Source organism: Acetobacterium sp. MES1 (assembly GCF_002237635.1).
GTDB classification, from domain to species: Bacteria; Bacillota; Clostridia; order Eubacteriales; family Eubacteriaceae; genus Acetobacterium; species Acetobacterium wieringae.
The window spans coordinates 1-115,343 of sequence record NZ_MJUY01000054.1 but is presented as its reverse complement, the minus strand read 5'-3'; the positions used below and the strand labels follow the sequence as shown (position 1 = coordinate 115,343).

The 115,343-nt window shown below is 43.8% G+C and carries 115 protein-coding genes, 12 tRNA genes and 2 rRNA genes (1 of these 129 running past the window's edge); 13 read left to right on the top strand and 116 right to left on the bottom strand.

Annotated elements, in window-relative coordinates; translation table 11 throughout:
* The 11 genes from BI182_RS15115 to modA form a co-directional block, all read right to left on the bottom strand.
* Window positions 1-632, bottom strand: partial view of a sigma-54 interaction domain-containing protein gene (locus BI182_RS15115; protein WP_228881460.1) — the 5' end (the start) only. The gene continues 760 nt to the left of window position 1, outside the view; only the first 632 of its 1,392 coding nucleotides appear in the window; the start codon lies at window positions 630-632; its stop codon lies beyond the left edge, outside the window.
* A gap of 138 nt (window positions 633-770) precedes the next feature.
* Window positions 771-2,267, bottom strand: a complete 1,497-nt coding sequence (locus BI182_RS15110) for a metallophosphoesterase (RefSeq protein WP_228881458.1) — start codon at window positions 2,265-2,267, stop codon at window positions 771-773.
* A gap of 9 nt (window positions 2,268-2,276) precedes the next feature.
* A complete protein-coding gene (gene amrS, locus BI182_RS15105; protein WP_341465145.1) occupies window positions 2,277-3,107 on the bottom strand; it encodes an AmmeMemoRadiSam system radical SAM enzyme in 831 nt (276 codons plus the stop codon).
* A gap of 316 nt (window positions 3,108-3,423) precedes the next feature.
* Window positions 3,424-3,936, bottom strand: coding sequence for a transcription repressor NadR (locus BI182_RS15100; protein WP_070370009.1), 513 nt, complete (start codon window positions 3,934-3,936; stop codon window positions 3,424-3,426).
* A gap of 106 nt (window positions 3,937-4,042) precedes the next feature.
* Window positions 4,043-4,894 carry a carboxylating nicotinate-nucleotide diphosphorylase gene (gene nadC, locus BI182_RS15095; protein WP_353744783.1) on the bottom strand — a complete coding sequence of 284 codons (852 nt, stop codon included), beginning with the start codon at window positions 4,892-4,894 and terminating at the stop codon, window positions 4,043-4,045.
* Between the two features lies 1 nt (window position 4,895).
* Entirely contained in the window at window positions 4,896-6,197 is a 1,302-nt protein-coding gene (locus BI182_RS15090) for an L-aspartate oxidase (protein ID WP_286809104.1), read from the bottom strand.
* A 13-nt stretch (window positions 6,198-6,210) separates the two neighbouring features.
* A complete protein-coding gene (nadA, locus tag BI182_RS15085; RefSeq protein WP_228881437.1) occupies window positions 6,211-7,119 on the bottom strand; it encodes a quinolinate synthase NadA in 909 nt (302 codons plus the stop codon).
* A gap of 370 nt (window positions 7,120-7,489) precedes the next feature.
* On the bottom strand, window positions 7,490-8,449 hold the full coding sequence (locus BI182_RS15080) for a CHAD domain-containing protein (RefSeq protein WP_286809102.1): 960 nt from the start codon (window positions 8,447-8,449) through the stop codon (window positions 7,490-7,492).
* A 153-nt stretch (window positions 8,450-8,602) separates the two neighbouring features.
* A complete protein-coding gene (locus BI182_RS15075; RefSeq protein WP_070370004.1) occupies window positions 8,603-9,676 on the bottom strand; it encodes a sulfate/molybdate ABC transporter ATP-binding protein in 1,074 nt (357 codons plus the stop codon).
* Window positions 9,677-9,679: 3 nt separating this feature from the next.
* The gene (gene modB / locus BI182_RS15070; RefSeq protein WP_070370003.1) at window positions 9,680-10,363 is read right to left on the bottom strand and encodes a molybdate ABC transporter permease subunit; all 684 of its coding nucleotides are present in this window, start codon (window positions 10,361-10,363) and stop codon (window positions 9,680-9,682) included.
* Window positions 10,364-10,456: 93 nt separating this feature from the next.
* Window positions 10,457-11,251, bottom strand: coding sequence for a molybdate ABC transporter substrate-binding protein (gene modA / locus BI182_RS15065; protein WP_070370002.1), 795 nt, complete (start codon window positions 11,249-11,251; stop codon window positions 10,457-10,459).
* 311 nt (window positions 11,252-11,562) lie between these two features.
* Here modA and BI182_RS15060 point away from each other — a divergent pair, with 311 nt between their 5' ends.
* Window positions 11,563-12,084, top strand: coding sequence for a helix-turn-helix domain-containing protein (locus BI182_RS15060; RefSeq protein WP_070370001.1), 522 nt, complete (start codon window positions 11,563-11,565; stop codon window positions 12,082-12,084).
* Window positions 12,085-12,156: 72 nt separating this feature from the next.
* Here BI182_RS15060 and dxs read toward each other — a convergent pair whose 3' ends face one another.
* The 13 genes from dxs to BI182_RS14995 form a co-directional block, all read right to left on the bottom strand.
* Complete coding sequence (gene dxs, locus BI182_RS15055; protein WP_286809098.1) at window positions 12,157-14,058, bottom strand: 1-deoxy-D-xylulose-5-phosphate synthase; 1,902 nt, start codon at window positions 14,056-14,058, stop codon at window positions 12,157-12,159.
* Between the two features lie 119 nt (window positions 14,059-14,177).
* Window positions 14,178-16,937, bottom strand: a complete 2,760-nt coding sequence (locus tag BI182_RS15050) for a bifunctional diguanylate cyclase/phosphodiesterase (protein WP_286809096.1) — start codon at window positions 16,935-16,937, stop codon at window positions 14,178-14,180.
* Window positions 16,938-17,081: 144 nt separating this feature from the next.
* Window positions 17,082-18,512, bottom strand: a complete 1,431-nt coding sequence (locus BI182_RS15045; protein ID WP_250934635.1) for an APC family permease — start codon at window positions 18,510-18,512, stop codon at window positions 17,082-17,084.
* Between the two features lie 352 nt (window positions 18,513-18,864).
* Window positions 18,865-19,392, bottom strand: coding sequence for a hypothetical protein (locus tag BI182_RS15040; protein ID WP_070369997.1), 528 nt, complete (start codon window positions 19,390-19,392; stop codon window positions 18,865-18,867).
* A 104-nt stretch (window positions 19,393-19,496) separates the two neighbouring features.
* Window positions 19,497-20,414, bottom strand: coding sequence for a CobW family GTP-binding protein (locus BI182_RS15035; RefSeq protein WP_286809095.1), 918 nt, complete (start codon window positions 20,412-20,414; stop codon window positions 19,497-19,499).
* Between the two features lie 309 nt (window positions 20,415-20,723).
* The gene (locus BI182_RS15030; protein ID WP_286809094.1) at window positions 20,724-21,533 is read right to left on the bottom strand and encodes a methyltetrahydrofolate cobalamin methyltransferase; all 810 of its coding nucleotides are present in this window, start codon (window positions 21,531-21,533) and stop codon (window positions 20,724-20,726) included.
* 9 nt (window positions 21,534-21,542) lie between these two features.
* Window positions 21,543-22,172, bottom strand: coding sequence for a cobalamin B12-binding domain-containing protein (locus BI182_RS15025; RefSeq protein ID WP_286809093.1), 630 nt, complete (start codon window positions 22,170-22,172; stop codon window positions 21,543-21,545).
* Window positions 22,173-22,298: 126 nt separating this feature from the next.
* On the bottom strand, window positions 22,299-23,648 hold the full coding sequence (locus BI182_RS15020; RefSeq protein WP_070369993.1) for a uroporphyrinogen decarboxylase family protein: 1,350 nt from the start codon (window positions 23,646-23,648) through the stop codon (window positions 22,299-22,301).
* Between the two features lie 104 nt (window positions 23,649-23,752).
* Complete coding sequence (locus BI182_RS15015; RefSeq protein WP_286809092.1) at window positions 23,753-24,637, bottom strand: DMT family transporter; 885 nt, start codon at window positions 24,635-24,637, stop codon at window positions 23,753-23,755.
* A gap of 263 nt (window positions 24,638-24,900) precedes the next feature.
* The gene (locus BI182_RS15010; protein WP_286809089.1) at window positions 24,901-25,524 is read right to left on the bottom strand and encodes a cobalamin B12-binding domain-containing protein; all 624 of its coding nucleotides are present in this window, start codon (window positions 25,522-25,524) and stop codon (window positions 24,901-24,903) included.
* A 21-nt stretch (window positions 25,525-25,545) separates the two neighbouring features.
* On the bottom strand, window positions 25,546-26,400 hold the full coding sequence (panB, locus tag BI182_RS15005; RefSeq protein WP_228881407.1) for a 3-methyl-2-oxobutanoate hydroxymethyltransferase: 855 nt from the start codon (window positions 26,398-26,400) through the stop codon (window positions 25,546-25,548).
* 142 nt (window positions 26,401-26,542) lie between these two features.
* Window positions 26,543-27,760, bottom strand: coding sequence for an NAD/NADP octopine/nopaline dehydrogenase family protein (locus tag BI182_RS15000; protein ID WP_070369989.1), 1,218 nt, complete (start codon window positions 27,758-27,760; stop codon window positions 26,543-26,545).
* Window positions 27,761-28,250: 490 nt separating this feature from the next.
* Entirely contained in the window at window positions 28,251-29,879 is a 1,629-nt protein-coding gene (locus BI182_RS14995) for a BCCT family transporter (RefSeq protein ID WP_286809087.1), read from the bottom strand.
* Window positions 29,880-30,551: 672 nt separating this feature from the next.
* On the opposite strand from BI182_RS14995, the gene BI182_RS14990 reads away from it, so the two are divergent.
* The 4 genes from BI182_RS14990 (at window position 30,552) to BI182_RS14975 (ending at window position 35,840) form a co-directional block, all read left to right on the top strand.
* Window positions 30,552-31,331, top strand: a complete 780-nt coding sequence (locus BI182_RS14990) for an aspartate/glutamate racemase family protein (RefSeq protein ID WP_070369987.1) — start codon at window positions 30,552-30,554, stop codon at window positions 31,329-31,331.
* 38 nt (window positions 31,332-31,369) lie between these two features.
* Window positions 31,370-32,818, top strand: a complete 1,449-nt coding sequence (locus tag BI182_RS14985) for a trimethylamine methyltransferase family protein (protein WP_286809177.1) — start codon at window positions 31,370-31,372, stop codon at window positions 32,816-32,818.
* A gap of 31 nt (window positions 32,819-32,849) precedes the next feature.
* Window positions 32,850-34,265: a trimethylamine methyltransferase family protein gene (locus tag BI182_RS14980; RefSeq protein ID WP_286809084.1), complete on the top strand. Its 1,416-nt coding sequence runs from the start codon at window positions 32,850-32,852 to the stop codon at window positions 34,263-34,265.
* 120 nt (window positions 34,266-34,385) lie between these two features.
* Window positions 34,386-35,840: a sigma-54 interaction domain-containing protein gene (locus BI182_RS14975; protein WP_286809082.1), complete on the top strand. Its 1,455-nt coding sequence runs from the start codon at window positions 34,386-34,388 to the stop codon at window positions 35,838-35,840.
* Between the two features lie 84 nt (window positions 35,841-35,924).
* Here the strand turns inward: BI182_RS14975 and BI182_RS14970 are convergent, their stop codons facing one another.
* From BI182_RS14970 to BI182_RS14960, 3 genes are all read right to left on the bottom strand, one after another.
* On the bottom strand, window positions 35,925-36,848 hold the full coding sequence (locus tag BI182_RS14970; protein WP_084633462.1) for an alpha/beta hydrolase: 924 nt from the start codon (window positions 36,846-36,848) through the stop codon (window positions 35,925-35,927).
* Window positions 36,849-36,855: 7 nt separating this feature from the next.
* On the bottom strand, window positions 36,856-37,482 hold the full coding sequence (locus tag BI182_RS14965) for a TetR/AcrR family transcriptional regulator (RefSeq protein ID WP_286809080.1): 627 nt from the start codon (window positions 37,480-37,482) through the stop codon (window positions 36,856-36,858).
* A gap of 177 nt (window positions 37,483-37,659) precedes the next feature.
* Window positions 37,660-38,397, bottom strand: a complete 738-nt coding sequence (locus BI182_RS14960) for a flavin reductase (RefSeq protein WP_228881393.1) — start codon at window positions 38,395-38,397, stop codon at window positions 37,660-37,662.
* Window positions 38,398-38,614: 217 nt separating this feature from the next.
* Between BI182_RS14960 and ade the strand changes: the two genes are divergently transcribed.
* Window positions 38,615-40,330 carry an adenine deaminase gene (gene ade, locus BI182_RS14955; protein WP_148637316.1) on the top strand — a complete coding sequence of 572 codons (1,716 nt, stop codon included), beginning with the start codon at window positions 38,615-38,617 and terminating at the stop codon, window positions 40,328-40,330.
* A gap of 201 nt (window positions 40,331-40,531) precedes the next feature.
* On the opposite strand, the gene BI182_RS14950 is transcribed toward ade, so the two are convergent.
* The 8 genes from BI182_RS14950 to hpf form a co-directional block, all read right to left on the bottom strand.
* Window positions 40,532-42,898, bottom strand: a complete 2,367-nt coding sequence (locus tag BI182_RS14950) for a homocysteine S-methyltransferase family protein (protein ID WP_286809078.1) — start codon at window positions 42,896-42,898, stop codon at window positions 40,532-40,534.
* A 33-nt stretch (window positions 42,899-42,931) separates the two neighbouring features.
* Window positions 42,932-43,663, bottom strand: coding sequence for a UPF0280 family protein (locus tag BI182_RS14945; protein ID WP_070369981.1), 732 nt, complete (start codon window positions 43,661-43,663; stop codon window positions 42,932-42,934).
* 2 nt (window positions 43,664-43,665) lie between these two features.
* A complete protein-coding gene (locus BI182_RS14940; protein WP_070369980.1) occupies window positions 43,666-44,070 on the bottom strand; it encodes an NIL domain-containing protein in 405 nt (134 codons plus the stop codon).
* Window positions 44,067-45,233: a homocysteine biosynthesis protein gene (locus BI182_RS14935; protein ID WP_148637314.1), complete on the bottom strand. Its 1,167-nt coding sequence runs from the start codon at window positions 45,231-45,233 to the stop codon at window positions 44,067-44,069. The genes BI182_RS14940 and BI182_RS14935 overlap by 4 nt, the downstream gene beginning before the upstream one ends.
* 316 nt (window positions 45,234-45,549) lie before the next feature.
* A protein-coding gene (prfB, locus tag BI182_RS14930) for a peptide chain release factor 2 (RefSeq protein WP_286809176.1) occupies window positions 45,550-46,642 on the bottom strand; the annotation gives its coding sequence in 2 pieces (ribosomal slippage) (window positions 45,550-46,566 and window positions 46,568-46,642; 1,092 coding nt in all).
* 30 nt (window positions 46,643-46,672) lie between these two features.
* On the bottom strand, window positions 46,673-49,183 hold the full coding sequence (gene secA / locus BI182_RS14925; RefSeq protein WP_286809075.1) for a preprotein translocase subunit SecA: 2,511 nt from the start codon (window positions 49,181-49,183) through the stop codon (window positions 46,673-46,675).
* A 140-nt stretch (window positions 49,184-49,323) separates the two neighbouring features.
* Complete coding sequence (locus BI182_RS14920; protein WP_070369977.1) at window positions 49,324-51,009, bottom strand: DUF5317 domain-containing protein; 1,686 nt, start codon at window positions 51,007-51,009, stop codon at window positions 49,324-49,326.
* 246 nt (window positions 51,010-51,255) lie between these two features.
* Complete coding sequence (gene hpf, locus BI182_RS14915) at window positions 51,256-51,786, bottom strand: ribosome hibernation-promoting factor, HPF/YfiA family (RefSeq protein WP_070369976.1); 531 nt, start codon at window positions 51,784-51,786, stop codon at window positions 51,256-51,258.
* A gap of 488 nt (window positions 51,787-52,274) precedes the next feature.
* Here hpf and cls point away from each other — a divergent pair, with 488 nt between their 5' ends.
* Window positions 52,275-53,738 (top strand): cardiolipin synthase, encoded by a 1,464-nt coding sequence (cls, locus tag BI182_RS14910; RefSeq protein ID WP_228881365.1) that lies wholly within the window; start codon window positions 52,275-52,277, stop codon window positions 53,736-53,738.
* 198 nt (window positions 53,739-53,936) lie between these two features.
* Here cls and hydG read toward each other — a convergent pair whose 3' ends face one another.
* From hydG to cdaA, 8 genes are all read right to left on the bottom strand, one after another.
* A complete protein-coding gene (hydG, locus tag BI182_RS14905; RefSeq protein WP_228881362.1) occupies window positions 53,937-55,355 on the bottom strand; it encodes a [FeFe] hydrogenase H-cluster radical SAM maturase HydG in 1,419 nt (472 codons plus the stop codon).
* Window positions 55,356-55,456: 101 nt separating this feature from the next.
* Window positions 55,457-56,497 (bottom strand): [FeFe] hydrogenase H-cluster radical SAM maturase HydE, encoded by a 1,041-nt coding sequence (gene hydE, locus BI182_RS14900; protein ID WP_286809072.1) that lies wholly within the window; start codon window positions 56,495-56,497, stop codon window positions 55,457-55,459.
* Window positions 56,490-56,768 carry a TM1266 family iron-only hydrogenase system putative regulator gene (locus tag BI182_RS14895; protein WP_070369972.1) on the bottom strand — a complete coding sequence of 93 codons (279 nt, stop codon included), beginning with the start codon at window positions 56,766-56,768 and terminating at the stop codon, window positions 56,490-56,492. The genes hydE and BI182_RS14895 overlap by 8 nt, the downstream gene beginning before the upstream one ends.
* A 466-nt stretch (window positions 56,769-57,234) precedes the next feature.
* Window positions 57,235-58,479, bottom strand: coding sequence for a DUF1015 domain-containing protein (locus tag BI182_RS14890; RefSeq protein WP_070369971.1), 1,245 nt, complete (start codon window positions 58,477-58,479; stop codon window positions 57,235-57,237).
* A 70-nt stretch (window positions 58,480-58,549) separates the two neighbouring features.
* Window positions 58,550-59,719: a phosphoglycerate dehydrogenase gene (locus BI182_RS14885; RefSeq protein ID WP_070369970.1), complete on the bottom strand. Its 1,170-nt coding sequence runs from the start codon at window positions 59,717-59,719 to the stop codon at window positions 58,550-58,552.
* A gap of 29 nt (window positions 59,720-59,748) precedes the next feature.
* Window positions 59,749-60,837, bottom strand: coding sequence for a 3-phosphoserine/phosphohydroxythreonine transaminase (gene serC / locus BI182_RS14880; RefSeq protein WP_070369969.1), 1,089 nt, complete (start codon window positions 60,835-60,837; stop codon window positions 59,749-59,751).
* Window positions 60,838-60,980: 143 nt separating this feature from the next.
* Complete coding sequence (locus tag BI182_RS14875) at window positions 60,981-62,195, bottom strand: CdaR family protein (protein WP_228881354.1); 1,215 nt, start codon at window positions 62,193-62,195, stop codon at window positions 60,981-60,983.
* A complete protein-coding gene (cdaA, locus tag BI182_RS14870; protein ID WP_286809068.1) occupies window positions 62,182-63,030 on the bottom strand; it encodes a diadenylate cyclase CdaA in 849 nt (282 codons plus the stop codon). Before cdaA ends, BI182_RS14875 begins: the two co-directional genes overlap by 14 nt.
* Before the next feature lie 193 nt (window positions 63,031-63,223).
* Between cdaA and BI182_RS14865 the strand changes: the two genes are divergently transcribed.
* Window positions 63,224-63,655, top strand: coding sequence for a CBS domain-containing protein (locus tag BI182_RS14865; protein WP_070369967.1), 432 nt, complete (start codon window positions 63,224-63,226; stop codon window positions 63,653-63,655).
* Between the two features lie 115 nt (window positions 63,656-63,770).
* Here the strand turns inward: BI182_RS14865 and BI182_RS14860 are convergent, their stop codons facing one another.
* Window positions 63,771-66,329, bottom strand: coding sequence for an MrcB family domain-containing protein (locus BI182_RS14860; RefSeq protein ID WP_286809067.1), 2,559 nt, complete (start codon window positions 66,327-66,329; stop codon window positions 63,771-63,773).
* 46 nt (window positions 66,330-66,375) lie between these two features.
* Window positions 66,376-66,966, bottom strand: a complete 591-nt coding sequence (locus BI182_RS14855; RefSeq protein ID WP_070369965.1) for a secondary thiamine-phosphate synthase enzyme YjbQ — start codon at window positions 66,964-66,966, stop codon at window positions 66,376-66,378.
* Window positions 66,967-67,186: 220 nt separating this feature from the next.
* On the opposite strand from BI182_RS14855, the gene BI182_RS14850 reads away from it, so the two are divergent.
* Window positions 67,187-68,026 carry a putative ABC transporter permease gene (locus tag BI182_RS14850; RefSeq protein ID WP_070369964.1) on the top strand — a complete coding sequence of 280 codons (840 nt, stop codon included), beginning with the start codon at window positions 67,187-67,189 and terminating at the stop codon, window positions 68,024-68,026.
* A 43-nt stretch (window positions 68,027-68,069) separates the two neighbouring features.
* A complete protein-coding gene (locus tag BI182_RS14845) occupies window positions 68,070-68,918 on the top strand; it encodes a Tle-like phospholipase domain-containing protein (RefSeq protein ID WP_070369963.1) in 849 nt (282 codons plus the stop codon).
* A gap of 72 nt (window positions 68,919-68,990) precedes the next feature.
* Here BI182_RS14845 and BI182_RS14840 read toward each other — a convergent pair whose 3' ends face one another.
* The 52 genes from BI182_RS14840 to BI182_RS14585 form a co-directional block, all read right to left on the bottom strand.
* Window positions 68,991-70,175, bottom strand: coding sequence for an AI-2E family transporter (locus tag BI182_RS14840; RefSeq protein WP_286809064.1), 1,185 nt, complete (start codon window positions 70,173-70,175; stop codon window positions 68,991-68,993).
* A 125-nt stretch (window positions 70,176-70,300) separates the two neighbouring features.
* Window positions 70,301-70,642: a hypothetical protein gene (locus BI182_RS14835; RefSeq protein WP_070369962.1), complete on the bottom strand. Its 342-nt coding sequence runs from the start codon at window positions 70,640-70,642 to the stop codon at window positions 70,301-70,303.
* 199 nt (window positions 70,643-70,841) lie between these two features.
* Window positions 70,842-72,656 (bottom strand): translational GTPase TypA, encoded by a 1,815-nt coding sequence (gene typA, locus BI182_RS14830; protein ID WP_070369961.1) that lies wholly within the window; start codon window positions 72,654-72,656, stop codon window positions 70,842-70,844.
* Window positions 72,657-72,740: 84 nt separating this feature from the next.
* On the bottom strand, window positions 72,741-73,133 hold the full coding sequence (gene rpsI / locus BI182_RS14825; RefSeq protein WP_070369960.1) for a 30S ribosomal protein S9: 393 nt from the start codon (window positions 73,131-73,133) through the stop codon (window positions 72,741-72,743).
* A 23-nt stretch (window positions 73,134-73,156) separates the two neighbouring features.
* Complete coding sequence (gene rplM / locus BI182_RS14820; protein WP_070369959.1) at window positions 73,157-73,594, bottom strand: 50S ribosomal protein L13; 438 nt, start codon at window positions 73,592-73,594, stop codon at window positions 73,157-73,159.
* A 179-nt stretch (window positions 73,595-73,773) separates the two neighbouring features.
* Window positions 73,774-74,508 (bottom strand): tRNA pseudouridine(38-40) synthase TruA, encoded by a 735-nt coding sequence (gene truA / locus BI182_RS14815; RefSeq protein ID WP_070369958.1) that lies wholly within the window; start codon window positions 74,506-74,508, stop codon window positions 73,774-73,776.
* A gap of 16 nt (window positions 74,509-74,524) precedes the next feature.
* Window positions 74,525-75,346: an energy-coupling factor transporter transmembrane component T family protein gene (locus BI182_RS14810; RefSeq protein WP_070369957.1), complete on the bottom strand. Its 822-nt coding sequence runs from the start codon at window positions 75,344-75,346 to the stop codon at window positions 74,525-74,527.
* A gap of 4 nt (window positions 75,347-75,350) precedes the next feature.
* Window positions 75,351-76,205 (bottom strand): energy-coupling factor transporter ATPase, encoded by an 855-nt coding sequence (locus BI182_RS14805; protein WP_286809056.1) that lies wholly within the window; start codon window positions 76,203-76,205, stop codon window positions 75,351-75,353.
* Entirely contained in the window at window positions 76,196-77,041 is an 846-nt protein-coding gene (locus BI182_RS14800; protein WP_286809055.1) for an energy-coupling factor transporter ATPase, read from the bottom strand. The genes BI182_RS14805 and BI182_RS14800 overlap by 10 nt, the downstream gene beginning before the upstream one ends.
* 98 nt (window positions 77,042-77,139) lie before the next feature.
* A complete protein-coding gene (rplQ, locus tag BI182_RS14795) occupies window positions 77,140-77,481 on the bottom strand; it encodes a 50S ribosomal protein L17 (RefSeq protein ID WP_026393609.1) in 342 nt (113 codons plus the stop codon).
* A gap of 4 nt (window positions 77,482-77,485) precedes the next feature.
* Window positions 77,486-78,445, bottom strand: a complete 960-nt coding sequence (locus BI182_RS14790; protein WP_070369954.1) for a DNA-directed RNA polymerase subunit alpha — start codon at window positions 78,443-78,445, stop codon at window positions 77,486-77,488.
* Window positions 78,446-78,516: 71 nt separating this feature from the next.
* A complete protein-coding gene (rpsD, locus tag BI182_RS14785) occupies window positions 78,517-79,146 on the bottom strand; it encodes a 30S ribosomal protein S4 (RefSeq protein WP_070369953.1) in 630 nt (209 codons plus the stop codon).
* Between the two features lie 15 nt (window positions 79,147-79,161).
* Window positions 79,162-79,554, bottom strand: a complete 393-nt coding sequence (gene rpsK, locus BI182_RS14780) for a 30S ribosomal protein S11 (RefSeq protein WP_070369952.1) — start codon at window positions 79,552-79,554, stop codon at window positions 79,162-79,164.
* 13 nt (window positions 79,555-79,567) lie between these two features.
* Window positions 79,568-79,930: a 30S ribosomal protein S13 gene (gene rpsM, locus BI182_RS14775; protein ID WP_070369951.1), complete on the bottom strand. Its 363-nt coding sequence runs from the start codon at window positions 79,928-79,930 to the stop codon at window positions 79,568-79,570.
* A gap of 144 nt (window positions 79,931-80,074) precedes the next feature.
* Window positions 80,075-80,188: a 50S ribosomal protein L36 gene (gene rpmJ / locus BI182_RS14770; RefSeq protein ID WP_013382261.1), complete on the bottom strand. Its 114-nt coding sequence runs from the start codon at window positions 80,186-80,188 to the stop codon at window positions 80,075-80,077.
* Between the two features lie 13 nt (window positions 80,189-80,201).
* A complete protein-coding gene (gene infA / locus BI182_RS14765; RefSeq protein ID WP_070369950.1) occupies window positions 80,202-80,429 on the bottom strand; it encodes a translation initiation factor IF-1 in 228 nt (75 codons plus the stop codon).
* Between the two features lie 3 nt (window positions 80,430-80,432).
* A complete protein-coding gene (locus BI182_RS14760; RefSeq protein ID WP_070369949.1) occupies window positions 80,433-80,735 on the bottom strand; it encodes a KOW domain-containing RNA-binding protein in 303 nt (100 codons plus the stop codon).
* A gap of 12 nt (window positions 80,736-80,747) precedes the next feature.
* Window positions 80,748-81,497 (bottom strand): type I methionyl aminopeptidase, encoded by a 750-nt coding sequence (gene map, locus BI182_RS14755; RefSeq protein ID WP_070369948.1) that lies wholly within the window; start codon window positions 81,495-81,497, stop codon window positions 80,748-80,750.
* A gap of 2 nt (window positions 81,498-81,499) precedes the next feature.
* Window positions 81,500-82,159, bottom strand: a complete 660-nt coding sequence (locus BI182_RS14750; RefSeq protein WP_070369947.1) for an adenylate kinase — start codon at window positions 82,157-82,159, stop codon at window positions 81,500-81,502.
* Window positions 82,160-82,182: 23 nt separating this feature from the next.
* Complete coding sequence (secY, locus tag BI182_RS14745) at window positions 82,183-83,442, bottom strand: preprotein translocase subunit SecY (RefSeq protein WP_148637299.1); 1,260 nt, start codon at window positions 83,440-83,442, stop codon at window positions 82,183-82,185.
* Window position 83,443: 1 nt separating this feature from the next.
* Window positions 83,444-83,887, bottom strand: a complete 444-nt coding sequence (gene rplO, locus BI182_RS14740) for a 50S ribosomal protein L15 (protein ID WP_070369945.1) — start codon at window positions 83,885-83,887, stop codon at window positions 83,444-83,446.
* 11 nt (window positions 83,888-83,898) lie between these two features.
* Complete coding sequence (gene rpmD / locus BI182_RS14735) at window positions 83,899-84,081, bottom strand: 50S ribosomal protein L30 (protein ID WP_070369944.1); 183 nt, start codon at window positions 84,079-84,081, stop codon at window positions 83,899-83,901.
* A gap of 11 nt (window positions 84,082-84,092) precedes the next feature.
* Complete coding sequence (gene rpsE, locus BI182_RS14730; RefSeq protein ID WP_070369943.1) at window positions 84,093-84,599, bottom strand: 30S ribosomal protein S5; 507 nt, start codon at window positions 84,597-84,599, stop codon at window positions 84,093-84,095.
* A 17-nt stretch (window positions 84,600-84,616) separates the two neighbouring features.
* Complete coding sequence (gene rplR, locus BI182_RS14725) at window positions 84,617-84,985, bottom strand: 50S ribosomal protein L18 (protein WP_070369942.1); 369 nt, start codon at window positions 84,983-84,985, stop codon at window positions 84,617-84,619.
* A 40-nt stretch (window positions 84,986-85,025) separates the two neighbouring features.
* Window positions 85,026-85,562, bottom strand: a complete 537-nt coding sequence (rplF, locus tag BI182_RS14720; RefSeq protein WP_070369941.1) for a 50S ribosomal protein L6 — start codon at window positions 85,560-85,562, stop codon at window positions 85,026-85,028.
* A gap of 24 nt (window positions 85,563-85,586) precedes the next feature.
* On the bottom strand, window positions 85,587-85,985 hold the full coding sequence (gene rpsH, locus BI182_RS14715) for a 30S ribosomal protein S8 (RefSeq protein ID WP_070369940.1): 399 nt from the start codon (window positions 85,983-85,985) through the stop codon (window positions 85,587-85,589).
* A 32-nt stretch (window positions 85,986-86,017) separates the two neighbouring features.
* Complete coding sequence (locus BI182_RS14710; RefSeq protein ID WP_084504860.1) at window positions 86,018-86,203, bottom strand: type Z 30S ribosomal protein S14; 186 nt, start codon at window positions 86,201-86,203, stop codon at window positions 86,018-86,020.
* A gap of 13 nt (window positions 86,204-86,216) precedes the next feature.
* Complete coding sequence (gene rplE / locus BI182_RS14705; RefSeq protein ID WP_070369939.1) at window positions 86,217-86,759, bottom strand: 50S ribosomal protein L5; 543 nt, start codon at window positions 86,757-86,759, stop codon at window positions 86,217-86,219.
* Window positions 86,760-86,779: 20 nt separating this feature from the next.
* Entirely contained in the window at window positions 86,780-87,094 is a 315-nt protein-coding gene (gene rplX, locus BI182_RS14700; protein ID WP_070369938.1) for a 50S ribosomal protein L24, read from the bottom strand.
* Between the two features lie 14 nt (window positions 87,095-87,108).
* The gene (gene rplN, locus BI182_RS14695; RefSeq protein ID WP_026393627.1) at window positions 87,109-87,477 is read right to left on the bottom strand and encodes a 50S ribosomal protein L14; all 369 of its coding nucleotides are present in this window, start codon (window positions 87,475-87,477) and stop codon (window positions 87,109-87,111) included.
* A gap of 27 nt (window positions 87,478-87,504) precedes the next feature.
* Window positions 87,505-87,762 carry a 30S ribosomal protein S17 gene (gene rpsQ, locus BI182_RS14690; protein ID WP_070369937.1) on the bottom strand — a complete coding sequence of 86 codons (258 nt, stop codon included), beginning with the start codon at window positions 87,760-87,762 and terminating at the stop codon, window positions 87,505-87,507.
* Between the two features lie 28 nt (window positions 87,763-87,790).
* Entirely contained in the window at window positions 87,791-87,994 is a 204-nt protein-coding gene (gene rpmC, locus BI182_RS14685; RefSeq protein WP_070369936.1) for a 50S ribosomal protein L29, read from the bottom strand.
* A complete protein-coding gene (gene rplP, locus BI182_RS14680) occupies window positions 87,991-88,431 on the bottom strand; it encodes a 50S ribosomal protein L16 (RefSeq protein ID WP_026393630.1) in 441 nt (146 codons plus the stop codon). Before rplP ends, rpmC begins: the two co-directional genes overlap by 4 nt.
* Window positions 88,432-88,449: 18 nt before the next feature.
* The gene (gene rpsC / locus BI182_RS14675; RefSeq protein WP_070369935.1) at window positions 88,450-89,175 is read right to left on the bottom strand and encodes a 30S ribosomal protein S3; all 726 of its coding nucleotides are present in this window, start codon (window positions 89,173-89,175) and stop codon (window positions 88,450-88,452) included.
* An 11-nt stretch (window positions 89,176-89,186) separates the two neighbouring features.
* The gene (gene rplV, locus BI182_RS14670; RefSeq protein ID WP_041669084.1) at window positions 89,187-89,522 is read right to left on the bottom strand and encodes a 50S ribosomal protein L22; all 336 of its coding nucleotides are present in this window, start codon (window positions 89,520-89,522) and stop codon (window positions 89,187-89,189) included.
* Window positions 89,523-89,540: 18 nt separating this feature from the next.
* Window positions 89,541-89,819, bottom strand: coding sequence for a 30S ribosomal protein S19 (gene rpsS, locus BI182_RS14665; RefSeq protein WP_070369934.1), 279 nt, complete (start codon window positions 89,817-89,819; stop codon window positions 89,541-89,543).
* Window positions 89,820-89,861: 42 nt separating this feature from the next.
* Window positions 89,862-90,695, bottom strand: a complete 834-nt coding sequence (gene rplB, locus BI182_RS14660; RefSeq protein ID WP_070369933.1) for a 50S ribosomal protein L2 — start codon at window positions 90,693-90,695, stop codon at window positions 89,862-89,864.
* Window positions 90,696-90,747: 52 nt separating this feature from the next.
* Entirely contained in the window at window positions 90,748-91,038 is a 291-nt protein-coding gene (gene rplW / locus BI182_RS14655; RefSeq protein WP_148637298.1) for a 50S ribosomal protein L23, read from the bottom strand.
* On the bottom strand, window positions 91,038-91,658 hold the full coding sequence (rplD, locus tag BI182_RS14650) for a 50S ribosomal protein L4 (RefSeq protein ID WP_148637297.1): 621 nt from the start codon (window positions 91,656-91,658) through the stop codon (window positions 91,038-91,040). Before rplD ends, rplW begins: the two co-directional genes overlap by 1 nt.
* Before the next feature lie 29 nt (window positions 91,659-91,687).
* The gene (gene rplC, locus BI182_RS14645; protein WP_286808979.1) at window positions 91,688-92,317 is read right to left on the bottom strand and encodes a 50S ribosomal protein L3; all 630 of its coding nucleotides are present in this window, start codon (window positions 92,315-92,317) and stop codon (window positions 91,688-91,690) included.
* 54 nt (window positions 92,318-92,371) lie between these two features.
* Complete coding sequence (gene rpsJ, locus BI182_RS14640) at window positions 92,372-92,680, bottom strand: 30S ribosomal protein S10 (RefSeq protein WP_014357213.1); 309 nt, start codon at window positions 92,678-92,680, stop codon at window positions 92,372-92,374.
* 290 nt (window positions 92,681-92,970) lie between these two features.
* The gene (locus tag BI182_RS14635; protein ID WP_286808974.1) at window positions 92,971-93,852 is read right to left on the bottom strand and encodes a DegV family protein; all 882 of its coding nucleotides are present in this window, start codon (window positions 93,850-93,852) and stop codon (window positions 92,971-92,973) included.
* 218 nt (window positions 93,853-94,070) lie between these two features.
* Window positions 94,071-95,264, bottom strand: coding sequence for an elongation factor Tu (tuf, locus tag BI182_RS14630; RefSeq protein ID WP_070372670.1), 1,194 nt, complete (start codon window positions 95,262-95,264; stop codon window positions 94,071-94,073).
* A 70-nt stretch (window positions 95,265-95,334) separates the two neighbouring features.
* Window positions 95,335-95,410: transfer RNA gene (locus BI182_RS14625), tRNA-Thr, on the bottom strand.
* 11 nt (window positions 95,411-95,421) lie between these two features.
* Window positions 95,422-95,506, bottom strand: a tRNA-Tyr gene (locus BI182_RS14620).
* A gap of 61 nt (window positions 95,507-95,567) precedes the next feature.
* Complete coding sequence (gene sigH / locus BI182_RS14615; protein ID WP_286808970.1) at window positions 95,568-96,176, bottom strand: RNA polymerase sporulation sigma factor SigH; 609 nt, start codon at window positions 96,174-96,176, stop codon at window positions 95,568-95,570.
* A 12-nt stretch (window positions 96,177-96,188) separates the two neighbouring features.
* Window positions 96,189-96,701, bottom strand: a complete 513-nt coding sequence (locus BI182_RS14610; RefSeq protein WP_070369927.1) for an NYN domain-containing protein — start codon at window positions 96,699-96,701, stop codon at window positions 96,189-96,191.
* Complete coding sequence (gene rlmB / locus BI182_RS14605) at window positions 96,698-97,684, bottom strand: 23S rRNA (guanosine(2251)-2'-O)-methyltransferase RlmB (protein ID WP_353744781.1); 987 nt, start codon at window positions 97,682-97,684, stop codon at window positions 96,698-96,700. Before rlmB ends, BI182_RS14610 begins: the two co-directional genes overlap by 4 nt.
* Before the next feature lie 67 nt (window positions 97,685-97,751).
* Window positions 97,752-98,957, bottom strand: a complete 1,206-nt coding sequence (locus tag BI182_RS14600) for a THUMP domain-containing class I SAM-dependent RNA methyltransferase (protein ID WP_286808967.1) — start codon at window positions 98,955-98,957, stop codon at window positions 97,752-97,754.
* A gap of 170 nt (window positions 98,958-99,127) precedes the next feature.
* Entirely contained in the window at window positions 99,128-100,363 is a 1,236-nt protein-coding gene (hisS, locus tag BI182_RS14595; protein ID WP_070369924.1) for a histidine--tRNA ligase, read from the bottom strand.
* Window positions 100,364-100,374: 11 nt separating this feature from the next.
* Window positions 100,375-101,601, bottom strand: coding sequence for a tyrosine--tRNA ligase (gene tyrS, locus BI182_RS14590; protein ID WP_070369923.1), 1,227 nt, complete (start codon window positions 101,599-101,601; stop codon window positions 100,375-100,377).
* A gap of 66 nt (window positions 101,602-101,667) precedes the next feature.
* Window positions 101,668-102,882: an AI-2E family transporter gene (locus tag BI182_RS14585; protein ID WP_242871564.1), complete on the bottom strand. Its 1,215-nt coding sequence runs from the start codon at window positions 102,880-102,882 to the stop codon at window positions 101,668-101,670.
* A gap of 196 nt (window positions 102,883-103,078) precedes the next feature.
* Here BI182_RS14585 and lspA point away from each other — a divergent pair, with 196 nt between their 5' ends.
* Entirely contained in the window at window positions 103,079-103,558 is a 480-nt protein-coding gene (gene lspA / locus BI182_RS14580) for a signal peptidase II (protein WP_070369921.1), read from the top strand.
* Between the two features lie 81 nt (window positions 103,559-103,639).
* On the opposite strand, the gene BI182_RS14575 is transcribed toward lspA, so the two are convergent.
* Both BI182_RS14575 and ispE read right to left on the bottom strand, forming a co-directional pair.
* Window positions 103,640-104,323 carry a GntR family transcriptional regulator gene (locus BI182_RS14575; protein ID WP_070369920.1) on the bottom strand — a complete coding sequence of 228 codons (684 nt, stop codon included), beginning with the start codon at window positions 104,321-104,323 and terminating at the stop codon, window positions 103,640-103,642.
* Window positions 104,313-105,185 (bottom strand): 4-(cytidine 5'-diphospho)-2-C-methyl-D-erythritol kinase, encoded by an 873-nt coding sequence (gene ispE / locus BI182_RS14570; protein ID WP_148637291.1) that lies wholly within the window; start codon window positions 105,183-105,185, stop codon window positions 104,313-104,315. The genes BI182_RS14575 and ispE overlap by 11 nt, the downstream gene beginning before the upstream one ends.
* 164 nt (window positions 105,186-105,349) lie before the next feature.
* On the opposite strand from ispE, the gene BI182_RS14565 reads away from it, so the two are divergent.
* Together BI182_RS14565 and BI182_RS14560 are read left to right on the top strand one after the other, a co-directional pair.
* On the top strand, window positions 105,350-106,048 hold the full coding sequence (locus BI182_RS14565; RefSeq protein ID WP_070369918.1) for a uracil-DNA glycosylase: 699 nt from the start codon (window positions 105,350-105,352) through the stop codon (window positions 106,046-106,048).
* Window positions 106,048-106,584, top strand: coding sequence for a phosphatase PAP2 family protein (locus tag BI182_RS14560; protein ID WP_286808944.1), 537 nt, complete (start codon window positions 106,048-106,050; stop codon window positions 106,582-106,584). The genes BI182_RS14565 and BI182_RS14560 overlap by 1 nt, the downstream gene beginning before the upstream one ends.
* A 13-nt stretch (window positions 106,585-106,597) precedes the next feature.
* On the opposite strand, the gene aroD is transcribed toward BI182_RS14560, so the two are convergent.
* The 17 genes from aroD to BI182_RS14475 all read right to left on the bottom strand — a co-directional run.
* The gene (gene aroD, locus BI182_RS14555) at window positions 106,598-107,359 is read right to left on the bottom strand and encodes a type I 3-dehydroquinate dehydratase (RefSeq protein WP_286808931.1); all 762 of its coding nucleotides are present in this window, start codon (window positions 107,357-107,359) and stop codon (window positions 106,598-106,600) included.
* A 63-nt stretch (window positions 107,360-107,422) separates the two neighbouring features.
* The gene (locus BI182_RS14550; protein ID WP_148637289.1) at window positions 107,423-108,430 is read right to left on the bottom strand and encodes a nucleoid-associated protein; all 1,008 of its coding nucleotides are present in this window, start codon (window positions 108,428-108,430) and stop codon (window positions 107,423-107,425) included.
* A 96-nt stretch (window positions 108,431-108,526) separates the two neighbouring features.
* A tRNA-Arg gene (locus tag BI182_RS14545) sits at window positions 108,527-108,603 on the bottom strand.
* 64 nt (window positions 108,604-108,667) lie between these two features.
* Window positions 108,668-108,742, bottom strand: a tRNA-Gly gene (locus BI182_RS14540).
* Window positions 108,743-108,749: 7 nt separating this feature from the next.
* A tRNA-Leu gene (locus BI182_RS14535) sits at window positions 108,750-108,834 on the bottom strand.
* Between the two features lie 150 nt (window positions 108,835-108,984).
* A complete protein-coding gene (locus tag BI182_RS14530; protein ID WP_286808923.1) occupies window positions 108,985-109,614 on the bottom strand; it encodes a hypothetical protein in 630 nt (209 codons plus the stop codon).
* Between the two features lie 80 nt (window positions 109,615-109,694).
* On the bottom strand, window positions 109,695-110,309 hold the full coding sequence (locus BI182_RS14525) for a molybdenum cofactor guanylyltransferase (RefSeq protein ID WP_286808922.1): 615 nt from the start codon (window positions 110,307-110,309) through the stop codon (window positions 109,695-109,697).
* Window positions 110,310-110,369: 60 nt separating this feature from the next.
* Complete coding sequence (gene fdhF / locus BI182_RS14520; RefSeq protein WP_070369912.1) at window positions 110,370-113,045, bottom strand: formate dehydrogenase subunit alpha; 2,676 nt, start codon at window positions 113,043-113,045, stop codon at window positions 110,370-110,372.
* Between the two features lie 493 nt (window positions 113,046-113,538).
* A tRNA-Gly gene (locus BI182_RS14515) sits at window positions 113,539-113,613 on the bottom strand.
* Between the two features lie 124 nt (window positions 113,614-113,737).
* Window positions 113,738-113,813 (bottom strand) — tRNA-Lys (locus tag BI182_RS14510).
* Between the two features lie 4 nt (window positions 113,814-113,817).
* Window positions 113,818-113,902 (bottom strand) — tRNA-Tyr (locus BI182_RS14505).
* A gap of 21 nt (window positions 113,903-113,923) precedes the next feature.
* Window positions 113,924-113,999 (bottom strand) — tRNA-Thr (locus BI182_RS14500).
* 176 nt (window positions 114,000-114,175) lie between these two features.
* Window positions 114,176-114,252, bottom strand: a tRNA-Asp gene (locus BI182_RS14495).
* A 20-nt stretch (window positions 114,253-114,272) separates the two neighbouring features.
* Window positions 114,273-114,347, bottom strand: a tRNA-Glu gene (locus BI182_RS14490).
* 55 nt (window positions 114,348-114,402) lie between these two features.
* Window positions 114,403-114,477, bottom strand: a tRNA-Asn gene (locus tag BI182_RS14485).
* A gap of 9 nt (window positions 114,478-114,486) precedes the next feature.
* A 5S ribosomal RNA gene (gene rrf / locus BI182_RS14480) occupies window positions 114,487-114,603 on the bottom strand.
* 89 nt (window positions 114,604-114,692) lie between these two features.
* Window positions 114,693-115,343, bottom strand: a 23S ribosomal RNA gene (locus BI182_RS14475); the annotation flags it as partial.

The window sequence follows — 115,343 nt, the reverse complement described above, 5'->3', positions numbered from 1 at the left end:
TTGATGGCAATAAAGGGGCCGTTGCGGCGCTGGCTGTCGTTATGAATGGACTGGGCAAACAGCTCCTTCCCGGTACCGCTTTCACCTTCAATCAGTACCGAACAATTTGTCTTGGCTATTCGCCGGGCGGTATTAATCAGCTCCAGCATCGTTTTATTTTTCGTGATGATCTTATCAAAGGTATAGTTGGCCCGAAAACCTGCCAGTTTATTGATTTCTTTGCGCACCTGTTTGGCTTCCCGAATCACCAGCACTGCGCCCATGACCTTCTCATTAAAAACCACTGGGGTAATATCCAAAAAACAGTCAATTTGTTTTGACCCGATTGTGAGGGTGATATCCGAATACGAAAATTTTCGTTTATTAATCAGGATATTGCCAACTACATCGATCTCTTTTAACACCACATTCATGTCCAGCTTTAAAATAGCGGCTTCATCCATTTGAAACAGCTCACAAATTTTATGATTAAATTTCTTTATCCGCAGTTCGGTATCAATGATCATCAGTCCGTTGAGAATGGAGTCCAAAGCCACATCCATCAGTTTATATGAATCGACAATCTCACTGCGCATGTCTTGAGTCATGACATCGCCGTTTTTTAATTTCTCCATCAGCGTCATTACTTCCATCTCTTTTACCTCCACAAGAATTGTCAGTTCGCCTCTCAAAATCCCGTGTCTGTCCGTAATCAAACCGGCTGATCAATGTATCAAACCTTTCCTGCTGCGCTTTTTTTACTGTCGCTCATTGCTTTTGCTGATCGTTGGTTATGCTTTTGTCTTAACCAGCAACTCACCATTATAAGAGCCGGATGGGAGCAGTTCCGTCCGGCCGTTAAAAAGCTGCTGGGCCGCCACCGCATAAGACCGGGCGATACTGGCAAAGGAACCTTCTCTGATGGTCGGGTTTATATTTCTGCTAACAATCGATAGGGTGTCATCGCTGTTTTTGAGAATTTCAAAGGTTCGAAAGTTTTGTGGAAAATCCCGGAGGGATGCTGTTTCAACCACCCAGAAGCCGTATTCCGGATGATCCGCATCCGGAGACTTTATCGGGGTTACAGTATTGCGATGCCGATGTCCGGCCACCCACAAAATCAGATTGGGATAAGACTGGAGTTTTTTTAGCAGTTCTTGTTCTGAAACTGGCGAAAGGGTACTCCATGACATAAACGGCCTGGTCAGCGGTTCCTGATATTCCACCCCAATGGGTATATGGGCGGCAATGATCATCAGCTGACCGGCTTGTTGTCCGGCTTCCAGCTCTTGCCCCAACCAGTCAAAACGCTCCCGATCCAGGGAACCATGGGCATATCCCTTAACGTTTTGATCATCATCCCTTTGGGTGTTATCGAGCACAATCACCTTGATCGGTTTTTCTGCCCGGGGTTCAAAGCTATAGCAGGCAAAACCACTCTGGCTGTTTTCCAGACTAAAACCGTGTCCGCTGGGCTTCGTTTCGGTTATAAAAAATTCCTTCATCCATTCTGCCCGACTCAGAAACCGCCGGGCGGGATCATCCGATACCGGCAAAAGCGGCTTATCCGGCCAGCTGTGATCATGATTGCCAATAACCTGATACCAGGGAATCTGCGGATTCAGCCCCACAGCCGCAAATTCGTCATAAAAAGGCTTCCGGGGGCCAACCCGGGGATTGGGACTGACCCCAAAATCCAAATTTATTTCTTTGCCATCAAAAATGTCAATCGACCAGCGCAGCTCATTGTACATGGCGTTGTTGGTGTTGTCGCCCATGGATAGACCAAAATCCAGAGGGTTTTGATGATGAATGGCGTTGATGGAATGAATGGCGCCATCTAAAATATGGGTGGTATAATGCATCATTTCAGAATACACTGAGACAATGCCACCACCAAATTTTGAATAGATTCCGTGGGCCGGAAATTCCCCGTCAGTGATATGAATATCCGTGATGGCAAAAAAATGCAACAGCTGTTCCGGTTCATTACCGGCAGGCAGCAAATAGCCCTCCGGCATCAGATCATCCCGTCTTTCTGGCTCCTTCGGATCCTCGGCAATCCATCCCCCATAGCCTTCCCGGGCCAATCGGTGGATCTCACCCGCCTCGACCTGCGGGGCCGTGGCAACAACCGGATCAAGATAAAACGTATACACTGCTTTTTCCGAATGAATCTCCGTTTCGGTTTCAGTGACCGGTACGGTGACCGGTATAATCTGCTGTTCGATATCTTTTAATTGTTTTGCCAGGCGACTATTTAGATTTTTTGAACGTTTATGTCCCATTGGTGTGCCTCAACAATTCCCTGCATAAACATTTTCCAGGGACTCTCTGGCGATGTCAGCCAGTCGATAAATCTGGGCCACGTTGGTGGCATTCCGATCGGTCATTTCATGTCTGGGAAAAAAGCGGGACAGATGAAGGGGGATTGATTTTCCCACTGACGCCAGCCACTTGGATAAAGCCCTAATTTCTTCCTCACTGTCGTTTTCCCCCGGGACAATCAGGGTCGTAACTTCCACATGACAGGCCTCACTGGCAATCCGAATGGTCTGTTTGACGGTTTCCAGATCACCACTGATTTTTTGATAGAACTTTGGGTTAAATGCTTTCAGATCAATGTTCATTGCATCAATATCAGGCAGAATTTCCCGGACTGGTGCTTCACAAAAACAGCCATTGGTGACCAGCACATTTTTTAAGCCATTCTTTTTTATCAGCTTGGCACAATCTCTGACAAATTCATACCCCACCAGCGGTTCGTTATAGGTATAGGCCAGGCCGATATTCCCCTCGCCTACCAGTCTTCGGGCATTGCCGACCAGATCCTCAGGCGTCATCCGCCGACCATGGGCTTCTTCACTGCCAGCCATGGAAATTTCGTAGTTTTGACAAAATGGACATCTTAAATTACAGCCAAAACTTCCGACCGACAAAATTCGGGAGCCGGGAAAAAAATGGCGCAACGGTTTCTTTTCGATGGGATCCAATGCGATGGCAGTAACTACCCCATAATTCAAGTCGCTTATCACATCCGACCGGTTAACCCGAGCCCGACAAAATCCAATCTCTGCCTCATCCAATCTGCAATGATGTGGACAGAGCTGACACGCTATTTTACTCACTGTTTTTCCACCCTTCGTTGATATCTAGTTAAAATAATCCCAATTCATTTTTGTGAAATGAATGAGGTTCTCAAATAACTACCGTACCGACCAATTGTTAATCTGTTGTCTGCCGCAAGCTTGGACAGGCGTTCGCCATGTCCGCCTTGATGCAGACAACATGATGTAACAATTGTCGGTACTGGGTTATCTTCTTTGACAGTCTGCTTCATTTTTGTGAACTAAACTTTCCGGTGCAAATAAAAAAGGAAAACCTCCTGATGTCTTCCTTCTTTTGTATGCTATATAGTTCATACCCCAATATTTATTTTTAAAATCACCCGACGCTGATTAAATAGCCTTTTTCCGTTAAACTTTTTTCAACCGCCGAAAGAATGCTGTCAGATACCGCCTCCACGGTATGATAATGGACCGTGTCGGTAAGCTTCATCAGGGGGCTGGTTTTTTTTTCTTTAAGTCCGGCAACAAAGGAATCCACATCGGCCCGGGTGGCCAGAAACAAATCAACCTGGATTTTTCCATAAATGTCGTGCAGAACATAGACGTCTCTGACAAAGCCACCGGCGTCAACAATGGTATAAAGCTCATCGCCGATTTCTTCATGGTTGTGGGACACCTTGAAGATCTTTTCCCGGGGCGGTGGATCAACGATTATATAGCCTTTGTTGGTGGAAATGATGTTGAAATGGGCCGCTTTCAGGAGCGCAATATCCTGAACGATGCTTTGCCGACTGACCTGAAAAATTTCTGACAGGGCGGTTCCTGAAACCGGTTCCCGGGATGACCGGAGGGTCTTGACAATGTCTGCCTGTCGCTGTTGTTTTTTCATGGTTTACACTCCTGGTATTTATGATTCAAATCAGATTTTTGTTAAACTGGCATTTATAAGTGCGTCGGGGGTGTCTCAATAATTATAGTGAACAATGATGGCGCCGTCAATTTCTATTTTTCATCAACGAATCCGATAAGATTTTCAGATTTTTCATCGATAAATCAAGAATTGGCGAAGAATGGGTCAGGGCACCGCAGGAAATAAAGTCCACTCCAATTTGCCCAAGCTCTTTTAACCGATCTTCCGTCACATTGCCGGAGCATTCGCTGATAGCCCGACCATCGATAATTTTAATGGCGGCTTTCATGGTGTCCGCATCCATATTGTCGAGCATGATAATGTCGGCACCGGCCTCCAGCGCTTCACGAAGCATTTCCAGATTTTCAACTTCGACCTCGATCTTTCGCACAAAGGAAGCAGCTGTCCTGGCCGCCGCAACGGCTTCTTTGACGCCACCGGCTGCATTGATGTGATTGTCTTTAAGCATTATCCCATCGGACAGATTGGTGCGGTGGTTGGATCCGCCGCCAACGGTTACGGCATATTTTTCAAAAATCCGCATAGTGGGGGTCGTTTTACGGGTGTCCAGCAGTCTGGTTTTGGTGCCAGCCAAATAACTCACCAGTTTTCGGGTGTGCGTGGCGATACCACTCATCCGCTGCAGATAATTAAGCGCTGTCCGCTCACCGGAGAGGAGGGTTCGGGCATCAGCAAAAACAATCGCCAGTAGCTCACCAGGGGTGACGGCATCACCATCACTGACAAAGGTTTCTACTCTGGCGCTGGGTTCCAGCAGTTCAAATACCCGCCGATAAACGTCCAAACCGGCAATGATCCCGGTCTCTTTGGCAACCAGTTCAACCTGGGCCTTGATCCCGGCGGCAATGACCGCATTCGTGGTAATGTCCTCACAGGGGATGTCCTCCTGCAAGGCCTGTAAAAGGTGTGGATCCATATTAAGCTTTATCAATTCGTTCAATCACTTTACTCCTTTCGATTTCGTCCAGAATGATGGTTTTATAGGCCAGGCGCAACTGTTCCAAATCTTTATACTCCGTCAGATCAAGAATGGGATGGCTGACCTCGCTTGTGACCTGATAATTGGCAGTGGTGTCCCGGGCTGCCCGTTTGGCAAAGACCAGGCTTTCCAGCAGTGAATTGCTGGCCAGCCGGTTGGCGCCGTGAACCCGGTTGCAGCTGATTTCACCGACGGCATAAAGATGGTCCATGGAAGTTCGACTGTTGAGGTCGACCTTGATTCCGCCCATAAAATAATGCTGGGCCGGAGTAACCGGAATACACTCCCGGGTGATATCATAGCCTTCTTCCAGACAATGTTTAAAGATATTGGGGAAGCGATGGGTAATGACCTCCCGGCCCATGTCCTGCATCGACAGCCAGACAAAATCACTTTCATCCTGTTCCATTTGCTCATGGATCGCCTTGGTGAGCAGATCCCGGGGCAGTAGTTCATCCACAAAACGCTGCATTTTGCGATTGACCAGCACCGCCCCCTCGCCCCGAACCGATTCAGAAATCAGAAACCGACGTCCGGGTTTCCGGGAATATAGGGTAGTGGGGTGGATTTGAATATAGCTGATATTTTCAAGCGTTATCTGACGTTTTAATGCAATAGCAATGGCATCCCCGGTGAGGTGAGCCAGGTTGGTGGAGCTGTGAAACAGCCCGCCCAGTCCGCCGGTAGCCAGCACCACGTAGTCCGAATGGTAGAGCTTTATGCTGCCGTCCCGATCACAGGCCACCACCCCCGAACATTGGTTATCCTGACAGATCAGATCCACCATCGCCATGTTTTCGACGATGGTAATGTTGGGTCGACTTTTGACCTGGGCCAGCAATTTACTGGTGATTTCGGCGCCGGTCAGATCTTCATGATAAAGAATCCGGGCTTGGGAATGGGCCCCTTCTCTGGTATAAACCAGCTCGCCATCCTTCGTTTCAAACTCGACCCCCAGTGCAATCAGATCGGTGATTATTTGCGGGGAATTGCGAATCATCACATCCACCGAGGCCGGATCATTTTCATAATGCCCGGCTTTCATGGTATCTTCAAAAAAACTATTGTAATCATCGGCATCCCGCAGTACACAGATCCCGCCTTGGGCCAGATACGAATCACTTTCATCCGCAGCTGCTTTGGTGAGCATCAATACCTGTTTGGTTACAGGAATATTCAAGGCGTAAAATAAACCCGATACGCCAGTTCCCACAACAATAATATCGGTTTTCCCGTTCATTGCCGGTACTCCCTTATTTGGCCAGTTCCAGCATTTTTTCCAACGCCAGAACGGCCCGGTTTCGGGTATCCTCATCAACTTCCATTTGATTGATGCCGTTTTCCAGCGCATAAGCAACCTTCGCCAGCGTGATCTTTTTCATGTTGGGACAGATCTGGTTTTGATTAATGGTATAGAATTTTTTGTTGGGATTGTTTTTTCGGAGTTGGTACAAAATGCCGATTTCAGTGCCGATAATAAATTCATCGGCATCACTGGCCGTGGCGTAGTCAATGATTCCGGCAGTACTCCCGACATAATCGGCAGCGCCGATTACTGTCATTGTGCATTCGGGATGCACCAGCACCCTGGCATTGGGGTGGGCCGCTTTGGCCGCTTCCAGCTCGTCGATCATGATTTCGTCGTGGACATGACAATAGCCATCATTGAAGATGAAATTTTTTTCCGGTACCTGGCTGGCAATGTACTGGCCGAGGTTTTGATCCGGCACAAAATAAATATTCTGCTGGGGCAGGGCCCGGACAATTTTTAAAGCATTGGAGGAGGTTACACAGACATCCACCGCTTTTTTGATTTCGGCAGTTGAATTGATATAGCAGACCACTGCCAGATCCTCATAGTTTTGCCGAACCTCGGCAATTTTCTCAAGGGATGCCATGTGAGCCATGGGACAGTCCGCAAGGGCTTCCGGCATGATCACGGTTTTTTCGGGGCTTAGAATCTTTGCACTTTCGCCCATAAAGGTTACCCCGCAGAAGACAATCACCTTTTGGGGCAGCTCGACGGCAATTTTGCTGAGATAATAGGAATCACCGATATAATCTGCAATTTCCTGAATTTCATCATTAACATAGTAATGGGCCAGGATCACTGCATCTTTTTCTTTTTTGAGTTTTTCTATTTTTAACAAGCGCTCTTTCACTTTTTTATGCCTCCACCTTTAATCGGATTTTCATGATTAAAAGTATAGCACGTATCTTTACAACTGACAAGCTGACTGTAAAGTTTATTTGAAATATTGACGTTTATTTCTGAACTACCGTACCGACCAATGACCAAGGGGTCAGACCCTTGTTAATCTGTTGTTCGCTGCGCCATGCGAAATCCGCTACGCTCCTTTCACATTGGTCGCGGGCAGTCGCCAACTACAAGCAAGCTTGTGATTGGCTCGTTGCCTTCGCGCAGAATCGGACAGGCTATGCCATGTCCGCTCCGATGCGTAGGGTCTGACCCCTAGGTCACAACATGATGTAACAATTGTCGGTACTGCTTATTTTGTCTCCCCTATCCACCTATTTAATAAACTTTTTGATCTTGCGATTGCCCGCCATCATCTGCCAGCCGATGATGATGCCGGCCTGGTAGTGGAGTTGACAATCTTCACAATCTGCGACCAGTTGTTCAAGCAGGTGCTGGTTGGCAAAGACATCGTGATAGTAGCCCAGATCATCCTGCATTTTTTCAAAGGCGTTCATCGATTTGCGGTTTTTTTGATCAAGAATCGAAGACAGCTGCTCAATAACATAGCGGAGTTTTTTACTCTTGATGCGCACCCGATGAATGGCCTGCTGATCCTCTATCTCCAGCGTTTTCATGCTCCGCCTGATTTTTTTGTGCCAGTTGGCAATCTGCTTTTTTGTATAGTCTTTGATCGAACCATGCAAATCCGACGCCGTTTCGTCCCAAGGCTCATTGAGTTTCCAGATCCAGATGTCCAGTAACTCCAGGGCAAAGTCATCGGTTTTGAGTGCCACCATTAAATGGTCGAAGGCCGCTTCCCGTTTTTCTTTTAGGAAACTTTTTATTTCCCCAAAACAATCGATCTCTAAAACGCTCTCTTTTTCGATTTCGGCAATCCCTTCCAGCAACACATCCAATTGTCTTACTTCACCGAATTGCCCGGCCATTTGTCTGAGCGTATCCTGTTGCCGTTGATAGTGTTCGGCCTTAAATAGCGGCGCAAAAAAAGCCAGAATAGCCCGAAACCTGCGAATCCGCACCCGCACCTGATGAACCCCCTCAGGATCACTGGGATTTTCAAAAAAATAATCATAAGCATTAATGATTTCATTAAATCCACTTTTCATAATGAGCTCCGCTGCAGGAACCAGCTTCTTTTTAGCTTTGATAGTCGGGCTTGATTGACCGACTACCCATACTGATTTGATCGGCGGTATCTGGGGCAACCGTAAGCCTTTATCATAACGTCCCTGATTTTCATGCAACAACCGTGACAGCTTTTCCATCATCATCGTCTTTTCCTGCCTTTCAAACTTCTTTATCATTCCTTATATACCCACTGTTTTTCTAAAGCAATGCTTTGATCCCTTGTTTTTGCAAACAAAAAAGAAATCAACAAAAGCTGATTTCTTTTTTTCTGACAATGAGACCGTCTCCGGCTCGTTTTATTCGGTTACAAAAAATACGGATTCCGGGTTGATCTCGATCTCGTATGGTTGCGCTTGATCAAATAGACGATCCCGCTCTTCTCTGCTGATCTCCGCCTGAAGATGATAATCATCCAGGCTTTTGGCTGGGGAGCCAATTTTTAGATATAGCGAGGTTCGAAATGGGCCATCACTTTCATCGGCGATATACACCTTGAAGCAATTAGTCCCGGAATATTCTGATGTATTCACAAACTTAACCTGATTGGCCCGAATCCCCATATAGCCGGATTCCGCTGCAATTTTCATGGTGGTTTGCATCGTTACACCCCATTTTGGAATATCCAACAGGTAATCAGAGCAGCGGCGGGCCTTGATTAGATTTTTGCAGCCGGTAATTTTAGCCGTTTCCAACGAGGCCGGATGCTTGAAAATCACGTCTTTGTGTCCCAATACTTCCAGCTTCCCGGTATTAAAGATGGCGATATGGTCAGCCAGCCGGTAGGCTTCCTCGCGGTTGTGGGTGACAAACAGGGTTAATCCCGTAAATTCTTTCAGTGATTCGACCATTTCTTTCATCATGTGATTTCTAAGATGGACATCGAGTGCTGAAAAAGGTTCATCCAGCAAAAGAATATCCGGTTCAACTGCCACTGCTCTGGCCAGCGCTACCCGCTGCTGCTGCCCCCCGGATATTTGAGTCGGGTAGCGATTACCAATATCACCCAAATGATACTTTTCCATTAACGCATCGACACGTCGTTTTTTTTCATTTTTCGGCAAATGATCCAAGCCAAAGGCAATATTCTGAACCACCGTCATGTTGGGAAAGAGGGCATAATTCTGAAAGAGAAACCCCACCTTTCTTGCTCCCATCGATAAATTGATTTTTTTTTGCGAATCAAAAAAGGTTTTTCCATTAATGATAATCTGGCCTTGATCGGGTTTCACCAATCCAGCGATACACCGCAAAAGCATGCTTTTGCCAGACCCGGAGGCACCTAGAATACCGATGATCTCTTCCTCCGATTGGAGTTTTACTGCCAGCTGAAAATCGTATAAATTCTTTTTTATGTCAATCATAAACGCCATCGATTAACCTCCAAAGCCCCGTTGCTGTTTCTTTTTGCGACTCTCCCAATAATTATTGATCACCAGCACCGTTAACGAAATGGCAAAGATAATCAGCACCCAGATCAACGCTACCTGCATCTCGCCACCTTGGGTGGCAAAATAAATGGCAATGGGAATGGTTTCCGTTTTTCCGGGAATACTGCCAGCCACCATCAGGGTTGCTCCAAATTCGCCGAGACAGCGGGCAAAGGTCAGGGCGGTCGCTGCGGCGATTCCCGGCCGGGCTACCGGGACGGCGACCCGCCAGAATACCTTGACTTCTGAGGCGCCCAGGGTTCTGGCGGCACTGAGAATATTGGGATCAATCTGTTCAAAGGCACCCATGGTGGTTTTATACATCAATGGAAATGCGACCACCACCGCCGCAATTACGGCAGCATACCAGGAAAAAATAATGTTGACTCCAAATATTTCTAAGAAATTGCCAATTGGTCCATTCTTGCCAATTAACAGTAAAATCCCAAACCCGGCGACAGTTGGCGGTAAAACCAACGGAAGGGTTAAAATGCCATCGATCAGGCCCTTCCAGCGACCATTATAATTGGTCATCAGCCAGGCAATTACCAGCCCCAGAAAAAAGACAATGGCCGTGGCGGTCAAGGTAACCTTGATTGAAATCCATGCTGGCGAAAAATCGAACCCCATTCTAACTTCTCCCTCTACTTCTTGCTGGCATCCACATAAAACTGTGCGATGATGCGGGCAAATGATCACTACTGATGGCTCTCACCAGTTTCTTTATAAAATCGTAAAACCGTATTTCTCAAATACTGCTTTTGCTGCATCGCTGCTTAAATAGGTTACAAATGCCACTGCCGCATCATTATTTTTACTGGCTTTTACAACGCCAGCCGGATAAATAATCGCTTTATGAGAATCAGCCGGAGCAGTGGCTGCGATCTTGACATTACTCGATGCCCGAGCATCGGTTGAATAGACAACACCGGCATCGACATTTGCTGTTTCGACCCAGGTTAGGACTTCTTTAACATCCTTACCATAAATAATTTTACTCTGAATCTGTTCCATTATATTATAAAAATTAAATACGTCAACTGCATATTGACCAACTGGCACACTACTTGGTTCACCGATACCAATTTTTGTAATCGCTGGATCGACCAATTGATCAAAACTGGTGATGGTGGCGGTTGAGTCTTTTGGCACGACCAGAACAACTTCATTTCCCAATAGATTCTTGATCGTATCGTCATTCATCAATTGGGCATCTTTTAATGTTGTCATATCTTTAGCTGATGCGGACATAAAGACATCCACTTCTGCACCCTGCTGAATCTGCTGAGCCAGCGATCCCGACGAACCAAAATTAAGCGTCAAGGTGGTTTCCGGTGACTCTTCTAAATACAGACTCTGAATTTCGGTCATGGCCTCCTTTAAGCTGGCCGCCGCAGAAATAGTCAGTGCTACCGGTTCTGATTTCTTTTCCTCCTTGGCTGCAGGCTGACAACCAGCCAGGGCAAAAATCAAAGACATGAAAACAACCAGAACAAGACCTCTTTTTAACAACTTCATCTCATTTCTCCTTTTCACTTTTTTCATTATGTTTTGTTATGTTTTGATGTTTTCCATTATACAAAACAGAATTGTCCGAGTCAAATGATTATTCTGTATTTTTCATGTACATTCACATCCTGTTTTTTCTTTAATTAACTGTAAATGGGCATTTTAATCCTTTAATATTCGCCCAGGATTGGTTATAATAGATGTAACCATGGAATTGTGAGGAACTTATTACTTCCTGGACTGGCTTAATTTCAAAATTTTCAGAAGTTTTCCGAACTCACAATTAGTCAATCGATACATAACAAAAGGAGGCGATCATCGTGAATGACGAACTTTTATACACCCCAGAAGAAATCAGCCAAAAACTAAAGATTACCAAGAATACGGTTTACGAGATGGTCAAACGGGGGGATCTTGAAGCCCATCGCCTGGGCAAGCATCTGCGCATTTCCCAGTCCCAGTTCGATAATTATTTACTCAAATCAAAGGGTTCCGCCAATCAGTATCAGGGCACGGTGTTTATGGAAGGTGATGATCAATTCGTCAAAATTGATGATGTCAATATTCATGTTCACACCGATTTAACCGGAGCGGTTAAGCTTTCGATCCGACCGGAGGACATCATTCTCAGTCTTGAACCATTTACCAGCAGCGCCCGAAATATTTTTAAAGGGCAGGTGGTGGATCTGATTGATAATGCTGATGGCGTCAAAGTTATTTTAGACATCGGGATTCCAATCATGTCCCTGATTACCAGAAAATCGCTGGAAAACATGAAGATCAGCAAGGGCTGTGAGCTTTATGCAGTCTTTAAAACAATGTCGATTACTGTCTATAAATAGTTAATGCTGATCTGATAATAATTCTGGCATGCCCAGCAAATCATTGCAAAATAAAAACGGCTTACGCCGTTTTTATTTTGCCTTCGATATTTCTGCGATTTCAGCAGCGATCTGCGGTGGTAAAAATCCGCAATAGCCATCTAATGCCGCCAGATCGCCCTGTTCCATCAGGGGGTTTTCGATGGCCCGGATTCGGATCTTAGCAGGTTTATTACCGTCATGTTGAGCGATGGTAGCAGCCAGCTTTTCGCCGATTCCACCACTACGAATGCCCTCTTCCAGGACATAAACAAGCCTGGGCTGACCAATCAGCGACAGAATTTTTTCGCTATTTAGCGGATAAACCTGAATCAGCTTGATGAGGCGAATCCGGTGGTTCGCTTTTAATAATTGGACTGCTTCATAGACATTTTTTGTGATACGGCCATAGGTGACCATCACAATTTCCGGATCTCCCTGGTTGCGCCCTGTGTCATCAAAGTCCTGATAACAAAACTCGCCGCAAAGATTAAAACCGCTGCGATCGTATTGCTGCTGGGCGCCTTTGGGATAGCGGATGATCGCCAGCTTCGGCGCTTCAAAACAGGTCGCAAAACTCTGCTTCATTTCATCATAGGTCTCCGGACTGTAGATTTCAATTCCCGGGATGGTAGACAGATAAGAACAATCATAAATTCCCTGATGGGTAATGCCATCGCCGGGTACCAGTCCACACCGATCCAGAGCCATGATCAGCGGCAACTTCTGAATGGCCGCATCATGAATCAGTTGATCATAGACTCGTTGGACAAAGGTTGAATAAATGGCGCATACTGGCGTTTTCCCATTGGCTGAGAGACCGGCAGCAAAGGTGACGGCGTGTTCTTCGGCAATCCCGACATCATAAAAACGCCGGGGATGGGTCAGGCTGAAATGATCCAGTCCGGTGCCCCCAGTCATCGCTGCGGTAATCGCACAAATAGAATCGTCCGCGTTGGCCGCCGCCACCATTATTTTTCCAAACTGAGCCGAAAAACTATCTTCAGATGCTTTTTTTTCAATCCCCTTAACCTGGTCGAAGGGACCCGATGAGTGATACATTTCCGGATGTTCTTCGGCATGGACGTAGCCCTTTCCCTTGACGGTATGAACGTGAACCAGACAGCAGTTGGTTTTACTTTTGGCTTCGCTCAGTACCGATTCCAATTTTTTAAGATCACAACCATCAACCGGCCCCAAATAATCGAGGCCCAGATGTTCAAAAAAATTCTCGGCAACCACCCGTTTTTTAATGTGTTTTTTTAGTTTACGGGTGCCTTCAATCAGACCATCGCCGATGGTGGGGATCTTGTGTAACAACGACTGTGTCTGGTGTTTTAAATTGAAATAATTCTGACTGTTTCTAATTTTTGATAAGTAATTCGAAAGTCCGCCGACATTTTCTGAAATTGACATCTCATTGTCGTTAAGAATTATAATCAGTCGCAGATTTTTTTTATTACAATTATTCAGCGCTTCATATATCATTCCATTGGTAAACGAGCCATCGCCGACAACCGCAATGACATAATTCTCCTTGCCATCCAGCTGATTGGCCATCGCCAGACCCAGGGCAGCTGAAATCGAGGTGCCACTGTGACCAGCGCCAAAAGCGTCTTTATCGCTTTCTTTGCGATTGGTAAAACCGGAAATCCCATTCCACTGCCGCAAGCTGCTAAAGACCTGTTGTCGACCGGTTAACAATTTATGGGTATAACACTGGTGCCCGACATCAAATACAATTTGATCTTCCGGGTTATTGAAAACCCGATGAATGGCCAATGTTGTTTCAACAATACCCAGATTGGAAGCCAGATGCCCACCATTTTTTGATACCGTTTCTAAAATTCGATTCCGTAACTCCCCGGCCAGATTTTTAAGCTCGGCATCAGACAGGCCGATTAAATCCTGGGGAGACAAAATATTTTCTAATAAAGTCAATTTGAATCCTTTCACCGTTTCTTCCCTTTCATCGATTATAAAAAGGAATCATCGTAACACTTGCCCTTAATTAAGCATTTTTTTAAGGTCAACACCTTCGTTTTCAATCATACCACATTATGCGATACTTTTCTTTAATCCACTTGATTCTGCTCAGTGATCAAAATTTCAAAGTCCTTAACCGAAAGCGGCTTTGAAAAATAATACCCTTGTATTTCATGACAATTATTTTCTTTTAAAAACAAAAATTGTTCGTGCGTTTCAACGCCCTCGGCAATCACGTGAAGTTCCAATTGGGCAGCCAGGTTCAGAATTGTCTTGGCAATGCTGCCGCTATCATTTTCCGGATAATCTTTAATAAACTCCCGGTCAATTTTCAGTTTGTCAAAATTCAGATTCTGCAGATATTTCAGTGATGAATAGCCAGTGCCAAAGTCATCGATGGCAACCTTAACCCCCAATGCTTTGATCTGCTCCAACTGGCTGCCGGTTCCGACCATGTTTTCCACCAGAATTCCCTCGGTAATCTCAACTTCCAATAATTCTGCGGGCATTTGATATTTTTCCAGCAGTTCCTTGATGATTTTAGGCAGATCTGATTTTTTAAATTGAACTGGAGACAGGTTAACGGCCACTCCTAGAGGTTCATTGGTCAGCTGTTGCCATTTTTGGTTTTGCCGAATGGCTTCTTCCAAAACCCAATTTCCGATGGGAATGATTAAATTTGTCCTTTCGGCGACGGGTATAAAGTCCCCCGGGCTGACCTGGCCGAGATTTTTGTTATGCCACCGCAGCAATGCTTCACTGGCAATAATGGCTCTGCTGCCGACCTGAACCTGAGGTTGATAATTTAAACTGAGCTCATTGTTTTCCAGAGCACTTCGCAGCTCTGTTTCCAGTTTCAGATTATTGAGATAGTTTTCACGGATTTCTTTTTCATAGAAAACATAGGTATTATCGCCGGTTTGCAGCGCATAATTTTTGGCAATATTTGCGTATTCAATCAGTTTTTCAAGATCAGCGCTGTCATCCTGAAAAACGGCGATTCCAATTGACACATTTAAGTAAACCTTCTCGGTATCAATTTCGATCGGTTCTCTGATATAGGTTATCATTTTATTCATTAAATGTCCCATTTCCAGCTTATCATTGCTGTTGATACGGGCCATTATAAACTGGTCTTTGTGCAGAATTCCCAGTAGATCCGTAGCGCTCAAAAAAGTCTGAATCCGCCGGGAAACTTCATTGATTAAAATGGCACCTGATTTTTTTCCCAAATTATCATACAGCGTATTAAAATTTGTAACCTGAAGCACCACGACAGCCATCCGATCAATCTGCTTGATGTATTCCCGGACTTTCATTTCAAAAAGCACCTGGGTAGGTAACCCGGTGGCTTCGTCATAATGTTTAATTTTATTGATGGCCTCTTCGGTAATTCGGACACTGGTTAAATCTTCAAAAACTTCCAGAAAATTACTGAGAGTATTGCTTTTTCGATCAAACATTTTTGAGATCGAAATATATTTGGGATAAGTGGTGCCGTCTTTTCGTTGATCGGTAATTTCACCCTTCCAGTTTCCTTCTTCATTAACGGTCTCCCAGATTTTGCTGTAGATCTCCCGAAGCGTTTTAGCTGTTTTTAAATCAATGGGCTTTTTACCCAAGGCTTCACCTTCGGAATAGCCAGTGATGGTCGAAAATGCCTTATTAACATAAACAATCTGCATGTCGGCATCCATGATCATAATCCCTTCCTTGGCATTTTTAAAAATGCCATCGGTTATTTTTTCCCGGGATCTGGCTTCTTTCCTGATCAGCAACAACCATGAAACAATCACACTGATAATACATAAAACCAGAATCAACAAAACGGCAATGAGCACAATGGTTCGGTTATCCTCATTGGTGAAAACCCCCAGTACATCCAGGGGTACAGCCCCAACCAAGACCCAATGCAGGTTTTGATAGCCTTTTAAGGGATAGATCGGAGTGTAAAAATACAGGTCTCTGCCGTCATCATAATAACCGCTGCCTTTGTTTAGGATAGCCTGCCAGATTTCCGGATTTTCCTGGCTGAATGAGATCCTTTGCTGATCACCATACATAAAGGAAAAATCCTTGTCGCTGTTTTCACTAAGCAGATAGTAGCCTTCATTATTTAACAGCAGTATTTTCATGTCCATATTGCTTTTGGAATCATTTTCGATCTGATCCAGCATATTCTTAGCCAGATAGTTTAACACCAGAATTCCCTGACGTTCGTTTTTATCGTTGAACACCGGCAGCACCAGCCGCATCAGTGGCTTAAGTGGTGTTTCAACAACGCCACTTTTCATGCTTAAATCCATCGGTGAAATATAAATTTCGCCGGGGTTAAGCTTGATCCCTTCCTGAAAATAGGTCTGATCGCCCTTATATTCCAGCTCACTGTCTGCCACTGCCATGGTACCATTTTCGACCTCATTGACCCGAACTTTTTCGTAGCCATCGACACCGATATACCGGATGGAATCATAGATTTTTTTGTTGGTCATCATATTGGAAAAGATCCGTTTCAATTCGTGCTGAACATTGGCATCCGTCATATTGCCCACATAAGCTCTGATCTCACTGGAATTTAAAATAATGTTTCCATCTGACTTGATATCTTCAAAAATTGAATTGACGTTGACGCCAACAATTTCGCTGTTATTTAACTGTCTGATTTTAATGATATTTTTACCATTTTCGATATTGATGTTGATAAAAATCCCGGCAAAAATGGTCACAATCAGAAGTCCCGGCACAAAGATCATCAGAAAATTCGTAAGCATTTGTTTTATTCGTTTATTCTTGGAATCCATCATGACTATCCTTTCGATTTTCGTGATAATCGTTTCTTTGCCATTCATTATACTAAACTCGCAGAAGTGTTGCAATCAAATACCCATCCACTTAAAATCAATTTATAACACAAAGACAAACCACCACCGGGCAAATTGACCAGTGGTGGTTTGTTTTGTTTTATAATATTTTGATACACAATCGGTTTAACGTTAGACAATTGGTGAATCAATGATCACCGGCTTATTCTTTACCCCCGTATCGCCTACCGCTTGACATCTTAAATTCATTTCATGAACATCGGCCGTTTCGAATAGTGAGATTTTTTTAATCACTTTTACCCAGATCACTGCATAGGCAATCAGGATTGCAAACAGACCGAAGAATATTTTATAGACCAGCAATCGGGTGTCACCTTCGGCAATATGCCAGATCATATAGATGTTACCAACAATACATAGCAGCTGGGGAATCCCAAAGAAGGTCAGCTTTTTATTACGGCCAGGCATATCCGGGTATTTTCTTCGCAGGACCAACACTGAAATATTGACCAGAATATAGGATGCCAACCAGAAACATGAGGCCGCCAATAAAATTGTGGCTAAACCGGAAGACTGGGTAAAGCCGGTAATTAGCATTGCCAGGTCACCGACAAAAATCAGTACCAGCCCGGCCACCGGGATTTGATGTTTATTCTTTTTGGCAAACACCTTAGGCATCATCTCATCCTGGGCCATTCCCGATAATATTTTACTGACACTGCCCAGAACTGTATTGGCGGTACTGATTCCAGCCAGCAAGGTCACAATCCCCATCCAGTAGACACCAAATTGACCCAGTAGATTTTCTGCAAATAACATATGCGGCATTTCTGAGCTAGCCAGGGCTTCCAGGGTAACATAATGGGTCATCCCAATCCCAAGCATGGCCTGAACTCCAAACAGCAATAATAGACCAAGAATCATTGACAGGGTTACATCACGTTTGGGATTCTTTAAATCCTTGGCGATGGGAATAACAAATTCAATACCAATGAATAACCAGAATGCCAGGGCAGCCAGCGATGCATAGCCACTGATCCCGGTTACCGGCGCTGGTGTTTGCTGGGCAGCGGTAATTACGGTTCCCGTTCCCAGATTAAAAAAGCTGATAATCCCCAGGGCAATCAATGAACCGATCAGTAATACAACCACAACATTTTGAACCTTGGCAAAAATATCGACCCCATTATAATTGACCATAAATAAAATTGCCAATAACACCACGCTGAGGACCGGGGCTGGAATCATTGGTAGGAAAATCTGATTGATTACCATTCCACACATTGCCATTTCCACCGATGACGCCAAAATCATGGTAATCACATAGGCGGAAAGGTTTGAAATAATGGATGCCACCGGGCCGAGTCCCGCCAACGTATATTGTCCAAGACCCCCTTCCACCTCTGGCATGATGGCATGAAGCTCACCAAATGTCAGCGACAGCATCACATTTAAAAAAAGTACAATTCCTAACGAGATGATAAACCCGGAACCTGCCAAACCCATTCCCTGACCAAGTAAAAGCAAACAACTGGTTGCTACAATCAGACCAACACAGACTGATACCGCAGAGCCTAATCCCAATTTTTTCTGATTTTCCATAATAATCTCCTTCTTAATTTTTTTTGACACCTTATTCGTCATTGAAAAAGTGTCCCGATGGTGTGTTTTTTAAAATAAAAAGATGCCCAAACATCCTTTTGGATATCTGAGCACCTTTGCCCCCATTATTATTCAACTAATACAATCCACAATACACAAAAAATTCCGAGTTATATTTTTCATTATTTCCTGAAAAAAACGCCTACAAGTAAGCTCATTTCTGCGAAAATAAAAAGACAAAACAATTGATTTCCTAAAAAGAAATCAGACTGCTTTGTCTTTCTGATCTTACTATACTCTATTTCATCCTGATCTTATTGTAAAAATCGGAACACTTTGAAATTTTATCCCATTATTCTTCAATTGGAATAATAATCTGGGCAATTTCCCGGCCTTTTCCTCTGACAAAGGTGACGGTGAGACTTTCACTCTCCGTTTCCAGAGCATAGGCAATACTTGCTGCACAACTCCCACCAATGGGCGTTTCCTGAATCATCCGCTTGGGATCCTTTATATTATAAGTCTCCAGCTCGTTACCCGCATCATCGCTAACCATAAAATCCCCTTGTGCCAAAAAGAAATCCATATTGTTTCGCTTTTCATAGCTGATATTTTCATAACTATAGTCAAGAAAGATAACCGCTTGGGGATTCGATTTGGAATTAGCATCTCTTTGTGGCGTTGTTCTGGCTCCGTTGATGGTCACACTGTAATCGCCATTGGCTGTGGTTATGACAAAGGGCTCATTTAATACCATTTCCGGCAGTTTTTTAGCGACAATGGGCTCCCTTTGCGCCGTAAAATAGTCGACAATGCCGCAACCTGAAAGTCCAAAGACTGTCAGAACAAAAAACAAAAGTATTATCCCCAGCTTTTTCATCTCCGACCTCCGTATGGTTAAATTATAGCCGTACTGTAAAAAGAAGGCAAGGATAATTATCGTTGACCTGATGGACTTTCAATCTTTACGTCGCTCCCGCAGAATTATATCTGCATTGGCGTATCACCAAAATACTGTTTCCAGAGTCGCAGCAAATCACTGATCATCCGGATGCCAACTGCCGAAATCAGCACAATTTCGGTCGTTTCAACCGCTTCGTCCCATCGCTTCAGGCTCGCCAAGTCACTGACGCCACACACTTCAAAAATGCCCTGATCTGTTTTGACAAAGCCTTTGAGCCGATGGGTGCAAAATTTCATCTCATCTAAAAACTTCTCGAAGGCTTGATAGTCAAGCACCGCATCGGTTCTTAAAACACAGGCCTGCGGACGGCTTTCCCAGGTATTTATCGACCTACTGTTTTGGCTGCTTTGACTGCTCATCGTCATGACCAACTCAGCCAGGGGTACTTGGCAAAAGGACGCCTGATAAATTTCTGTTGTCGGATTAAGTGTCGTAATTTTTTGTACAATCTCTTGAAGCGTTTCCGGATTTTGGAGATCGGCTTTATTGATAATAACCTTACTGGCATAAATGATCTGTTTTTCCAGTGCCGCAATCACGTCGAACTGTTTGAGAAAGAAGCGTCCGTCGACAATACAGATGGATCCCAGATAGTCATAATATTTACCGGTGATTTTAGTCACCATTTCAAGAATGATCCCCATATTGGCAGGATCAGCAACCCCAGAGGATTCCACAAAGACGATTTCCAGTTCATGATTTAAAAATTCAGCCAGTCCGTTGATAAAGTTTTCTTTTAAGCAGGCGCAAAAAACCGAACCATTGTTCAATTCAATTAGATCAAAATTTTCGTTTTTGATCAACTGTCCATCAATCCCGATCTCACCAAACTCGTTCATCAGAACCCCAATTTTTCGGCCTTGGTATTCGTTTAAAAGCTTTTTTAACAAGGTTGTTTTTCCCGCTCCCAAAAATCCTGTCAATAAAATCAGCTTCATTCCATTGCTCCTTATTATTTAAAAGACTGAAGCAGCCTGTGCTTCAGTCCGAGGTTGTCGAAAAACTACCGTACCGACCAATTGTTAATCTGTTGTTCGCTGCGCCATGCGAAATCCGCTTTGCTCCTCTCGCATTGGTCGCGGGCAGTCGCCAACTACAAGCAAGCTTGTGATTGGCTCGTTGCCTGCGCGCAGAATCGGACAGGCTTTGCCGTGTCCGCTCCGATGCGTAGGGTCTGACCCCTAGGTCACAACATGATGTAACAATTGTCGGTACTGGGTTATCTTTTTTGACAGTCCTGTTTTTCCTTATTTGTTTCCAGCGGATCCGATTTGGCCAGCACGAAATGCCTTGCTGTATTTTCGGCAATGTTTGTCCTGTCCCAGCAGGGCATAGGTGGCAAAAATGGTTTCTCTCATCTCCCGGTTTAGCGGGTCCATAACGGCTGAATCCATGCCAGCCTGAATGGCAAAGGCCATGGCGGTTTTATTGATCAAGCCCCGTACCGGTAGCCCAAACGAAATATTACTGATGGCCCCGGTAACATGGATGGTCGGAAACAGCGCTTTAATCGATCGAATTTCCTCAGCAAAATTCAGCATCGAGTTATTTTCCGTCGACAGGGCCATAACACAGGGATCGATATGAATCCGATCCGGGGTAATGCCATATTTGTCAGCTTTTTCGACCATAATTTTGGTAATGTCCAACTTTGTTTCAAGATTATTGGGAATCCCCCGATCATTGCAGGTCAAGCCGACCACTTCCCAGGTGTTGCCAGCCATTAGCGGCAACAGGACGTCGCATTTATCGCCTTCTTCCGAGATCGAGTTAAGCATTCCCGGTTTATTGGCATATTTAAACACGGCTTCAATCACCCGGGGATTCGGACTATCAATACACAGCGGCGTATCCGTTACATCCTGAACAACATCGATTAACCATTTCAGGGTTTCAACCTCATATTCCGGCGCAGTACTGGCGCAGACATCAATAAAATGAGCCCCCGCTGCTGTCTGCTTAACTGCGCGATCGGCAATAAATGCAGCATCACGATTTTCGATGGCCGTCTTCACTGCCGGGATGCTGCCATTGATCTTTTCTCCAATGATAATCATATACTGCTCCTATTCCCAACCCTGACAAATTTTGATACCTTCAGCCGCATTCGTCGTAAAGGCGTCGGCACCCACCAATGTACAGGACTCTTTGGTCACCGGATTTCCCCCAATAATAATTTTTGAATCGACCCCTGCTTCTTTTAAAGCGTCGACCGTATCCTTCATGGAATCAATCGCAAGGGTTAAGACTCCACTCATGCCGATAATTTGCGGTTTTATTTCTTGAGCTTTGGTCACAAAGGTTTCAACCTTAACATCAATGCCCATATCCACCACTTCAAATCCTGCTGCTTCGGCCATGCTTCTGAAAATATTTTTACCAATATCATGCAAATCCCCTTGAACGGTTCCCAAGAGAATCGTTCCCATTACTTTGGTGTCGCCACTTCCCAGGGATGGTTTTAAAACGTTGATGGCTTCGGTCAGCAATTCGCCCGCAAAAATCAGATCACCAACAAAATACTCACCATTTTCAAAAAGATCGCCAACAATTGCCATCCCCGCCTGACAGGCAGCAACCGCTTCAAGTGCTTCTGCTTCCGATGGATTGGTCGCCGCAAACTCTTTTAACAGATCCATTACCAGACCATCTTCCAAGTCACCCAGGGCCTGTGTCAATTCATTTAAATTTAACATTCTATTCTTTATTCGTCCTCGCTATCGACTCGTGGACTTCTCTCCTTATTTTTTTCTGTTCACATTTTAATTAATACTTCGTTTTGCCTGCTGTCATATCGATCCAAACCGGCAAAGAATATATTGCTATAAGTATTGACCAACGACTTCAATTAATTCCTGCTTACTGGGGATCATTGAGGACCACTTCAGTTCGCCATTAATATAGGCCGATGGCAGATGCTGGACGCCCATTTTTTTAGTCCGGGCAATATCCACTTTATTGGTGTATTTATATTCTTTAATCTCAACCTGATCCCCGAATTCTTCTTCGGCCAACAGGATGCCCTTGACCATGTAGGTGCAAGCCGCACAGGTCGCCGAATCCAAAGTAAAGATTTCAATCAGCGGTTTTTCCAGGTTTTCATAATCTGGCAGTTCCACGGGGATATCTTCATCAACGGCTTCATAGTTTTCAATCATCTTGCGAACGGTTTCGGTTTGCTTAATCGCCTGGACAGTGGCCACGGTATTGTCGATGGGTACATTATAAGGCATATCGCAACCGGGGCTGACAATCAGATTATGGTGATCAATGTTATCCAGCATGTCGACAATATATTTCATATTGTCCTGTTGATTACCAAACAGCAGGGTGGTAGTCAGGGGGATATTTCCGCCAATGGTGATATTGTAGTGATCGGTAATTTTCTTGGCTTCATAGATATTGACATTCTCATCAATCGAAATCCCGTCTGGATTGGTGCGGCACATCACATCCATCTGAACGGTGGCATCACCGCAAACAAAGAAACTGCTTAATGCCCCTTTGCTGCGGATAAAATCAAAGGCCACCTGAAAGGGTTCCATAAACAGGGCCTCAATTGATTTTGGTGAAATCTGACTAATCAGCGGATCGACCAGAGCAATCACATCCATCCCGGCTTCAATATAATAACTCGACATGGCATTGCAGACCTCCACGCAGAAGCCCACCAGTTCTTTAACAAACTCCGGATACATGACGATATCCATAAAAAACTCACTGCCACGGATATGTGAAGCAAGGGTAACCGGTCCACAGATCAAACCATAGAGGGCGGTGTCCTCCCCTACTGCCGCTTTAACCCGTTTCATCACATCAACCACCATCGGAATACGACCGTCCGTTATTTTAGGAATCTTGCATTTACAGGGCACCGTCAATTCCCCGGCATAGGGATGACTCATTACCGACGGCGGATTATCTTCGGCCCATAACAGCTCGCAGCCAAGGATTTCGGCTTCAATTTGCAGATCAAAAATCACTGGCATCCCGTCGGGGGTATATAGCTTATGAACTTCCATTAATGATTCAAATAATTTATCACCGTCAGTCAGTACTTCCCGGGCCGTATAGCCTTTTAGAAAGCCAGCATGGACACCACTAAAGGGCACCCAGGGTACCTCATTAACAGTTTCGTGTCTTAACGTCTTTAAAATCAGATCTTTTCCCATTTCTTTACCTCATTATTGTTTTCTCTCGTTTATTTTTTAATTACCTTACTTTCCTGCGCTCTTTTTCGATGATCATCATGGTTTCGGCTACCTACACTTACGTCTTAATGGTCAATGGATAACGGGTCGGGATCTGTCCGCCAACTGACAAGAATTACCGAAACCAGCATCAGCCCAGCCCCGACAATGGTGTTGCCATTATAGGGCTCACCGTATAATACCACTCCCAGTATCAGGGTAACCACGGCCTCAAAAGCGATGATCAATGCGGTTTGGCTGGAGCCAATTCGCTTGATGGCAAAGGTAACCATCTGTAGTACAAAAATAGTAATCGCCCCTAATACCACAGTCAGGAGAAACCCTTTGGCCGATGGTATCAAAAATTCCGAGTTGTCGGAAAAAAGCCAACCCTGAATTCCAAAAAAGACGGCGCAAAGCCCTCCCAGATAAAAGATAATCACCCGGTTTTCCAGGGTTTTCAGACTGCTTTGCTGGAGACTGACCAGATAAATGCCATAGGCCAGACCTGAGCCCAAAGCCAATACACTCCCCCAGTTGACAAGATCGAGACTAAAGTTCATCAGAAAAATAATTCCGGTGATGGCAATGGCCAGGGCAATCATTTTTATCCGATTGGGTTTTTCTTTAAAAATCAAAGCCATCATCATCACCACAAAAAGTGGATAGGAGAAGTACAGCATCGTGGCCAATCCCATTGGTAGATAATTAAAGGCCTGGGCCAATAAAAAGGTGGATCCACCATAGCCGACTGCCGAAAAAGCAACTAACTCGACAGCTTGTTTTTTTGTAACCCTGATCCGTTCCTTCTTGATGATAAAGGCCAGTCCCAGAATGATAAACACAACGGCATACCGATAAAATAAAATTGTGGTGGCATCCCATCCATCCAGCATCAGAGCCTTGGTTAATACCGGAATGAGTCCGGCCGCCAATGCGGCAGCCATGGCCGCAATGATTCCCATTGACATAATTGCCTCATTTTTCTTACTTCATATTTATAAAAAGCACTCCTGACTCAGAGTGCTGAGGTTGTTGATAAACTACCGTACCGACCAATTGTTAATCTGTTGTTCGCTGCGGAATCGGACAGGCTATGCCATGTCCGCTCCGATGCGTACAACATGATGTAACAATTGTCGGTACTGGGTTTTCTTTTTGACAGTCTAAGCTCTCCTGAGTCAGGGTGCTTTTCTGTCACAATCTTTAATGTCTCGTCTATTTCAACGCTTAGCTATGCAGTTAACGCTTTTGCCGTATCGACTGCTCCTGAAGCATCAGCAGCATAAATGGCCCCTAGTTTTTCGCTGTATGCTGGTGATAAGGGTGCTCCACCAACCAGATATTTAACTGATAGGCCTTCATCCTGACAGGCTTTGATGACTTCCTGCATATAGGTCATGGTGGTTGTCAGCATCGCTGACATGCCAACGATGTCGGCCTTGTGTTCTTTGACAGCCGCCACAAATTGTTCAACTTTGGCATCGATGCCCAGATCGATAACCTTGAAACCGGCACTTTCTAACATCATCACCACCAGATTTTTGCCGATATCATGCAGATCCCCTTTGACGGTGCCGATGACAATGGTGCCCAGGCTGGGCATGTCTTGATCGGCGATCAGTGGTTTGACGATAGCCATTCCGGCATTCATGGCCCGGGCTGCCATCAGCACTTCGGGAACAAACATATCCCCATTCTTAAATTTTTCCCCAACCACATTCATCCCTGATAATAATCCTTCATTGATGATCGCAATCGGATCGGTTTTGGCTTCAATCAGAAGATTAACATGATCAATAATTCCCTCTTCATCGCCATCAATTACAAACTGTCCTAAATCGGCTATTTTCAACATAGTATTTCACCCTTCTTCGTTTTATTTAATTTCGGCTAACAATTTTTCCAGTTCGGCGGCTTCTTCATCGGCAATCACATAGGTGTGAACGCTGTCATCAGGAAAGGCACCGTTGCGAACTTCATCACAGAAAGCGGTAAAGCCTTTTAACAGTTCAGCACCGACATTGGCATATTTTTTGACAAATTTAGGGGTAAAGTCATCGTAATAGCCGACCATATCAGCATAAATCAGCAGTTGACCATCGGTATACGATCCGGCACCAATGCCCAGAACCGGAATGCTGAGGCGTTCAGTGATGGCTTTACCAACCACCGCCGGAACCCCTTCAACCAGGATAAAGGAGGCTCCGGCAGCTTCAATGGCCAGGGCCTGTCGCAATAATTCCATGGCGGCTCCAGCACTTTTTCCCTGAGCCTTATAACCACCCATTTGGGCCGCAAACTGTGGTGTCAAGCCAATGTGTCCCATGACCAGAATACCCACATCAGCGATGGCTTTAATCCGCTGGCAAACCGATTCGGTTCCACCTTCGAGCTTAATGGCATCGACCAGGGCTTCCTTGGTAAAACGTCCGGCATTGAAAACGGCTTCTTCATCAGAAATCTGATAGGACATATAGGGCATATCACCAACAATAAAGGTATTGGGCGCACCCCGTCTGACCGCTGATGAATGGGCGATCATATCATCCATCGTTACCGGAAAAGTTGTTTCGTAACCTAAGGTTACCATTCCCAGTGAATCACCGACCAGGATCATATCGACGCCAGCCCGTTCTTCATATTTGGCCGTTAAATAATCATAGCCGGTAATATAGACAATTTTTTCTTTCTTTTCGGCCATTTCTCTAAAATTAATAATACTTTTTTTCATCATTCGCTCCTTAAGGTTTTTAATATTTTTTCAGACCAGTCTGCTTATCAGACCATCCACCATCGCACGCTTTAAAAGCGTGCGAAAGGTTGAGGGTCTTGGGTTATTTTATTTTAAGGGGTGTCTGAGAATAGCGGGGTGACTATTTGAGTTTTCCGGTTCTTAAATAGTCGTTTAATTCTTCTTTAGTCATGTTATCAATCCCAATGTATTCCAGGGTATAACCATTGGCAGTCAGGTCTCGACCGAGGATGGCACAGGCCAGACTGATCATTGAATCGACAACGGGAGTATTAACCCCATAGACATCACCAAGTTGCTGATAAACATAACAGCCAACCGGAATATCTTCGGTGATGTAGCGGTTTTCCATGGTGAAAGGACCGGTACCGTATTGGATTGGATCCTGCTTATCAAACGGAATCAGGTAATCCAGGCCCATATATTCCTGGCCCAGGACATTTTCCCGGGAGAAGAAATGCTCTTTTTCATAGGGTTGAATGCCCACGCCAATGGTATCTGCCAGTTGGCATTCTTCCTGATAGAAGGTATATTGAACCTGAGAAATGGAAGGACAATAGGCATGGGAATAAATTGAGAATTTAAATTTATCTTCGCCAAAAATGGTACCAAAGTTTTCCATGGTGGAGACCCCAAGGATGGCTCCCGGACAGTGGAGCACCGGATTAACATTCGAGAAGCCGGTATCTAAAACGGTATCCCCGGCGACAGCGCCTTCGCCTTCGGTGACAGCATCCATTGATGGCAAATATTTTGAACTTTCAATAAAGGCTTCTGTATCCGTCGCTGGCATAGCAGCTCCACGTAGGGTAATGGCCCGATAATAAACCCGGATTTTGTGGGTAATCACACCCCCTGGCATTTCCACCCGGCTACCATAGGTTGAGCTTGACCAGCCACCAACGATGACATTTTTAGTACAGCCAGCTTCCCTCATCATTTTGCGGAGGATCAAGCTACCAAAATTATCGGGGAAAATATGAATAACCTGTCCGTCTTCCAGACAGGGAATCAGTTTCTCGAAAAAAGGTTTATGTCCAAAAGTAGGCGTCGCTACGACAATAATGCCCGCACCTTTGACCGCTTCGGCCACATCGGTCGTCACCTTATCCATTTTGGCAAAGCCTTCTCGCTCAAAACCATAAAGATTAACTTGCTCCCCAAAGAACTTGATCCCTACTTTTTCAACATTTTTTAATGTTTTTTCGGCGAACGGTTCAAAATCACAAATTCGAACTTTAGCGCCACCCAAGGCACAGTCACCAGCGATCGCCTTACCAACTGCACCAGCCCCCAATACTGCAATGGGCTTGTCTTTTAAATAACTCATGTCTGCCATATCTTTTCTCCTTTTAATCATCTCAATTTGGAATAATTGATGGTTTGTTTACTCACTGCAGTATTAAAGCAAGGTTCGTGCCAAGATATGAAGCTGCACACTTTTTAAAGTGTTCGGGGGTTTCCTGTCGTTTGCCAGCGACCTTTCGGTCTGTTCCAAATATTCAGGTGCAAAATTTCAAACCATCAAAGACCTTCGATAACCTTTATTTATTAAAAAACTCACGCTAAGTATTGATTTAATGGGATTTCTGACGGATGTCACATATTTTTGCATGTTACCGTATTTTGCATCGCCAGACTGGTTTATTTTTACAAATCCGGGGATCTTGTCAGCGCTATCTTCATAGCTTAATGATTGTTTCAAACAGCTGATCAGATACTCACCAGAATCCCCGACTAAGCAAGTGACGCATTTAAAAAAGAGTCTGGCTTAAAGCCACACTCTTTTTAGGAACACTTTATTCGTCTTTATTTTTTTTATTATCTTTTTACTTTTCCAGGGTATACCATTTTTTATGGATATGGGCATCTGCCAGCTCCGCTTCGGCCTCAGCCGCAGCCGCTGCCACTTCACCATCCATGAAATCGGCATACTCCAATTCATCCCGCTTTAGTTTGCCGGAGAATAAATGATACAGGAAGCCAAGGATCATCGCCAGTTCAATAAAGAGAATTGGGAACCCGGCAATGGTTTTAACAATCTTGATGCCGTCAATCCCACCGCTTATAACAAATACAAGCGAAATCAAACCAATGAAGACGCCCCAGAATACTTTAATCGGCAGGGGTGCTTCTTTTACACCTTTGGATTGTTTTAATGACATGGTCGAAATAGTTGATGTCATCGAATCCGCCAGGGTAATAAAGGATAAACCAATTGTAACCAGCATGATGATGCGGATTAATTCGGTAAAGGGCAGGAATTCAAAGATGTACATCATAAACGCCTGGGCGCCGTTTTCCGTCAGGAAGCCGGACATATCAGCAACACCTCGCAGTTGCAGATCCAGGGCCAGACCACCAAAAACACTAAACCAGAGAATTCCGAAAAATGCTGGCAAAATAACATTGACGACAATAAATTCGCGGATGGTTCGGCCGTAGGACAGTTTTACCAGGAACAAACCAACGATGGGGCCAAAGGACAACCAGTCAACCATCCAGTACATATCCCACCATTGAGGCCATAAATCACTGTCAACAATTGGTTGGGTGAACAGACTCAAATCAATAAAATTATTGACAAAATAACCAAATGACTGGGTAAACAGATTAAACACATAGGCAGTCGGTCCGCAAATCAACACAAAGATCATCAGGGCAATAAATATCCATGCATTTTTATCACTGAGCCAGGCAATCCCACGATCGAGACCAGTAGCACTGGAAATGGTGTAGGAAGTAATAATAACACAGGCAATGATCGCCCAAACCATTGGCCCCGGTTCAATTCCGAACACGAAATTAAGTCCGCTACCAATCTGCAGTAATCCGTAGCCGAGTGAACCGGCAACCCCACCACAGATGGCAAAAAGAATGATCCCATCAATGATGGTATTAATCTTGGCATTCAATTCTTTGCCATCGTTTAAATATACAAGACCGGCACTGGCAGTATAGCTTTTATTCATATTATAGTAAGCATAACCAATGGTGATCCCGGCTACCGCATAAATGGAATAGGGTGAAAATGACCAATGCAGGAAGGATTTGCTCATCCCCCAGATGACGGCATCCAGACTGCCGGGTTCCAAACCAACTGACGGTGGTGGCGCAAAGGTGTGCATCAGTGGCTCGGTTGCACCCCAGAAAACAATTCCAGTTCCAATCCCGGCACAAAGTGAGATCGCCCACCAGATCCAGGTTTTATACTTGGGCACGGCGTTTTTCCCACCAAATTTAATACTCCCGAAGGGATGCAGAAACAATACTGCCATACAAGCAACAAAGATCAATACCCCGATGGAAACCATCCAACCGGCATTTTCCATCAATGCGATAAAGAAATCGGTCATAATGGTGGTAAACTCATCGGGACTGATAAATCCGATAATGAGAATAATACCCATTAATACGATGGGAATCGCAACCGGAACAATACGTATTCGCTTTAACATAAGATTCTCTCCTCCTAAATTTTTCTGTTTTAAACCTGTAAACACATAAGAATAATGATTTCCCAAAAATTACAGTTTTGCCATGAAACCCGTCTGCTTTTTTTGACACCTCCCACAGATATTTAGCCACTGCTTTATATCCGGTATCTATCGCAAGCTTTGTGCCAATTCGTAAAATAATCCGATCTTTAAATTTATACCGTTTTAAGCCTATTTTAAGCCGTCATTTTTACAATGGTTCCATAGTCCTGCAAAAGATTATGCACCGCTTTATCAGATTGTCTGAAAACCATTACAGAAAACCTGCTTAAAACAGGGATTTCTGCTAACCATCGCTATTTTTTGCATGTCGTTATTTTTTGCACTTGATCTGCTATTTCTTTAAAAATCACCACATCGTCCTTTTGTCTGGATTACTCATTATTTTTATTTCGTTGTTTGCCTTCTATTATAATGTCAATTCCGTATTCTTTTCATTAATCGGATACCTGAATCGTGCTGATCGCTTGGCCATGCAAAGTCCTGCTGCGGATCTTTTTTGAGCTGCCCACAGAGCGCCACATTTTTTGCTTTCGTTGGAAGCGTTTCAGATCTTGGCACAATACTTGCTAGTATTAAATCAGCAAATAGCAAAACTCTATTAAATACATATTAACGATTCAGGAGGAAGAAATGCAAAGAGATTTAGGAATTAATTACATGACTACCCGAAAAAACCATACCTGTTATGGAATGGGGATTGGTATTATGGTATTGGATGATGCCTATCCCGGTTTTCCTGGCGATGTCCGTAATGCCAGTGCCTGGGGTTTTCCAATTCAGTATGAAATTGCTCAGGGAGTAGATAACTACACCCTGGTATGGGAACAGGACAAAACACCCTGTCGGGCACCGATTGTTCAGGCGGCGAAAAACCTTGAACGAATGGGTTGTAAAGCGATCGCAGCTGAATGCGGCTATTTCGCTTATTTCCAACAAGATGTTGCTGCTGCCGTTGACATTCCGGTGTTTATGTCCAGTCTGCTACAGGTCCCCTTTATTCAGCAAACCATTGGACCCGATAGTGCCGTTGGCATTATCTGCGCTCAAAAACGGTTCCTGACCGATACCCATCTGGAAAAAGTTGGCATTGATCTAAACAGTAACTTCTATATCGCCGGTGCCCAGGATGAATACGGCTGCCCGCAATTTGACACCCTCTGGGATCATGAAAAACGACCGGAGATTCCGGAAAGTTATTATGATGAATCCGAAAAGGATATGATTCGCATAACCAAAGAATTCATCGCCAAACACCCGGATATTAAGGCCATTATGTTAGAATGTACCGGTATGCAGCCATTTGCCCGGGCCATTCAACGGGCCGTGGATCTACCGGTATTCAGCTGGGGAACTTTGCTGGATTATGCTTACTCCTGTGTTTCTCATCGTGATTACTATGGTGATATCTAAATCGTGTCCGAAACGCTAGTCTGTAAAGAAAAAACTCAATTAAGGGGATTATAACAATGAAACCATATGAAAAATACGTCTCAAAAGAAGATGTCCAGACTATCCATGCCGAGTCGCTGAAAATTCTTTCCGAAGTTGGAATCAAATTCGAGCACCCGGAAATCCTGGAAATTTTCAAAAATCATGGCGCCCGGATTGATGGGGAGACCGTCTTTCTTGATGAAAAATTAATCATGACGGCGATCGCCACCATTCCTGAAACCTTTACCATCGAAAACTCCAAAGGCAACCATACCCTTGGCGGCGGTAGCCTGATTTTAATGCCGGGTGTCGGTAATATTTTCCGACTGGAAAATGGCCATTTACATAAAATGACCAATGACGATGCCGTTGCGCAGTTTAAGCTGTCCGATACCAGTGATGTCATCAATTGTAACTACTTTAATATTTTCCTGGATGACAAAAACCTGTCCCTGGATGAACGGGTCTTTAGCCCCATCGCCATGATTTTAAAATATTCCAATAAAACCGCCTTGCACTTACAGGCCAATACCTTCCCGTTAAAATCCAACATCCGGGAATCTTTTAGAAAAGGTCTGGAACTGATCGAAAAATTTGAAGGCCGCCGTGGTGTGTACAATAATATCGTCCATGTCAACTCTTTGTCGCCCTTATGTTTTGACCATGACCCGCTGGAAAAATTCCTGATTGCCGCTGACATGAATCAGCCCGTCTGGTTCAGCCCCTGCGCCATGCCGGTCCTCACCGGACCGCCATCTGTGGCCGGACTGATTGCCATGACCAATGCTGAAGTATTGGCTGGGATGGTCATGTCTCAACTGGTCAAACCCGGCTTGCCGGTGGTATATGGCCAAACCTCGGCTTCCACCAACCTGCGCACTGTTCAGCTAAGCATCGGTGCCCCGGAAACCGCTTTAATTTCTTATGCCACCCGGGGCTTGGCTGATTTTTACAAACTGCCCTGCCGGACTGGCGGCGGCTTAAGTGACGCCAAAGATTTTGATATGCAAGCTGGAATTGAATCCGATATGATGATCCGCTCCACCCTGGAAGCAGCTCCCGATCTGGTGCTGCATTCCTGTGGGATTCTCGGCAGCTTTAATATCTTGAGTTTTGAAAAATTCCTGATGGATGAAGACACTTACCGGATGAATCGCCGTCTGCTTAAAGGCATCAATACCGAAGAGAACTACCTCTGCCACGAGTTGATTGCCAAAATCGGCCCTCGGGGTAACTTCCTCCAGGGTCGAACTCCGAAGATGTTCAAAGAAGAATTCTTTGTTCCCAAGTACTTCAATAAAGAAGACCCCAACCAATGGCAGGAAAATGGCAGCAAGTCGGTTCTTCATGACGTTCAGACTGCCGTCAAGGAACGTCTGGCTTCCTATACGCCACCAGATATCACCAAGGAACAGGCTGCCCTGCTGAACGATTATATTCCGGCAAACTATCGCGAACGCATTTAATAGCGATCATCTAAAGACTTAAGGAGACATTATGGAAACCACACAAAGAAATATTGAATTTAATGTATTAAATAAAAATAAAATCGAAACCATTCACGAAAAAAGCATGGATCTGCTGGAGAATTTTGGCATGCGCATCGTTGGTGCCCGCACCATTGAATTGCTGAAAAAGTATGGCTGCAGCGTCGATGGCGACATGGTTAAGTTCCCCAAAGCCGTTGTTAACAAGGCGTTAAACACCATCCCCAAAGAATTGACCCTTTATACCCGGGACGGCCAGCCCAATATGGTAATCAACAGCAAAAACAATGTCTATTTCGGAACCCATTCCGATCAACTGGAGATCCTTGATCACAAAACCAATATGGCCCGCCCCTACCTGAAGTCAGACATCAAAAACATGTGTAAACTGGGCAGCTATCTATCCAACATCAGCTTTATTCTATCAGTCGGCATGTGTGCCGATGTCGACCCCTTGGTTCAATCGCAGGTGACCTTTATTGAAACCCTGAAGAATTTTGACAAAACCATCAATTTTTCCACCAATGACATCGAATCACTTCAGGAAATCATTGACATCGCCGCCATTGTAGCCGGTGGACACAAAGAACTGGCTGAAAAGCCCTTTATCTTTAACTACTGTGAGCCAATTCCACCACTGACCCATCCGGTGGAAAGCACTGAAAAACTCTTTATCAGTGCTACCAATAAAATCCCGGTGGTTTACATGCCATACAGCATGATGGGTGGCACCTCTCCGATTACCATCGCTGGTGCGCTAACCCAAAATAACGCTGAAATTTTAGCTGGTGTGGTCATTACCCAGGCGGTTAATGAAGGTGCGCCACTTATTTACGGTTCGATGCCAACTGTCTTTGACATGCAAACCACCATCGGTTCTTATGGCGCTCCCGAGTTCCATAAATCGGTGGCGGCTGCCTCAGAGCTGGCCAATTATTACAACCTGCCCTTCTATGGCACAGCGGGCTGCAGCGATGCCAAAACCGTCGATCCCCAGTCGGTTGCTGAGGTTCAGATGGAGCTCTTCTCTTCGATTTTAAGCAAGGCCAACATCGTTCATGATATCGGCGTCCTGGATCATTGCAACTCGGTCGCCCCGGCCATGGTGGTATTAGCCAATGAAATGATCAACGAGCTGTCGGCTTATTCCAGCGGTGTCGAAGTCAATAAAGAAACCCTGGCTATGGATGTCATCAAAGGCGTTGGTCACGGTGGTCACTACCTTAATGAAATGCACACCCTCAGTAATTTTAGAAGCGTCTGGTATCCGGAATTCTTTAAGCGCCGGATGGTTAACCCTGATCAGTCCGATATTCTTGAGATGGTCAATGCCAAAATTGATACAATTCTGGAAACCCACGAAGTTCCGGCTCTGGAAGCTTCAATCCTGGCCGAGATTGAAAAAATCGAAAAAAATTATCAATAATCTGTGTTTAATCCCCTTATCAATCAGACGGACAACCCCCATTCGGGGTTGTCTCTATGATTTTTTTGGATTTCATGTTATCATACTGTTTATTCAGTAAACCCGAAACGGAGAATACCAGTGAAAGTAAAAGAAGAATTCATTTTAGAGGCTTTTGGCGAAAATTCTTTCCCCATTCAGGATGTTGAACGCATCGAAGATGTCTGCATTCATGTTGTCAATGCCAGCGGAAAAATCATCTGCTACTCCAAGGGCTGTGAAATCATCGAGAATATGAAACACGAAGACGTCATTGGTAAAAACATGTCTGATATTTATGATTATCTTGAAAATGAATCCATGGAATCCCTGGTTTTGAAGACCGGAAAAAAGGTTCAGGATGTCCATGTCAAATATACCTCCCCCTCTGGAAAAGTTGCCGATGTGATCAGTAGCACCTACCCGGTTTTTTCGAAAACTGATCCAAAAAAGGTCGAGGCCGCCATTTGTATCTACCGGGATATTTCGGACTATATTCACATGGCCAATACCATCAATAAGCTTCAAAACGACTTAAAATCCCAGCAACTAAAAAACAATGGCACCCAATTTACTTTCAAAGACATTATTGGCAGCAGTGGCCCAATGGCGGAGTGCATTCACCATGCGGAAATTGCTGCGCTAACCACAGCCCCGATCCTGATTGCCGGGCCCACTGGTACCGGTAAAGAAGTTTTTGCCCAGAGTATCCACAATGCCAGTCCCCAGGCCCACAAACATTTTGTGGCCATCAACTGCAGTGCCATTCCGGAAAATCTGCTGGAGAGTACCTTGTTTGGCACCGTCAAAGGTTCCTTTACCGGGGCGGTTGATTCCGTGGGGCTTTTGGAAACCGCTGAAGGTGGCACCATTTTTCTGGATGAAATTAACTCCATGCACATGGGTCTGCAATCCAAACTACTGCGGGTTTTAGAAACTGGCAAATACCGGAAGGTCGGGGGACACAAAGAAATAACCGCCAATATCCGCCTGCTCAGTGCCTTAAATCAGGATCCCCTCAAAGCCATTGAAGAAAAACGTTTGCGTTCGGATTTATATTATCGTCTGGCGGTCTTCTCGATTCACTTGCCACCGCTTAAAGACCGCAAACAAGATATTTTAGATCTGGTTCCGGCCTTCCTTTCCACTGAAGGAGCGGCCATGGGAAAGCAGCTGTTCAAAGTTTCTGACGAAGCCCAGGAAATTCTACTTTCCCATGACTGGCCGGGAAATATCCGGGAATTAAAACACGCCGTGACCCATGCCATTTATATTGCCCAATACCAGGATACGATTCTGACCCCTGATTTGCTGCCGGGTTATTTAAGAAAGAATATTTCCGATAAAAAAATCTATGAAAAATATCTATCGGCCAGTATCGATGACAAAAATTTTAAAAATACCCTGAATAAAATTGAGAAACAAATGATCATCGACGTTTTGCAGGGCAATGATCAGAACATCTCAAAAAGCGCCCGTGACTTGGGTATCTCACGCCAAAATCTGCAGTATAAGATCCGCTTGCATGGGATTAAAAATTATGATGATGAATTCTAAAAAGGTTTCCGCCTGAATTGGCGGAAACCTTTTTACTTCTTTAATTGCCCTCTTATATCAAGTACTGTTCGTTTAATGAAAAACTCAATCGTTCAGTTTTTTTCTGATAAATTGACAAACCTCTTCCAGGGCCACCGTTGCCTCGGGAAACAGTGGTGCCAATAACGGAAAACAATGAAACATCCCCTTCCATACCTTTAATTGCACATCAACCCCGGCGGCTTTGGCTTTTTCGCCAAAACGGGTCGAATCATCTCTTAAGGTTTCGTTATCACCAACCTGAATAATCGTTGGTGGCAGACCACTTAAATCGCCAAATAATGGCGATGCATAGGGATGTTTGGGATCACCATTACCAGCGTAGTAGCCCAGATAGGTTTCATTTGCCCCTTTAGGTGTGCAGGGATCAGCCTTTGCCCGAGTTATATGGGACTCGCCCGAAATTGTCATATCGGTACACGGCGAAAATACGGCACAGGTTCCCGGTAAGGGGATTTTATCATCTTTACATTTTAAAAGGGTGGCCAGTGCGATCCCACCGCCCGCCGAATCACCAGCAAAGACAATATTTTCTGCTTGATACCCCTGTTCAAGAAGCCAACTGTAAATCGCTGCAGCATCATTGACAGCGGCCGGTGCCGGATGTTCCGGCGCCAGCCGATAGTCAAACACCAGGGCTTTAATTCCTAAGTACTTGACGAAATTCCCGACAATATTTCGGTGCGACCGGGCATTACCCATGACAAAACCGCCGCCATGAAAATAGAGTACCACTTTTTCATCCGGAGCATTTTCAATCTCAACCCATTCCGCATAAACCCCCGGATAGTCACTGGGGATAAAACTGATGCCCGGGATTGGTTTAAAAAAACGGGTGGCACTTTCATCACAGTCGCGACGCAATTTTTCGATTGAAGTGTTGTGATCAATCTCTTCCGGTCGTAATTTCCCTTTAAGGAGATGACGATATTTCAGTGTATAGTGCATCATTTTTGCTTTTGTAGTCATGCTAACTTTATTCCTCACTTTCTCTTTCAGTTTTAACTAAAAACATCGATGCGATCACCCGATAATCCAGTTTTACCTCACGATTATTATTGGTGGCATAATATATTGCCAGGCCATTAATACTCGTCCAGAAAAAAATAGCCAGCATTTTAGGATCTCCCGCTATAATCGTTCCTTCTTTTTGTCCCGCCGCCATAATTTTTTCGATGACCTGATATGGGATGTTCCGTTTTTCCTGAATCAGATCCTGGGCAGCCTTAGGGATTGCGGTTGAATTGGTGGCTTGGGTAATCAACCGACAAGTATCTAAAAATGTCTGGCTATTTTCAATAATCTCAACCAGTCTCTCCAAAGCAAAGCGGATTTTTTCACCGGGGTCGGCCTCCATATCACGGACCGAATAGGATGCTTCAATTGTTTTATCCAGTGCATCATTGATTAGATCTACAAAAATTTCTTCTTTTGATCCATAGTAATGATATAACAACCCTTGGGCAATACCTGCTTCAACTGCAATGTCCTGGATCCGGGTGGCAAATAACCCTTGTTTAACAAATTGTGACAACGCAGCTGTTCGAATTTTTTCTTTACGGGTTTCCCGCATTCTTTCATTTTGTTCCTTTGATCGAGCCATGCTTCCTCCTGGATGATATATTGAATTTATATTCAATATATCATCCAGGAGCATTTTTGTCAATATCTGCACTTGGCATTTTGCTAAAGCTTTACGTCAGCTCTAATTAAACAACACCTAACAATCTGCCGCGCAAATAAAAAAACCATGCGATTTTTTTCGCATGGTTTTTTTTTATTATCGGGTTGCGTGATAATAGGCGTAGGTCATCGGTTCTTCTTTACTGAATCCATCCCCATCGACAACTTTGCCGATAAACATATAGTGGGTACCCAGATCAATCGTCTGTTCCACTTTACATTCTAAAAAACAGAGCGTTTCCAACAAGCCGGGACAGCCAGTTTTACCGGTAATATAGCTGAGCTCTTTAAACTTATCGACATCTCTTCCGCTCTGGTAGCCGAAATGTTTGATCAGATCATGGTTGTCTTTACCCAGAATCGAAACCCCAAAGACACCGGATTCCCGGACATATTCAGAGGTTAAGGTTCCTTTTCCCAGGCAGACACTGGCTTTTAAGGGCGTGCTGGTAACCTGAATAAAGGTATTGGAAACCATCCCATTGAGTTTTTCATCCCTGACCGATGAAATAATATATAAGCCGTAGCTGACATTGAACAATAAGGTCTGTAAGGCTTCTCTTTCTTTATCCGTTAAACCATCCTCGACTTCTTCTACCAACACAAATTTTTCTGGTCCCACGCCGCAGACCGGGCAAACGTCAGGGGGAGTATCTCCCACATGAATATAATTACAAACGGTACAACGCCATTTTTTCTCTTTAACAGGGGCAACAGCTTCCGTTTCTTCAATTAACACAAACTTATCCGGTCCCACCCCGCAGATCGGGCATTTGTCGGGCGGAGTATCACCTTCATGTACATAATTACATACTGTGCAGCGCCATTTTTTCATTTTGTTCACCACTTTCTTAGAATTACTCTCTACTTTATAATAATTATAATTTAAAAGTATCTTGAAGTACAGGAAAAAATTGATGTTCTGCTTCTCATTATAAACCTTTTTTGATTAGATTCATATCACTATTGCATTTTTTTGTAAAAAAAGGGCATATAAGAGCTTAGCATTATTCTTTGCCGCAAATAAATCACGAACCAAGATAGGATGGAACATGAAAAAATATAACGAATGTCTCAAAAAAAACATTGCTGTCGCCAATGGCTTTGAAAAAGCCGAACTGGTTTTCAAAAACGCTAAGATTCTCAACGTATTTTCTGAAGAAATCTGTGTTGGCGATCTGGCCGTTAACGATGGCACCATTGTGGGCATTGGAACGTATCAGGGTCTTGAAGAAGTGGATCTGGATGGCAAATATATTGTCCCTGGCTTTATTGACGCCCATATGCATATTGAATCCACCATGGTTACACCTTTTGAGCTGGCCCGGGCGATTGTTCCTACTGGCACCACCACGATCATCGCCGATCCCCATGAACTGGTAAATGTAGCTGGAAAATCCGGACTGGATTACTTACTAGCAGCCACCGAACAGATTCCTTTAAATGTTTTTGTGATGCTGCCCTCATCGGTACCCGCTACCCCCTTTGAAACCAATGGCGCAGGACCCTTTTTAGCCGCCGATATGCAAGCTTATCTTAATCATCCCCGGGTTCTGGGGTTGGGGGAAGTCATGTGTTATCCCGCTGTGCTGACTGGAGATCCGGTGATTCTTGACAAACTGACCCTGTGCCGCAACGCATTGGCCGATGGCCACGCCCCGGGGCTCTCCGGTAAAGCCCTGCAGGCTTATGCCAGCGCCGGAATCCACAGTGAGCACGAATCCACCAGTTGGTCCGAAGCCCTTGAAAAATTGCAGGCGGGCTTTTATATTCTGGTTCGGGAAGGTTCTGCCGCCAAAAACCTTCATGCCATCATCAGTGGCTTATTGGAAAGTGACTGTCCGCTGGATCGATTCCTTTTCTGTACCGATGACAAGCATTTAGAAGATATTCATCGGGAGGGTCATATCCGCTTTAATATCAAACAGGCCATTGATCTGGGCCTCTGCCCAATCAAGGCAATCAAGATGGCCACCATTAACACCGCCCAAGCCTATGGCCTCAGAAAACTCGGCGCCATTGCCCCGGGATACCAGGCCGATCTGGTGATCCTATCGGATCTGGGCACCATGCAGGTGAATCAGGTTTATCGGGATGGTCGGCTGGTGGATGATGCTACCTGGGCCCATCCGCCCCAGCAACCGATTGATCCTAAGCTGCTCGATTCGGTTCATATCCACACCCTCACGCCAGAAAAACTGCGACTCCCCCTTGGTCAAAAAAATCATGTAATCGAGATTATCAAGGATCAGATTGAAACCCACCATCTGATTGAAACCCTGCCAGGAATTGATGGCACCTTTTGTCCCGACGAAAACTATGATAAGCTGTGTGTCATTGAACGGCATGGCCACTCCGGCAACGTCGGTGTTGCTGCCATTAAGGGCTTTGGCATCCGCAATGGGGCCATTGCCACCACTGTCGCCCATGATTCTCACAATATGATTGTCGTTGGCGATAATGATGCGGATATTTTGCTGGCAGTTAAGCACCTTGTAGAAATTGGTGGCGGTTATGTGGTAGCAGGCAATCACCGCATCATTGGTTCGGTGCCGCTGACTCTGGCTGGTCTGATCAGTCTTGAGCCCGGAGACCTGGTTCAGAAAAAGGTGTCCGCACTCATTGCCAGCGCCCATCAATTAGGCGTCGCTTCCGGGGTTGATCCGTTTATCACCCTTTCTTTTATGGCCCTGCCAGTAATCCCCGCCCTGCGCCTGACCGATCTGGGACTTTTTGATGTAGAAGCCTTCCAATTGATTAGCGACTGACCAAAAAAGACAGCTTTACGCTGTCTTTTTTGGTTGTCGATAAACTACCGTACCGACCAATTGTTAATCTGTTGTTCGCTGCGGAATCGGACAGGCTTTGCCGTGTCCGCTCCGATGCGTACAACATGATGTAACAATTGTCTGTACTGGGTTATCTTCTTTGACAGTCTGAAAAGACCGCGATAGAATTCTGTTTTACTGTTACGCAAATACGGTTTTGGCAATTCCTGCACCTTCTCGGGCATCTTTGCCGTAATAATCGGCGCCGATAGTCTCTGCATATTCAGGGTTTAGTACTGCTCCACCAACCATGACGATAGTTCCTGGGCAACTGGCTTTAATTTCTTTAATGATTTTCTCCATATTCTTGACAGTGGTTGTCATCAGAGCACTGAGACCGACCAGTTTAATCCCTTCGGCCTTGATTGTCTGAATAATGGTATCAGCCTTGACATCCTTACCGAGATCGACAATCTCGTAGCCGTAATTCTCCAGAATCACCTTGAGGATATTCTTGCCAATGTCGTGAACATCGCCTTCGACTGTGGCCAACACAATTTTTCCCTTGGCTACCTGAGTCTGACCGGCTTGGGTCATCGTTTCTTTGATGACCTCAAAGGCCTGTTGGGCGGTTTCGGCTGCAAAAATCAGATGGGGCAGGAAGCATTCGCCGGTTTCAAAGGCATCCCCCACTGCATCAAGGGCCGGGACGATCTCATTATTGACAATATCCAGCGGTTCTCTGGTTTTTAAAAGAATGGCCGTGGCTGCAGCCGCCTGATCCGTCAGACCTTCTTCAATGATCGCTTTTAGTCCCAGAGTCGCCCGCCCGGTTTCTGCTTTGGTTACAGCGGCGCTTTTGTCTTTGTAGGCGTTGGCATAGGCAATGCACTGGCCATCAAAACCCCAGAGGGCCCGGAAGGCTTTGATGGTGTCCATCATTTCCTGATCACCGGGATTCATAATCGGGGTGGTCAGTCCCGCTTCCAGAGCCATCGCTAAAAAGGTTCGGTTTAGAAGTTCGCGGTTAGGGAGTCCAAAAGAAATATTGGAAACCCCCAATACCGTTGGTACACCCAGCTGAGCCCGGAGTTTTTCCAGGGTTTTGATGGTTTCCCGGACTTCTGCCTGTTGGGCCGAGGCGGTTAACACCAGGGCATCAATCAAAATATTTTTCTTAGGAATTCCATAAGATTCCGCCGTTGTGATGATTTTTTCGGCAATGGCAAAGCGATCACCCGCCAGACTGGGGATACCACTCTCATCCATAGTCAGACCCAGCACCAAGGCTCCGTATTTTTTAGCGATCGGAAAAATCGCTGCCATTGACGACTGTTTGCCATTAACCGAATTAATAATTGCTTTACCGGGATAGCTCCGCAGGACAGCTTCGATGACTTCCGGATTGGAGGAATCAATCTGTAGCGGACAATCCACCAGTTTACTAACTGTGTCGACGGCTTCCTGCATCATCGCTTCTTCATCAATATCCGGTAGTCCCAGGTTAATGTCGAGAATATCAGCGCCGTCTTTTTTCTGATCAACCGCCAGCTGGGTCACCACGGACAGTTCACCCGCACGTAGGGAGGCCTTCAGTACCGGATTGGTCGTCGGGTTGATACATTCGCCGATGATATGAATGTCGTCGCCCAGGATTATCGTTTTGGTACTGGAAGAAACAGCAGTAAAGCCTTTTGCGGTGACCGGAAAAAGCGGTAGATCCACAGTAGCCTGCTTCATTTTTTCGATATAGGCCGGGGTGGTGCCGCAGCAACCACCGAGAATTAAGGCTCCCATCTCGGCAATTTGCACCATATATTGCGTAAACTGATCGATGGTGATGTCATAGACGGTTTTGCCCTCTTTCATATGTGGCAAACCAGCGTTGGGTTCCACCATAATCGGCACCGAGGCATAGCGAACCAGATCGGCGATAATCGGCAGCATCGCATCCGGTCCAGTGGAACAATTAATCCCAATGGCATCTGCACCAAGAGCCTCCAGAATGTTGACAACCGTCAACGCATCGCTGCCAGTAAGCGTCCGGGCATTCTCCTCATAGGTCATCGATACAATCACCGGCAGCTCCGATACGGCTTTGGCAGCAATCAGAGCTGCCCGGGCCTCGCAGATATCAGTGATGGTTTCAATGACAATCAGATCGGCACCAGCCTGATCACCGGCGGTAATAACCTCTTTGAAATAGTCAACAGCCTGATCAAATGGCATCTCCCCGAGAGCCCCGATCAGGGTTCCCAATGGTCCGACATCCAGGGCCACATAGTCGGGATTCAAGGCCTTTGCATTGTGTACCCCAGCCGTCACCAATTGTTCAACGGTATAATTGCAACCCTTAAGCTTATAGCCGTTAACCCCAAAGGTATTGGAAAGAATAATATTGGCCCCGGCATCGATGTATAGTTGATGAATTTCTTTAATCAGCTCCGGATGGGTCAGGTTGAGCACTTCGGGAACCGGGCCAATAGCCGCCAATTTATTCTGCAGCAGGCTCCCCATGGCGCCATCGAGATACAGCCGCTTACTTTTTAGTATTTCTCCTAGTTTCACTGGTTCTCCTTTCCTTTAGACAGGTTGCATGTATTAGCATAGTTCAATTTCACCCCAGGCCCCCAATTGATCATCAATGATAATCAGGGTGCCGAGGATTCCTTTTATATTTCTTACCCAGTCCAGTCCTTTTTCCACATCTTCCGGTTTTTTGATGCGATTTCCCAGGGCGGTTGCCACTGCATCCGCCAGTGGGATGTCTTCGCTGATCACAGTGACAGCATCGGCCTTGCCAAAGCTCAGGGAGTGCCCCATCACGCCAGAGGAGGTACAGACCCCCAGGGCCTTTTCCCGGGGTTTGATTGCGATACCCAGATCGACAAATTGGGAATTGGTGGTATGAAGCGCCACCCGTCGCACTTTTTTGGTCCGGATCAAAAGATCGCCGCCGTTTTCCACCACCATCTCGGTTGTGTGAGATTCCAGCATCTTTCCGATATATTTTGAGACTGCACCGGCTACCGCTGCCATCGGTCCTACCCCGGCTATTTTTCCGGCTAGAAGCATATCGGCTACAATCGGGGCGGCAGCAGAATTTAGCGGCAATGGCAACAATGATTTAATAAAATCCGGATTGCTACGATGGTAGTTAAAAATAGTCTGGCGAAGGGTCTGTACTTCAGTCTGTACCGCCCCAATCAGTTCCGGGCTACTCCGGCCATGATCGACACCAATAAAAAGGTCGGATTCAAATTCGAGGACCTGGAAATAATCCAGATCCTCGGCTTTCATCATCTTTCGATAGGTTCGGGGTTGGTATTGCATACTCAGATCAGCGCGTGGATGGCCCGCATCGGGCAGGCTTTAACGCACAGCATACACTCCAGACATTTGTCATCGTGATGCACCAGCGACCAGTCAGCCGTCATTTCCAGGGCACCGACTGCGCAGACTGCGGTACAGGCACCACAGGAAACACATTTGTCAGGGTCCACCTCAACCACCGATTCGATGTCTCTGACCCCAATCTGATGTTGACGCAAATAGACAATCCCGGCTTCAATATCGGCTTCTTCACCTTTTATTTCAAGCAGCAGGGTTCCTTTAATATTATCATCGATAAAGGCTTTAAGGATGTTGAAATCCAGATGGTAGGTTTTGATCAGTTCCATGGCCATCGGCTGACCGGCAGCCTTCTGCGGAAAGGACAAGAGTATTTTTTTTGTCATCATCGGGATTCTCCTTCCTTGATTTCCAGACCCTTAAGGGAATTTCCCATCGGGAAGCTCTGAATCGGTTCCTGCAGAAAAAAATCACCTTTTTTGATCCAATTGTTCAACTCTTCGGCAATTTCTCTGGCCATTTTCAGACTGGAAAGTGGTGACGTCTTGATGTTTTTGCCATTGATATCCACCGATCCGCTTCGCAGTTCAGCATAAGAAACTTTTTTCAAAACTGGCTTGGCTTTTTTAGGAACACTGTAGTCAATCACATTGGTGTACAGATCTTTATTCTCCACCGCCACAAAAGCCATTATTTCTTCATTGAGTATCGGAATCGGGATCCCTACGCCAACAAACATCGAGGTGCCGTAACCTTCATAAACAGCGCCACGAATATATTTGGAATTCATTTCTTTCATATTTCCGATTAAGGCCAGGGTTGCGCCGGGGGTCTGGGGGTAGCCCTTTTCATCCCGGGGACAGGCGGTATTAAACTGGGTACCCATCCAGGACACATAGCCCTGAGCGCCGCCAAAAAAGATCCGGGTACCCATACCAATGGTCTTAAGCAACGGGTCATTAAGCAGGGGGCTTAATTCACCGGCAGTGCTATAGGTAATATTTCCCATATTGGGCTGCAGAATTCCCATATAGGTGTAAAGCCGATGGCTGGAACCATTAATGGCGGCATTGTAATTCTGATAGACATTTCTGGGATTAAAGAGGTAAGCTTCATTTAAATCCTCCAGTGTGACCCAGGTATCCAGCTCGGTTCTGGGGTAACAATCAGTCCCCTGAGATTTTGCCACCAGATGGACTTCTTTTCCGGCGATCAGGTCACTAATCACATGAGCCCCACCATATTCAATACCCTTGTCTGTTGACGGCTGGGTGGCCCCCAGATAGGTGTCCACCGCTGCCAGACCACCGTAGGCGGAAACCCCATTGAGGCTGATCTCCCCCATTCGGATCGGCGGATCAGAATGTCCAAAATTCAGAAAGGCCCCCGATGAACACATCGGTCCGAAGGTAGCGGTGGTGACCACATCCACATAGTCGGCGGCTTCTTTAACGCCCCGTTCTTTGACAATCCCGATGACTTCTTCGGCAGTGACAACCACCGCCTCGCCCCGGGCAATTTTTTCGTTAATTTCCTGATAGCTCTTTGCCATTTTCCCCTCCAACAATTCTTCTTAAATTAGGTAATTGCAAAACTGCCATGAGCTTTGCGCCCAGTTTCGCACGAAACAATTGTTACACTGTACGGCGGACAGTTCGCTGAACTGTTCGCCTACACGTTACACAATTGTTTTCGTGAAGGCAATGAGCCAATCACAAGTTTACTTGTAGTTGGCGACTGCCCGCGAACAAGAAGAAATTCGCATCGCGATTTCTTCTTGTTGTGGAAACTGCACTCAAAGCAATCATTGTTCGATGTTTTTATATTTCGCAATTTACTATTCTTCTTAAATTAGTTCCGTAATTATTCTATACCATCGTATTGAGATAAGCATTCATAAAACCGTCCAGATCGCCATCCATGACGCTACCGACATTCCCGACCTCGACATTGGTGCGGTGGTCTTTGACCATGTTGTATGGATGGAAGACATAGGAACGGATCTGGCTGCCCCAGGCAATCTGGCTGTAGTCACCCTTAATATCTTCAATGTGATCCATCTTTTCCTGCTCCATGATTTCCACCAGCTTGCCTTTAAGCATGTTCATGGCCACCTCTTTGTTCTGATGCTGGGAGCGTTCGTTTTGGCACTGCACCACAATCCCGGTTTTTAAATGGGTAATCCGTATCGCCGAATCAGTGGTATTAACGTGCTGGCCACCGGCCCCGCTGGAGCGAAAAGTGTCAATCCGAATTTCGTCGGGTTGAATTTCTATTTCCACCGATTCATCGACCTCAGGCATCACATCAAGGGATGCAAACGAGGTATGTCGGCGGCCAGATGAATCAAAGGGAGAGATCCGCACCAGCCGGTGCACTCCCCGCTCGGTTTTTAAATAGCCGTAAGCGTTGACCCCTTCAATCAGCAGGGTGACACTTTTAATCCCAGCCACATCGCCAGGCTGAAGATCCAGGGTTTTAACCTTATACCCCTTCTTTTCGGCCCAACGGGTATACATCCGCAGTAGCATCGAAGCCCAATCCTGGGACTCGGTTCCGCCAGCCCCGGGATGCAGCGAAATAATGGCATTATTGCTGTCAAATTCACCGGAAAGCAGGGTCTCGGTCCGGAAATTATCCAGTTTTTCATCGAGTTCCCGTATCGATTCACTAAAGCCGTCGAGCAGTTCGCCCTCTTCGGCCAGCTCCAGCATCACCTGGACATCATCCAAGGCTTCAGCCAACGCATTATAATGATCCACCTTGATTTTTATAATTTTTAGTTCTTTTAAAACAATTTGTGCACTTTTCTGATCATTCCAGAATTCCGGATCCTCAGTTTTTTTTTCTAAGGCCTCCATTTCATTGACAAGCCGTGGCAAGTCAAAGTGAATTCCCCATTTCCTTCAGTTTAGTCGCCATTGCATTGATGATTTGTTTTTCCTCATACAAATCGATCATCACGATCACACCCCTTCTTTTTCAACTTTTTTATGCACCACAACATTTCTTATACTTTTTCCCGCTGCCACAGGGACAGGGATCGTTGCGGCCAACCTTGTTTTGAGCACTGGCCGGCCCGCTCGGTTTTCCTTCAATTTCATTTTCGTTGGTCTTCATCTGACTGAAATCCACCGATTTTGCCTGTGCTTCTTCCGCCGGAACCACCTGTATATTCAAATTGAATAAGTATTTAACCGTATCTTCCTGAATCCGCATGATCATATCGTCAAACAGATCAAATCCCTCTTTGGTGTATTCTTTAACCGGATCATTCTGTCCATAGGCCCGCAGTCCGATCCCCTGTTTCAACTGCTCCATGTTGTCAATATGTTCCATCCAGGCAGAATCGACACTTCTTAACAAAATCATCCGCTCAATATTCTGCAGCTGTTCCAGACCCAGCTTTTCTTTTTTATCTTCCAGCACTTTGCGGCATTCACCCAAAATCGCTTCCACCAGTACTTCGGTACTTTCCGGTTTTTCCGGTAGAGTGAAAGTGTCCTTCGGCAAAACATTGGCCTCAAGATGTTTGTGTAACCCTTCCAGATCCCAATCGTCATAATACTGACCATCGCCGGTATACATGCTGACATAGGCATTGATCAGGGTTTCGGTCATGCTCCAGATTTCACTTTCCATATCTTTGCCATCAATAACCTGCTGCCGCTGTTCATAGATCAGCTCCCGTTGGCGATTCATGACATTATCATATTGAAGCACATGTTTCCGGATGTCAAAGTTGCGACCTTCCACCCGTTTCTGGGAATTCTCGATACCCCGGGTCAGCATTTTATTTTCGATCGGCGTTTCTTCATCCAGACCAATCGATTCAACCAGACCCTGAATTTTTTCTGATCCGAATACCCGCATCAGATCATCTTCTAACGAAACAAAGAATTGCGAAGAACCGGGATCTCCCTGACGACCGGCCCGACCACGAAGCTGGTTATCAATCCGGCGACTCTCGTGACGTTCGGTACCAAGAATATGGAGTCCGCCCAGTTCTCTGACCCCTTCACCCAAAACGATATCGGTTCCACGACCGGCCATATTGGTCGAAATCGTAACGGCATCTTTTTGACCGGCATTGGCGACAATTTCAGCTTCTTTTTCCAGAAATTTGGCATTTAAGACATTGTGCTTAACACCAGAACGTTTTAAGTAGCCACTGAGCAGTTCCGACTTTTCAATCGAAATGGTTCCGATCAGAATCGGCTGACCGGTGGCATGTCGCCGCTTAACTTCTTCAGTGACAGCCAGAAACTTTCCTTGTTCACTTTTATAGATCAAGTCGTTGAGATCCTGACGAATCAGCGGTTTATTGGTGGGAATCGATAAAACATTGAGATTATAAATGGTCTGGAACTCGTCTTCTTCGGTTTTGGCCGTCCCGGTCATCCCAGACAGCTTATTAAACATTCTAAAATAGTTCTGGAAGGTAACGGTTGCCAGGGTTTTGGATTCCCGGTTGACCTTAACGTTTTCCTTGGCTTCAATGGCCTGATGTAGACCGTTGGAATAACGGCGTCCGGGCATCAAACGACCGGTAAACTCATCGACGATAATAATTTCGCCATCCTTGACCACATAATCCCGATCTTTAAACATCAGGGTATTGGCATGAAGGGCCTGATTAATATGATGAGATATTTCCATATTTTCCATATCCGCCAGATTGGTGAGATTGAAATACTTTTCGGCTTTAATGACCCCTTCATCGGACAACATCACTGATTTGGCTTTTTCATCTTTGATATAATCATCGGCCTTCAGGCTTTTCGCAAAGCTATTGGCCAAAGCGTACAGTTTGGTGCTTTTGTCTCCGCTGCCGGAAATAATCAGTGGCGTTCTGGCTTCATCGACCAGCACGCTATCCACTTCATCGATGATGGCATAGTTAAGTTCCCGCTGCACCTGCTGGGCTTTCACCGAGGCCATGTTATCTCTCAGGTAGTCAAAGCCAAATTCGTTATTAGTGCCGTAGGTAATATCGCAGGCATAGGCGTGTTGCTTTTCCTGAAATGACAGGCCATGAACGACCAGACCCACCTGGAGTCCCAAAAACTCGTGGATCTTACCCATCCATTCGCTGTCACGTTTTGCCAGATAATCATTGACCGTAACAATATAGACCCCCCGGCCATCCAAGGCATTGAGGTAGGCGGGCAGAGTTGATACCAGGGTTTTACCTTCCCCGGTTTTCATTTCGGCAATATTGCCTTCGTGAAGGGCCATCCCCCCCAAAAGCTGAACCGGAAAGTGTTTCATGCCTAAAACCCGGGCCCCAGTTTCCCGTACGGTGGCAAAGGCCTCGACCAGCAAATCATCAAGGGTTTCCCCCTGAGCCAGTCGTTCCTTAAATATAAGGGTTTGGCCCTTTAATTCATCATCACTCATGGCTGCATAGCGGCTGTCCAGCTCCAGAATCTGGTCAACTTTTTTTTGCATCCGTTTTAATTCTTTTCTATTACTATCAAATATCTGATCTAAAATTCCCAATCTTTTCACTCCTTTGTAACATTCTTGCTGTATTTATACACTAAACTTTATTATAGCATACTCTCTTTAATGAAACTTATATAATTTTAAAGGGACTGTATTTTTTGATACAGTCCCCTTGTTTTGCAACTATTTATCATTTATTTTTTCTTGCGCCAAAAAGCCACATCTTTTCCGTCCAACTTCAGTTCGACCAGTTCATAGCCCGCCCGCTTTCGTTCATCGACGGTTTCCTGAAAATTCTTACGCTCATCATCATCCATATTGGCCAGCAATTTGTCCTTGTCTTCATTGGTACTGTCGTATACCCGACCCACTACTGGTTCTGTCACCTCTTCGATTTCCTTTAAGGGAATGGCAACCTCATCTCGGGGCGAACCACTGATCAGGGTTTCTGCCTCTTTACTGGTTTCCCGCATCAGTTGTTTACGCCGTTCGGCTTTACGTTTTTCATCTTCCAGATTCAGGCGTTGCCAGACATTGAGCATCTCATCTTCAGAAAACTCCACATCGTCTTCATCTTTACTTTTTACACCACTATCATAGGTACTGGTTTCGCTCCGTAACACAAACGGCTGGTCGAGATCGGTGAGTTTGAAGCTTTCCACGATCCGCAAATCGGATTCCGGTACAGGATGGGGTTCGCCCTCGGGATCACTAAGGGATTTTGCCACCTTGTTCAGTTCCATTTCCCGCATTTGCAGAATCAGTCGTTCTTTTTCAACCGCCAGTTTTTCTTCATAATACTTTTTGGTAAAAAAGCCAGCGTCCTCACTGTTGAGAATTTCTTCCATATCAGCGGCTTCCAATTCTTTTTCGCCCTTAACATAGGTGCCAACATCCTGGATATTACTAATAATCTTGGTACTGCCATCATCCACCGGTTCCATGATCCGAGTTTCCTGGGTATCACTCTTGCTGATGACAATTTCTTCAGTTTCCGTTCCGATTCCTGAATCCACCTCATCCAGAGCTGCCGGAATCAATCTGGTTTCAAAGCTGTCCTGAACACTGCTATTATCGGCACTTCTAAAGCCTTCGGCAGGAATAGCGATCGTGGCATTTTCATCCCGATCACCACGAATCCCTCCGGTCGCCGCCATGTCGCGATAATAATCGTCAATATCTTCCGGTTCGTCATAACCTTCCTGATAGCTGTTCTGGAGCGAAACCCCGCTGATTTCATAATCATCGTCATCGCCAAAAATACCTTCGTCTTCACCATGGTCATTGCGCTCGTCTTGCATGATGGACGCTTTTTTATTCATTACATATTGAATAAAACCAATTAAACCGATCAGAGTTACAATCGTACCAACCGTTACACCGGCCACCGATCCGTAAAGACTCATGATCAGGGGCACATAGGGCACCGGAATCGGTAAATTAATCCCCAAAAACCATAACAGCGTATTCGGTTGAATCAATGCGTATAAAGGACTCAACCCCTGAACGATTTGCTCGCCAAAAGCTGCTGGCAGCGTATCAATTACGCCCTGCGAAACAGGCATGTGCCCACCATTAATAAAAATCACAACAAAATTCGAAGTAATCCCCACTGCCATCAGAATAACCCAGAAATCATCCAGATTAAATACCAGCATGACTAATATCAGGATATAACTGGCAAAATTGACAATCTCCAGATAGGGTTCAACCAACGAAATACCGCCAGTGTAGATGTAAAGATGCAAAGCAATCTGCAACACCATCCCTAAAATCCCTACCGGTAGCAGGGAAATTTTTCTGACTTTGAAGCCACGCAGACTTCCCCTGCGAATTTTCCCAATTAAAAAACCTAAAATAATTGCAATTAGTATTAACATATTTATTTTAACCCCACTATTTATTTATAATCATTTCTTAGGTATTCTCATCTTTATCGATGTTTAGATATTAATGCATATAGGTCTATTTTAAAACAAAAGAAAAGTTCTGTCAAAACTTTATGCCTAAATAATGTATAAATTTGAAAATAAAGTGAATTCATAAAACAACTTCATCAAAAACACCCCTTAAATCGATTATTCAAGGGGTGCTTATCGTTCTTTTCAGTTTTTTCTTAAAAAATTTTAGAAAGTTGGCTCGATCAAGCCGTAATTTCCATCTTTTCTCATGTAGACAACATTGACGTCATCCGTATCGCCGTTGAGAAATACAAAGAAATCATGTCCCAGCAATTCCATTTGTAAGGTTGCTTCATCAACATTCATGGGTTTGACCGCAAATTTTTTGGTTCGAACGACTTTGGGTTGGAACACATCATCTTCGAGTCCTTCGATCCCTTCTAAGTTAAACTTCGCTGCTTCATCCTGATTGCGTTTCTGTAATTTTGTTTTATGTTTTCTAAGCTGACCTTCCAGTTTATTGACAACATCTTCAATTGATGTCACCATATCCTCGGATCTTTCTTCAGCTCGTAAAATGGTTTTTCCCACAGGAATGGTTACTTCCAGCATCTGGTAATTTTTTTCTTTGCTGAAGGTGGCGTACACTTCAGTTTCCTGACCAAAGTAACGATCAAATTTCCCCAGTTTCTTTTTTAATGTTTCTTTTAAACCTTCTGATACATGCATATTTTTTCCGTAAATTGTGAATCTCATAACGACAACTCCTTTCAAAAGGTCAACCTTACTCGTTTACACTCACTCATGAAGTGCTTTTAAGTATATTCTTATTATACCCAATCCAATCCCTTTTAGTCAAAATCATTTGTGTCAAATTCTTGTCACAAAATATCATCTAAAATAAAGTTATTCATTTTTAAGCTGCCTCAGTTGACCTGGTCTTTTCCCCCACACTCGCCAGCTGGAAGTTTAGCTCAGTGTTCGCATCACAACTCCTTCTCTCGGTGTACCCGGCTGGACTTACTTCTAAGACGCACTATGCTCAACAATTCGCTATTGAATTGTCTTACGTGGATCGCTTCGCCTGCATCTGGCATCGACTTTCAACCACAAACCTGAGACAACGTCTATTATAAGATCCCCATCACAATAATGTCAAGCAAAATCAAATCATTCAAAATCCGGACTATTCCATTTGTTGCCATTTATGCTATAATAGGTGAAATATACTTACGGAGGTTTTTATGTTATTGGGTATTGCCGCAATATTTTCAACGATTGTTTTTGTTGTAAATATTACTCTGACCTTCACGATTATTTTTCTGGAACGCAAGAACCCGCAAAGCACCTATGCCTGGTTATTGTTTTTATGGATGGTTCCTATTTTAGGATTTTTATTTTACATCCTCTTCTCCCAGAATTTAACCAAACGAAAAATTTTTCGTTATAATACCCCGGAGAACATTCAGTATCATCAACTGCTACGGCAACAGCAACGGTCACTGTCCCGTATTATTGCCATTGATCCGGATAGTCCCATCGAGAAATACCGACATTCCATTGAATTCCATCTCAATGTCAGTGAATCCCTATACACCAACAATAATGAGGTTCAGATTTTTACCGATGGCTATAAAAAATTTGATGCTCTCTTTCATGCCATGGAAGAGGCCCAATCCTCCATTCATGTGGAATACTACATTATTAAAAATGATACCCTGACTGCTAAACTATTCGACATTCTGACCCGGAAAGCCTTAGAAGGTGTCGAAGTACGGCTGCTTTTTGATGCCATGGGCGGCCGATATCTTCCTCGGACGGTTCTCGAAGCCTTCGAATCTGCCGGGGGTAAAATTGGCATTTTTTTCCCATCCCGGTTTAAAATGCTCAATCTCCGGGTCAATTACCGAAATCATCGCAAGATTGTAATCATAGACGGTGTCACCGGTTTTGTCGGTGGGTTTAACATCGGCAATGAATATCTGGGTCTGGAGAAGAAAATGGGCTATTGGCGGGATACCCATTTAAAAGTGGTCGGTTCGGCGGCTTATGAGCTTCAGCATCGTTTTCTTTTGGACTGGCGGGCCAGTTCCAATGAGGAGCTCCTCATTGACGATACCAAACTCAATCAGTATTTTCCCGTCATTCCCCAAAAATCCGGGGCGGGTATTCAAATTGTCTCCAGCGGTCCCGACAACATCAACCAGCAGATTAAGCAGGGTTTCCTGCGGATGATCAATACCGCTGAGGATTATATCCTGATTCAGTCACCCTATTTTGTGCCCGACGAAAGTATCCTGGAAGCTCTCAAAATCGCCCTATTATCCGGCATTGATGTGCGAATTATGATTCCCAATAAGCCGGATCATATTTTTATTTACTGGGTCACCCTGGCTTATGTGGGTGAGCTGATTGAATATGGGGCCAAAATATTTATTTATGAAAATGGCTTCCTTCATGCTAAAACCATTGTCGTTGATGATTCGGTCTGTTCGGTGGGTTCCTGTAACTTTGACATCCGCAGCTTCAGGCTGAATTTCGAAACCAATGCCTTTATTTATGACCGCAAGGTTGCCACCAAACTTAAAAACATCTTTGTCGAAGATATAAAAAAATGCACCTATTATAATAAGGAACTCTATCGCAACCGCAGCCGCCGGGTCAAGATCAAAGAATCGATATCCCGGCTCTTCTCCCCGTTATTGTAAAACATAAAAGCCTCCTTTAAGGGAGGCTCAGACTGTCAAAAAAGATAACCCAGTACCGACAATTGTTACATCATGTTGTACGCATCGGAGCGGACACGGCAGAGCCTGTCCGATTCCGCAGCGAACAACAGATTAACAATTGGTCGGTACGGGAGTTTAGCGACAACCTCAGCCTCCCTTCCGGGAGGCTTTTGCATACTAGAATCTAAAATCCCGCTTGCCGGAATTCAGTTCAGTGAGATGGTCAGCAGCAATTCTGCGAACCTTGTCGTTGGGAATTGATGCCAGCTCCCGGGCAATGGTTTTTTCACCATTTAATTTGGTCTCCGGGGCAGCATAGTCTTCCAGATATTCTTTGAGGGTCATAATCGCATTGGGCTGACAGCAGTTGGCAATCTGACCGGATTTGACCAGTTGCATAAAGCGGTCGCCGGTACGGCCTTCCCGGTAACAGGCGGTACAGAAGCTGGGAATGTGGCCCATTTCCAGCAGCCAGTTGACAATTTCATCCAGTTTCCGGGTATCATTGAGTTCAAATTGGGCGGAGTTTTCGTCTTCCGGTTCAGGCGTATCATAACCACCGACACTGGTACTTGATCCCCCGCTGATCTGAGAAATTCCCAGTTTTAAGACCCGCTCCCGGGAAGCCTGCGACTCCCGGGTAGAGATAATCATCCCGGTGTAAGGTACAGCAATGCGCAGTACGGTGACAATTTTTTCAAAGATTTCATCAGAAATGGCATTGGAAAAATCACTGGTGTCAATATCGTCAGCCGGACAGATCCGCGGCACGGAGATGGTGTGCGGCCCAACCCCCATGGCAGCTTCCAAATGCTCGGCATGCATCAGCATCCCGACAAAATCATAGCGATACATATTCAGTCCGAAGAGCACCCCAATTCCAACATCATCGATGCCACCTTCCATGGCCCGGTCCATGGCTTCGGTGTGCCAGGCGTAGTCGCTTTTGGGGCCGGTGGGGTGGAGCATTTCATAATTTTCTTTGTGATAGGTTTCCTGGAATAAAATATAGGTTCCGATGCCAGCTTCTTTTAACTGTCGGTAGTCATCTACTGTGGTGGCAGCGATATTGACATTGACCCGGCGGATATCGCCATTTTTATGTTTAATGCTGTAAATGGTTTTGATGCTTTCTAAAATGTATTCCAGGGGATTATTTTTAGGATCTTCACCCGCTTCCAGGGCCAGCCGCTTGTGGCCCATGTCCTGCAGGGCGATCACCTCTTTGGCAATTTCCTCCTGGGTCAGCTTCTTGCGGCTGATGTTTTTATTTTTGGCATGATAAGGACAATAGATGCAGCCATTGACACAATAATTGGAAAGATATAGGGGCGCAAACATGACAATGCGATTGCCATAAAACTTGTTTTTGATCGCCATCGCCAGTTTAACCAACTGGTTATTCTGTTCTTCCAGCTCACAGGCCAGTAACACTGCTGCCTCCCGGTGGGTCAACCCTTTAAAGGTACCTGCTTTTTCAATGATTTCATCAATCAGGACAGCATTTCTTTTATTTGCTTCCGCATAGGCCAGGGTGTCCAGAATTTCCTGGTCATCAATAAATTCAACCGCTTTTTTTGACATTACATTATACATTTTACGCTCCTCAAGTTTTTATTATTTCATAAGTATAAATTTATTCCATCGAACGATGGTTGTAAAGCTCACGGCACTTTCAAAATCAACCGTCATTATTTCTATTCTTGCGGGTAATCCCCCCGGTGGGTTAAAATCTCATAGCCAATTCCTTCCATCCGTTTACTTAAACAGACTCGGCATTCGGCTGCTTCATCGCCAGTACAGATCTTATTGTCATAAAGGCTGTAGTCTTTTCGAACCGCCACTGGTGACAAGTTGGGCATAACCACATTAGCCCCGGCCAGAATTCCCAATTCACGACCATTGGGATCAATTGTTCCCAAGGCTGTGGTAGCAGGAATCAGGGCCTTAGGTAGCATCAAACGTAAGATTGAAATCAGCAGCAGGGTTTCTTCCAGGGTACCAGCCTTGGCATCCTTATAAGGGGTATGCTGATGGGGGATGAAGGGCCCGATTCCGATCATCTGGGGGTTTAGTTCTTTAATAAAAAGTAGATCTGCCACCAGATTATCAACAGTTTGGTGCGGCGAGCCGACCATAAAGCCGGTGCCAACCTGAAAGCCGATTGCTTTGAGATCCTGGAGACATGCCTTACGGTTTTCCAGCAACAATTCCCGGGGGTGGAGTTTTCGATAATGTTCCGCTGAGGCGGTTTCGTGTCTGAGCAAATAGCGGTTGGCCCCAGCGGCATAAAATGCTTCGTAGACTTCCCGAGGGCGTTCTCCCATCGACAAGGTAATCGCACAGTCCGGGTACCCCGCTCTGATTTTTTTGATCAGTGCCGCCATCTGTTCATCGGAAAATCCCGGATCTTCACCGCCCTGTAGCACAAAGGTGCGAAAGCCTAAGTCGTATCCCAGCGCACAACAGTCAAGAATTTCCTCTTCACTTAAGCGATAGCGATGGGCTGCTTCGTTGCCCTGGCGGATGCCGCAGTAATAGCAATCATTTTTGCAATAATTACTGAATTCAATCAGTCCCCGGACATAGACCCCTTTACCAAAGGTTTCACCTGACACTCTTTGCGCTCGGTTTGAAAGATCCGCCCGTAATTCCGGCGTGTTATTTTCCAGTAGCCATTTAAATTCGTCCCGTTCCAGGAACTGCTTTTTTTCCAGCTTTTCAGTTAGGTTATTCATGATTGTTTTCCACTTCTTCACCCTTCGGTAATTTTGAATAAACGGTTTTAATACTAACTCCCTCGATCATTCCCAGCTTCCCGGACAGCGAGCTGATGATATTGGTGGATGCATCCACCACCACACTGATGACCGATACGTTGCGCTGATGATAAGGGATACCCATTCTTCCAACAATATGCTCGCCATAATCATGAAGTACCTGGTTCAGTTTTTCCACGGCATCTTTTTTTTCAACAATAATCGCAATCAGTCCAATTCTTTTCTCCATCTCGTTCTCCTTGTTCACCTTCTTTTTGACAAGCTACCCACAACATCCTCAAAAAAACAGAAAACCCTGTACCAGAGGGCACAGGGAAACACGCAAATAACCCATTCATTGTTCTTAAAAATGAAATGGATACATGACACATGATTCTCTCGCCTTTCCATTAGGGACGAACCCGGATGGCATCAGTACGATAACTTTGTTTTGATTTTACTAAATACATTTACAGTTTGCTGTCAGAATCCGTTTTTTCATCATCTTTCAGTTCACTGTTGTTGAAAAGGATATCATATATTATCTAAATCTTCAATCATAATCACAGGGAAAATTTTGTCTCGACTCATCCGTAGCTGGTAAATAAACAACAAAAAAAGGCAATCATTTTTCCCCGCCCGGCCCTCTCCGAAGATTTCGGCTGGATCACGGTTAACAATTGCCTTTTATAATAATTCGTTTAGCTCATGACTGACTAGTAAAGATTATGAATAAATAATCCGCTTCTTAATTTGGGTTCAAACCAGGTAGACTTTGGCGGCATCAGCAAATCGGCATCGGCAATGTTCATCAGCTCTTCAATCGAAGTAGGATACATCGAAAAAGCCAGAACCATGTCTTCGTTGGCCCGACGTTCCAGTTCTTTTAAGCCCCGGATGCCCCCAACAAAATCGATTCGTTTATCGGTTCGAATATCGCCAATGCCCAAAATTGGCACCAGAACATTGTCTTGCAGAATCGCCACGTCCAGTGAGTTAACCGGATCTGCGGGATCATAGACCCCCTCTTTAACCGTCAGCAGATACCATTTGCCATCCACAAACAAACCAAAACTGCCTTTTTGCGGTGGATTCACGGGTTCGCCATCTTTTGGTGTCACCTCGAATTTTTCTGACAAGGCACTGATAAATTCCTCAACGCTGAGTCCATTAAGATCCTTGACGACCCGGTTGTAGTCCATGATGTACAGCTGTTCATCAGGAAATAGTACCGACAGGAAGTAGTTGAATTCCTCATCACCGGTATAATTGGGGTTTGCTTCCCGACGCATCAGGCCAACCTTAACAGCGGAAGCCGAACGGTGATGACCATCGGCAATATAAAGATTCTGAACCTGACTAAATTTTTCGACCAAGCCGGTAATCACGGTCTCATCATCAACCACCCAGGCCCGGTGGGTAATCCCATCATCGGCGACAAAGTCATAGACTGGCTGATGTTCATTTCGCCAAGCGTCGATCATGGCGTTAATGGCGTCCTGAGCCCGGTAGGTCAAAAAAATCGGTCCGGTATTGGCATTGCAGGCGTCGACGTGTTTGATTCGGTCTTCTTCTTTATCGGCCCGGGTCAGTTCGTGTTTTTTGATGGTATTATCAAGATATTCATCGATGGCCGTACAGACGACCAGTCCCACCTGGCTGCGGCCATCCATAATCAGCTCATAAATATACAAGCAATCCTGGGTGTCCTGGGTCAGAGCCTTGCGATGAAACAATTTTTCCAGGTTTTTTCTGGCGGTTTCATAAACAAAGGGGTCATTGATTTTAATCCGAGGATCCAGGGTCGTTTCGGGTCGGTCAACCCGTAAAAAAGAATCCAGTTTGCCACGGGCGGCAATGGCCGCTTCCTCACGGTTATAGACATCATAAGGCAGGGCTGCCACATCCTGCGCTTTTTCCGGCAGCGGACGCACCGCTTTAAAGGGCTTGATTGTTGCCATTATTTCCTCCTATTTTTAAATAAAGAAGTGGCTTCAGATGAACGAAGACCACTTCTTTGTCGTATTGTAATTATTTTAAAATCCGTACTCGGGTAACCCCTTTAATGGCTTTTAAGGCTGTTTTCACGTCTTCGCCAACATTGCTGTCAACGTCGATCATGGTGTAAGCCCAGGCTCCTCGGTTTTTATTGGTCATCACGGCAATATTAAGATCATGGTCAGCCAAAATCTTAGTGATCTGTCCCAACATGTTGGGCACATTGGCGTGATTCACGGTGATGCGGTTTTCAGCTTCGCAAACGCCCATGTTGCAATCCGGATAATTGACCGAATTAATGATATTACCATTTTCCAGATACTCTTTTAACGAATGAATGGCCATTTCGGCACAGTTCTCTTCACTCTCCGGGGTTGATGCCCCCAAGTGAGGAATGTTAATGACGTTTTTCATTTTCAGCAAACGTTCGTTGGGGAAGTCGGTAATGTAGGTGGCGATGATACCTTCTTCAATGGCATTTTCCAGCGCATCGTAGTTAACCAGTCCGCCCCGGGCAAAGTTGAGTAGTCGCAGTCCTTCTTTGGTATCTTTTAATAAATCAGCATTGACGTAATCTTTGGTTTCATCCATATAAGGAATATGCAGTGAAATGTAATCACAGTTTTTAAAGATTTCTTCTTTACTGACGGCACGTTTTACTTTGCGGCTTAAACCCCAGGCATTGTCAATCGAAATGAAGGGGTCAAAACCATAAACCTTCATCCCAAAATCAACAGCCATGTTTGCAACCAGGACACCAATGGCCCCAAGACCGATGACACCCATTTTTTTGCCGTAAAGTTCCGGCCCACCAAAAGCGCCCTTACCCTTTTCTACCAGAGCAGGAACTTCATCACCCTTATCAGCCAGGGTATTTGACCAGGCGATCCCGTCAACGACCTTACGTGATGAGATCAGCATCCCGGCGATCACCAGTTCCTTTACCGCATTGGCATTGGCACCCGGTGAGTTGCAGACAACAATGCCCTGTTCGGAACATTTATCCAGGGGAATGTTGTTGACCCCGGCACCAGCCCGACCAACAAATTTAACGGATGCTGGAATATCCATATCGTGCATTTTAAAGCTTCGCAGTAAAATTGCATCGGGATTCTCCGGTTGATCTAAAACCGTATAATTTTCACCTAATAATTTTAGCCCTTTTTTTGAAATGTTATTGAGGGTCTGAACTTTATAATTCACTGTCGTGTTTCCTTTCTTAGCGAAAACGCCTAGGCGTTTTCTTTTTCAAATTTCTGCATGAATTCGATCAGGGTATCAATCCCTGCCATCGGCATGGCATTATAAATGCTGGCTCGCATCCCACCAACGCTGCGGTGACCTTTGAGGTTTTCCATTCCGGCTTTTTTACTTTCCTTAACGAATAGCGCATCTAATTCGTCAGATCCGGTAATAAACGGTACATTCATGAGGGAACGGTCTTCCGGCACAACGGTGCCCTTGTACAGTTTGCTGTTATCAATGAAGTCATATAGTTTTTGAGCCTTTTCTTTGTTGACTGCTTCCATTCCAGCAACGCCGCCATTGGCTTTAACCCATTCAAAAACTAGTTTACAGATATAAATACTGTAGCAAGGTGGGGTATTGTAGCAAGAATCGTTATCCGCATGAATTTTATAATCCAGCATGGTAGGGGTGAAATCTTTGGCATGACCCAGTAAATCTTTACGAATGATCACGACCGTTACACCAGCAGGTCCCATGTTTTTCTGAGCGCCCGCATAAATCAGGCCAAATTTAGAAACGTCATAGACTTCAGATAAGATATTTGACGACATGTCCCCAACCAGTGGCACATTTCCAGTATCAGGAATATTTTCAGGTTTAAATCGCGTTCCGTAGATGGTGTTATTTACGCAAATATGGAAGAAATCAGCATCGGGTGTAAAATCCTTGGGATCCACCTTGGGGATGTAGGAAAAGGTTTGATCCTGGGATGACGCAATAACCTTTGCTTCTCCATAACGGGCTGACTCCTGATAAGCCTTTTTTGCCCAACTGCCGGTAATCATAAAATCGGCTTTATTGGTTTTTGAATAAAGATTCAAGGGAACCATGGCAAACTGAGTTGATGCTCCACCTTGTAAAAACAGAATCTCATAATTCTCTGGAACATTCATCAGTTCCCGGTAAAGACTTTTGGCAGCTTGCAGAATATCATCAAAATAGGATGATCGATGACTCATCTCCATTACGGACATGCCTGCATCTCCATAGGATACCATTTCAGACCCAGCTTTTTCCAGGACTTCGAGTGGTAAACAAGATGGTCCAGCTGAAAAATTATAAACTCTTTTCACTTTTAATTTCCTCCTTAAATAGTGTTTTTGGTGTGAATGTAATTCTCTGAAAAAATTACTTCCTGCTATTATATGTTAAAAGTTTGTCAAATGCAAGATTTTGTATTAAATTTTATGTAAAAATTATTGTTTACCAAATTTTTTTATTCAATTATTACTGTTGTCTTTGCTGGCGTAATCGATTTGACCAAAGACTGGGATAAATTCGTCTGAATCGGCAATTCATATTCCCCTGGACCCAAGTTGGCACAATCAACAAAGGCTTCAATCTGAGCTGCATTTAAACTGTTTAAAATGCTGCTGGCACCTTCTAATTTAACCACCACTCGAGAATCCTTGATCTTAGACGTAACCAGACCAGTTCCCAGATTTTTAGTACTCACTTTATCGATGGTAAAGCTTTTCTCCACCGGCGTTTCAATGGACACTGTCGCCTTGACTTTTCCGCTACCATCGAGGAAATAAAATCCTGACGGCAGCGACAGATTAACATCTTTGGTAAATGTTTTGGACTGTCCTGATACATCAATGGCATCCATCGGAATCGTCTCAATGGTATTGAGCAGACCTTCCTTGGCTCCAATTAGCACCTTGGAGGGCTCAACCTGAACACCCGTGACAATATATCCGCTGGCTGGGTCTCCGGTTGTGGATGGAACAATCCCAATTGATTTTGTTTTGCCAAGGATGATTTCCGCTTCCACCACATTGGGTAGGATCTCCAAATCGGTAATCGGATTTCCGGCAGTATCATAAGCAGTTACTTCCAGATTTTGCGTGGTATCCTCTTTTAACCCATTGACATTGGCCGTTGCCGTAATTTTATCAATCCGGGCGATGGACTCCTGTGGACCTTTTACTTCCACGGTTTCCTGAGACTCGGCCGAGATCACCGCCAGATCATCGGCGGGTTTCCCTTCCAGACCAATATCCACATCCATATCTTCTTTGATAATATTATCCACATCAATCTGAAGGCTGGAAGGATTCATACTGGTGATTATCACCGAGTTGGCCAGTCCCTTAACCTCTACATCCAGATCGTAGGTTCCCTTCTCATCGATATCCCCAAGATCAACTTCGGCGGTTATTTCTTTCATGTTAACATTTCTTAGATTCTTGTCCGTCCCCTTGACCTGCATATTCAGATAATAGGTTTTATCATCGGCCAGAACCAGATTTTTTTCGGACAACGATTCAACATTGGTCAAGGTTATCGGGATACTGTTAAAATCCTGGGTAATCAGCATATCCGCATTCCCATTGACCATAAACCAAAGCGTAATCGCAATACCAACGGATGCAAGCATTCGAATCAGTCGTTCACGAAACGAAATTTTCTTTTTATTTGCTGCCATCTAATCGCCCCCAAAGTTTGCCAATCCACCCGCTGTCGGTGTTACCATCCTCATTTACGGTATAGTTTTCCATGATAATTTGTTTGAGCACCTCAATCATGATGTCCTGAAACAAGGTACCCTTTGAGGCATAGGAAACTTGACCGGTTTCTTCCGATACAATGATGACCAGGGCATCGGATTTTTCAGTCATTCCCAACCCCGCCCGATGGCGGGTTCCCAATTCTCTGCTTAAATCACGATTGTCCGAAAGTGGCAGCAAGCAACCAGCCGCTCGGATTTGTCTGGACCAAAGCTTAATAATCACCGCTCCGTCATGAAGGGGTCGATTGGGGGTGAAAATATTTTCCAGTAATTCACTGCTGATGTCTGAATCCAGCTCCGTGCCCGTTTTAACAATATTATTAAGCCCGGTATCTTTCTCCAGTACAATTAGAGCTCCAGTTCGCTCGCAGGCCAGTTTTCCCACGGCTTTGATGATTTTATCCACATCGTCTTCCAGAAAATCCATTGAGGGCTTTTTCATCATCTCTTTAAAAATTCGATAATTCCCCAGTTGTTCGAGAGCTGAACGGAATTCCGGCTGAAATACCACGACAATAAAAATAAACGCCCAGGTAAAAACGCTGGTGATAATCAGATTCAGAGTGGTGAAACCCAACCATTCACTGATGGGCGCCAAAAAAAGCAACACGATCAAGCCTTTAAAAACCTGTTCAGCCTGAGTGCCCCGAATCCACATCAATAGCCGATAGACAATAAAGGAAATAATGACGATCTCAATGATACTGGCTACGGTGATTCTCGATTGAATATATAACAAAAACTCTTCCATTTTAGTTCCCTCGTTCATTCGTTGCTATTAATTATACACTAATAAGGCCATTTCGTGAAAGAGAATTTGTTTTTTTTCATATTTTTACAATCATCATTAAGAATTTTTTTAAGGGAGACTTGTGAAACACATGTTAAAATAAATTTTAAATTGAAACCTTCCCATCTTTTTTAAGAATAAGGAGATCATTTTCATGAAAAACCATCTGTTTTATTTATTGCCCAAAAGCGAAACCGTCTTTTTAACCAACACTGATTCATTTAATCAAGCTTATAATATGTTTGTCATTACCAATTACACCGCCTTACCGGTTATTAACAAGAAAGGACAGTATGTCGGAACCATCAGTGAGGGTGATCTGCTCCGGGTACTGTCACTGAGTCTCACCCATCCCGAAATTGATTTGGAGTCTTTTGAAATCAAAGATATTGATTTTAAAATTAATCTGGAAGTGGCCCGAATCAATGAAAGCTACGAACATCTGGTGGAGCTGGCAGTCAAACAGAACTTTATTCCCCTAGTCGATGACCAGGGTATTTTTATCGGCATCCTCCGTCGTCAGGAACTGATCAAAGAACTGATCAGTTTCTTAGAAGATAAGGTAGCTGAGCAGGAAGCTGGCTAACTATCCTTCCGCTCATAAGTCAAGCCAATTAACTAATCTTTTGTCCCCCAGTCAGACCATACTGACCACAGAAATGCCGGACAAAGACTTTGTTAATTGGCTTTTTTTGTTGACCCTATTTGGTTTTTAGTAACTTTACCACCGCCTGACCACTTCTGGGGCAGGGAATGACTTGGTCTTTAAGTAGCACTTCATAGTGGCCAATAAAACGATCGAGTGGTAGATTCAGGCATTTTTCCCGTAGCCCGTCGTCCAGTAAAAAGCAGGCTAATTCCTGATAGACGACATGATCAGCTTTAGGATCAAGCGCCAGTGCTGGTAGAATCCGTTGGACAATGGCCAAGTCAATGATCTCCTCTTCTGTGAACAAGCCCTCGGCTCCACTGTTAATTCCAAAAGCCAGGATTTCATTTTTGCCGCGATATCCCATCGGGCAATCATGCCCAATTAACAGCGTTTGGAGATCTTTTAGTAAATTCATCAGTCGCTCCAGAATTTCCGGCAAGCCCTTGGCCTGGCTATGGATTTTAAAAGCGCTGTTCTCCCAGTCGCTGTCACCGACAGGACTGCCATAATCCGGGAAAACCCCAATTTCAACGACTGGCATCTCAATCACATTGCCGCTGTCAATAACCCGGTCTGGGACCGGAAAATAACCCAAGCCTTCATTGATGGTGGCGATAAAATAAAGATTATCTGGAAAATTCAAACTGCCGTATTCCCGGTACGCCGTAATATCAGAACCAAAATCTTCCCGTTTTAAAAAAGGCTCCTGGCTGCCATTGATCCCTTCCAACAGCAGCCGTAGATACTCTGCTGTCGGCGACCGATCCATTTCATCAAGCAGAAAAAAATGGGGTTTGTCCGGGTATTCTTTGGCGGCCTTTAACATCAGCATAATCGGACCAGGAATAAAGTGACCACGGCTGTCCAGACGACCAAAAAGGTGCGTATCATCATCCCAATTCTTCCCCACCAATAGCCGTTTAAAGCGACTGTTTTCTGAAGTAGCGCCAATTGCCTCGGCAAAAAGTCGGGGAAAGCTTGTTTTGCCACTACCCACCCGGCCTTTAATCATCACAAAGGGTTTTGACTTAATCGACAGATAGTAACGCTTAATTAATTCAGCCGGATAGTAATAGCCTCTATTTCCCATTTTTGCCTGAACCAACCGGAGCGCCGGAGTGAGCTCATCATTTTGGGCCGGATAACGGACCAATGGCCGGGTCAACATTTCAACTGGAGTAGCTTTATTGGCATCCGAAGCGATCGCGTGATCCGCCTCCAATTCGGCTTTCTCACAAATTTTCTGGGTTTTGCCGCTGATTATTTGACCATTTTGGGCGCTCTCTGCTTCCTGATCAAAAGGGGTTTCAGCTGGATTTCGGCTTTCGCAGGGCGCCACCGTTTCCGTCTCCATTGCTTTGTCCGGGGGGGGCGAAGGAAAGACAGGCTGTGGTTCTCTGTTATCCTCTGCGTAACAAAGCAAGCTGTCGTCGCTATCGATCACTTCATCCGAACGATTCGCATCCAGGTCTTTTGCAACCACTGCGGCAGTTTTGGTTAGTTGCGGTTCTGCCACTGTCTTCGCCGCTTCCACCAACGTTTTCGGATCCGCTTCTACTTCCATTATCGGACTGGCGCTCACTGTTTCAATGGTTTCTCCACAATCTGTTTCGGTGCTGATTTTTTCAATCGTTTCATTACTGACTAAGGTTTTATCCGCATCCCGATCCTTAATCAAACACTGTTCATACATTTTTCTGAACGCTTCAAATTCTGTTGCCAGTACCCCATCTTCAGGCATATCCGTTTCGCTATATTCCCGATAACAGACAATCCCGGATACCAGGCTGGCACTGGCCAATAAAACCTCCTGATGACTGGTTTTAAAATTTTCCGTCTCAATCTTTTCCCGGTATTTGGCGGCTTGCTCCGAAAGACTTCGGATTCCCAAACCTTCTTTACCATAGACAATCGCCAGATAGAGTTTGCCACTGTCCTTCGCCAGTATATACGCCAGATACAGATCCTCATGATTCAGCCGCTGATCTTTTTTTTCAACCACTTTAACCCAGGGAATTTCCGCCCACTGGGTGTCCCCGGCAAAGCCCCGAACCTGATAATGGCCAGATTGGATCGCTTCAAGGCTTTCAATCACCTTGGGAATTTCTTCGTTGATGATATCCTTAAAGGAAAAACGAAAATCCCGGGGATAATAGTTGGGGTAACCGGCTATCCATTTTAACAGCAACTCCCGAAGTCCTACTCCTGCCGGGATGGTCTTTTGGGTCGCATCACTCGCTTTGACCGCATCAGAAGCTGTCACCGCATCGCCAGTTATTAAACGCAGACTAAACGCATCGTTGCTTTTTGTCAGTTCCATTCTTGGTATAAAAACATCCGGCTGCTCGCCCTGAAACCAGGACTCGTAGTCCGGAAAGGTTTCACCCAGTTTGCGAATCAGTACCTTACTCCATTTCAGTATGGTATTTCCGCCTTCAGCTTCCAGGTATGCCGGGTATTCCCGATTCTGATAAATAATTGCCAATCGGTCTCCGACATTGCCAAAAAAACCAATCATTTCAACTGGAACAAGCATTTCCGTACTTTTAAAGTCTGCGAGTTCCATCATTTTGATCATTTGATCCGATCCTGTTAATTCCCAGCTCATTGTTACTGCCTTTCTCGATTCTTGCTCATTGTGGTAAGTGTTTTTATCAATCGCCATCGGTATCGTTTTCTGCGACGACTGTTTCTCTGCTTTCGGCTTCCTGTTTCAACCGATTCGCTTCCCGTAGACGCCATTCGTTGCGCATTTCTTCAGCAATCTGTTGCTGTTCTGCTTCATAAGCTTGACGCTTCTCAAAAATTAAAGCCAGTTCTTCCGGCATTGACGCTTCCTCATGTTCTGCCAGGGTTGTGCCAAAACTGCTGATAAAATACTGACGTTCACCGGGCCCCTGGAATTCAACAAAATAAATACTCTGATTTTTATCCAGCATCAACGTTCCGCTGTTAACCATCACCTGCAGCGACGGTCCAAAAATCGTAGCCTTAACACAGGCGGTTGTCCAACCGGTAAACTTCATGCCATCATACTTAGGCATCAGATGGTTCAACTTATCAAAAAATTCCCGTTCAAGCCGCCAGTCATCATTAATGGAAATCATCACTGCTGCGGTTCGCTCGGGAACTTGAATCTGTACAAAGCCATCGTTTAATCGGGACTGGTCAACAAATTCCCGAATCGCTGGGGTAATGTCGATGAGTTGTTCACTTCTTGTTATCTCAATTTTATTGTTTTTCATTTATGCTCCCTGTTTGATTGATTTTTGGTTGCTTTGTCATTATTTGGGGTATATCAACCATTATAAACGATCCATTTTAAAAAAACAAAAACATATCCACCCATCTTGGATAAATATTTGCAGTACAGGAGTCAAAAGGCGTTTTATTCACGATTTTTCTTTATGACCGCATACTGATGTGTTAAAATGATTCAAAGCTAAAATTTGAGAGGAATCATTTATGTATTATAATCTGAGTCTGCTATTTGTTTATTTTTTTCTTTATGCCATCATCGGTTGGATGTGTGAAGTCGTGTACTGCTCCATCCCGGAAAAAAAATTTATTAACCGGGGCTTTCTAAATGGTCCCTATTGTCCGATTTATGGAGTTGGCGCACTGATTATCATCATGTTTCTGATGCCCTATGTCAGTGATCCGATTCTGGTTTTTTTCATTGGCATTATTCTCACCAGTACATTGGAATATGTCACCAGTTGGGGAATGGAAAAACTCTTTCATGCCAAATGGTGGGACTACTCCGACCATAAATTCAACATCAATGGACGCGTCTGTCTGCTCAATTCATTTCTTTTTGGTCTGTTGTGTGTGATTTTAATGTACGTGGTTCATCCCATTGTCAATGATCTAGTTAACAGTTTCTCCGCTTTCTGGATTCAGGTTATTGCCACCATTGCAGCCGTCTTCTTTGTCAGTGATCTGGTGGAATCGACCCGGGAAACCGTTTCCTTCAACAAAAAACTGGGCAGTGTTTACGAAGCGACCACTGAACTTAAAGATCATTTAAAAGAGAAAGGGATCACCACCGCTCACGAAGTGACTGCCAAAGTTCGGGATCTCAAAGACGGAACCTTGACCGAAGCCAAGGATTCAGCCCACCATCTGATCGTCTCGCTAACCAATCGCATCAGCGAAAACAAAGTCATCAATCGGTATTCACATCGCCGAATTATGAATGCTTTTCCCAAGATGTCCCATCTAAACCATCAAACGTCATTGGAAATCTATAAAGCCTTTATGGAGAAAAACAAAGCCAAACATACAAAAATTGATGCAAACTAGTTTTGCATAGCAGTTTTAATTTCTTACCAAAGGAGGTAAGAGCATGTTGTATCATAGTGAACTGAATTTGATCAGCCAACTGGCTGCCCTGAACCTACCGGTTGAACCATCCCGATTACCTGATTATTCGGTGGGCGAAATGGTTGCGGCACTCTTGCAAAATGTCAATAATCTTCAGGGCGATTGCGCCATGTCGGCCGCTGAATGGGATCAATCCCTTCATCTGATGATGGCTAATCCGCACCTCACTGCCCTGAAGGTACTCGCCTACACAAACCAGCCCGAAAACGGACTCGTCGCTTATTGTTTTTCTGATGTTATTCCACACTCCGGCATCATCGCTTTTCGGGGCACCACCGGCATCGGCTGGATTGACAATATTCAAGGCGGCTTTGTGACCGATACCCCACAACAACTAAAAGCCCTGGAATTCTATCGTGCTGTTGATGCGGCCTTTGATATGGAACATTATACCTTAACCGGCCATTCCAAAGGCGGCAACAATGGTCAGTATATTACCGTTGTTGCAGGCAGAAAGATTAGTCGCTGTGTGACCTTTAACAGTCAGGGTTTTTCGGCTGAATTCATCCGTAAATATGCCACCGAAATTATCGCCAATCAGGATAAAATCATTGCCTATGAATCGGCCTGGGATGTGGTTAATATCCTGCTTAACAGCATCGCTGGAAAAAGGATTGTGGTCGGTAATGAATCCAAACTCCCCCACAACAATCATCCTCCCAATCGTCTACTGGATCAGCATGGCGAGATTCGCAACCTGGATATGCGGCATCCTTTTTATGCCGGTTTTCAGAATTTCACGGTCACTTTAACCCAGATCGCTTCCAAAGCCAAACAACAACTGGAAAAGACACGAACTACAAAAAAATAACTGAAAAAGCGTCCACGAAGTGACTGACCCAACTGGATCCACTTCCGGACGCTTGTTAATTCATCATTTGATTTAGTCAGACTCTTGAAGCTTCATTTTTTCGATCCGCTCATTGGTAATTTTTCTAAATACCGCATAAAATACCGCAAATGAAGGAATCCCCAAAATAATTCCCAGGAAACCAAACAGACTGCCACCGATAATCATTCCAACCAGTACCCATAAACCGGATAAACCAATGGAGCCTCCCACAACCCGGGGATAGATCACATTGCTTTCCACCTGTTGTAGGGCAATAATATAAATCACAAAGATCAGACAATAGATCGGGTTGACTACCAATAGAATAAAGCCACTGGGTACGGCTCCCAAAAAAGCGCCAAACACTGGGATCACGCTAGTCATGCCAACCAATACTCCAATCAGTAACGCATACGGGATCTGCAAAATAGCTAATCCAACGGTACAGAGGGTTCCCAGAATAAAGGCTTCCGTTATTTGCCCGGCAATAAATCCGTGAAACACTTGATTAGCGGTAATGCTGACGTCCTGGATAAAATCAGCCCGGTCTTTTCGGATATAAGCATAAATCAGTTTATCTTTGACGGCCAACAAGTTTTCTTTATCAGCCAGCAGATAAATGGAAATGACGATTCCCATAATCGCATTAAAAAAACCAACCGTGAAGTTTTTCGTCGCATTGAATATTTCCGGTACGGAATTAAGCAAAAGGCTACCAAACTGTTCCATCAAAGAATCCCATTCAATAGCAATGTCATTCCACAGTGTATCCGGTAAATTAAAGAATGCCAGCGCATCATCTACCAGCGTATTAAATGAATCCACATACCCTGGTAATTTGACCATTAATGTATCGATGCTTTCGCTCACCTGGGGAATAACAAAGGTAATCAAACCGGCCAGAATACCAATCACAAATAAGAATGTCAGGGTTATTGCAATCATTCGTTTGCCCTTATTCAGATCACGATTCTTTTTATTTTTTATGCGATTCATAAAACCAAGAAAATGTCCTTCGATAAAGGTCATTGGGATGTTTAAGACAAACGCAATACCCAGCGCAATCAGCACTGGTGTGATGATATTCATAAATAGCCCTAAATAGCTGACCAGATATCTGATGTTCAGCAAGGCTACCAGTAAGCAGATTCCAAAAGTAATCAGAAAGAAATAATTCCGAAAATTTTTATCGCTCATATCGTGATTTTCATTATTACGCTCATTGTTGTTTTCCACAGATTCACCGCCTTTATATTCGGGTTATTTTCTAATACGTTTTGCTACTACTATTTTGAAAGTAAAAAGCATCGCCTGGTAAAGCAATGCTTTTTACAAATTTATTATGATGTATGAAGAACGACTTAATAGGACTTAATCAGGGTAATTCCGCCAATTAATGGCAACGGTTTGGCCTCCAGCTGAATCACATTGATGATTCCATAAATGGCAAAACCAACAAACGCCAGGGGCACGGCACTAAAAAGGATGGTTGAAAGAATCCAACCAATGACGGGAACAACACCGATAATGATTCCGACTACGGTGAAAACCAGCCATGCCAGAAATAACACCAAACCCTGATTGGTATGATAGCGGGCAAATTGATTGTCTCCGGCGGCAAACAATGGAATGAGAAAGATAATATAGGCAAAAACTGCCATGATTTTACCATCTTCAGCTTCTTGTTTATCAATATTAATCAAATCGTATTACCTCCGCTTAAGTTCAGACAACAGCTGTAAAGCCATTATCCGTTTGGTTATTTGTTCGGTAAAACCTTATACCTTATATATAATATCACACTGAAAGTTTAACGGTCAATCGTTATTTCATGCACCGGTGCTGATATTTCATTTTTCTCTGTCATTTAAAAAGGAACGCCAGTCCGGCGTTCCAAAATTTTTAGCGGGCGCTACGTTTTCGTTCCAGCTCCCCGAGAATTTTCTTACGAATCCGGATATCGGTGGGGGTCAGTTCCACTAATTCATCATCATTGATAAATTCCAGTGCCTGCTCCAGTGTCATGATGCGAGGCTCAATCAGTTTTAACGCCTCATCAGTACCAGACGATCGGACATTGGTCATCTTTTTGTTCTTTGTCGGATTAACCGTCATGTCATCACTTCGGTTATTGATCCCGATGATCATCCCTTCGTAAACCTTGGTTCCAGGACCAACCAGCATCTCACCCCGATCGCTGAGGTTAAACAGCGAGTAGGCCATGGTTTCGCCACTGAACTGAGAAATCAGTACCCCATTAAGACGCTGCGGAATATCCCCTTTGTGATCTTCAAAGGCAGCAAAACGCCGAACCATGGTTCCTTCTCCATGGGTATCATTGATAAACTCACTCTGATAGCCCAACAAGCCCCGAGTCGGCACAAAGAATTCCATTCTTGTCCAGGCTTCATCGGTATACATACTCTCCATCCGACCTTTACGGATATTTAGCTTTGAAATAACGGCACCCGAATATTTTTCCGGTACTGAAATAATGACCAATTCAACCGGCTCCAGCAACTTACCATTTTCATCCCGGTGCATAATTACTTCGGGTTTGGATACAGCCACTTCGTAACCTTCACGACGCATGTTTTCCAAAAGAATCGATAAATGAAGCTCGCCCCGTCCGGAAACCTTGAAACCATCGGTGGTATCTTCCAGTTCTTCAACGAGTAGACCCACATTAACTTCCAGTTCTTTTTCCAATCGAGCCCGAATGTGTCGGGTCGTTACAAATTTTCCAGAGTCACCAGCAAACGGCGACTTATTGACCAGGAAGTTCATTGATAAAGTTGGCTGTTCAATTTCAATCAGTTCCATCGGTTGTACCTGGTTGATTTCACCGATGGTTTCCCCAATAGAGATATCAGGTATTCCTGAAACAACCACAATATCGCCAGCCTTGGCTTCTTTGACCTCGACCCGGGATAAACCGCGATACACAAAGACCTGGTTGATTTTCTCTTTTTTAAAGGATCCATCGGTTTTGCATATTTCAATTTGCTCGCCTGCATGAATCGTGCCAGAATAGATCTTACCAATCCCCAAGCGGCCAATGTAATCATCATATGCCAGGGAAGAAACCTGCATCTGTAGTGGTTCCAGGCTCAGATCATCCTGAAGGCCGACATGCTCCACAATGGTCTCAAAAAGCGGCTCCAGGTTCACCCCTTCGTCATCCATATCACGAATGGCGATTCCTTCTTTGGCAATCCCATAAAGTACCGGGAAATCCAACTGTTTGTCATTGGCTTTGAGTTCCACAAACAAATCGAAAACCATATCAACGACTTCTTCCGCCCGTTGATCTTTTTTATCGATTTTATTAATGAAAAGAATTGGATTAAGCCCCTTCTCCAGCGACTTATTCAGAACAAAACGGGTTTGCGGCATCGGACCTTCACTGGAGTCGACCAGCAAAACAACTGTATCAACAGTTTTCAGGATTCGTTCAACCTCTGAAGAAAAGTCGGCATGGCCGGGGGTATCGACAATATTGATTTTGATGTCTTTATACATAATGGAGCAGTTTTTTGAGTAAATGGTGATTCCGCGTTCGCGTTCAAGGTCATTACTGTCCATTACGCAGTCCACGACCTCCTGATTTTCTCTAAAAACATTGCTTTGTCCTAAAAGGGCATCTACCAGGGTAGATTTTCCGGCATCGACATGGGCGATGACTGCAATGTTAATAATGGGTTGTTTGTTATTCATAAATTCCTGCTTTCTTAATTAACTAGTGTTACACTGAAAAGTCCTGCAACATTGAATGTCGCAGGACTTGTAATAAGTCTGATATTAACGTTTTGAAAACTGTGGTGCACGACGCGCTTTTTTGAGACCGTATTTTTTTCGTTCAACCATACGAGAGTCTCGAGTTAAGTAACCGGCACGTTTCAGTGCTGGTCGCAGGTTGATGTCTGCTTCAAGCAGAGCACGGGCAATCCCATGGCGGATTGCACCAGCCTGTCCGGTAAAACCGCCACCGTGAACATTGACAATCACGTCAAAGGTGTTTAGTGTATCGGTTAATGTTAATGGTTGTCTAGCGATAACCTTTAAGGTTTCCATTCCGAAAAATTCATCAATATCACGTCCGTTAATGGTGAATTTTCCACTCCCTGGTAATAATCGAACTCGGGCAACCGAGGTTTTTCTTCGTCCAGTTCCAAAATATTGTACTTTAGCCATTCTCTATTTCCTCCTTCTCAGCATTAAAATTCGTAAACTTCAGGCAATTGTGCAGCATGTGGATGTTCATTGCCAGCATAAACTTTAAGTTTAGTCGCAATTTTATCACCCAATTTGTTATGTGGGATCATTCCCTTTACTGCTTTGAAAACCAAAAGTTCTGGTTTTTCAGCTAAGAATTTTCGGTAGGTCATTTCTTTTAACCCACCGCAATATCCAGAATATGTTTTATATAATTTCTGATCCAGTTTATTACCGGTTAACACAACTTTATCGGCATTAATAATAATTACAAAATCTCCACAATCCATATGTGGTGAAAAGATCGGTTTGTTTTTTCCTCGTAAAATATTTGCAACTTCTGTCGCCAGTCGTCCTAATACCTTACCCTCTGCATCAATCACATACCATTTACGGTCTATTTCATGAGATTTGGCCATTTTTGTGGCGTTCGCATTCATCTCAAAAGTCCTCCTCAGTTAATAATTTCTTTTTTTATCTATTGGCTTTCTGATAAGTGGGAGTTATCAAAAATCGTTTTTTATTGTATCCGGGCTAGTGATACATTAACGTCCATCGTTAATTCTATAGCATCTTTCCGGGTGTGTCAAGTAATTTATGTCGTCGAGTCTTTTTATTTTTAATAGTATACTTCCTTTAAGTAAAGCCCCTGAGCGGGAGCCGTTATCCCAGCCTGACTGCGCTCCAGACTTTTAATGATTGTAGCGATGTCCTCGGGTTTCCGCCGCTGATAGCCGACTTCGTAAAGGGTTCCGACCATAATCCGGACCATATTGTAGAGAAAGCCATTACCCCGAAATGTCATTTCATAAAGGTCACCCTTTTTATCAAATGAAATTTCTTCAATGGTGCGGATCGTTGTTTTGATCGAACTGCCACTTGCCATAAAGGCGGAAAAATCATGCTCACCGATAAAATAGGATGCGGCCTCCTTCATTTCCTGCCAGTCCAGGGTACGGCTGACATGAAACGCCAGATCCGAGTAAAAGGGACTGTCAACCGGACTCTCATAAATCTTATAGATATAACTCTTCCCCTTGGCATGATAACGGCTATGAAAGTCAAGCGCTCGCTCTCGACTGCCGACAATGCGAATATCTGACGGCAATCTGGTGTTCAACGCCCGATAAAATGCCTCTGCCGGAATTGTTGATCGGGTAAGAAAATTGGCACTTTGCCCCAAAGCATGAACGCCCGCATCGGTTCGACCAGATCCAATCAGATTGACCGTTTCGCCCGTCAACTCCCGGATTGCATTGATAATTACTTCCTGGATGGTCACGCCATTGGGTTGTATCTGCCAACCACAATACCTGGTACCACAATAAGAGATGATTAATTGGATATTTTTCATTACTCGATATTAATTCTTAGACCGGAAATAATAGCGGTATTTGAATCCAGGTGGTCAGATAAAGCCCCACGATCATTACAAACATCAATACCAGGCTGGCACCATCCCGGAATTCAAAAGCCAATTGCTTCATCCGGGTTCGGTTTTCGCCCCCCCGGTAGCAGCGTGCTTCCATGGCTGTAGCCAGCTCATCCGCTCTTCGAAATGCAGATATAAACAAGGGAATTAAAATTGGGATCAAATTCTTAGCCCGGGAAATAATATTTCCAGTTTCAAAATTTGCCCCCCGGGCTTTTTGGGCTTTCATGATTCGCTCGGTTTCTTCCATCAATGTTGGGATAAAGCGCAGCGCGATCGACATCATCATCGCTAACTCATGCGCATATCGTCGGACGAAGGGAATATATCGCATACACCACTCCATCCCGTCAGTTAAATCAATCGGTGAGGTCGTTAGTGTCATAATACTGGTACCAACCACCAAGAAAATCAAGCGCAGCGCCATATAGGTTGCCACTTTTAATCCTTCCAATGTAACTGTCAGTGGCCCCAACGTTGCCACGACCGTTCCCGGCGTCATAAACAGGTTCAGAACCACCGTCAGCATAATAATCAGGACTAATCCTTTAATTCCCCGGATAATATACCCCACGGGGATTTTAGATAACAGGGTGATGGTTGCCAGTATGACAAATGTGGCAAGATACCCCCACAGGTTATTCAAAAAAAACAACATCACAACAAATGCTGTGGTAAACAGTATCTTCGTTCGCGGATCTAATTTGTGGATCACCGACCCGGTTGGATAATACTGGCCAATTGTAACATCTTTTAACATTTTATTATCCTCTTACAACTTTGAGAATTTCTTTTTTGGCTGCTTCCACCGTAAAAATATCTTCTCTAATTTCTGGATACTTTTCTTTGAGTCGCCGCATCAGATAGGTTACCTCTGGTACCGCCAGGCCAATGCTCTCCAGGGTAGATATTTCCGTAAACACACGATTGGGTGTATCGTAAAAAACAACTTCCCCTTCATTCATAACCAGAATTTTATCGACCATTTTTCCAATATCTTCCATACTATGGGACACCAGAATAACGGTTATCTGTTTTTGACTATGCAATGATTTGATTTGAGCCAATATTTCTTCCCGTCCTCGGGGATCAAGGCCAGCGGTTGGTTCATCGAGAATCAGTACTGAAGGTTCCATCGCAAGAACACCAGCTATCGCGACCCGCCTCATCTGTCCCCCGGATAATTCAAAGGGCGACTTATCTTTGATTGCATCAAAATCAAGACCAACCATCTTAATTGATTGTCTGACCCGCTGATCAATTTCGTCCTCAGTGAGTCCCTGATTTCTGGGGCCAAAAGCGACATCTTTTTGGACGGTTTCCTCAAACAGTTGGTGTTCCGGATATTGGAAGACCAGGCCAATCTGGTGTCTGAGCTGAATTAGTTGGGCTTTTTTTGTTTCGAAAATATCTTTTCCATCGACTAGAACAGTTCCGGAAGTAGGAGTTAGTAATCCATTGAGATGCTGAATCAGCGTCGATTTACCCGAACCAGTGTGGCCGATGATGCCAATAAAACTACCGTCTTCGATGGTTAAATTGATCTCCTTGAGAGCTTTGAATTCAAAGGGTGAACCCTCTGAATAGGTATGGGAAAGATTTTTTATTTCTACTGACATAAGGCATCCACCATTTCCTCGATGCTTAATACATCGTCCGCAATTTCAAGTCCGGTACTTCGCAGTTCATACGCCAACTCCGTCATTTGGGGTACATCCAGGCCGATTTCTTTGAGCCGTTTTACCTGTTTAAAGATCGTCCGGGGTTTTCCTTCCATGACCACCTTACCTTTATCCAGCACGATGATCCGATCCGCATCGACGATTTCTTCCATAAAATGGGTGATATGAATAACCGTCATGTCTTTATCGCGATTAAGGCGCTTGATGGTTTCCATCACTTCCCGTCGTCCCGACGGATCCAGCATCGCTGTGGGTTCATCAAATATGATGCACTCGGGTTCCATCGCCAGAATCCCGGCGATCGCAATCCGCTGTTTCTGACCACCCGACAATTGATGGGGTTTCTGATGGGCATAGGCCTGCATTTCGACCACTGCTAAAGCCCGATCCACCCGTTCTCTGATTTCTTGGGGTGGTACCCCCAGATTTTCAGGACCAAAAGCCACATCTTCTTCAACAATCGTCGCAACCAACTGATTATCCGGGTTTTGGAATACCATTCCAGCAGTCTGACGAATTGTCCATAAGCTTTCGTGGTCCTTGGTATTGAGCCCACTGACCATTACATCACCCTGGGTGGGAAAGATAATCGCATTCAGTAATTTGGAAAGGGTGGATTTCCCCGAACCATTATGTCCGATGATTCCGACAAATTCACCTTTTTCAATATGTAAACTGACGCCATCCAAGGCTACGACGGATTCGTTTTCGTTATTATGAGGGTATTTGAAATACACATCCTGCACATCAATCATTCTTTTTTTACTATCCATTATCACGTGTAATCACCTTCTTTGGGTGTAATTAACTTTATAATACAAGAAAGGGATTAAGCGTCAATAACATCTTAATCCCCTGTATGCCTCTTAAATTATACTAATTCAATTATCGCCATTTCGGCGCCGTCGCCACGACGTGGTCCAACACGGTAAATTCGTGTGTAACCACCGTTTCTTTCAGTATATTTAGGTGCAATTTCGTCAAACAATTGTTTTACCACTGCTTCCTGAGTGATATATGAAATTGCCTGTCTTCTGGCATGTAAGTCGCCTCTTTTACCTAAAGTGACCATTTTGTCTGCAATTCTTTTTACTTCCTTCGCTCTGGTTACGGTTGTTTCAATTTTACCGTGTTCTAAAAGGGCAGTGGTAAGATTACGTAGTAATGCTCTTCTTTGATCAGAGGGACGGCCTAGTTTTCGATATCCCGCCATAGTGTTACTCCTTTGCCTTTTCTTCTTCTTGACTCAAGGACAATCCAATTTCTGCTAGTTTGTGCTTGATTTCATTCAGGGATTTACGACCGAGGTTACGGACTTTAATCATGTCCTCTTCGCTTCGTTGTGTTAATTTTTCAACTGTATCGATATTCGCCCGTCGCAGACAATTACTGGATCTTACTGAAAGCTCCAATTCTTCGATGGACATTTCGCGAATACGTTCTTTTTCACTTTCTTCTTTTTCCACCATGATTTCCACCGTGGTGGCATGCTCGGTCAAGTTAATGAACAGGTTGAGATGTTCACTTAATACCTTCGCAGCTAAAGAGAGTGCTTCTTCCGGGGTTGTGGTTCCATCGGTCCAGATATCGATGGTTAATTTATCAAAATCGGTGATTTGTCCGACTCGGGTGTTTTCAACTAGAAAATTAACTTTGATAATCGGAGAGAAGATTGAATCCATCGGGATGGTTCCAATCGGCATACCCGGATATTTATTTTTATCTGCTGCCACATAGCCTCGACCCTTTTCAATGCGCATTTCCATGTTCAGAGTAGACCCCTTGGACAAGGTAGCAATGTGCATTTCCGGATTAAGGATATCGACATCAGAGTCAGCAATGATATCACCAGCGGTGATCTCACCTTCTTCTGAAGCTTCAATGTAAATAACTTTGGGCTCATCGGTATAAATTTCAGCTGCCAAACCTTTGAGATTCAGAAGGATTTCAATAACATCCTCTTTAACTCCTGGAATGGTAGAGAATTCGTGCAAGACGCCTTCTATTTTTACTGATGTGACTGCCACACCCGGCAGGGATGACAGCATTATTCGTCTCAGACTGTTACCAAGGGTGGTTCCATATCCCCGTTCTAAAGGTTCAATGACAAACCGCCCGTAAGTATCGTCGTCTTTTTTATCAACAATTTCGATGACTGGTTTCTCGAATTCGATCATTTATCAGACCCTCCTACTTATTTATAATCCATACATTAACATGAGGGTTAATTGGTTCCCGAACATGTAGCCTATTTAGAATACAATTCAACAATAAGATGTTCAGCAATTTCGACATCTAAGTCTTCTACTGCCGGTCTGCCAATGACTTTTCCTGATAGTGTGTCAACATCTCTCGATAACCATGAGGCCATGGTTCGATTTTCAGTCGTTTCTAAAATATCTTTGAATTTTTGTGATTTTTTGCTTTTTGGTCGAACTTCAATGACATCGCCTTCTTTCATGATGTAAGAAGGAATGTTCAGTTTTTTACCGTTAACCAGGAAATGTTCATGATCCACCAACTGACGGGCCTCTTTACGGGAGGTTGCCAGACCCAGTCGATAAACAACATTATCCATACGTGATTCTAAGTGGATCAATAAGTTGTGACCGGTGATCCCTTTTTGCTTTTCAGCAATTTCAAAATAGCCACGGAATTGTTTTTCAAGGACACCGTAAATACGTTTTGCCTTTTGTTTTTCTCGTAACTGAAGACCATATTCTGATAATTTTGTTCGTCTTTTACCGTGTTGGCCTGGTGGTGTTGGTCGTCTTTCAAACGCACATTTATTTGTAGAATAACAACGTTCTCCCTTCAGGTACAGTTTTGCACCTTCACGTCTACATTGTCTGCATGATGCTTCTATATTTCTTGACATTTTTTCGCCCTCCTGTTATACTCGTCGTCGCTTAGGTGGTCGACAACCGTTATGTGGAATAGGCGTTACATCACGGATCAGGGTAATTTCTAATCCCGCCGCCTGTAAGGCCCGAATTGCAGCCTCACGTCCGGAACCAGGGCCTTTGACTAAAACTTCAACACTTTTAAGACCGTGCTCCATAGCAGCTTTAGCCGCTTCCTCTGCAGCCATTTGAGATGCAAAAGGAGTGCTTTTTCGCGATCCTTTAAAGCCTAATCCACCAGAACTTGCCCATGAAAGAGCATTTCCGGAGATATCAGTAATGGTAACAATCGTATTGTTGAAAGAAGATTGAATATGGGCCTGGCCACGTTCGATATTCTTTTTAATTTTTTTAACTTTTCTTCGTGCTTTTTTAACTGCCATTCTTTAGCCCTCCTTATTTCTTTTTGCTTACGAGACGTTTCGGACCTTTTCGAGTTCTGGCATTCGTTTTTGTCTTTTGCCCTCTAACAGGAAGTCCTCGACGATGACGTAATCCTCTATAAGATCCAATTTCGATCAGTCGTTTGATGTTTAAGTTGACTTCTCTACGAAGGTCACCTTCAACGGTGTATTTGTCTATCGTATTTCGCAGATCATTTACTTCAGTTTCAGTAAGATCTTTAACTCTGGTATCTGGATTAATATTTAAAGCTTTTAAGATTTCCAGCGATGTTGAATGTCCAATACCGTAAATATAAGTTAATCCAATTTCTACCCGCTTATCTCGGGGTAAATCGACTCCGGCAATTCTTGCCATAGGGTGTGTACCTCCTAATTATTTTCTAAATGCTGGTAAATTAATCAAGTTAGTGACGTAACGAAATTAAAACCCAGGGTGTTTTATATCATGAACATGACTAAAATTGCCGCGGCCATGTTCTTTTTTTCTGGACTCGACGGTTTAACCTTGTTTTTGTTTGTGTTTTGGATTTTCACAAATTACCATAACACGACCATTTCTCTTAATAATTTTGCATTTTTCACAAATCGGTTTAACTGATGGTCTAACTTTCATTTGTATGCCTCCTTTATGATTTCCCTTTTCCACGCCATACGATACGCCCGCGGGTCAAATCATATGGGGATAATTCAACAACTACTTTATCTCCGGGTAAAATTCTGATGTAATTCATACGAAGTTTTCCCGAAATATGCGCAGTTATCTGATGTCCATTTTCCAATTCTACTAAGAAAATAGTATTTGGTAATGACTCAATCACTGAGCCTTCTACCTCGATAACATCTTTTTTGGCCATTGATCAAACCTCCTCACGATTCTCATCCCCAATACCATCAGGCATGTGATAGGACTCGAGTATTTTTCTAATCTCAGCGTTAGTTACATTTTTTCCATTTAATATTTTATCACGAATATCTGTGGCTATGTGATTCGTCTTCGCCAAGTGTTTGACCTTCTTTTTTTTTGGATTACTCACTTTTCGAAGCTTTCCATTTGATAACATGGCGAACTGTTCGTCCACCACTTCAATAACCACCATATACTGACCTTTATCCCGGCCAGCTTTTGAACGAACCACCTGTCCAACTTTATATTCATTCATCCAAACACCAACTTATAGTACTGTCAGCAGTTCGGGATCACCGGTTCCGGTAATCAGAACGGTGTGCTCGTAATGTGAAGAAAGCTTGCCGTCAGTGGTTACCACCGTCCATCCATCTTTTAACGTAACAACGTCATAAGTTCCGGCATTGACCATTGGTTCAATGGCTAATGTCATTCCTTGTCGTAGCCGCGGTCCTCGACCTTTGGGTCCAAAGTTAGGAATTGGTGGATCTTCGTGCATTTGTTTTCCAACACCATGACCGACATAGTCCCGGACAACTGAAAAACCGTTGTCCTCAACATATTTTTGAATCGCATTCGAAATGTCCGACAAGCGATAGCCATCCCTGGCATAGGCAATGCCCTTATAAAAGGACTCCCGGGTGACTCGAATCAGCTTTTTTGCTTCATCGGAAATCGTCCCGACGCCATGCGTCACCGCCGCATCACCAACGTAACCCTTAAATGTAGCTCCGATGTCAATACTGATGATGTCACCATCCTGCAAACGTCGTTTCTCAGGAATCCCATGGACAACCACTTCATTAATTGAAGCACAAATTGAGTTTGGGAATCCACCATAGCCTTTGAATGTTGGAACTGCTCCGGCATCACGAATATACTTTTCAACTGCATGGTCCAGTTCTTGTGTTGTTACCCCAGGCTTGATCATTGTTTCTACTAAGGCGTGGGCGCCTGCCACAATCTTTCCGGCATGGCGCATTAGATCAATTTCCTTTTGGGATTTTATGGTTATCATCTTTAATTAACTCCACTTAGGATTTTTTCGATATTATCAAAAACGTCCTTCATATGTTGCAATCCATTAATATTAATGATCTTTTGTTTGTCTTCATAAAACTCGATTAATGGTTCTGTCTGATCTTGATATACTTCAATTCGTTTCTTTACGGTTTCGACTTTGTCATCTTCCCGTTGGTATAAGGGTGTTCCGTCTAAATCACAGACACCTTCGACCTTGGGTTTGCTGTACTTGATATGATAGGTTGCATGACATGTCGGACAGATCCGACGGCCTGAAACCCGTTCAATCAAAATATCAAAGGGCACATCAAGATTAATTGCAAAATCCAACTCGCAATCACGCTTGGCATTGATTCGACATAAAGCTTCCGCCTGATGAACCGTTCGTGGAAATCCATCCAGCAAATAGCCATAGCCAGCCGCCAATACATCTTCATGTGTCAACCGATCTTCAACCATATCAACAACTAAGTCATCCGGAACCAAAAGACCTTGTGCCATATACTCTTTAGCTTTTTTTCCGAGCGGCGTATCTTTGCTCATATTTTCTCGAAAGAGATCGCCGGTAGAAATATGCGGGATACCATAAGTTTCACAAATTCGTTTTGCCTGTGTCCCTTTGCCAGCTCCCGGAGGTCCTAATAATACAATTCTCATTTTTCACTTAACTCCAGTTCATTTTAAGATTTTAAAAATCCCTGATGGTGTCTCATCATCATTTCTGCTTCAATCTGCTTAACCGTTTCAAGGGCTACCCCAACTACAATCAGCAAACTTGTTCCGCCGAATTGAAGATTGACACCCATAAAATTACCTACAAAAATAGGAATAACAGCAATGATCGCTAAAAAGACGCCACCAAATAATGTTAATCGGTTCATAATTCTCGACAAGTATTCTACGGTTGGTTTTCCCGGTCTGATCCCAGGAATATAACCACCTTGTTTCTTGATATTTTCTGCGATATCAAACGGATTAAATGTTACAGCTGTATAAAAATAGGTAAACGCAATGATTAGTGTGATATAAATAATATTAGTGAGCCAGGATCCCCAGGCAAAATAGGTTGAAATAAAGTTTGCAAAAGCCGATGTCGGAAAAAAGCTGGCAAGTGTCGCTGGGAATAACGTTAACGAACTGGCAAAGATTACCGGAATAACGCCTGCCATATTCACACGCATGGGAATATGGGTAGTTTGTCCGCCGTACATTTTTCGGCCAACGACCCGTTTTGCATACTGAACCGGGATACGTCGTTGCCCTTCCTGAACTGCCACCACACCAAAGATAACCACCACAATGAAAACCAGAAAAACAATCAGGGTGATGATATTTAAGGTTCCAATCGTCAGATATTGATACATTTGGCCGATTGCAGATGGAATACGGGAAATGATACTGATAAAGATAATCAAAGAGATACCGTTGCCGATACCATTTTCAGTGATTTGCTCGCCCAGGTACATTAAAAACGCAGTCCCTGCTGTAATACATAATACAACCGTAAAGACGGTAAATGGTGTTTTTTCAATTAGCAAGTCTCCGAAGGATAAGCTCATTCCCAGTGCCTGAATCAGCGCCAGAATAATGGTAAGGTAACGCGTATACTGAGCCAGTTTTTTTCGTCCTTCTTCACCTTCTTTTTGTAGCGCTTCCAGAGCTGGAATTGCAAATGCCAGAAGGTTCATGATAATTGAAGCATTAATATACGGGGTGATACTCATGGCAAAAATCGTAAAATTGCCGAAGTTACCACCGGATATAATATCAAACAGACCAAAAATTCCACTATCGTTGACGAGTTGACTAAGCTGTTCGGTATCGATGAAGGGAACCGGTATGAAGGATCCCAAACGATATATAAACAGCAGCGCTAACGTAAATATTATTTTTCGTCGTAGATCTGGAATTTTCCAAGCATCCTTCAAGGTAGAGACCATACTAGATCACCTCTACCTTTCCTCCTCCAGCGAGAATCTTCTCCTCAGCTGATTTGCTGATTTTATGTGCTTTGATGGTGAATGCCTTTTCAACTTCGCCGTTGCCCAGGATCTTCAAGCCATCATTTAATTTACGGACAAATCCGTATTCCATCAATAGTTCCGGAGTAATCACTGTGTTGGCATCAAATGCATTCAGCTCACCCACATTAACAATTGCATATGTTTTTTTGAATCGTGCGTTAGAAAAACCGCGTTTTGGTAAACGTCTTGCCAGCGGCATCTGTCCACCTTCAAAACCTGGTCGTACGCCACCGCCGGAACGTGATTTTTGTCCATCCTGTCCACGACCAGCAGTTTTTCCAAGACCAGAACCTGTACCTCGTCCTTTTCGCTTGGGTGCCTTTTTTGAACCTGGGGCTGGACTTAAAGTATGTAACTTCATCTCGACACCTCCTATACTTCTTTTACTTCGAGCATGAAATCTGTTCGATGAATCATGCCACGAATCTGAGGGGTATCATTATGTGTTACAGTTTGACCAATTTTCTTGAGGCCTAAAGCTTCAATGGTAGCCCGTTGTTTGGGGTTACGACCAATCAAACTTTTCTTTAGTGTAATTTCTAATTGCTTAGCCATAATGATTCCTCCTAATCTAAAATTTCTTCAGGTTTCTTACCACGTTTTGCTGCTACTTCTTCAACAGTAGTCAGTTCTGCAAGGCCTGCCATTGTAGCATTAACCATGTTACGGGCATTATTAGATCCTAAAGATTTAGTACGAATATCTCTGATTCCAGCGAGTTCCAGTACTGCACGGACGGGTCCGCCAGCAATAACGCCAGTACCTTTTCCAGCAGGTTTCAATAATACATGACCTGCACCAGCTTCACCGTTGACTAAGTGAGGAATAGTTGTTCCAACCATTGGCACTTTGATCAATGATTTTTTTGCTGCGTCGATACCTTTACGAATTGCATCTGGAATTTCCATCGCTTTTCCTTTACCGACGCCAACATGACCGTTTTCGTCTCCAACAATCACAAGACAGCTGAATCTGAAGTTACGACCACCTTTTACAACCTTGGTTACACGGTTGATGGCAACGACTTTTTCCTTCAAATCTAATGTACTTGGATCGATTTTTTTGTTTTGCATCAAATGACCTCCTTTACTTAGAATTTCAGGCCGGCTTCACGAGCGCCGTCAGCCAATTCTTTTACTCTACCATGATATACATAACCACCTCGATCAAATACCACTGCTTCAATGCCTTTTTCAAGTGCACGTTTGGCAATAGCCTGACCGACGGCTTTAGCTGCTGCTTTATCTCCACCTTTTGATAACTGACCTTTAAGTTCAGAGTCATTGGAAGAAGCAGAAACCAAGGTGATACCTTTGGTATCATCTATAATTTGAGCATAAATGTTTTTATTACTTCGAAATACGTTTAAACGTGGTCTCATTTCAGTTCCAGAAACCTTGTTTCGGACCCGATAGTGACGAGCAATACGTATTTTATTTTTAATGGGTTTCTTAATCATCGAGTTTTACTCCCTTCATCATCTTTGACGGGTTGGCAGGTTATTTACCTGTTTTACCTTCTTTACGTCTTATTACTTCGTCAGAATATCGTACGCCATGACCTTTGTAAGGTTCTGGTGGGCGTTTCGCTCGAATATTGGCGGCATGTGCACCAACGGCTTCTTTGCTAATGCCTTTAATTACGACTTTAGTATTGGTTTCTGGAACAGCTTCTACACCTTCAGGATCTTCCATCTCAACGGGATGTGAATAACCTAAATTCATAACCAGCTTATTTCCTTTTTTCTCTGCTCTATACCCAACTCCACTGATTTCCAGGGTTCGTGTAAAGCCAGTGCTGACACCAGTAACCATGTTTTGAATTAAAGCCCGGGTTAAACCGTGAAGCGATTTATGCAGCTTACTTTCAGATGGTCGGGTGACAACAATTTCGCTATCTTGGACATCGATGATGACATCAGGATGAAACGTTCTAACGAGTTGTCCTAATGGACCTTTGACCGTCAACGTTTGACCGTCTTTTTTTATGTCGACTCCTGGGAGGATTGCAACAGGTGCTTTTCCTACTCTTGACATCTTTTTACCTCCTGTCTTAATTTGTTACCAAACGTAACATATCACTTCGCCGCCAACGCCGGCTTTTCTTGCTTTTTTATCTGTCATTACGCCTTTAGATGTAGAAACGATGGCAATGCCTAAACCGTTTAATACCTTTGGCACTTCGTCTTTTCCGGCATATACTCTTAAACCAGGTTTTGAGATTCTCTTGATGCCTGCAACGACACGACTTTTGTTTTCTCCATATTTGAGAGTAATTTTAATGACACCTTGCTTTTCATCAGCAATGTAATCAACTTTATTAATATAACCTTCTTCTAAAAGAATCTGAGCAATTGCTTTTTTCTCTTTTGAAGCAGGCATCTCAACTGTTTTATGACCTGCATCATTTGCATTTCTGATGCGTGTTAACATATCCGCAATAGGATCAGTCATAACCATACTCGGTACCTCCTTTTCTTTGCTGGTATTTTTTACCAGCTTGCTTTTCTTACGCCAGGGATTTCGCCTTTATATGCTAATTCTCGGAAACATATACGACAAATGCCAAATTTCTGTAATACAGAATGTGGTCGACCACAAATTCGGCAGCGTGTATACGCCTGAGTTGAATATTTTGCTTTGCGTTGTTGCTTTTCCTTCATCGCTTTTTTTGCCACTGTACCGTCCTCCTTATGCTCTACTGAATGAAATGCCAAGCAGTCTTAACAGTTCGTGAGCTTCTTCATCTGTTTTTGCCGTTGTGACAAACATGATATCCATGCCGCGAACCTGTTCTACCTTGTCATAATCAATTTCAGGAAAAATGAGTTGATCTTTGATACCAAAAGCATAATTACCACGTCCATCAAAGGATTTATTGGATAACCCTCTGAAGTCACGTACTCGAGGAAGGGCAACGTTGAATAACTTATCAGCAAATTCATACATACGATCACTTCGCAGAGTTACTTTCGCTCCAATGTTCATGCCTTCTCGGACTTTAAAGTTAGCTACTGATTTTTTTGCCTTAGTGATCACTGGTTTTTGGCCGGCAATAATTCCAAGGTCGATCACGGCGGCTTCTAAAGCTTTGGAATTGTCTTTGCAATCTCCCAAACCCATGTTGATCACAACTTTTTCGAGTTTAGGAACTTCCATGATGTTTTTATATTGAAATTTTTCCATCAATGCTGGAATTACTTCGGTTAGATATTTATCTTTTAATCTGGGCATATTGGTCCTCCTTCCCGAAATTAATTATTAAATGTTTCATTACATTTTTTACAAAATCTGACTTTTTTTCCGTCACCTAGAACTTTATGACCGGTTCTAACGCCTTTATCACACTTTGCACAGTAAATTAATACATTGGAAGCCTGAATTGGCCCTTCCTGACGGATTATTCCACCCTGTTGCATTTGCTGTGTTGGTTTCTGGTGTTTAGTAACCATATTCACATTTTCCACAAGGACTTTTCCATCTTTAGGATAAGATTGAATCACTTTTCCTTTTTTTCCTTTGTCCTTACCGGAAATTACCATTACGATATCATCTTTTTTTACATGCATCTTTCATTTCCTCCTTAAAGTACTTCAGGAGCCAAAGATACGATTTTCATGTATTTCTTGTCCCGTAATTCTCGTGCGACAGGTCCAAAAATACGTGTACCTTTTGGGTTTTTATCATCTTTTATTAGAACCGCTGCATTCTGGTCAAATTTGATGTAACTGCCATCGTCTCTTCTGATTCCGCTCTTTGTTCGTACGACAACGGCTTTTACAACGTCGCCCTTTTTAACATCGCCACCGGGTGCAGCACTTTTAACAGCACACACGATAATGTCCCCGATATTTGCATATCGACGACCGGAACCACCAAGAACTCGGATGCACAGTAATTCCTTTGCACCGGTATTATCTGCTACTTTCAGTCTCGTTTCTTGTTGAATCATCCGAAATACCTCCTTCCGCACATTGACTTATAGTGCTTTTTCTACGATTTCTACTAATCTCCAGCGTTTGTCTTTGCTGAGTGGTCTTGTTTCCATTATTTTAACGGTATCACCGATATTACATTCGTTTTGTTCGTCATGGGCTTTGAACTTTACAGTGTGCTTAACTCGTTTTGTGTAAAGCGGATGTTTTACAAAACTTTCAACAGCTACAACAATGGTTTTATCCATTTTATCGCTGGTAACCTTACCGATTCGAGTTTTTCTGTAACCTCTTTCTTCCATAAGCTAAACCTCCTTATCTATTGGTTTATTATGCTTCATCTGACTTCATGACACGTTCCTGGATAATTGTTTTGATCCGTGCATAAGTCTTCTTAACTTCTTTAATCCGCATGGGGTTTTCCAACTGGCCAGTCGCATGTTGAAATCTGAGGTTGAATAATTCTTCCTTCAGATCACCCAATTTTGCTTCAAGTTCGATCGTTGTTAATTCTCTTAATTCACTTGGTTTCATGCTTCATCACCCACTTCTTGTGCTTCCTGATCTTTACGAGTGATAAATTTTGTTTTGATTGGTAATTTATGTTGCGCAAGACGCATGGCTTCCCGAGCTACTTCCTCAGAAATTCCGGCAATCTCAAACATTACTCTACCTGGTTTTACCACTGCAACCCAATACTCAGGAGATCCTTTACCGGAACCCATTCGAGTTTCTGCTGGTTTTTGTGTCACAGGTTTATCTGGGAATATTTTAATCCAAACCTGGCCACCTCTTTTAATATATCTGGTCATGGCAATACGGGCAGCTTCGATCTGATTAGCAGTAATCCATGCTGGCTCCAATGCTTGAATAGCGAAATCTCCGTAAGTGATTTTATTACCACGAAGCGCTTTTCCTTTCATACGACCTCTATGTTGTTTTCTACGTTTTACACGTTTAGGCATTAACATATGCGTTGGCCTCCTCTCTTAGTTTTCTGTCCTGTTAGTAGGAGCTTTTCGGCGGGGTGCGCTTTTTTTAGCTTTTGCGTCGTCTTCAGCTGTGACGGCTAAAATATCTTCACGTCCAGTTAAAATTTCGCCTTTATTGACCCAAACTTTTACACCTAATTTACCATAGGTGGTATCAGCTTCAGCAAAGCCATAGCTAATATCAGCTCGGAGGGTTTGAAGGGGAACCTGACCCTGGGCATAATGTTCGTTTCGTGCCATTTCAGCACCGTTTAAACGGCCTGCAACAGCAGTTTTAATACCCTTAGCGCCAGCTCTCATGGTTCGTTGCATGGTTTGCTTCATTGCCCGTCGGAAAGAAATTCGTCGTTCCAGCTGAGCAGCAATGTTTTCGGCCACTAATTGAGCGTCCATATCAACATTTTTAACTTCAACGATGTTGATAAAAACGGTTTTCTTGGTCATTTTTTCAAGTTCAAGACGCAACGCATCGATACCTGCACCACCACGACCAATGATCATGCCTGGCTTTGCTGTATAGATATGAATCTTTACCTTGTTACCAAAACGTTCGATGACAATTTTAGAAATGCCCGCCTGGTATTGATTTACTTTTATATATTTACGAATATCATAGTCTTCAATTAAACAATCTGCAAAATCCTTGTTGTTCGCAAACCATTTTGCATTCCAGTCCTTAATAACGCCAACTCTTAATCCGTGAGGATTGACTTTTTGACCCATCTATGCCCTCCTTACTCTTTTTCTTTTAATACGGCTGTAATATGAGACGATCTTTTTCGAATAATTGTTGCACGTCCCTGTGCACCCGCTCTGAATCGTTTTAGTGTTGGACCCTGATTTGCGTAAATCTGATCGATATATAAGTTCTCAGGATTCATGTTAAAATTATTTTCAGCATTTGCCAAAGCAGATTTTACAACTTTGTCAATTATTTTCGCTGCTTTATTTGGTGTTAATGCTAGAATACTTAATGCTTCTCCAATGCTTTTGCCTCGAATTAAATCAGCCACTAACTTAGCCTTTCTGGATGAAACACGTACATATTTAGCTGTCGCTCTTGCTTCCATTCGTATACCTCCTTCTGGCTATCTTAATTTAGATTTCTTTTCTCCAGCATGACCTCTAAAGGTTCTGGTCGGTGCAAACTCTCCAAGTTTGTGCCCTACCATATCTTCGGTAACATAAACTGGAACATGTTTTCTGCCATCATGTACGGCGATGGTGTGTCCTACCATTTGTGGGAAAAGTGTGGAGCTTCTTGACCAGGTCTTCAGCACGTTCTTTTCACCTTTTTCGTTCATTGCTTCGATACGTTTAAGTAACTTTTCGTCAACATAAGGTCCTTTTTTAAGTGATCTACCCATTATTCAACCTCCTCTCGGTTCGTTATCTTTATGGTTGAGTGCTTATTTTTTGTTTCGGGCTCTTACGATATATTTATCGGAAGGCTTGTTTTTCTTACGTGTTTTATAACCAAGTGCTGGTTTACCCCATGGTGTAACTGGGCCAGAACGTCCAATCGGGGCACGTCCTTCACCACCACCGTGTGGATGGTCATTGGGATTCATTACCGAACCACGAACGGTTGGGCGGATCCCCATGTGTCGGGTACGACCCGCTTTACCAATCCGGACATTCTGATGATCCAGATTTCCAACTTGACCAATGGTAGCTCGACATTCAATTCGAACCAGTCGCATTTCGCCTGAAGGCAATCGCAATGTTGCGTAGTTTCCTTCTTTCGCCATCAGCTGAGCGCTGGCACCGGCAGAACGCACCATTTGAGCGCCTTTTCCAGTTTTTAACTCAACACAGTGAACCGTTGTACCAACGGGAATGTTTTTGAGTGGCAGACAGTTACCAATGGTAATATCTGATTCCGGTCCAGAGAAAATAACATCTCCAACCTTTAACTTAAGTGGCGCAATAATATAACGTTTTTCACCATCTGCATAGTGAACCAGTGCTATATTTGAACTTCTGTTTGGATCATATTCAATTCCGGCAATTTTTCCGGGAATATTGTCTTTATTTCGTTTGAAGTCAATAATTCTGTATTTTCGTTTCGCTCCACCACCATGATGTCTAACAGTAATGCGTCCATATGCATTACGACCAGCATGTTTTTTAAGTGGCTTCAATAAGGATTTCTCAGGCTCGTGCTTGGTAATTTCCTCGAATGTATTGACGCTCATATTTCTACGTCCTGGGGACGTTGGTTTATACTTTCTAATACCCATTAATCGCTACCTCCTTTTTTGTATGCTTCTCGGGTTGTAGTCTCGTTTTTGCTTATACGCCTTCGAAGAATTGAATACCCTTACTTGCCGGTGTCAATTTTACGATTGCTTTTTTCCAGTCTGATCTGCGACCAACGAAACGTCCGGTTCTTTTCAGTTTACCCTTCATGTTCATGGTGCTTACTTTTTCAACTTCAACACCAAAAATGACTTCAACTGCATTTTTGATTTCAATTTTATTCGCTCGTTTGTCCACTTTAAATGTGAATTTTTTTTCTTCAGCGTCAGCCATACTACGTTCGGTAATAATCGGCTTGATAATAATATCGCGAGGATTTTTCATTATGCGTATACCTCCTCAATTTTTTGTAATGATTCCTGAGTCATGATCAATACATCATATTTCAACATATCATAGACGTTTAATTCACTGACTGTCGTTGTTGCAACTTTAGGAATATTATTTGCGGAGCGGATAATCGCTTCGTTGTTTTCCGGCAGTACAATCAAGGCTTTTTGAGCGTTGATATTGTTCAGCACCGCTACCATTTCTTTGGTTTTTGGAGCATCCATCACCAATTGATTCAGAACCCGCAGTTCGTTGTCCTGAGCCTTTGCCGAGAAAACAGATTTCATTGCTAAAGCTTTAACTTTCTTGTTAACCTTTTTGCTGTAATCTCTTGATTTTGGTGCAAAGATCACACCGCCACCCTTCCACAATGGAGATCGGATGGTACCGGCTCGAGCCCGGCCTGTTCCTTTTTGTCTCCAGGGTTTCCGACCACCGCCACGGACTTCTGATCGAGTCAAGGCGGAACGTGTTCCCTGTCGTCTATTTGCAAGCAGTGCGACCACTACTTCATGTACTACATGTTCGTTGGGTTCGATTCCGAAGATTCCTTCGCTTAATTCGACATCACCAACAACATTTCCTTTTACATCTAAAACGTCAATTTTAGGCATTTGATTTCCTCCTTTCAGGCTTGATTTTTTTATGCTTTAACGCTGCTTTTAATTGTAATAAGTGCTCCTCGAATGCCTGGTACTGCACCTTTGATTAAAAGTACATTGTTCTCTGCATCGACTTTAACAACTTCCAAATTAACTGCAGTTACATTTTTGTTTCCCATCTGGCCCGGAAGTTTCTTGCCTTTGAATACTCGTGAAGGCGAAGAAGATGCTCCCATGGAACCTGGGCTACGGTGATATTTTGAACCATGGGCCATTGGTCCCCGGGATTGGTTATGTCGTTTAATAACCCCCTGGAATCCCTTACCTTTTGAAGTTCCTGAAATATCCACACGTTCGCCAGCTTCAAACACATCAGCCTGAATTAATTGACCGGTTTCATAACTTGCATAATCGTCAAGTTTGAATTCCCGGATTACTTTTTTATACTCGACACTGTTTTTATCATAGTGACCTTTTAGCGGTTTTGTCATGCGTCGTTCTTTCACTTCGCCAAATGCTAATTGCACTGCTTCATATCCGTCAGTTTCGATGGTTTTCTTTTGAAGCACAACGCAGGGCCCTGCTTCAACTACAGTTACTGGAATTACTGTTCCATTTTCTGTGAAAATCTGAGTCATTCCAATTTTTCGTCCGATAATCGCTTTTTTCATTATTTCCTCCTAAATATCATTGGATTGCTTTGCAATCATAATACCAATTGGGGCTTATAGTTTGATTTCTATATCAACGCCTGCTGGTAAGTTCAATCGCATTAATGCGTCTACGGTTTTTGGTGTTGGGTTTAAAATGTCAATCAACCGTTTGTGAGTGCGCATTTCAAATTGTTCTCTGGAATCCTTATACTTGTGTACTGCTCGCAGAATTGTAATGATTTCTTTGTCTGTTGGCAGTGGCACGGGGCCAGAAACGCTCGCACCTGTTCTCTTTGCTGTTTCCACAATTCGTTCAGCGGATTGATCCAACAGTTTGTGATCAAACGCTTTTAATCTGATTCTAATTTTTTGTTTTGCCATACCTAAATTTTACCTCCTTATCAATTTTTACTCGTCATTTAGGTACTCCAACCACTCGTCAACCCATCCGGGTGTTTCATCATTATTTTTTTAGCAAAATGACGGATCATTTTGCATAAAAATCATGATTTTCGTGGTTGTCGTCCGATTCTAAGATCGTGACATACTCCATGGGAAAAACCTGCCTAAGGCGACAGCAACCTCTCACTTCATCGCAGAGTGTCAACCTTTCACATTATACAAGAAAAAAACGCCTTTGGCAAGCGTTTTTTCATATTTTACAACAATTTTCAATTTTTTTCTTCTTGCTTCAAGATTGTCTCCGGCGCCGTGTCAAAAAAATAAATACCCGTCCCCTGAAGTCCCAAATGAGCAGCCAACACGCAGCCGATCGGTACGGGTTCAATATTTTTAACACCCATCAAACGAAGTGCCGCCTCGTATTCCTCCACCGGCTTCATCGAGCCGTTAAATGCAATGCCAACGTGTTGATCCAGATAGCCGACAATGTTCTCAGCCGTTTTATCAATAATCGTCTTTTGCGCTTTCTTAGGCCCCCGGGATTTGCCAATGATTTTTAGCTCCCCTTCTTCCACTGAAACGATTGGATGAATTTTTAAGAAACCGCCAACTACTGCTGTACCCTTAGATACCCGCCCCCCCATATAAAGCCAGTTAAGGTCTTCAATGCTGAAATAAAAATGAGCATGGGGAATAAATTTTAGCGCCGCAGCAGCCAGATAATCAAGATCTTTGCCCTGGTCGATCAATTTTAACAACTCCACCGCAATCAGGCCTATGCTGCCGCCACTGTGGAGACTGTCAACAATTTGACAGCTGAAATCAGGATACTTTTCCTTCACTTCTTTTAGAATAAGACGTGACGTCTCATAACTCCCCGATAGTTTTGAGGTAAAAGCCAGATACAGGCATTCCTGATTGTTCTTGGCGCATTCTTCAAAGTATTCCAGAAAGTCCCCCGGATTCACCTGGGATGTGGTTGGCACGATTCCCCGGGCCATGAATTTATTCATGCCTTCCAAATCAATTTCCCGTTTATCCCGATAAGCCACCCCTTCAATAATCACATTTAATGAAACCATATCCAGGTTGGGATGATTTACATAATCTTTTGGCAGATCACACATACTGTCTACTAAGAGTCTAATCATTTTTCACTTCTTTCCAATTGCAGCCAGCAATTTTTAACTTATCCATACTGCTTATTGATATCTATTTATCATTTTCTCTAAGCAATCATTTTATCACTAACTTATAATTTTAACAATATCCACATAAAAAAACCGCCCCAAAAGGACGGTTGATTTTTATGTGGGTTGCTAATTTAAATATCCATAAGACATTTATTTAGTCTGTATTTGCTCTGTTATTAGTCTTCCAGCATTTTGGCAACAACACCAGAACCAACAGTACGGCCACCTTCACGAATCGCGAAACGTAAACCTTCTTCGATTGCGATTGGGGTGATCAGGGTGATTTCCATTTGTACGTTATCACCAGGCATTACCATTTCAACGCCTTCTGGTAATTTGATGACACCAGTTACGTCAGTTGTTCTGAAGTAGAACTGTGGACGGTAGCCATCGAAGAATGGAGTATGACGTCCACCTTCTTCTTTGGTTAAGACGTATACTTCTGACATATAATGGGTATGTGGTTTGATTGAACCTGGTTTAGCCAGTACCTGACCACGTTCGATCTGAGTACGGTCAACACCACGCAGTAATGCCCCTACGTTGTCGCCTGAACGACCTTCGTCGAGTAATTTACGGAACATTTCGATCCCGGTTACTACTGTTTTACGGCTGTCGTGAATACCGACGATTTCGACTTCTTCACCAACTTTAACAACCCCACGTTCGATACGTCCGGTTGCAACAGTTCCTCGACCAGTGATTGAGAAAACATCTTCAACTGGCATCAGGAATGGTTTGTCAGTATCACGTTCTGGATCAGGGATCCAGTTATCAACGGCTGTCATCAGTTCAACAATTTTGTCGCCCCATTCTCCGTCTGGATCTTCTAACGCTTTTAAAGCCGATCCGGGAATGATTGGGGTATCATCGCCCGGGAATTCGTATTCGTCAAGCAGTTCACGAACTTCCATTTCAACTAATTCCAGTAATTCTTCGTCATCGACCATATCGACTTTGTTTAAGAAAACAACGATGTATGGTACACCTACCTGACGGCTTAACAGGATATGTTCACGGGTCTGTGGCATTGGACCATCGGCAGCACTAACAACCAGGATGGCACCATCCATTTGGGCAGCACCAGTGATCATGTTCTTAACATAATCGGCATGGCCCGGGCAGTCAACGTGTGCGTAATGACGGTTAGCTGTTTCATATTCAACGTGAGCTGTAGAAATTGTGATTCCACGCTCTCTTTCTTCTGGTGCTTTATCGATGTTTTCGAATGCTACGGCTTCACCGGTTCCAAATCGCTTGTTTAATACAGATGTGATGGCCGCTGTTAATGTTGTTTTACCGTGGTCAACGTGACCAATTGTTCCAACATTTACGTGGGGCTTATTTCTTTCAAATTTTGACTTTGCCATTTGTATTCTCCTTATAAATCTAAATATTATCGTTTAACCACTATGTCAAATTTAATTTATGATATAAAAATGGAGCCCTCATCCGGATTTGAACCGGAGACCCCCACCTTACCATGGTGGTGCTCTACCTACTGAGCTATGAGGGCTTATAATAAAGTGGTGGGAGAAGATGGATTCGAACCATCGTAGACGTCGTCAACGGATTTACAGTCCGCCCCCTTTAGCCACTCGGGCATTCTCCCACGTGCTTATTAATTCAGCTTCTCTATAATAGTTTGTTTTGCCATTTTTGTCAACTGTTTTTTAAATCTTTTTACCGATTTTTTTTCGGATGCGCTGCAAGGCATTATCCACCGATTTATTTCCACACGCTAATACTCTGGAAATCTCGTAGTAGGATGCCCCCTGGATATAAAGTGCCAGAACTTTTTTCTCAAAGCTGGACAATTCCCGTTTAACGTCAATCATCAGCTGTTCCAATTCTTCTTCTTTAATTAACTCTACTCCAGGCTCCACACTTTTTTTGGCTGCCAATCGGTCAAAAATCGTATTTTCAGGATCTTCTTCCGAAACAGACGCATAAATTGATACCGAATTGTTTAGCGGCATATGTTTCTGACGATTTGCCGAGTTGATCGCTGTTTGGATTTGACGTTCGATACAAAGATTGGCAAAGGTGGAAAATTGCGCTTCTCGATCCGGGCGAAAGTCCCATATGGCCTTTAATAACCCAATCATTCCTTCCTGGATCAGATCCTCGTGATCGCCTCCAACCAGATAATAAGAACGGGCTCGAATCAGGACATTTTTTCGATATTTTTCCAGAAGATACTCCTCTGCCTCTTTGTCTCCCTGCTGGGCGCGCCTGACGATTTCCGATTCCGCTAGTTTATTATTGCTTAGCTTGACCATTTTTTCCTCGCATTATTCTTTAACACGCATTTTGTTAAATTGATCCAGGGTTTCTTCATCCAAAAAATCACTGAGCTTAAGACCCTGTTTCGGGACGCTTTTTCTCTTATCATCCCGAAAATTCTTCAACGACGCTTCCATATCCTGAATCAACTCCCGCACCGGAACCCGCTCGGCGCCGTTGGCCATGACCATTTGCTGAAGGGTAAAATCTGACGTTACCACCCGAACGTTATAAGCTTTCGGGAGGCTATAGACAAGCTTTTCAATATAGCTGTCGGCGGTTTTATTCTTTTCGGTAAACACTACTTTGATCCGGCCATGGACTTCTTCCCGTTTTTCCAATGATTGTTGCTGATAGGCATCGAAAACAAGGATGGTTTCCCATCCTTTAAATCCGCTGTAGCCATTTAAATCATCGATCAACTTTAGCCTGGCTTCTTCCAACTGAATTTCTGAAAGACGTTTTAAATCATCTGAACCATGAATGACATTATAACCATCCACAATTAATATGGTTTTCATTGAAATCGCTGTTTGGCAGCCTCTGCAAAAATGATCGCTGCTGCTGCTGATGCATTAAAGGATTCAATCTCGCCATGTACGGGAATCGATACTGAAAAATCGCATTGCTTTTTGATCTTCTCGCTGATTCCACTCCCCTCGTTACCAATAACAATGGCCAATGACCCCTTGTAATCGGCTTTATAATAGGGATTGCCCTTCATATCTGTCGACATGATCCAGAATCCTTTTTTCTTGAGCTCTTCAATCGTCTGGCTGAGATTGGTCACCTTGACGATCGGAGTGTGGGATACTGCTCCGGATGAAGCTTTTACCGAAACCGCTGTCAACGATGCCGAACGGCGATTGGGAATGATGACACCGTCAGCCCCACAGATATTGGCACTCCGTATTATCGCCCCCAGGTTATGGGGATCCGTCAGATGATCGAGTATAATGATAAAGGGATCTCGACCCTTGCTTGTGGCATGATTTAAGATATCCTGAAGATTACTATAGGGAAATGGCGCCATCAACGCTACAATCCCCTGATGAACCTGACCATCAGCCAGATACTCCAGTCTGGCTTTTTCGACCGAATGAATAATGATATTCTGTTTTTTCGCTGCATCGGTAATCTTTTTAAGAACATGGTCGGTGTTGTCTTTTAAAATCAATAATTTATCGATTTCCTGACCAGAACGAAGCGCTTCCATTACCGGGTTTTTTCCGACAATTACAAACGTTTCTGCGGTAACGCCTTCGTCTTCCCGATTATATCCATCAAACTTGCGTTGTGGTCGCCGATCGTCAAAGCGACGGGGGCCACGCTCCTCCCGGGAATCTCGACTGTCAAATTTCCGTGGTTTTTTATCGTCCTTTTCCCCACGTTCTTCAAACTTGCGGGGCCTTTTATCCCCATTTACCGCCTGGTCATTTCTTTTCCCTCGGGGCTTGTCACTGGTCTTGCTGCTGTTTGAGCGACTATTTGATACTCGTTTCATCTTTTCACCTATTCTTTTATTTTAATTCGATTTATTTCTCGATAAACCGATTCTTGCATTATTTCGTTTATTTTTTGGCTTGTGTGTTTATTTCAGTTTCTGCATTCATATTTTGGGCTTCATCGACAGGGTTTCGTTTTCGTGGCGGCAGTGGTCCATAGTACTGATAATAGTAGGTCTTAATGTCGCCATTATAAAGCTTGCGATTCTTGGTTGCCACTTCGCCAAAATATTTCTCAAACTTTTCATAACCGGTAATAATAAAATAAGACCAACTATCCAGACTGTGAAAGACCTTACCCATATCCCGATAGAGGCGTTGAATTTCTTTTTCTTCGCCGATTCGCTCACCATAGGGCGGGTTGGTGATAATGACCCCATATTTTTTCTTGGTGGATACCGACTGAACCGGCAGTTTTTGAAAAGCGACCAAATCTGAAACGCCAGCCAATTCTGCATTCGTCCGGGCTTGTTTTAGCGCATTGGCATCACAATCGGATCCCAGCAACAAAAATTCTTTGTCATTGATGGCATCCCTGGCTTCCTGACGAGCCTGTTCCCACAATTCCGGCGGAATGGCGTCCCAGGTTTCAGAGACAAAATCCCGTTTCAGCCCCGGGGCAATATTTTTACCGATCAGCGCCGCTTCAATGACAATCGTTCCGGATCCACAAAGAGGATCGAGAAAAACTCGATCTGGTCGCCACCGGGATAGATAAACCAGCGCCGCAGAAATGGTTTCTTTTAGCGGCGCCTCATTGCCATATTGGCGGTACCCCCGCTTATTAAGACCAGAGCCACTGGTATCGATGGAAAGGGTGACTTCATCTTTAAGAATTTGAATATGAATCGGATACTTTCCGCCATTCTCATCAAACCAATCGACCTGATATTTAGATCTTAAGCGTTCCACCACGGCTTTTTTTACAATTCGCTGTCCGTCCGATTTACTAAACAGCGTTGATTTAACACTGGTAATTTTAGCCGCCGGAAATTTGCCGTCAACCGGGATCCAGTTTTCCCAGGGCAATGCCTTTGTTTTCTCAAACAGTTCATCAAAGGTTTCGGCCTTAAAACGGCCAATCTCCAACAGCACCCGATCAGCACAACGGAGCCAGAGATTTGACCGGGGAATCGCTTCCAGAGGCCCGGAATAACGGATTTTTCCGTTTTCCACTTCAGTTACCTCGTAGCCCAGTTTTTTTATTTCGTCCTTTACCACACTTTCGATTCCAAAAGCCACTGTGGCAATTAAGTTTATCTTTTTCGACATTCATTTTTCCTTTATCATTATTTTTGATCTTGTCGTTAACTCTCAATAGTACATTATAACACAAAAATTCGAGATATTCTTAAATAACTATATTTAAATAAAAATGAAACCCCAAACACCGTTACACTCATCGCAACCGGTGCCTGGGGCAGTAAAAATCAGTTCTTCTTCTAAAAATTCTTTATCGCTTCATCCCGACCAAAAACCACAAAGCCTTCGTATTGTCCATTATCCCAGGCGGCAATCTGTTTACCAAATTTTTTCTTCATGGCCACCAGATTGACCTGATACCCTTTGATCCGCCAGCGATCGCCTTCACCAATAACTTCTGCCATGTTGCTGCTCTGTGGATCGTAGAACAGGATGATTGCCGAATCAACTTGCCTGGCATCTTTCTGCTCTTCCATAAGAATCGTAATGATTCGCTCAAAGCCAATCGAGAAACCCACTGCCGGTACTGAAACTTTATTGTATTTGCCAATCATGTTGTCATAACGGCCACCACCGGCAATGGAATAACCATAAGGGCCATAGCTGACTTCAAAGATCAGACCAGTGTAATAACCCATTCCCCGGATCAGCGAAAAGTCAAAAACAACATCAAATTGTTCTTTAGCAAGGATTTTGACGGTGTTAATCACCTCGTTTAATTGGCCAACAGCAACAGCATCTTCCACCCACCGTTCCAAATTGTCCAGACTAATGCCGGTCACACAGGCCATCAGCTTGTCGACTTTTTCCTGGTCATGTCCCTTTTCCAACAATTCGCCGGTTACTCCAGCGACTCCAATTTTATCCATTTTATCGAGTGCAATACAGACTGTTCCGACCTGATCTGCGGCAAAGCCAGCATTGATAATGACTTCACTTAAGAGCTGACGATGATTCACTTTTATCGTGAAACCGGCAAACCCCATTGCCAGCAGCGCTTTGGCCGTGGTATCCATTAGCTCAATCTCTGCCGAAACGGTAGGATCGCCAATAATATCGATATCACATTGTTTAAAGGCCCGAAACCGGCCTTTTTGAGGTCGCTCCGCCCGAAAGACATTACCGATCTGTATTGCCTTAAACGGCGTTTCGAGCACTTCCTGATTGTTTGAATAAAAACGGCTCAGGGGCAAAGTTAGATCAAAGCGCAGACCCATATCACAAAGATCTGTTACACTGGCTTCCTGACTTAAATCCAGCTTTTCGCCACGCTTTAAGATGGTAAACAGCATTTTTAAGTTCTCGCCACCATCACTGCCCAGCAGCAATTCGAGATTTTCCATCACCGGGGTTTCAATCCGGCTGAAGCCATGAGAACGGTAGACTGCCAATATCTGTTGCTCCAACCGATCCCGAATTTTCATTTCCTCGGGCAAAATATCCCGGGTACCTCTCACAGGTTTTGAACTGATCATCTGGTCACCTTCTATACTAAATTAATTTGCTTGAACGCTTTTTTGCCCTTTTTGAGAACAATTTTCTTGTCTTTAAAATCTGCCAGTGTTACCAGCCGTTTAAAATCGGATACTTTTTCACCATTTAGCAGAACTCCGCCCTGGTCAATCAAACGACGTCCCTCACTGCGGGTAGGGATCAACTTCGCCACTTCGAGTATTGACAGGATATCCATGCCGTCGCCCAATTCCGCTTGCAATAAATCCACACTTGGAATTTCAGCATCTCCCTGATCGCCAGCAAAAAGCTTGCGGGCCGCACTTTGAGCTTCCTGAGCTGCTTCCGTGCCATGGATAATCTCAGTAACGGTAAACGCCAGGATTTCCTTGGCCTGATTGATTTGGGAGTCTTTAAGGGCTCCCAAACGCCGCACCTCATCCATCGGAATGAAGGTCAAAAGCGCCAGACATTTTTCCACATCAGCATCGGCAATGTTTCGCCAGTACTGGTAAAATTCGTAGGGCGATGTTTTTTCCGGATCCAACCACAATGCCCCTTTGGCTGTTTTGCCCATTTTAATACCCTCACTGGTGGTCAGTAGTGAGAAAGTCATGCCATAGACCTGTTTTGCATCTTTGCGACGAACCAGCTCAACGCCAGCAATAATATTTGACCACTGGTCATTGCCACCAAACTGCATCTTACAGCCCTGTTCTTTATGCAGCACATAAAAATCATAGGCCTGGAGCAGCATATAATTAAATTCCAAAAAGGTCAGTCCTTTTTCGAGCCGTGATTTATAGCAATCCGCCGTCAGCATCCGGTTAACTGAGAAATGGGTTCCAATTTCCCGTAAAAAGTCAATGTAATTAAGCGGCAGCAACCACTGGGCGTTATTGAGCATCACCGCCTTGTCATCTTCAAAGGTCAGAAATTTTTCAAAGACCTTTTTGAATTTTTCACCATTCTCAACAATCCGTTCCAACGTCATCACCTGACGCATATCAGATCGGCCAGAAGGATCACCAATCATCGTGGTTCCACCTCCGATTAAGGCAATCGGTCGATGGCCATGACGTTGCATGTGAGCCATCACCATAATCTGAATGAAATGTCCAATATGAAGACTGTCAGCCGTTGGATCAAAACCAATATAAAAAGAAACGGATTCTTCCGCCAGTAATTTTTTTATCTCTTCTTCGTGGGTACATTGTTCAATAAAGCCCCGCTCCTGCAATACGTCAAATACACTTTCCATTTATCTCTGTCCTTTCCTTATTCAAGGGGTTTCCCCCGCAATTATTCTAAATAGTTTTGTTACTGTTTATCCCTGTAGTTTTTCAAGCGCCTCTTTTTTTCGTTCCCACCGAGTCAGTCCTTCTTCAAAAAACACTTTGATCACTGCAAACATCGGAATCGCCACAAACATCCCCAACAGGCCAAAAAGACTGCCCCCGACAATAACTGAGAACAATACCCAGAAGGGATTGAGCTCGACAATTTTTCCCAACACATTTGGTGCTAAAACATTACCATCAAACTGCTGGACAACAAGAATCCAGATTGCCACCCAAAAGGCCTTGGACGGATCATCAATAAAGGTGATGACAATAGCCGGTACCGCCCCAATAATTGGACCAAAATATGGAATCACATTGGTAACGGCAACAATCACACCAAATAAGGGTGCATAATCCACGCCAATCACCAAAAGTCCCAGATAAAATAAAAATCCAATCAGCATTGATGTCAGAATTTTTCCGGTAAAATATTTGTAAAAAATTTCATCAATGGTCAGGATCGCCCAATGACTTCCATTGTATAAGGTCTTGTTTAACACCGCTTTAGCAAAACGATCGACCTGATCACTGATTTTTTCCTTATCCAGCATTAAATAGAGCCCAACAAAAAAAACAATAAAAAAGCTGATGACAAAGCCGATGGTTCCTTTTAAAAAGACAAAGGCAAAATTACCGATATTTTTAATGGAGTCCGGATTAGCCCCAAAATATGTGGTCAGCTGATTGAGTACATCCATTGCCGTCATATTCTGCAGACTATCGATTGCTACCTTCAGTTCAGTTAAAATATCCTGTGCGGCTCCACCTTTAGCCAGACTTTCTCCCAGATAGTTATCAATGATTGTTAAGTACTCGGGAGTCTGGGCAATCAGACCGGTCAGACTCTCGATCACCGATGGAATCGTCGCATAAAAAAACAATACAATTAAGATAATGGTGATCACATAGACAATCAGAATTGAAAGCAAGCGAACCACCCGGGCCTTGTTTTGGCTTCGGGGAACCGTTTTAAAGATAAACTTTTCCACTCCCCGCATTGGCCGGAATAAAAAATATGCCAGCACTACACCCAACAGAATCGGCATCAATACTTCCAGAGTTCTGGTAATCATGCCACTTAGTGTTTGGGTAACGACGCCAAAATTATCCAATAATTTATATGACAAAATTAGGATAAGTATCCCCACTAACAGATAGCTGTATTTTTTTACAAGTTCCTGATCGATTTTAAATTTCAACCGCTCCTCCAATACTGTTTTTAATTCGAGTTATATCTTAACATTTAACCGGAAAAAATTAAAGCAGTTTCAGCCAGATTCTTAAATTATGATTAAACAAAACCGCATTAATACCCGTATATTTTAAAGTTTTCCTTGTCTTTTAGAGAAATCTATCATAATATTTTTATAGTTAATTCTTTTTTTAGGAGAAATCATGATCTATATCGCTATTATTCTTTTTGCTATATTTCTTGACCAGTATTCGAAATACCTGGTCGTTGCCCATATAAAACCGATTGATACCTTACCACTTATTCCTGATGTTTTTCATTTAACCTATGTCGAAAATACCGGTGCTGCATTCAGTCTGATGACTAATAAACAGATTTTCTTAATTCTTATGACCCTGGTTTTTATTGGGGTTCTCATCTATTTTTTAATCAAGATACCAGATATCCGGGAGAATCGAGTTATTAAAACCGCTCTTGCCTTCATCATCGGCGGTGCTGCCGGGAATTTACTGGATCGCCTGCGTCTGAATTTTGTCGTGGATTTTCTTGATTTTCGAGTTATCAAATTTGCGATCTTTAATTTCGCCGACATCTTTGTAGTTTGTGGGAGCATTATCCTTGTCATTGCGCTGTTCACCAATAAAAATTTTTTGGAAAACAATGACTTTGGTAGTCTGGAGTAGATCAATTAAAAATACTGCAGCTAAACAAAACGCCTCCCGGGATAAAACAAAAATTGTCTTATCCCGGGAGGCGTTTTTTGTCTACTCGTTTTTTTTGAGCAAACCAAGCATGCTGTCGCCAGTCGTATAGATATGATCGCAGGCGGCCAGATTGGCTTTTCGGCACTCACCCTTTTCGATCTGTCTGATTATTTCCATATGCTGATTGACCAGCGGCGTTTTATCTTCAATGCGATGGACGTATTCAGCCCGAAACCGCTGCATCTGCTCCCGCAGACTATTGATCATTGCCTGTAATTTGACATTTTTTGATGCAGTATAAATCGTTTCATGAATCTGCATATCATGTTTGATGATTCCCTCTTCATCATTATGCAACGCCGACTCTCCAAACAATTCGTTAGCTTCATAGAGCCTGCTGATTTCCTCTTTGGTGGCATTCATGGCCGCCAGCTCAGCTGCCAACCCTTCCAGTGCCCGGCGGATTTCCATCATTTCTTTGAGATCGTTCACTGACATTGGTGTCACATAGACACCTTTTCTTGGTACCATTTTTACCAGCCCCTCCAGTTCAAGCTTCCGGATGGATTCTCGCACCGGAGTCCTGCTGACGCCCATCTGTTCAGCCAACTGAACCTCCATTAAACGCTGTCCCGGTTGGAGTTCACCGGTAATAATAGCGCAGCGGATGGTTTCAAAAACAATTTCCCGCAATGGCTTACAGGAACTTATATCAAGACTTAAGCCTTTTTTATCATCCCACATCGTTTTCTCCTTCTTCAGTGTTGCTTAAAAAACACATTGTATATTTTTCTTTGAAAAATCGCCAGGATTTTTCCGCCAATTCATGGTTCTGATAATACCCAATGACCGTCGACCCGCTACCGGTCATGACGGCGGCCAAAGCCCCCTGTTCCATCATTTGGTTTTTAACCGTCTTTATTTCAGGATATTCGGCAAAAGCTACGGCTTCAAAAACGTTTCCCAGTTTCATTTTTAACATATCATACGCATCATCCTGCAACAGCTTGATAATCTCCGGAATATCCGGATGATTTTCGATCATTGATTCATCCAGTTTTTTAAAGGCCCAGGGGGTGGCGATATCAATATCTGGTTTTACCACCAGAACTATCATTTTCCTCAGGTCTTTTAGCGGAGTGATTTTTTCGCCGATCCCTTCTACCAGAGCCGTACCACCAACCAGACAGTACGGTACATCTGCCCCAATGGTAACGCCAATTGCCAAAAGCTCCGATTGCGTTAGCCCCAGTTGCCAAAGACGATTCAGACCATTTAAGGCAGCCGCTGCATCACTGCTGCCTCCAGCCAGGCCAGCCTGAGTTGGAATTCGCTTTTCCAGATGAATTTTAGCTCCCTGTTTGACATCGAACTGACGCTGCAGTTTATGGGCTGCTTTGATCACCAGATTTCGCTCATCCAGAGGAATGGTATCCTCGTTGGACGTTAAACTAATTCCCGTCGCACAGGATTCAAAGGTCAATATATCATCCAATTCGATTAAATGATTAATCATCTTCATTTCATGATAACCATCTTCCCGGATGCCAACAACATCCAAAGATAGATTCACTTTAGCTTTGGCCTTTAACACAACCTTATTCATCTTTCCTCACATTGCACTCATAATATTGTATACTTTATTCATTATAACACAGTCCCTCCCTGATTCAAATAAAAATCATGGTTATAATCCAATTTTATAGTGTATAATCAAGACATTAACTTACCCAAATCCACTCATCACCACTATATTTAGGAGAATAAACGATGGCTATCCATTTTGACAACGATTGGGAACAACCCATTCAACACGAATTAAAATCCGACTACTACCGGAACCTGCGGCATTTTTTGATTAACGAATATCAGAACCGGGTTGTTTACCCCCCCATGCATGATATCTTCAATGCCTTTCACCTGACGCCATTGTCGCAAACAAAGGTTTGTATCATTGGCCAAGACCCCTACCACGGTCCCGGGCAAGCCCATGGCCTGGCTTTTTCAGTCAAACCTGGCGTAGCAATTCCCCCTTCGCTGCAAAATATCTATAAGGAGCTGGAAGCTGATTTAGGTTGCCCGATACCCCGCCATGGCTGTTTGACCGACTGGGCCACACAGGGAGTGCTGCTACTCAATGCCGTACTCACCGTCCGGGGTGGTGAAGCAGGTTCTCATCGAAATGCAGGTTGGGAGATTTTTACCAGTCAGATCATAAAATTGTTAAACACCCGAGCTGAACCAGTTATTTTTATTCTTTGGGGCCGGGATGCCCAAAACAAAAAATCTCTAATTACCAACCGCCATCATCCCATCATTGAATCCGCCCATCCCAGTCCTTTGTCAGCCCACCGTGGTTTTTTTGGCAGTCGGCCCTTTTCCAAAGCTAACCAGCTGTTGCAAGCCCAGGGAATTGCGCCCATCGACTGGTGCATTAAGGATCTTGAGACATCCAATGGAGCAAACTAATGGATCTCAACATCTTAATATGGATTCATCAGCATCTGGTTTTTGAACAGCTTAACGTTTTTTTTATTTTTATCACTAATTTATGGGGCGATGGTATTCTAACGGTTATTCTTACACTGTTTCTGCTAATAAAAAAAGAAACCCGTTTAACGGGTCTCGTCATTGCCGTTTCACTCCTATTAAATCTTTTGATTGTTAATTTAACACTTAAACCACTGGTGGCCAGACCCCGCCCCTATACCCTGTACGAGATCGAAATGCTGTTACCCATTCAGGCCGATTTTTCTTTTCCATCCGGTCACAGCTCGTCCGTTTTTGCCTTTGTCTGGGCATATCTCATTACCCGCAAAGACCGAATACGCTGGGTTTTTCTGGGTTTTGCTCTGCTGGTTTGTTTTTCACGACTTTACCTTTTTGTTCATTACCCCACCGATGTTCTGGCCGGGATTATCATTGGCATCCTCTGTGCTCTTTTTTCCCGGTGGTTGGTTTTTCGTTTTTCCGACACCCCCTGGATGCATAAGCTGCTGGACTGAAAAATGGCTCTGATTATTCAATCAGAGCCATTTTTTTCCTTATATCCACTACTTCTTCCAAACTAAGCTGTCCAGGGGCAGTTTTCCCGGCGCCAGCCACAAAAGTCAGTGAACCACCACACAGTTCGGGGGCGATGCGCGTTATTGATCCCTTTACTCCCATGGCAATGGCAATCATCGCTTTGGGAAATTTCTCATTATAGGTGAGTGTTACCTGCATCAGACGGCGAACATCGTCCGTTGACTGGGGCATTACTGCCAACTTAAGTAGATCTCCACCGGCCTCCTCCATGGCTGTAAAAATATCCCATATCTTAGCTGAAGCCGGAGTTTTCCCAAAATCATGGTATGATACAATCCACTGAGTCTCACTTGTTTTAAGAGCCTCTTTGATCCTTGTCAAAAAAGCAGCCTCGTTGTTAAGTTCCACATCCACATAGTCAACCCGGTTACTTTTTATTGCAGCAATCACCGCAGCTGCTCGAATCTCATCGGAAGTTTCGACAACACCACCTTCACAATGACTGCGATAAGTATAAATCAACCCCTGATCAGGCATTCTGATTTTCATTTCACTTAACAATTCCTGTTCGTCTGCAACGGTAAGAATCTCTCCCGGCATAAAATGATCCCGACGCCACTCCAGAAAATCACAGCCATTTGCCACCCCCACTTCAACATCAGCCAACAGTTCATTACGATTGGCGCTGATCAATGGAACACACGAGGTAAAAGTGTTTTTTTCGATTAATTTATATGTCTTTTGCCTATCCATAAAATTCTTCCTTCCAAATCTTTCGCTCATCGTAGCGAATACCATCCTGGTGACAGCAGATCGTTACTTGTGGTTTAAAAGCCCGATATTTTTGATCTCCACCGAAATGGTACCATCCGGATTATTTTTAAATTCGATAATGTCATTTCGCTTTAGCTGATCCGTAGGGATACTGATTTCAATACCGGTATCGGTAATGAACTTTTGCTTACTGAATATTTTCTTTTCGATATTTGACGTAACCGGAATCCTTTTATCATAAAGCCCCTTTTCTTCCAACGACGATCTGAAACGCTCCTGAATGGTCGAATCCCCATCAAAAACGACTTTAGCCAGATTATCGACATCAATTTCGTTTTCGGTTTCATAGTCGCCTGCCAACACCGTTTTAACTGCATTCAGCTTTTCATAATCACCGCCATATTCTCTGACAATCACTTCTTTGACAGTTTTATCAATAATGTCAAAAGCCTCCTTTTCGGAAATCGCCGGCTCACAAAAAATCAATTGGCTGGAAATATAATAAGCCTTCTCGTTATTGATCAGATATTGTTTTTCCTTTAGAAGCAGCTCATCGCTGGCCAGGTTGATAAGAATAAACTCATCCAGTTTCTGACTTTCCGTTGGCAGTACACAGGGCTGAACCAGAATATCATTTGTCAGACCATTGTCGGTATTGACGTAGTGGATGTATCCCTGTTTGTAATTAAATTTGAAAATTCCCAGATAGTTTTCATGTTCGATGTTAAAGTCCACAAAAACCAGATCGGCGGAGGGTATCTCTATATTTTCCAGCATATAGTCAAAAAACAACTGCGATATTTCAGAGCTAACTCGGATCAGCTCATGGGGATTATTCTTATAATCAATGATTCGCTCTTTAAAAGGACTCCCCACCCGAAACATGGTTCGTTTAATTTCCGGATCCTTTAGCGATCTTAACACATGTTTTTCGACATATTCTTTGATCAACACCGTCATATTTAAAAGCATGTCCGATAACACCGGGATACTTGCATTGGTATCCAAAACATGTAAAATTGCTTTGTTAATACTGATTTCTGGTTTCATTTCATTTTCCTATTCTTATTACGTTTGATCAGATGACATTCAACAAACTTTCGGGTAAATAAAAAACAGCCACGAATGACTGTTTAAGCACGTTTATGGTACGCCCAGAGGGGCTCGAACCCCCAACCTACTGGTTCGAAGCCAGGCACTCTATCCAATTGAGCTATGGGCGCACATAAGTAGATTAAAAAGAATGACTCGGACAATCGCCCAAATCGCTTCAAATTTATTAAATTTTGGAGCGGAAGACGGGATTTGAACCCGCGACCCTCGCCTTGGCAAGGCGATGCTCTACCACTGAGCCACTTCCGCTTATAATTGGTGCGGATGAAGGGACTTGAACCCCCACATCATTCGATACTAGATCCTAAGTCTAGCGCGTCTGCCAATTCCGCCACATCCGCTAAGCAATGCTGTCATCTGTAACGTGCTTGATTATAATAACAAAATACGTAGGCTTTGTCAACCCACTTTGAAACTTTTTTTATATTTTATATGCTGTCTTTAAATAATTCCATTATATTATTTTTTGAACCATAGATCAAAACCCGGTCTCACTGTTTAATTTCATCAGAAGAAATAACATGATCCATGATTATATTCCCCCGTTTGATTAACAAAACATTTAATTTATAGGTATGCCGAAAATTCATTTCCAATAAGGTTTTATCTCTGATCTCCGGGGGAATGCAGGTTACAAAAACCTCAGCGATGAGCTTATCGTGAAACATTTCCAGAATGCGAACATTATTACAAAATGCTCCCTTTGTTTTGTTTTTAGCCAGGCGCTCCACTAATTCATCAAATTTTCGGATGATCCATTTTGATCGGGTTATCACTAAAATTACCACAAGAAAAACCAGTGAATAAAGTATTGTCATCCAATTGATCTGATCCCCTGAAGAACGAATAAATAAATTGACTAAAAGCGAAACCCCGGAAACCGCAAACAGATAGCCAAACAGCATCATCACTCGAGCCAAATTACGCCTCGCCGCCGAATTAAGGATCAATTCGCTTTCTCTCGTGGTAAAGCCGCTGTTCGTCATACAGGATACCGCCTGAAAACGGGCCTTATCTTCCCGCAGACCGGTCAGACGAAAAAGCACGGTAAATATCTCCACCAGGATAAAATAGGCAATTATCAGGACAAAAAAACTAATCAGTGATACATTAAAACTCATACTACTCCTTTTTAAAGGCCACCGATCCGAATCATTTACCGGCATGACCTTCAGATTTATATTATGCCGCACGATCCCGATTAAATCAAGTCTCGTCTTTTTTTGATATGATTTTTTAACTCACTGGGGGTATTTAAATTGCAGAACATATCCCAGTCGGGACTGAACTCTCGCCCTTTTTTCTCATCAATATAATAGAGATTTTCATGCTCAAAGCATTTATAAATGCTCTTGCGCCCTGTTTCCAGGAAAGAAGCTACTTTAGGGCCAAGATCAGCACGATAGAACGCATTAAAGGGTTCGATCCACTCTTCAAAACGGGTAACGCAACCACCTACATCAGGATTGTTCTCAATCAGTCGCTTCATGTATACCACATAATCATGATTATAAACCGGCATGTCACAAGCTGTTACATAAAGATACTCAGATCGGGCATGCAAAAGACCGGTATAAATACCTACCAGGGATGCCGACACCTCCACAGCATCTGGATACACACCCCGAATCCCAGCAATTTCGGGCAGATCTTCTGGTTTTGATCCGGCAATAATAATATCTTCAAAATCTAAGGAAAGCTGTTTAACAATGCGATTGATGATATTTTCGCCATCAATCCGTAATTTTTTTTTGTCATATCCCATTCGTCGACTGAGGCCCCCCGACAAGATTACTGCTGTACCAAACTTCTTCAAATCCATCCTCCTTTAATCGAAAAAGGGTGCTTATGCGCACCCTTTTTGGTTTGTGACTATTTACTTACTAATATTGACTTTGACAACTTTAAATGGTGGAATTTTAGCTATTGGATCTAATTCTCCGCCGGTTAGATGATTAGCACCGCTGTTTCCATAATGGAATGGCATGAACAGATTCGTTTCCATAATTCCCTTATTGAAACGGGTTTTTGCAGAAACATTTCCTCTGGGCGACGTAACGGTAATGAAATCTCCCTCATTGATGTCATATTCTTTAGCTGTTTCGGGATTGATTTCGACAAATGGGTCACCAGCGATTTCCTCGATTCCTGGTGTCCGCATGGTCATGGTTCGGGTATGATAGTGCTGCAAAATACGACCGGTCATCAGAATCAGTGGGTATTTTTCATCAGCCTGATCTTCAGGTGGGATATAATCGGCAATCATAAAGGCCCCTAAACCGCGTGTGAATTTTTCAGCATGGAGGAATTTTGCCCCCTCTGAATCCTTACTCAGGCATGGCCATTGAATCCGATCGCCATTTCTGAGTCGTTCATGAGAAACCCCGGTGTAGCTGGGAGTTACAGAGGCAATCTCATCCATGATTTCTTCTGCACTGTTAAAGTCGAAGCCTTTGGCTCCCAGCTTCTGAGCAATTAAAGAAATAATTTCCCAGTCATTCTTAGCTTCTCCGGGAGCTTCTACCGCTTTTCGGAGTAACTGAATACGGCGTTCCGTATTGGTGAAGGTACCATCCTTTTCAGCATATACAAAGGCTGGCAGGACAACATCCGCATACTCTGTCGTTTCAGTTAAGAAGATGTCCTGGACTACAACAAAATTGGCTTTTTCAAGAGCATGTTTAACATGATTTGTGTCCGGATCAGAAACAACTGGATTCTCGCCCATGACGTATAAGAATTTTACGGTTCCGTCGCCGACCCCATTAATAATTTCAGTCAGTGTTTTGCCAGCATTTTGTGGCAGTTTGACATCCCAGGCTTTTTCGAATTTTTCCACCACTTCCGGGTTGGCGGTTTTCTGATAACCTGGCAAATCGCCTGGTAATGCGCCCATATCACAGGCTCCCTGAACATTATTCTGACCACGCAATGGATTAACACCGCATCCTTCACGGCCGATTTTTCCAGTCAGCATCGCCAGATTGGCGGTTGACATAACACCATCGGTACCGGTTTTATGCTGTGTGACACCCATGGAATAAAAGATTCCACCCTTGTCTTTGGTTGCATAGAGAAGTGCCGCTTTACGCATATCTTCAGGATCAACACCACAGATTTCAGCACATCCTTCAACAGTCAGCGTATCCATAAATTCTTTAAACGCTGCATAGCCTTCGGTTCGTTCATTGATAAAGTTTTTATCTTCCAGACCAGCGTCCAGAATGGCACGCATCATTCCATTAAGTAATGGGACATTGGTTCCCGGTTTAATCTGTAAATATACATCGGCGTATTTTGCCAGTTCGATTTTTCGTGGTTCGGCTACAATCAGAGCTGCCCCTTTTTGTTGTCGCTGTTTTATTTTAGCACCAATAACCGGATGAGTTTCGGTGGTATTGGAGCCGGTAACAAACATAACATCCATTAAATCCACTTCATCAATACTATTGGTCATCGCCCCACTACCAAATGATTTAGCCAGACCGGCAACAGTTGAAGCATGACAAAGTCGGGCACAATGATCAACGTTGTTGGTTTCACCAACAGTACGAATAAATTTCTGGAAAACATAATTATCCTCATTCGTACATCGGGCTGAAGACAGCCCCGCAACTGCCTGAGGACCTTCTGCTTTAGCTTCTTTTAGTTTCTCTGCTACTAAGTTTAAGGCTTCTTCCCAGCTTGCTTCTTCCAGAACACCGTTTTTGCGGATTAACGGCGTTGTTAAACGATCAGGGCTGCTGACAAAATCATAAGCAAAGCGTCCTTTGACACATAAAAGATTGTCATTAACATTTCCTTCTGTGCTATAAATGTCAGTAATCTTATTATCTATTATTTTTAAATTCAAGGTACAGCCTACTCCGCAATATGGACAAACAGTCTGAACTGTTTTGGCATAGGCAAAGGGTTTAAACTGTTTCGGTGCCAATGCACCAGTCGGACAGACTGCAATACAGTTACCACAGCTGACACATTCTGATTTCCCTCTGGGCGTTTCGAAAACCGGATTGATATTGGTTTCATAACCACGGTCACATTGGGCTAAAATATGGTTGCACTGAAGGTGTTCGCAAACTTTGATACATCGATTACAGAGTACACATTTATTGGGATCATAGGTATAAAACGGATTGGAATCATCGATGGGTTTTGTCATCACCCGTTCGGTACCGAAAGCCTTAACCGCATCATATTCAATGCAATTCGCATTGAATTCAACAAATTCGCAACAACCATATTTATAACATGTCATACAGTCAAAGGTATGATCTGACATGAGCATTTTTAATACAAATCGGCGCGCTTCTCTTACCTCCGGCGTATTGGTATTAACCACCATACCTTCCGCTACTGGAGTTGAGCAGGAAGTTTCAAGTCTTCTCGCTCCAACGACTTCAACAAGACACATACGACAGCTGCCTTCCGGTGTGAAGTCTTTAAAATTACATAATGTCGGAATGTCGATACCGATGGAACGTGCTGCTTTCAGTATTGTAGTTCCTGGTTCGACACTAACTTTTTGTCCATCAATTGTCAAATTAACCATAAATTTATTTCTCCCTTCTTTTAGGATTCCATTATATTCTATAACTTTTAATTTGTCATTGATGTTTTTTAGTTAAATGATTCTTTTCTCGGATGATTTAAGAAATACATACTTATCGTCTTAGTAAAATCACCAAGAATCCCTGTCGGATGGGATTTTGCAATGCTTTACAAAACGATATTCTGGATCTGAATTTATAATGATTGTATGTTTGTGATTTAACTAACAAAAATTAAATGCGAATAAAATACTACTTCGGAAAATAGCAACAATAACGAGTAATTTTCCGACGTTAAAAAATGACTGTCGATTAAACTACCACAAAATTTTTATAGCAATCTCAATTCTATCAGTTATTACTGATAATTTTTACAGGAATTTGTAATTCACTTCCAAATTTATATGAGTCAAGTTAGAACTATTTTAGAGAAAAATAAAAAAGTGCAAAATTGTTATACACAACTTTACACTTACGTTTTGACGATCATCTTATTGGAGCGGAAGACGGGATTCGAACCCGCGACCCCCGGCTTGGGAAGCCAGTGCTCTACCACTGAGCCACTTCCGCAACGCTTATATTATAACAACAAATCCATTCTTCTGCAAGTAATTATTTCATACAAATGATGTTTTTGTTGAATTTTATTAACAAAAAAGTAAAAAACCGCAAATCATGCGGTTAGCTTTTTTAATGGTGACCCATGGGCGACTTGAACGCCCGACACCCTGATTAAAAGTCAGATGCTCTACCAACTGAGCTAATGGGTCATGATGGTGGGAGAAGATGGATTCGAACCATCGTAGACGTCGTCAACGGATTTACAGTCCGCCCCCTTTAGCCACTCGGGCATTCTCCCATCCGAATTTTGACAAAAAAATGGAGCTGATGAACGGACTCGAACCGTTAACCTGCTGATTACAAATCAGCTGCTCTGCCAATTGAGCCACATCAGCTTAATAAAAAAGTATTGATACATTGAATTACTTACTGCTAATACACTACAGATAACTAAGTGATTCGCACCAAAATTTTGACTCGCTACTCTCGTCAATTTTGGGCTCTCTACTTATGCCAATTGAGCCACATCAGCTTAATGATAATTGTTTGACATACTATTATGTTTTGTAAATGGCGACCTGGAAGAGACTCGAACTCTCGACCTCCAGCGTGACAGGCTGGCATTCTAACCAACTGAACTACCAGGCCGCTTGGATGGATATTAAATTTGGTGACCCCTAGGAGACTCGAACTCCTGTTACCGCCGTGAAAGGGCGGTGTCTTAACCGCTTGACCAAGGGGCCTTGCTTAAAAGAGCGGATATGAAACGGTCTGCTTCACACCCGCTTTGTTCCTTAATGGCTCCCCAGGCTGGATTCGAACCAGCAACCTATCGGTTAACAGCCGAGTGCTCCACCGTTGAGCTACTGAGGATTATTTAAAATCCCGCAACGTCCTATCCTCCCAGGCAGTTGCCCACCAAGTACTTTCGGCGCTGGAAGACTTTACTTCTGTGTTCGGTATGGGAACAGGTGTGGCCCTTCCGCCATCGTCGCGAGATTAATTAACTATTTAATTATTATTGCATTTATCAATTGTCTTTTATGATCACGCAGTGATCATTCAAAACAGCACAGTGTATAAATTCTTGGATCAAGACCTCGGTCGATTAGTACTGGTCAGCTCCATATGTTGCCATACTTCCACATCCAGCCTATCTACCTGATCGTCTATCAGGGACCTTAACCTTTCGGTGAGATATCTTATCTTGAGGGGGGCTTCGTGCTTAGATGCCTTCAGCACTTATCCCTTCCAAACTTAGCTACCCAGCTATGCTCCTGGCGGAACAACTGGTGCACCAGTGGTTTGTCCGTTCCGGTCCTCTCGTACTAGGAACAGCTCCTCTCAAATATCTAACGCCCACGACGGATAGGGACCGAACTGTCTCACGACGTTCTGAACCCAGCTCGCGTGCCTCTTTAATGGGCGAACAGCCCAACCCTTGGGACCTGCTTCAGCCCCAGGATGAGACGAGCCGACATCGAGGTGCCAAACCTCCCCGTCGATGTGGACTCTTGGGGGAGATAAGCCTGTTATCCCCGAGGTAGCTTTTATCCGTTGAGCGATGGCCCTTCCACTCGGAACCACCGGATCACTAAGCCCGACTTTCGTCCCAAATTTAATATCCATCCAAGCGGCCTGGTAGTTCAGTTGGTTAGAATGCCAGCCTGTCACGCTGGAGGTCGAGAGTTCGAGTCTCTTCCAGGTCGCCATTTACAAAACATAATAGTATGTCAAAC

Bases quoted from the DNA above. Each gene is read 5' to 3' on its own strand.
- BI182_RS14940 (WP_070369980.1), bottom strand. From the start codon at position 44,070: ATGATGACAAAAAAAATACTCTTGTCCTTTCCGCAGAAGGCTGCCGGT.
- typA (WP_070369961.1), bottom strand. From the start codon at position 72,656: ATGAATAACAAACAACCCATTATTAACATTGCAGTCATCGCCCATGTC.
- BI182_RS14980 (WP_286809084.1), top strand. From the start codon at position 32,850: ATGGAAACCACACAAAGAAATATTGAATTTAATGTATTAAATAAAAAT.
- rlmB (WP_353744781.1), bottom strand. From the start codon at position 97,684: ATGAAACGAGTATCAAATAGTCGCTCAAACAGCAGCAAGACCAGTGAC.
- BI182_RS14855 (WP_070369965.1), bottom strand. From the start codon at position 66,966: ATGAAAAACAATAAAATTGAGATAACAAGAAGTGAACAACTCATCGAC.
- rpmC (WP_070369936.1), bottom strand. From the start codon at position 87,994: ATGAAACCAAGTGAATTAAGAGAATTAACAACGATCGAACTTGAAGCA.
- rplD (WP_148637297.1), bottom strand. From the start codon at position 91,658: ATGCCTAAAATTGACGTTTTAGATGTAAAAGGAAATGTTGTTGGTGAT.
- cls (WP_228881365.1), top strand. From the start codon at position 52,275: ATGTTATTGGGTATTGCCGCAATATTTTCAACGATTGTTTTTGTTGTA.
- BI182_RS14575 (WP_070369920.1), bottom strand. From the start codon at position 104,323: ATGTGGGATGATAAAAAAGGCTTAAGTCTTGATATAAGTTCCTGTAAG.
- hydG (WP_228881362.1), bottom strand. From the start codon at position 55,355: ATGTATAATGTAATGTCAAAAAAAGCGGTTGAATTTATTGATGACCAG.
- rpsQ (WP_070369937.1), bottom strand. From the start codon at position 87,762: ATGGAAGAAAGAGGTTACAGAAAAACTCGAATCGGTAAGGTTACCAGC.
- BI182_RS14895 (WP_070369972.1), bottom strand. From the start codon at position 56,768: ATGGAGAAAAGAATTGGACTGATTGCGATTATTGTTGAAAAAAAAGAT.
- BI182_RS14750 (WP_070369947.1), bottom strand. From the start codon at position 82,159: ATGAGAATTGTATTATTAGGACCTCCGGGAGCTGGCAAAGGGACACAG.
- BI182_RS14990 (WP_070369987.1), top strand. From the start codon at position 30,552: ATGCAAAGAGATTTAGGAATTAATTACATGACTACCCGAAAAAACCAT.
- BI182_RS14635 (WP_286808974.1), bottom strand. From the start codon at position 93,852: ATGATTAGACTCTTAGTAGACAGTATGTGTGATCTGCCAAAAGATTAT.
- rpmJ (WP_013382261.1), bottom strand. From the start codon at position 80,188: ATGAAAGTTAGACCATCAGTTAAACCGATTTGTGAAAAATGCAAAATT.
- lspA (WP_070369921.1), top strand. From the start codon at position 103,079: ATGATCTATATCGCTATTATTCTTTTTGCTATATTTCTTGACCAGTAT.
- infA (WP_070369950.1), bottom strand. From the start codon at position 80,429: ATGGCCAAAAAAGATGTTATCGAGGTAGAAGGCTCAGTGATTGAGTCA.
- BI182_RS15080 (WP_286809102.1), bottom strand. From the start codon at position 8,449: ATGATGATGGAAAAGCTGTCACGGTTGTTGCATGAAAATCAGGGACGT.
- BI182_RS15015 (WP_286809092.1), bottom strand. From the start codon at position 24,637: ATGTCAATGGGAATCATTGCGGCCATGGCTGCCGCATTGGCGGCCGGA.
- ade (WP_148637316.1), top strand. From the start codon at position 38,615: ATGAAAAAATATAACGAATGTCTCAAAAAAAACATTGCTGTCGCCAAT.
- BI182_RS15090 (WP_286809104.1), bottom strand. From the start codon at position 6,197: ATGAACGGGAAAACCGATATTATTGTTGTGGGAACTGGCGTATCGGGT.
- cdaA (WP_286809068.1), bottom strand. From the start codon at position 63,030: ATGGAAGAGTTTTTGTTATATATTCAATCGAGAATCACCGTAGCCAGT.
- BI182_RS15025 (WP_286809093.1), bottom strand. From the start codon at position 22,172: ATGTTAAATTTAAATGAATTGACACAGGCCCTGGGTGACTTGGAAGAT.
- modA (WP_070370002.1), bottom strand. From the start codon at position 11,251: ATGAAGTTGTTAAAAAGAGGTCTTGTTCTGGTTGTTTTCATGTCTTTG.
- rpsJ (WP_014357213.1), bottom strand. From the start codon at position 92,680: ATGGCAAAACAAAAAATTAGAATCAGATTAAAAGCGTTTGATCACAAA.
- BI182_RS14550 (WP_148637289.1), bottom strand. From the start codon at position 108,430: ATGAAACCAGAAATCAGTATTAACAAAGCAATTTTACATGTTTTGGAT.
- rpsH (WP_070369940.1), bottom strand. From the start codon at position 85,985: ATGGTTATGACTGATCCTATTGCGGATATGTTAACACGCATCAGAAAT.
- BI182_RS14530 (WP_286808923.1), bottom strand. From the start codon at position 109,614: ATGAGTTTTAATGTATCACTGATTAGTTTTTTTGTCCTGATAATTGCC.
- hpf (WP_070369976.1), bottom strand. From the start codon at position 51,786: ATGAGATTCACAATTTACGGAAAAAATATGCATGTATCAGAAGGTTTA.
- rpmD (WP_070369944.1), bottom strand. From the start codon at position 84,081: ATGGCTAAGCAATTAGAAATTACACTAAAGAAAAGTTTGATTGGTCGT.
- rpsE (WP_070369943.1), bottom strand. From the start codon at position 84,599: ATGCAAAACAAAAAAATCGATCCAAGTACATTAGATTTGAAGGAAAAA.
- BI182_RS14890 (WP_070369971.1), bottom strand. From the start codon at position 58,479: ATGGCAACAATCAAGCCCTTTAAAGCGGTGCGTCCGCTGCCGGAAAAA.
- BI182_RS14800 (WP_286809055.1), bottom strand. From the start codon at position 77,041: ATGGATAGTAAAAAAAGAATGATTGATGTGCAGGATGTGTATTTCAAA.
- rplF (WP_070369941.1), bottom strand. From the start codon at position 85,562: ATGTCAAGAGTAGGAAAAGCACCTGTTGCAATCCTCCCAGGAGTCGAC.
- tuf (WP_070372670.1), bottom strand. From the start codon at position 95,264: ATGGCAAAGTCAAAATTTGAAAGAAATAAGCCCCACGTAAATGTTGGA.
- BI182_RS14560 (WP_286808944.1), top strand. From the start codon at position 106,048: ATGGATCTCAACATCTTAATATGGATTCATCAGCATCTGGTTTTTGAA.
- BI182_RS15035 (WP_286809095.1), bottom strand. From the start codon at position 20,414: ATGAAGCTGATTTTATTGACAGGATTTTTGGGAGCGGGAAAAACAACC.
- BI182_RS14860 (WP_286809067.1), bottom strand. From the start codon at position 66,329: ATGAGCTGGGAATTAACAGGATCGGATCAAATGATCAAAATGATGGAA.
- tyrS (WP_070369923.1), bottom strand. From the start codon at position 101,601: ATGGAAAGTGTATTTGACGTATTGCAGGAGCGGGGCTTTATTGAACAA.
- BI182_RS14850 (WP_070369964.1), top strand. From the start codon at position 67,187: ATGTATTATAATCTGAGTCTGCTATTTGTTTATTTTTTTCTTTATGCC.
- BI182_RS14970 (WP_084633462.1), bottom strand. From the start codon at position 36,848: ATGACTACAAAAGCAAAAATGATGCACTATACACTGAAATATCGTCAT.
- hisS (WP_070369924.1), bottom strand. From the start codon at position 100,363: ATGATCAGTTCAAAACCTGTGAGAGGTACCCGGGATATTTTGCCCGAG.
- BI182_RS15050 (WP_286809096.1), bottom strand. From the start codon at position 16,937: ATGAATGGCAAAGAAACGATTATCACGAAAATCGAAAGGATAGTCATG.
- modB (WP_070370003.1), bottom strand. From the start codon at position 10,363: ATGGGGTTCGATTTTTCGCCAGCATGGATTTCAATCAAGGTTACCTTG.
- BI182_RS14875 (WP_228881354.1), bottom strand. From the start codon at position 62,195: ATGGCAGCAAATAAAAAGAAAATTTCGTTTCGTGAACGACTGATTCGA.
- rplO (WP_070369945.1), bottom strand. From the start codon at position 83,887: ATGAAGTTACATACTTTAAGTCCAGCCCCAGGTTCAAAAAAGGCACCC.
- BI182_RS15100 (WP_070370009.1), bottom strand. From the start codon at position 3,936: ATGAAAAAACAACAGCGACAGGCAGACATTGTCAAGACCCTCCGGTCA.
- BI182_RS14790 (WP_070369954.1), bottom strand. From the start codon at position 78,445: ATGATCGAATTCGAGAAACCAGTCATCGAAATTGTTGATAAAAAAGAC.
- rpsD (WP_070369953.1), bottom strand. From the start codon at position 79,146: ATGTCAAGAAATATAGAAGCATCATGCAGACAATGTAGACGTGAAGGT.
- nadC (WP_353744783.1), bottom strand. From the start codon at position 4,894: ATGGATCCACACCTTTTACAGGCCTTGCAGGAGGACATCCCCTGTGAG.
- secY (WP_148637299.1), bottom strand. From the start codon at position 83,442: ATGGTCTCTACCTTGAAGGATGCTTGGAAAATTCCAGATCTACGACGA.
- BI182_RS14865 (WP_070369967.1), top strand. From the start codon at position 63,224: ATGAAAAACCATCTGTTTTATTTATTGCCCAAAAGCGAAACCGTCTTT.
- BI182_RS15045 (WP_250934635.1), bottom strand. From the start codon at position 18,512: ATGGAAAATCAGAAAAAATTGGGATTAGGCTCTGCGGTATCAGTCTGT.
- BI182_RS14610 (WP_070369927.1), bottom strand. From the start codon at position 96,701: ATGAAAACCATATTAATTGTGGATGGTTATAATGTCATTCATGGTTCA.
- ispE (WP_148637291.1), bottom strand. From the start codon at position 105,185: ATGAATAAGGTTGTGTTAAAGGCCAAAGCTAAAGTGAATCTATCTTTG.
- BI182_RS14945 (WP_070369981.1), bottom strand. From the start codon at position 43,663: ATGCAATACCAACCCCGAACCTATCGAAAGATGATGAAAGCCGAGGAT.
- rpsM (WP_070369951.1), bottom strand. From the start codon at position 79,930: ATGGCAAGAATTGCCGGAGTCGATTTACCCCGAGATAAGCGGGTAGAA.
- BI182_RS15075 (WP_070370004.1), bottom strand. From the start codon at position 9,676: ATGGCGTTTATGATTGACATAAAAAAGAATTTATACGATTTTCAGCTG.
- rplQ (WP_026393609.1), bottom strand. From the start codon at position 77,481: ATGGCGGGATATCGAAAACTAGGCCGTCCCTCTGATCAAAGAAGAGCA.
- rpsC (WP_070369935.1), bottom strand. From the start codon at position 89,175: ATGGGTCAAAAAGTCAATCCTCACGGATTAAGAGTTGGCGTTATTAAG.
- sigH (WP_286808970.1), bottom strand. From the start codon at position 96,176: ATGGTCAAGCTAAGCAATAATAAACTAGCGGAATCGGAAATCGTCAGG.
- rplM (WP_070369959.1), bottom strand. From the start codon at position 73,594: ATGAATGCGAACGCCACAAAAATGGCCAAATCTCATGAAATAGACCGT.
- BI182_RS14810 (WP_070369957.1), bottom strand. From the start codon at position 75,346: ATGTTAAAAGATGTTACAATTGGCCAGTATTATCCAACCGGGTCGGTG.
- BI182_RS15000 (WP_070369989.1), bottom strand. From the start codon at position 27,760: ATGGCAGACATGAGTTATTTAAAAGACAAGCCCATTGCAGTATTGGGG.
- rplR (WP_070369942.1), bottom strand. From the start codon at position 84,985: ATGATTAAGAAACCCATTAAAAATAAAATACGTATTGCTCGTCACTAT.
- rplW (WP_148637298.1), bottom strand. From the start codon at position 91,038: ATGAAAAATCCTCGCGATATTATTATCAAGCCGATTATTACCGAACGT.
- rplP (WP_026393630.1), bottom strand. From the start codon at position 88,431: ATGTTAATGCCTAAACGTGTAAAACGTAGAAAACAACATAGAGGTCGT.
- BI182_RS14805 (WP_286809056.1), bottom strand. From the start codon at position 76,205: ATGTCAGTAGAAATAAAAAATCTTTCCCATACCTATTCAGAGGGTTCA.
- BI182_RS14565 (WP_070369918.1), top strand. From the start codon at position 105,350: ATGGCTATCCATTTTGACAACGATTGGGAACAACCCATTCAACACGAA.
- hydE (WP_286809072.1), bottom strand. From the start codon at position 56,497: ATGAATAACCTAACTGAAAAGCTGGAAAAAAAGCAGTTCCTGGAACGG.
- map (WP_070369948.1), bottom strand. From the start codon at position 81,497: ATGATAACCATAAAATCCCAAAAGGAAATTGATCTAATGCGCCATGCC.
- panB (WP_228881407.1), bottom strand. From the start codon at position 26,400: ATGAAAAAAAGTATTATTAATTTTAGAGAAATGGCCGAAAAGAAAGAA.
- rplV (WP_041669084.1), bottom strand. From the start codon at position 89,522: ATGGAAGCAAGAGCGACAGCTAAATATGTACGTGTTTCATCCAGAAAG.
- rplB (WP_070369933.1), bottom strand. From the start codon at position 90,695: ATGGGTATTAGAAAGTATAAACCAACGTCCCCAGGACGTAGAAATATG.
- rplN (WP_026393627.1), bottom strand. From the start codon at position 87,477: ATGATTCAACAAGAAACGAGACTGAAAGTAGCAGATAATACCGGTGCA.
- BI182_RS14995 (WP_286809087.1), bottom strand. From the start codon at position 29,879: ATGTTAAAGCGAATACGTATTGTTCCGGTTGCGATTCCCATCGTATTA.
- BI182_RS15040 (WP_070369997.1), bottom strand. From the start codon at position 19,392: ATGAAAAAGCTGGGGATAATACTTTTGTTTTTTGTTCTGACAGTCTTT.
- truA (WP_070369958.1), bottom strand. From the start codon at position 74,508: ATGAAAAATATCCAATTAATCATCTCTTATTGTGGTACCAGGTATTGT.
- rpsS (WP_070369934.1), bottom strand. From the start codon at position 89,819: ATGGGTAGATCACTTAAAAAAGGACCTTATGTTGACGAAAAGTTACTT.
- BI182_RS14920 (WP_070369977.1), bottom strand. From the start codon at position 51,009: ATGTTAATACTAATTGCAATTATTTTAGGTTTTTTAATTGGGAAAATT.
- aroD (WP_286808931.1), bottom strand. From the start codon at position 107,359: ATGGATAGGCAAAAGACATATAAATTAATCGAAAAAAACACTTTTACC.
- BI182_RS14965 (WP_286809080.1), bottom strand. From the start codon at position 37,482: ATGGCTCGATCAAAGGAACAAAATGAAAGAATGCGGGAAACCCGTAAA.
- BI182_RS15110 (WP_228881458.1), bottom strand. From the start codon at position 2,267: ATGGGACATAAACGTTCAAAAAATCTAAATAGTCGCCTGGCAAAACAA.
- BI182_RS15020 (WP_070369993.1), bottom strand. From the start codon at position 23,648: ATGGGAAAAGATCTGATTTTAAAGACGTTAAGACACGAAACTGTTAAT.
- BI182_RS14960 (WP_228881393.1), bottom strand. From the start codon at position 38,397: ATGAAAAAATGGCGCTGCACAGTATGTAATTATGTACATGAAGGTGAT.
- fdhF (WP_070369912.1), bottom strand. From the start codon at position 113,045: ATGGTTAATTTGACAATTGATGGACAAAAAGTTAGTGTCGAACCAGGA.
- rplX (WP_070369938.1), bottom strand. From the start codon at position 87,094: ATGCATGTAAAAAAAGATGATATCGTAATGGTAATTTCCGGTAAGGAC.
- rplC (WP_286808979.1), bottom strand. From the start codon at position 92,317: ATGAAAAAAGCGATTATCGGACGAAAAATTGGAATGACTCAGATTTTC.
- BI182_RS15030 (WP_286809094.1), bottom strand. From the start codon at position 21,533: ATGATTATCATTGGAGAAAAGATCAATGGCAGCATCCCGGCAGTGAAG.
- BI182_RS14845 (WP_070369963.1), top strand. From the start codon at position 68,070: ATGTTGTATCATAGTGAACTGAATTTGATCAGCCAACTGGCTGCCCTG.
- rplE (WP_070369939.1), bottom strand. From the start codon at position 86,759: ATGCCCAGATTAAAAGATAAATATCTAACCGAAGTAATTCCAGCATTG.
- BI182_RS14935 (WP_148637314.1), bottom strand. From the start codon at position 45,233: ATGGCAAAGAGCTATCAGGAAATTAACGAAAAAATTGCCCGGGGCGAG.
- BI182_RS14600 (WP_286808967.1), bottom strand. From the start codon at position 98,957: ATGTCGAAAAAGATAAACTTAATTGCCACAGTGGCTTTTGGAATCGAA.
- BI182_RS14760 (WP_070369949.1), bottom strand. From the start codon at position 80,735: ATGAATGAATATAAAGTTGGACAGGTGGTTCGTTCAAAAGCTGGCCGG.
- rpsI (WP_070369960.1), bottom strand. From the start codon at position 73,133: ATGGCTAAAGTACAATATTTTGGAACTGGACGAAGAAAAACCTCGGTT.
- rpsK (WP_070369952.1), bottom strand. From the start codon at position 79,554: ATGGCAGTTAAAAAAGCACGAAGAAAAGTTAAAAAAATTAAAAAGAAT.
- BI182_RS15010 (WP_286809089.1), bottom strand. From the start codon at position 25,524: ATGTTGAAAATAGCCGATTTAGGACAGTTTGTAATTGATGGCGATGAA.